This is a genomic window from Streptomyces sp. NPDC028314 (genome assembly GCF_055565795.1).
In genome coordinates this window covers 110,097-222,272 of record NZ_JBVHTP010000001.1, presented here as the reverse complement: position 1 = coordinate 222,272, position 112,176 = coordinate 110,097, and the positions used below count along the sequence as shown (strand labels likewise).

The 112,176-nt window shown below is 72.0% G+C and carries 104 protein-coding genes and 1 pseudogene (2 of these 105 running past the window's edge); 59 read left to right on the top strand and 46 right to left on the bottom strand.

Translation table 11 applies throughout. The features are described 5' to 3' along the window. A protein-coding gene (locus ACZ4TG_RS01055) for a CTP synthase C-terminal region-related (seleno)protein (protein ID WP_468159191.1) crosses the window boundary here: on the top strand, positions 1-4 show its end. Its footprint begins 716 nt before the window's first position; the window shows 4 of its 720 coding nt (coding positions 717-720); its start codon lies beyond the left edge, outside the window; it ends in the stop codon at positions 2-4. A 388-nt stretch (positions 5-392) separates the two neighbouring features. Next, entirely contained in the window at positions 393-689 is a 297-nt protein-coding gene (locus ACZ4TG_RS01050) for a hypothetical protein (protein ID WP_468159190.1), read from the top strand. A 53-nt stretch (positions 690-742) separates the two neighbouring features. Here ACZ4TG_RS01050 and ACZ4TG_RS01045 read toward each other — a convergent pair whose 3' ends face one another. From ACZ4TG_RS01045 to ACZ4TG_RS01035, 3 genes are all read right to left on the bottom strand, one after another. After that, entirely contained in the window at positions 743-1,297 is a 555-nt protein-coding gene (locus tag ACZ4TG_RS01045) for a hypothetical protein (protein WP_468159189.1), read from the bottom strand. A 243-nt stretch (positions 1,298-1,540) separates the two neighbouring features. Further along, positions 1,541-1,750: a hypothetical protein gene (locus ACZ4TG_RS01040; protein WP_468159188.1), complete on the bottom strand. Its 210-nt coding sequence runs from the start codon at positions 1,748-1,750 to the stop codon at positions 1,541-1,543. Next, a complete protein-coding gene (locus tag ACZ4TG_RS01035; protein ID WP_468159187.1) occupies positions 1,747-2,073 on the bottom strand; it encodes a hypothetical protein in 327 nt (108 codons plus the stop codon). Before ACZ4TG_RS01035 ends, ACZ4TG_RS01040 begins: the two co-directional genes overlap by 4 nt. Positions 2,074-2,280: 207 nt before the next feature. On the opposite strand from ACZ4TG_RS01035, the gene ACZ4TG_RS01030 reads away from it, so the two are divergent. After that, positions 2,281-4,407: a SpoIIE family protein phosphatase gene (locus tag ACZ4TG_RS01030; protein WP_468159186.1), complete on the top strand. Its 2,127-nt coding sequence runs from the start codon at positions 2,281-2,283 to the stop codon at positions 4,405-4,407. A gap of 101 nt (positions 4,408-4,508) precedes the next feature. Here ACZ4TG_RS01030 and ACZ4TG_RS01025 read toward each other — a convergent pair whose 3' ends face one another. From ACZ4TG_RS01025 to ACZ4TG_RS01005, 5 genes are all read right to left on the bottom strand, one after another. After that, positions 4,509-5,015, bottom strand: coding sequence for a hypothetical protein (locus ACZ4TG_RS01025; protein ID WP_468159185.1), 507 nt, complete (start codon positions 5,013-5,015; stop codon positions 4,509-4,511). A gap of 388 nt (positions 5,016-5,403) precedes the next feature. After that, positions 5,404-5,880, bottom strand: a complete 477-nt coding sequence (locus ACZ4TG_RS01020) for a hypothetical protein (protein WP_468159184.1) — start codon at positions 5,878-5,880, stop codon at positions 5,404-5,406. Between the two features lie 171 nt (positions 5,881-6,051). Beyond that, the gene (locus ACZ4TG_RS01015) at positions 6,052-6,585 is read right to left on the bottom strand and encodes a copper chaperone PCu(A)C (RefSeq protein ID WP_468159183.1); all 534 of its coding nucleotides are present in this window, start codon (positions 6,583-6,585) and stop codon (positions 6,052-6,054) included. After that, positions 6,585-8,867: a heavy metal translocating P-type ATPase gene (locus ACZ4TG_RS01010; protein WP_468159182.1), complete on the bottom strand. Its 2,283-nt coding sequence runs from the start codon at positions 8,865-8,867 to the stop codon at positions 6,585-6,587. The genes ACZ4TG_RS01015 and ACZ4TG_RS01010 overlap by 1 nt, the downstream gene beginning before the upstream one ends. Beyond that, positions 8,864-9,109, bottom strand: a complete 246-nt coding sequence (locus ACZ4TG_RS01005; protein WP_468159181.1) for a hypothetical protein — start codon at positions 9,107-9,109, stop codon at positions 8,864-8,866. The genes ACZ4TG_RS01010 and ACZ4TG_RS01005 overlap by 4 nt, the downstream gene beginning before the upstream one ends. Before the next feature lie 221 nt (positions 9,110-9,330). Between ACZ4TG_RS01005 and ACZ4TG_RS01000 the strand changes: the two genes are divergently transcribed. Next, positions 9,331-10,143: a hypothetical protein gene (locus ACZ4TG_RS01000; protein ID WP_468159180.1), complete on the top strand. Its 813-nt coding sequence runs from the start codon at positions 9,331-9,333 to the stop codon at positions 10,141-10,143. A gap of 173 nt (positions 10,144-10,316) precedes the next feature. Here the strand turns inward: ACZ4TG_RS01000 and ACZ4TG_RS00995 are convergent, their stop codons facing one another. Together ACZ4TG_RS00995 and ACZ4TG_RS00990 are read right to left on the bottom strand one after the other, a co-directional pair. After that, positions 10,317-10,805: a hypothetical protein gene (locus ACZ4TG_RS00995; RefSeq protein ID WP_468159179.1), complete on the bottom strand. Its 489-nt coding sequence runs from the start codon at positions 10,803-10,805 to the stop codon at positions 10,317-10,319. A 235-nt stretch (positions 10,806-11,040) separates the two neighbouring features. Continuing rightward, the gene (locus ACZ4TG_RS00990) at positions 11,041-11,649 is read right to left on the bottom strand and encodes a TetR family transcriptional regulator (RefSeq protein ID WP_468159178.1); all 609 of its coding nucleotides are present in this window, start codon (positions 11,647-11,649) and stop codon (positions 11,041-11,043) included. A 128-nt stretch (positions 11,650-11,777) separates the two neighbouring features. On the opposite strand from ACZ4TG_RS00990, the gene ACZ4TG_RS00985 reads away from it, so the two are divergent. Further along, positions 11,778-12,725 (top strand): oxidoreductase, encoded by a 948-nt coding sequence (locus ACZ4TG_RS00985; protein ID WP_468159761.1) that lies wholly within the window; start codon positions 11,778-11,780, stop codon positions 12,723-12,725. A gap of 36 nt (positions 12,726-12,761) precedes the next feature. Here the strand turns inward: ACZ4TG_RS00985 and ACZ4TG_RS00980 are convergent, their stop codons facing one another. Continuing rightward, the gene (locus tag ACZ4TG_RS00980; protein WP_468159177.1) at positions 12,762-13,424 is read right to left on the bottom strand and encodes a response regulator; all 663 of its coding nucleotides are present in this window, start codon (positions 13,422-13,424) and stop codon (positions 12,762-12,764) included. A 156-nt stretch (positions 13,425-13,580) separates the two neighbouring features. On the opposite strand from ACZ4TG_RS00980, the gene ACZ4TG_RS00975 reads away from it, so the two are divergent. Both ACZ4TG_RS00975 and ACZ4TG_RS00970 read left to right on the top strand, forming a co-directional pair. Then, positions 13,581-14,525: an ATP-binding cassette domain-containing protein gene (locus ACZ4TG_RS00975; RefSeq protein ID WP_468159176.1), complete on the top strand. Its 945-nt coding sequence runs from the start codon at positions 13,581-13,583 to the stop codon at positions 14,523-14,525. Then, on the top strand, positions 14,522-15,319 hold the full coding sequence (locus tag ACZ4TG_RS00970) for an ABC transporter permease (protein ID WP_468159175.1): 798 nt from the start codon (positions 14,522-14,524) through the stop codon (positions 15,317-15,319). Before ACZ4TG_RS00975 ends, ACZ4TG_RS00970 begins: the two co-directional genes overlap by 4 nt. Before the next feature lie 6 nt (positions 15,320-15,325). On the opposite strand, the gene ACZ4TG_RS00965 is transcribed toward ACZ4TG_RS00970, so the two are convergent. Both ACZ4TG_RS00965 and ACZ4TG_RS00960 read right to left on the bottom strand, forming a co-directional pair. Then, on the bottom strand, positions 15,326-16,957 hold the full coding sequence (locus ACZ4TG_RS00965; protein ID WP_468159174.1) for a sensor histidine kinase: 1,632 nt from the start codon (positions 16,955-16,957) through the stop codon (positions 15,326-15,328). 109 nt (positions 16,958-17,066) lie between these two features. Then, positions 17,067-17,471, bottom strand: coding sequence for a hypothetical protein (locus ACZ4TG_RS00960; protein WP_468159173.1), 405 nt, complete (start codon positions 17,469-17,471; stop codon positions 17,067-17,069). A 324-nt stretch (positions 17,472-17,795) separates the two neighbouring features. Here ACZ4TG_RS00960 and ACZ4TG_RS00955 point away from each other — a divergent pair, with 324 nt between their 5' ends. Then, the gene (locus ACZ4TG_RS00955; protein ID WP_468159172.1) at positions 17,796-18,227 is read left to right on the top strand and encodes a VOC family protein; all 432 of its coding nucleotides are present in this window, start codon (positions 17,796-17,798) and stop codon (positions 18,225-18,227) included. A gap of 68 nt (positions 18,228-18,295) precedes the next feature. Here the strand turns inward: ACZ4TG_RS00955 and ACZ4TG_RS00950 are convergent. From ACZ4TG_RS00950 to ACZ4TG_RS00940, 3 genes and pseudogenes are all read right to left on the bottom strand, one after another. After that, a pseudogene (locus ACZ4TG_RS00950) lies at positions 18,296-18,723 on the bottom strand (helix-turn-helix domain-containing protein); the annotation flags it as partial. A gap of 70 nt (positions 18,724-18,793) precedes the next feature. After that, entirely contained in the window at positions 18,794-19,306 is a 513-nt protein-coding gene (locus ACZ4TG_RS00945; RefSeq protein WP_468159171.1) for a VOC family protein, read from the bottom strand. Positions 19,307-19,385: 79 nt separating this feature from the next. After that, positions 19,386-19,574, bottom strand: coding sequence for a hypothetical protein (locus tag ACZ4TG_RS00940; protein ID WP_468159170.1), 189 nt, complete (start codon positions 19,572-19,574; stop codon positions 19,386-19,388). Positions 19,575-19,729: 155 nt separating this feature from the next. Between ACZ4TG_RS00940 and ACZ4TG_RS00935 the strand changes: the two genes are divergently transcribed. Next, entirely contained in the window at positions 19,730-21,643 is a 1,914-nt protein-coding gene (locus tag ACZ4TG_RS00935) for a serine/threonine-protein kinase (protein ID WP_468159169.1), read from the top strand. 98 nt (positions 21,644-21,741) lie between these two features. Here ACZ4TG_RS00935 and ACZ4TG_RS00930 read toward each other — a convergent pair whose 3' ends face one another. Continuing rightward, positions 21,742-22,173: a putative quinol monooxygenase gene (locus ACZ4TG_RS00930; RefSeq protein WP_468159168.1), complete on the bottom strand. Its 432-nt coding sequence runs from the start codon at positions 22,171-22,173 to the stop codon at positions 21,742-21,744. 136 nt (positions 22,174-22,309) lie between these two features. On the opposite strand from ACZ4TG_RS00930, the gene ACZ4TG_RS00925 reads away from it, so the two are divergent. After that, entirely contained in the window at positions 22,310-25,099 is a 2,790-nt protein-coding gene (locus ACZ4TG_RS00925; RefSeq protein WP_468159167.1) for an NACHT domain-containing protein, read from the top strand. Positions 25,100-25,197: 98 nt separating this feature from the next. Continuing rightward, a complete protein-coding gene (locus ACZ4TG_RS00920) occupies positions 25,198-25,854 on the top strand; it encodes a maleylpyruvate isomerase N-terminal domain-containing protein (protein ID WP_468159166.1) in 657 nt (218 codons plus the stop codon). Positions 25,855-25,896: 42 nt separating this feature from the next. Here the strand turns inward: ACZ4TG_RS00920 and ACZ4TG_RS00915 are convergent, their stop codons facing one another. The 3 genes from ACZ4TG_RS00915 to ACZ4TG_RS00905 form a co-directional block, all read right to left on the bottom strand. Continuing rightward, positions 25,897-26,217 (bottom strand): hypothetical protein, encoded by a 321-nt coding sequence (locus ACZ4TG_RS00915; RefSeq protein WP_468159165.1) that lies wholly within the window; start codon positions 26,215-26,217, stop codon positions 25,897-25,899. Between the two features lie 155 nt (positions 26,218-26,372). Beyond that, complete coding sequence (locus ACZ4TG_RS00910; RefSeq protein ID WP_468159164.1) at positions 26,373-28,070, bottom strand: Imm49 family immunity protein; 1,698 nt, start codon at positions 28,068-28,070, stop codon at positions 26,373-26,375. A gap of 99 nt (positions 28,071-28,169) precedes the next feature. Further along, positions 28,170-28,595 (bottom strand): VOC family protein, encoded by a 426-nt coding sequence (locus ACZ4TG_RS00905; protein WP_468159163.1) that lies wholly within the window; start codon positions 28,593-28,595, stop codon positions 28,170-28,172. 218 nt (positions 28,596-28,813) lie between these two features. Here ACZ4TG_RS00905 and ACZ4TG_RS00900 point away from each other — a divergent pair, with 218 nt between their 5' ends. Next, entirely contained in the window at positions 28,814-29,800 is a 987-nt protein-coding gene (locus tag ACZ4TG_RS00900; RefSeq protein ID WP_468159162.1) for an aldo/keto reductase, read from the top strand. 72 nt (positions 29,801-29,872) lie between these two features. Here the strand turns inward: ACZ4TG_RS00900 and ACZ4TG_RS00895 are convergent, their stop codons facing one another. Next, the gene (locus tag ACZ4TG_RS00895; RefSeq protein WP_468159161.1) at positions 29,873-31,411 is read right to left on the bottom strand and encodes a UDP-N-acetylmuramoyl-L-alanyl-D-glutamate--2,6-diaminopimelate ligase; all 1,539 of its coding nucleotides are present in this window, start codon (positions 31,409-31,411) and stop codon (positions 29,873-29,875) included. 206 nt (positions 31,412-31,617) lie between these two features. Continuing rightward, positions 31,618-31,755 (bottom strand): hypothetical protein, encoded by a 138-nt coding sequence (locus tag ACZ4TG_RS00890; protein WP_468159160.1) that lies wholly within the window; start codon positions 31,753-31,755, stop codon positions 31,618-31,620. 331 nt (positions 31,756-32,086) lie between these two features. Between ACZ4TG_RS00890 and ACZ4TG_RS00885 the strand changes: the two genes are divergently transcribed. The 3 genes from ACZ4TG_RS00885 to ACZ4TG_RS00875 all read left to right on the top strand — a co-directional run bounded on the left by ACZ4TG_RS00885 (position 32,087) and on the right by ACZ4TG_RS00875 (position 36,221). Further along, the gene (locus ACZ4TG_RS00885; RefSeq protein WP_468159159.1) at positions 32,087-33,379 is read left to right on the top strand and encodes a phospholipase D-like domain-containing protein; all 1,293 of its coding nucleotides are present in this window, start codon (positions 32,087-32,089) and stop codon (positions 33,377-33,379) included. Between the two features lie 313 nt (positions 33,380-33,692). Then, positions 33,693-34,880: a glycoside hydrolase family 64 protein gene (locus ACZ4TG_RS00880; protein WP_468159158.1), complete on the top strand. Its 1,188-nt coding sequence runs from the start codon at positions 33,693-33,695 to the stop codon at positions 34,878-34,880. A gap of 531 nt (positions 34,881-35,411) precedes the next feature. After that, positions 35,412-36,221 (top strand): CAP domain-containing protein, encoded by an 810-nt coding sequence (locus ACZ4TG_RS00875; protein ID WP_468159157.1) that lies wholly within the window; start codon positions 35,412-35,414, stop codon positions 36,219-36,221. A gap of 111 nt (positions 36,222-36,332) precedes the next feature. On the opposite strand, the gene ACZ4TG_RS00870 is transcribed toward ACZ4TG_RS00875, so the two are convergent. Next, entirely contained in the window at positions 36,333-37,958 is a 1,626-nt protein-coding gene (locus ACZ4TG_RS00870; protein ID WP_468159156.1) for a helix-turn-helix domain-containing protein, read from the bottom strand. 220 nt (positions 37,959-38,178) lie between these two features. Between ACZ4TG_RS00870 and ACZ4TG_RS00865 the strand changes: the two genes are divergently transcribed. From ACZ4TG_RS00865 to ACZ4TG_RS00790, 16 genes are all read left to right on the top strand, one after another. Next, the gene (locus ACZ4TG_RS00865; RefSeq protein ID WP_468159155.1) at positions 38,179-39,672 is read left to right on the top strand and encodes a sodium:solute symporter family protein; all 1,494 of its coding nucleotides are present in this window, start codon (positions 38,179-38,181) and stop codon (positions 39,670-39,672) included. 24 nt (positions 39,673-39,696) lie between these two features. After that, positions 39,697-40,446 (top strand): class II aldolase/adducin family protein, encoded by a 750-nt coding sequence (locus ACZ4TG_RS00860; RefSeq protein ID WP_468159154.1) that lies wholly within the window; start codon positions 39,697-39,699, stop codon positions 40,444-40,446. Positions 40,447-40,508: 62 nt separating this feature from the next. After that, positions 40,509-42,149, top strand: coding sequence for a thiamine pyrophosphate-binding protein (locus ACZ4TG_RS00855; RefSeq protein WP_468159153.1), 1,641 nt, complete (start codon positions 40,509-40,511; stop codon positions 42,147-42,149). A gap of 239 nt (positions 42,150-42,388) precedes the next feature. Then, positions 42,389-44,464, top strand: a complete 2,076-nt coding sequence (locus ACZ4TG_RS00850) for an ATP-binding SpoIIE family protein phosphatase (RefSeq protein ID WP_468159152.1) — start codon at positions 42,389-42,391, stop codon at positions 44,462-44,464. 356 nt (positions 44,465-44,820) lie between these two features. Beyond that, positions 44,821-45,669 carry an MBL fold metallo-hydrolase gene (locus ACZ4TG_RS00845; protein ID WP_468159151.1) on the top strand — a complete coding sequence of 283 codons (849 nt, stop codon included), beginning with the start codon at positions 44,821-44,823 and terminating at the stop codon, positions 45,667-45,669. 3 nt (positions 45,670-45,672) lie between these two features. After that, the gene (locus tag ACZ4TG_RS00840) at positions 45,673-46,554 is read left to right on the top strand and encodes a LysR family transcriptional regulator (RefSeq protein ID WP_468159150.1); all 882 of its coding nucleotides are present in this window, start codon (positions 45,673-45,675) and stop codon (positions 46,552-46,554) included. Between the two features lie 70 nt (positions 46,555-46,624). After that, positions 46,625-47,680, top strand: a complete 1,056-nt coding sequence (locus tag ACZ4TG_RS00835) for a tartrate dehydrogenase (protein ID WP_468159149.1) — start codon at positions 46,625-46,627, stop codon at positions 47,678-47,680. A 396-nt stretch (positions 47,681-48,076) separates the two neighbouring features. Further along, positions 48,077-48,760, top strand: coding sequence for a phosphatase PAP2 family protein (locus tag ACZ4TG_RS00830; protein WP_468159148.1), 684 nt, complete (start codon positions 48,077-48,079; stop codon positions 48,758-48,760). Between the two features lie 381 nt (positions 48,761-49,141). Continuing rightward, positions 49,142-50,773 carry an AMP-binding protein gene (locus ACZ4TG_RS00825; RefSeq protein WP_468159146.1) on the top strand — a complete coding sequence of 544 codons (1,632 nt, stop codon included), beginning with the start codon at positions 49,142-49,144 and terminating at the stop codon, positions 50,771-50,773. 22 nt (positions 50,774-50,795) lie between these two features. Further along, positions 50,796-51,293 carry an acyl-CoA thioesterase gene (locus ACZ4TG_RS00820; protein ID WP_468159144.1) on the top strand — a complete coding sequence of 166 codons (498 nt, stop codon included), beginning with the start codon at positions 50,796-50,798 and terminating at the stop codon, positions 51,291-51,293. A gap of 119 nt (positions 51,294-51,412) precedes the next feature. After that, positions 51,413-53,809 (top strand): bifunctional salicylyl-CoA 5-hydroxylase/oxidoreductase, encoded by a 2,397-nt coding sequence (locus ACZ4TG_RS00815; RefSeq protein ID WP_468159142.1) that lies wholly within the window; start codon positions 51,413-51,415, stop codon positions 53,807-53,809. A 12-nt stretch (positions 53,810-53,821) separates the two neighbouring features. Next, positions 53,822-54,913: a carbon-nitrogen hydrolase family protein gene (locus tag ACZ4TG_RS00810; protein WP_468159141.1), complete on the top strand. Its 1,092-nt coding sequence runs from the start codon at positions 53,822-53,824 to the stop codon at positions 54,911-54,913. Then, entirely contained in the window at positions 54,910-56,022 is a 1,113-nt protein-coding gene (locus tag ACZ4TG_RS00805; RefSeq protein ID WP_468159139.1) for a cupin domain-containing protein, read from the top strand. The genes ACZ4TG_RS00810 and ACZ4TG_RS00805 overlap by 4 nt, the downstream gene beginning before the upstream one ends. 149 nt (positions 56,023-56,171) lie before the next feature. After that, positions 56,172-57,077 (top strand): fumarylacetoacetate hydrolase family protein, encoded by a 906-nt coding sequence (locus ACZ4TG_RS00800; RefSeq protein WP_468159137.1) that lies wholly within the window; start codon positions 56,172-56,174, stop codon positions 57,075-57,077. 9 nt (positions 57,078-57,086) lie between these two features. Next, on the top strand, positions 57,087-57,890 hold the full coding sequence (locus ACZ4TG_RS00795; RefSeq protein WP_468159136.1) for a maleate cis-trans isomerase family protein: 804 nt from the start codon (positions 57,087-57,089) through the stop codon (positions 57,888-57,890). 112 nt (positions 57,891-58,002) lie between these two features. Continuing rightward, positions 58,003-58,842, top strand: coding sequence for a PaaX family transcriptional regulator (locus tag ACZ4TG_RS00790; protein WP_468159134.1), 840 nt, complete (start codon positions 58,003-58,005; stop codon positions 58,840-58,842). A gap of 13 nt (positions 58,843-58,855) precedes the next feature. On the opposite strand, the gene ACZ4TG_RS00785 is transcribed toward ACZ4TG_RS00790, so the two are convergent. Further along, entirely contained in the window at positions 58,856-60,484 is a 1,629-nt protein-coding gene (locus ACZ4TG_RS00785) for a carboxylesterase/lipase family protein (protein WP_468159132.1), read from the bottom strand. A gap of 283 nt (positions 60,485-60,767) precedes the next feature. Between ACZ4TG_RS00785 and ACZ4TG_RS00780 the strand changes: the two genes are divergently transcribed. The 6 genes from ACZ4TG_RS00780 to ACZ4TG_RS00755 all read left to right on the top strand — a co-directional run bounded on the left by ACZ4TG_RS00780 (position 60,768) and on the right by ACZ4TG_RS00755 (position 66,777). Then, entirely contained in the window at positions 60,768-61,910 is a 1,143-nt protein-coding gene (locus tag ACZ4TG_RS00780) for an ABC transporter substrate-binding protein (RefSeq protein ID WP_468159130.1), read from the top strand. Position 61,911: 1 nt separating this feature from the next. Then, entirely contained in the window at positions 61,912-62,790 is an 879-nt protein-coding gene (locus ACZ4TG_RS00775) for a branched-chain amino acid ABC transporter permease (RefSeq protein ID WP_468159128.1), read from the top strand. Further along, complete coding sequence (locus tag ACZ4TG_RS00770) at positions 62,787-63,764, top strand: branched-chain amino acid ABC transporter permease (RefSeq protein WP_468159126.1); 978 nt, start codon at positions 62,787-62,789, stop codon at positions 63,762-63,764. Before ACZ4TG_RS00775 ends, ACZ4TG_RS00770 begins: the two co-directional genes overlap by 4 nt. Beyond that, positions 63,761-64,522 carry an ABC transporter ATP-binding protein gene (locus ACZ4TG_RS00765; RefSeq protein WP_468159125.1) on the top strand — a complete coding sequence of 254 codons (762 nt, stop codon included), beginning with the start codon at positions 63,761-63,763 and terminating at the stop codon, positions 64,520-64,522. Before ACZ4TG_RS00770 ends, ACZ4TG_RS00765 begins: the two co-directional genes overlap by 4 nt. Further along, positions 64,519-65,226, top strand: coding sequence for an ABC transporter ATP-binding protein (locus tag ACZ4TG_RS00760; protein WP_468159123.1), 708 nt, complete (start codon positions 64,519-64,521; stop codon positions 65,224-65,226). The genes ACZ4TG_RS00765 and ACZ4TG_RS00760 overlap by 4 nt, the downstream gene beginning before the upstream one ends. A gap of 147 nt (positions 65,227-65,373) precedes the next feature. Beyond that, positions 65,374-66,777 (top strand): alpha/beta hydrolase family protein, encoded by a 1,404-nt coding sequence (locus ACZ4TG_RS00755; protein ID WP_468159122.1) that lies wholly within the window; start codon positions 65,374-65,376, stop codon positions 66,775-66,777. A 23-nt stretch (positions 66,778-66,800) separates the two neighbouring features. Here the strand turns inward: ACZ4TG_RS00755 and ACZ4TG_RS00750 are convergent, their stop codons facing one another. Continuing rightward, the gene (locus ACZ4TG_RS00750) at positions 66,801-67,826 is read right to left on the bottom strand and encodes a YncE family protein (protein WP_468159120.1); all 1,026 of its coding nucleotides are present in this window, start codon (positions 67,824-67,826) and stop codon (positions 66,801-66,803) included. A 127-nt stretch (positions 67,827-67,953) separates the two neighbouring features. Between ACZ4TG_RS00750 and ACZ4TG_RS00745 the strand changes: the two genes are divergently transcribed. After that, positions 67,954-68,859, top strand: a complete 906-nt coding sequence (locus ACZ4TG_RS00745) for a LysR family transcriptional regulator (protein ID WP_468159118.1) — start codon at positions 67,954-67,956, stop codon at positions 68,857-68,859. Positions 68,860-68,927: 68 nt separating this feature from the next. Here the strand turns inward: ACZ4TG_RS00745 and ACZ4TG_RS00740 are convergent, their stop codons facing one another. Together ACZ4TG_RS00740 and ACZ4TG_RS00735 are read right to left on the bottom strand one after the other, a co-directional pair. Further along, complete coding sequence (locus ACZ4TG_RS00740) at positions 68,928-69,803, bottom strand: NmrA family NAD(P)-binding protein (protein WP_468159116.1); 876 nt, start codon at positions 69,801-69,803, stop codon at positions 68,928-68,930. A gap of 110 nt (positions 69,804-69,913) precedes the next feature. After that, positions 69,914-70,645 carry a TioE family transcriptional regulator gene (locus tag ACZ4TG_RS00735; RefSeq protein ID WP_468159114.1) on the bottom strand — a complete coding sequence of 244 codons (732 nt, stop codon included), beginning with the start codon at positions 70,643-70,645 and terminating at the stop codon, positions 69,914-69,916. A 58-nt stretch (positions 70,646-70,703) separates the two neighbouring features. Here ACZ4TG_RS00735 and ACZ4TG_RS00730 point away from each other — a divergent pair, with 58 nt between their 5' ends. Beyond that, positions 70,704-71,909: an erythromycin esterase family protein gene (locus ACZ4TG_RS00730; RefSeq protein ID WP_468159112.1), complete on the top strand. Its 1,206-nt coding sequence runs from the start codon at positions 70,704-70,706 to the stop codon at positions 71,907-71,909. 106 nt (positions 71,910-72,015) lie between these two features. Here the strand turns inward: ACZ4TG_RS00730 and ACZ4TG_RS00725 are convergent, their stop codons facing one another. After that, positions 72,016-73,176, bottom strand: coding sequence for an agmatine deiminase family protein (locus ACZ4TG_RS00725; RefSeq protein ID WP_468159110.1), 1,161 nt, complete (start codon positions 73,174-73,176; stop codon positions 72,016-72,018). A gap of 341 nt (positions 73,177-73,517) precedes the next feature. Between ACZ4TG_RS00725 and ACZ4TG_RS00720 the strand changes: the two genes are divergently transcribed. Next, positions 73,518-74,048: a DoxX family protein gene (locus ACZ4TG_RS00720; protein WP_468159108.1), complete on the top strand. Its 531-nt coding sequence runs from the start codon at positions 73,518-73,520 to the stop codon at positions 74,046-74,048. A gap of 110 nt (positions 74,049-74,158) precedes the next feature. On the opposite strand, the gene ACZ4TG_RS00715 is transcribed toward ACZ4TG_RS00720, so the two are convergent. From ACZ4TG_RS00715 to ACZ4TG_RS00700, 4 genes are all read right to left on the bottom strand, one after another. Then, positions 74,159-74,488 carry a hypothetical protein gene (locus tag ACZ4TG_RS00715; protein ID WP_468159106.1) on the bottom strand — a complete coding sequence of 110 codons (330 nt, stop codon included), beginning with the start codon at positions 74,486-74,488 and terminating at the stop codon, positions 74,159-74,161. 22 nt (positions 74,489-74,510) lie between these two features. Further along, the gene (locus ACZ4TG_RS00710) at positions 74,511-74,792 is read right to left on the bottom strand and encodes a DUF4404 family protein (protein WP_468159104.1); all 282 of its coding nucleotides are present in this window, start codon (positions 74,790-74,792) and stop codon (positions 74,511-74,513) included. Positions 74,793-74,931: 139 nt separating this feature from the next. Beyond that, positions 74,932-75,324: a hypothetical protein gene (locus ACZ4TG_RS00705; protein WP_468159103.1), complete on the bottom strand. Its 393-nt coding sequence runs from the start codon at positions 75,322-75,324 to the stop codon at positions 74,932-74,934. A gap of 132 nt (positions 75,325-75,456) precedes the next feature. Further along, positions 75,457-75,948 carry an RrF2 family transcriptional regulator gene (locus ACZ4TG_RS00700; protein ID WP_468159101.1) on the bottom strand — a complete coding sequence of 164 codons (492 nt, stop codon included), beginning with the start codon at positions 75,946-75,948 and terminating at the stop codon, positions 75,457-75,459. A gap of 109 nt (positions 75,949-76,057) precedes the next feature. Between ACZ4TG_RS00700 and ACZ4TG_RS00695 the strand changes: the two genes are divergently transcribed. Continuing rightward, positions 76,058-76,798: an SDR family oxidoreductase gene (locus tag ACZ4TG_RS00695; RefSeq protein ID WP_468159099.1), complete on the top strand. Its 741-nt coding sequence runs from the start codon at positions 76,058-76,060 to the stop codon at positions 76,796-76,798. A 272-nt stretch (positions 76,799-77,070) separates the two neighbouring features. Here the strand turns inward: ACZ4TG_RS00695 and ACZ4TG_RS00690 are convergent, their stop codons facing one another. After that, complete coding sequence (locus ACZ4TG_RS00690) at positions 77,071-77,535, bottom strand: hypothetical protein (RefSeq protein WP_468159097.1); 465 nt, start codon at positions 77,533-77,535, stop codon at positions 77,071-77,073. Between the two features lie 338 nt (positions 77,536-77,873). Here ACZ4TG_RS00690 and ACZ4TG_RS00685 point away from each other — a divergent pair, with 338 nt between their 5' ends. From ACZ4TG_RS00685 to ACZ4TG_RS00665, 5 genes are read left to right on the top strand one after another with little or no spacing between them, the layout of a single operon-like run. Next, positions 77,874-79,136, top strand: a complete 1,263-nt coding sequence (locus ACZ4TG_RS00685; protein WP_468159095.1) for a phenylacetate--CoA ligase family protein — start codon at positions 77,874-77,876, stop codon at positions 79,134-79,136. Further along, the gene (locus tag ACZ4TG_RS00680) at positions 79,133-80,440 is read left to right on the top strand and encodes an MFS transporter (RefSeq protein ID WP_468159093.1); all 1,308 of its coding nucleotides are present in this window, start codon (positions 79,133-79,135) and stop codon (positions 80,438-80,440) included. The genes ACZ4TG_RS00685 and ACZ4TG_RS00680 overlap by 4 nt, the downstream gene beginning before the upstream one ends. After that, positions 80,437-81,582: a GNAT family N-acetyltransferase gene (locus ACZ4TG_RS00675; protein WP_468159092.1), complete on the top strand. Its 1,146-nt coding sequence runs from the start codon at positions 80,437-80,439 to the stop codon at positions 81,580-81,582. Before ACZ4TG_RS00680 ends, ACZ4TG_RS00675 begins: the two co-directional genes overlap by 4 nt. After that, positions 81,579-82,727, top strand: coding sequence for a LuxE/PaaK family acyltransferase (locus tag ACZ4TG_RS00670; protein ID WP_468159091.1), 1,149 nt, complete (start codon positions 81,579-81,581; stop codon positions 82,725-82,727). Before ACZ4TG_RS00675 ends, ACZ4TG_RS00670 begins: the two co-directional genes overlap by 4 nt. Further along, positions 82,724-85,270 (top strand): acyl-CoA reductase, encoded by a 2,547-nt coding sequence (locus tag ACZ4TG_RS00665; RefSeq protein ID WP_468159090.1) that lies wholly within the window; start codon positions 82,724-82,726, stop codon positions 85,268-85,270. The genes ACZ4TG_RS00670 and ACZ4TG_RS00665 overlap by 4 nt, the downstream gene beginning before the upstream one ends. 130 nt (positions 85,271-85,400) lie before the next feature. On the opposite strand, the gene gap is transcribed toward ACZ4TG_RS00665, so the two are convergent. The 5 genes from gap to ACZ4TG_RS00640 all read right to left on the bottom strand — a co-directional run bounded on the left by gap (position 85,401) and on the right by ACZ4TG_RS00640 (position 91,992). Then, the gene (gene gap / locus ACZ4TG_RS00660) at positions 85,401-86,399 is read right to left on the bottom strand and encodes a type I glyceraldehyde-3-phosphate dehydrogenase (protein ID WP_468159088.1); all 999 of its coding nucleotides are present in this window, start codon (positions 86,397-86,399) and stop codon (positions 85,401-85,403) included. 137 nt (positions 86,400-86,536) lie between these two features. Continuing rightward, entirely contained in the window at positions 86,537-87,493 is a 957-nt protein-coding gene (locus ACZ4TG_RS00655) for a GlxA family transcriptional regulator (RefSeq protein WP_468159087.1), read from the bottom strand. Between the two features lie 117 nt (positions 87,494-87,610). Next, on the bottom strand, positions 87,611-88,660 hold the full coding sequence (locus tag ACZ4TG_RS00650) for an NAD(P)/FAD-dependent oxidoreductase (RefSeq protein ID WP_468159086.1): 1,050 nt from the start codon (positions 88,658-88,660) through the stop codon (positions 87,611-87,613). Further along, a complete protein-coding gene (locus ACZ4TG_RS00645) occupies positions 88,615-91,146 on the bottom strand; it encodes a twin-arginine translocation signal domain-containing protein (protein WP_468159085.1) in 2,532 nt (843 codons plus the stop codon). Before ACZ4TG_RS00645 ends, ACZ4TG_RS00650 begins: the two co-directional genes overlap by 46 nt. A 213-nt stretch (positions 91,147-91,359) precedes the next feature. After that, positions 91,360-91,992, bottom strand: coding sequence for a TetR/AcrR family transcriptional regulator (locus ACZ4TG_RS00640; RefSeq protein ID WP_468159083.1), 633 nt, complete (start codon positions 91,990-91,992; stop codon positions 91,360-91,362). A 61-nt stretch (positions 91,993-92,053) separates the two neighbouring features. Here ACZ4TG_RS00640 and ACZ4TG_RS00635 point away from each other — a divergent pair, with 61 nt between their 5' ends. The 3 genes from ACZ4TG_RS00635 to ACZ4TG_RS00625 all read left to right on the top strand — a co-directional run bounded on the left by ACZ4TG_RS00635 (position 92,054) and on the right by ACZ4TG_RS00625 (position 95,291). After that, the gene (locus ACZ4TG_RS00635) at positions 92,054-93,016 is read left to right on the top strand and encodes a GNAT family N-acetyltransferase (RefSeq protein ID WP_468159082.1); all 963 of its coding nucleotides are present in this window, start codon (positions 92,054-92,056) and stop codon (positions 93,014-93,016) included. 132 nt (positions 93,017-93,148) lie between these two features. Next, positions 93,149-94,516 (top strand): pyridoxal phosphate-dependent decarboxylase family protein, encoded by a 1,368-nt coding sequence (locus tag ACZ4TG_RS00630; protein ID WP_468159080.1) that lies wholly within the window; start codon positions 93,149-93,151, stop codon positions 94,514-94,516. Between the two features lie 181 nt (positions 94,517-94,697). Further along, positions 94,698-95,291, top strand: a complete 594-nt coding sequence (locus tag ACZ4TG_RS00625; protein ID WP_468159079.1) for a GNAT family N-acetyltransferase — start codon at positions 94,698-94,700, stop codon at positions 95,289-95,291. Between the two features lie 15 nt (positions 95,292-95,306). On the opposite strand, the gene ACZ4TG_RS00620 is transcribed toward ACZ4TG_RS00625, so the two are convergent. After that, positions 95,307-95,813: a DinB family protein gene (locus ACZ4TG_RS00620; protein ID WP_468159078.1), complete on the bottom strand. Its 507-nt coding sequence runs from the start codon at positions 95,811-95,813 to the stop codon at positions 95,307-95,309. Positions 95,814-96,444: 631 nt separating this feature from the next. On the opposite strand from ACZ4TG_RS00620, the gene ACZ4TG_RS00615 reads away from it, so the two are divergent. Continuing rightward, positions 96,445-97,908, top strand: coding sequence for an MFS transporter (locus ACZ4TG_RS00615; protein WP_468159077.1), 1,464 nt, complete (start codon positions 96,445-96,447; stop codon positions 97,906-97,908). Positions 97,909-97,949: 41 nt separating this feature from the next. Here ACZ4TG_RS00615 and ACZ4TG_RS00610 read toward each other — a convergent pair whose 3' ends face one another. Continuing rightward, a complete protein-coding gene (locus ACZ4TG_RS00610; protein WP_468159076.1) occupies positions 97,950-98,984 on the bottom strand; it encodes an aldo/keto reductase in 1,035 nt (344 codons plus the stop codon). Positions 98,985-99,089: 105 nt separating this feature from the next. Here ACZ4TG_RS00610 and ACZ4TG_RS00605 point away from each other — a divergent pair, with 105 nt between their 5' ends. Together ACZ4TG_RS00605 and ACZ4TG_RS00600 are read left to right on the top strand one after the other, a co-directional pair. Then, complete coding sequence (locus ACZ4TG_RS00605; RefSeq protein WP_468159075.1) at positions 99,090-99,743, top strand: TetR/AcrR family transcriptional regulator; 654 nt, start codon at positions 99,090-99,092, stop codon at positions 99,741-99,743. 498 nt (positions 99,744-100,241) lie between these two features. Beyond that, a complete protein-coding gene (locus tag ACZ4TG_RS00600; protein ID WP_468159074.1) occupies positions 100,242-100,430 on the top strand; it encodes a hypothetical protein in 189 nt (62 codons plus the stop codon). An 11-nt stretch (positions 100,431-100,441) separates the two neighbouring features. Here ACZ4TG_RS00600 and ACZ4TG_RS00595 read toward each other — a convergent pair whose 3' ends face one another. Continuing rightward, positions 100,442-100,996, bottom strand: coding sequence for a hypothetical protein (locus tag ACZ4TG_RS00595; RefSeq protein WP_468159072.1), 555 nt, complete (start codon positions 100,994-100,996; stop codon positions 100,442-100,444). Between ACZ4TG_RS00595 and ACZ4TG_RS00590 the strand changes: the two genes are divergently transcribed. The 4 genes from ACZ4TG_RS00590 to ACZ4TG_RS00575 all read left to right on the top strand — a co-directional run bounded on the left by ACZ4TG_RS00590 (position 100,995) and on the right by ACZ4TG_RS00575 (position 106,813). After that, entirely contained in the window at positions 100,995-102,068 is a 1,074-nt protein-coding gene (locus ACZ4TG_RS00590; protein ID WP_468159070.1) for an alpha/beta fold hydrolase, read from the top strand. The genes ACZ4TG_RS00595 and ACZ4TG_RS00590 overlap by 2 nt on opposite strands. A 101-nt stretch (positions 102,069-102,169) precedes the next feature. Continuing rightward, positions 102,170-102,646, top strand: coding sequence for a hypothetical protein (locus ACZ4TG_RS00585; RefSeq protein WP_468159069.1), 477 nt, complete (start codon positions 102,170-102,172; stop codon positions 102,644-102,646). 154 nt (positions 102,647-102,800) lie between these two features. After that, positions 102,801-104,201, top strand: coding sequence for an SWIM zinc finger family protein (locus ACZ4TG_RS00580; RefSeq protein WP_468159068.1), 1,401 nt, complete (start codon positions 102,801-102,803; stop codon positions 104,199-104,201). Continuing rightward, positions 104,198-106,813: a DUF7824 domain-containing protein gene (locus tag ACZ4TG_RS00575; RefSeq protein WP_468159067.1), complete on the top strand. Its 2,616-nt coding sequence runs from the start codon at positions 104,198-104,200 to the stop codon at positions 106,811-106,813. The genes ACZ4TG_RS00580 and ACZ4TG_RS00575 overlap by 4 nt, the downstream gene beginning before the upstream one ends. Positions 106,814-106,882: 69 nt before the next feature. Here ACZ4TG_RS00575 and ACZ4TG_RS00570 read toward each other — a convergent pair whose 3' ends face one another. The 4 genes from ACZ4TG_RS00570 to ACZ4TG_RS00555 form a co-directional block, all read right to left on the bottom strand. Further along, positions 106,883-107,518, bottom strand: a complete 636-nt coding sequence (locus ACZ4TG_RS00570; protein WP_468159066.1) for a DUF4241 domain-containing protein — start codon at positions 107,516-107,518, stop codon at positions 106,883-106,885. 21 nt (positions 107,519-107,539) lie between these two features. Next, entirely contained in the window at positions 107,540-108,073 is a 534-nt protein-coding gene (locus ACZ4TG_RS00565; RefSeq protein ID WP_468159065.1) for a hypothetical protein, read from the bottom strand. A 150-nt stretch (positions 108,074-108,223) separates the two neighbouring features. Further along, complete coding sequence (locus tag ACZ4TG_RS00560; RefSeq protein WP_468159064.1) at positions 108,224-109,003, bottom strand: polysaccharide deacetylase family protein; 780 nt, start codon at positions 109,001-109,003, stop codon at positions 108,224-108,226. 234 nt (positions 109,004-109,237) lie between these two features. Then, positions 109,238-109,849, bottom strand: coding sequence for a TetR/AcrR family transcriptional regulator (locus tag ACZ4TG_RS00555; protein ID WP_468159063.1), 612 nt, complete (start codon positions 109,847-109,849; stop codon positions 109,238-109,240). Between the two features lie 83 nt (positions 109,850-109,932). Between ACZ4TG_RS00555 and ACZ4TG_RS00550 the strand changes: the two genes are divergently transcribed. The 3 genes from ACZ4TG_RS00550 to ACZ4TG_RS00540 all read left to right on the top strand — a co-directional run bounded on the left by ACZ4TG_RS00550 (position 109,933) and on the right by ACZ4TG_RS00540 (position 112,087). Next, the gene (locus tag ACZ4TG_RS00550) at positions 109,933-110,334 is read left to right on the top strand and encodes a DUF4345 domain-containing protein (RefSeq protein ID WP_468159062.1); all 402 of its coding nucleotides are present in this window, start codon (positions 109,933-109,935) and stop codon (positions 110,332-110,334) included. A 108-nt stretch (positions 110,335-110,442) separates the two neighbouring features. Then, the gene (locus ACZ4TG_RS00545) at positions 110,443-110,979 is read left to right on the top strand and encodes a pyridoxamine 5'-phosphate oxidase family protein (protein WP_468159061.1); all 537 of its coding nucleotides are present in this window, start codon (positions 110,443-110,445) and stop codon (positions 110,977-110,979) included. A gap of 274 nt (positions 110,980-111,253) precedes the next feature. Continuing rightward, entirely contained in the window at positions 111,254-112,087 is an 834-nt protein-coding gene (locus tag ACZ4TG_RS00540) for a class II glutamine amidotransferase (RefSeq protein ID WP_468159060.1), read from the top strand. Positions 112,088-112,106: 19 nt separating this feature from the next. On the opposite strand, the gene ACZ4TG_RS00535 is transcribed toward ACZ4TG_RS00540, so the two are convergent. Beyond that, on the bottom strand, positions 112,107-112,176 hold the 3' end of the coding sequence (locus tag ACZ4TG_RS00535) for a hypothetical protein (protein ID WP_468159058.1). 359 nt of this gene lie beyond the right edge of the window; the window shows 70 of its 429 coding nt (coding positions 360-429); its start codon lies off the right edge, out of view; the stop codon is at positions 112,107-112,109.

Below are 112,176 nucleotides of genomic sequence, written 5' to 3'. Positions count from 1 at the left end.
ATGAACGCGCGCACCCCGGGAAACTGGGCGAGCACCCTCTTTCGGGCCTATCTGCGCGCCTGCACCGTGCCCGAAGCCCATGCCCGCAGCCCGCTCGCGTCCCTGCCGGACGCCGCGCTCGGTGCCCTGCGGGTCGACCCCGTACAGGGCGAGCGAGAGGCGTGCCGGCACCGGGCCGAAAGACCGACCGGGTCCGGCGTCCTGTCGGCGGGAGCCCGTCCCCGGTAGCCACCTGGGCCCGACATTCCGGCCGGCGGCTCGACCGCACCGCGCGGGAGGAGGCAGACTCGGGGCAGTCGATCCAGGGGGTGTCCGCCTGAGCGCGCAGCCGATCCACCCAGATGACCCGGACCGGGGTCCGCGGCACGCCGCCGCGGGGCGGGGCGGGCCCGTTGAGTGAGCCGTACGGCGAGGAGCCGCAGGGCCTGCCCTGCGCGCTGTCGGAGGAGGTCGCCCAGCTGCTGATGGACCCGGCGATGCCGGCCGAGGCGTTCGGCGCGATCGTCGCCGTCATCGTCACGATCGGCGAGACGCGCGGCCGGGTCCCCGGGAGCACGGCGTCTCCCAAATGGCCGGAGCAGCGGCGTCTGGCGCTGGGCCACGACGGCGGCCTGGGCGTCGTCGAGTACGTCATCGCGCAGGACGCCGAAATCCCGCAGATCATCGTGGCTCGCATCCAGCTGTACTGACGGGGCGGCGCCGCACGGAACGCGCACGGCTCACTCCTCGCCCGAGGAGTGCGTCAGTGGCCGGCGGCCGCCTTCACCAGGGCGACCGCGGTCCCGATGGCCGCGTCCAAGGTTCCGGCGAGCAGGGCCACGGGGGCGCCGCCGCCCATCCGGACGCCGCCGTAGCAGCCCCAGGCGAACAGGCCCGCGATGCTCACCCCGGCCGCGGTCAGCAGAGCCGTCTCCAGGGCCATCACCCCCAGCGCCGCCGCTCCGATCAGGATCAGCGGCCCGGGGGCGGAGAGCAGCAGCGGGCTGCTGACGGAGAGCATGCGCCGCAGTTCGCGGCCGGTCGCCATCCGGCCGTGGACAACGCGGTGGGCCTGCTGGTCCGCGACCAGGGCGGCCAGCCACAGACCGACCGCGGCGGTCAGCACCGTGGCGGCGGCTCCGGCCGCGTCGGCGTGACCGGTTCCGGCGAGTCCGATCACCACCGAGATCATGGTGATGGTGGCGTAGAGGCGCTCCTTGAGCCGCGCGGCGGCGAACCGCGGGTCGTCGTCGAGAGCCTGCTCGGGCGTGGCGCCGGCGCCGGGCGACCCGGACGCGGGCGTCTCTTCGTGGGCCATGCCGCACACCCTAAGGGCTGTCCCGTAATCCCCGGCGGGCGCACGACGACAGCTACGGCACCTCGCCGCGTTGTCGGAGCGCCCGGATACGCCCAGTATGAGGACGCTCCTCCGCCTTGCGATGCACCGCATCTGACGCCGCGCGCTGATCCACCGGGGATTACGGGACAGCCCTTAGGGCTGCTCCGGGGCCCGCGCCCGGCACGTGCGGCCCGGCGGACCCGCAGCCGGGTCCGCCGCGGGTCAGAGCGTCGGGCCGAGGACGTGCTCGGCGTGGGCGAGATCGCCCGCGTGGGCCGCGCGCCCGCTCAACGGCAGCAGCGGTGCCAGGGAGCAGCGGCCCGCGTACTCGTGGTCGACCTCCCACTCGCTGAAGGGCTCCTGCCCCTGCGTCGTACGTACGGTGTACAGGCCGCCGGAGCAGCCCTGGCACACCAGCCGCTGTACGGTCATGCGCGCCTCCATCGTGGGTTCGCCGCGGCAGGAGCCGCCGGGGCTTCGGAGCTGTCCAGGCGCAGGCACCGCAGCGTGGACTCCGTCTCGCGCCGGAAGTGTTCGTAGGAGACGAGCTGCTCCCACAAGGGGTCCGGCGTCCCCGGGACGGTGGCGCCACGGGCCGCCCATTCAGCGGCGAGCTGATCGAAGACCGGTGCCGGAGCGGATACGGAAGCGCTCAGGGAGTGCTGCCGGGGGATGCCGTGCGCCGGCGCGGCGGAGTCGTTCCGAGGTGCCCGGTGCCGCGCTCGGGACGGGACGGCGGCCTGTGTGGTGGTCATACCTGCCCAAACGATTCTCCGCGCCCACAGGCACGCACCGCCCGGGCGACCCCGTACCGCCGTGCGCGGAAAGCCGGACCGATGCGGCCCCGCGACCGCACCGGGAGGCCGCAGCGGCCGTCGGACCCGCGCGTTGTGGCTGGTCAGCAAGCTCGGCCAGATGCGTGGGTACAGGCGCCGACAGGTGAGCGGGTGGACCATGGTGGTGTGGAGAGCTCTGCTGGGCGTGACGAGGGCGACGGCTTCCGGGCCCTGGGGGAGGCCCTGGTCCAAGGCTGCCGCGACGCGGGGGCGTCCGTCGGCATGCTCTACCTTCCCGACCCGGGCAGGCCGAGTCTGCGCCTGGCACTCACCACCGGCCTCTCCCTCGACTTCGCGGCCCCCTGGTCCCGCGTCGGCCTGGACGACCCCATCCCGGTGGCCGACGCCATCAGCCGGCAGAAACTCGTCTGGCTCAGAGGACAGGAAGCCACCGCCGCCCGCTACCCGCGCCTCGGCCTGGTTCTGCCCTACGACTTCGCCCTCGCCGCCGCACCGCTCGCCCCGGACACCGTCGCCGGCCGGGAGACGCCGTCCGGGGCCGGCCTGGTGTTCCTCTGGCCGGGCTCCCACCCGCCCGACCTCAGCGACCACGAACGGCAAGCGCTGCACAGGGCCCGCCGCCACCTCGCCCGCCTCCTGCGGCAGGCTGCCGAAGCAGGCCACCCGATCGAGGCCGCCGCGCGCCCGGTCCTGCTCAGACCACTCCCGCCCCCCACCCCGGGACCGGCCGAGGCGGCGGCCGCCATGGCCTTCGTACGACGCCTGCCCGGAGGCAGCTGCGCACTCGACGACAACGGCAGGATCACCTTCATCACCCCCGGGGCCGCCGAACTGCTCGGCGCGTCCGCCGCCACCCTGCGCGGATCCCTGCCCTGGGAAGCCCTCCCCTGGATGGACACCCCCGCCGTGGAGGACCACTACCGGGCCGCTGCGATCAGCCGCCTCCCCCGCGTCTTCACCACCGCGCACCCCGGCGGACGGCACCTGCGCTTCGCGCTCTACCCCGACGACACGGGCATCAGCGTCCGCATCACCCCGGCGGCCGAGCAGGAACCCCTGCCCCCGGCCGGCGCCGCGGAGCCCGGACCCAGCCGTGCCACCGTCCTCTACCAGCTGATGCACCTGGCGGCCAACCTCACCGAGGCCGCCCACGCGCAGGACGTCGTCGAGAAGGCCGCCGACCACCTCGTCCCCGGCCTCGGAGCCCAGGGCATAGTCCTGCTCGTCGAGGAGGAGCAGCGCCTGCGGATCGTCGGCTACCGCGGCTACAGCGCCGAACTCATGGCCCGCTTCGACGCCACACCGCTGTCCGTCGACACCCCCACCACCCACGTTCTGCGCACCGGCACGACCCTCTTCTTCGGGAACGCGACCGAACTCCTGGACGCCTACCCGTTCGCCGTCATCGAGGACGGCATGGCCGCCTGGGCGTTCCTGCCCCTGATCGCCTCCAGCCGGCCCGTCGGCTCGCTCGTCCTCGCCTACGCACATCCCCGCCCCTTCGCCCCCGGCGAGCGCGCCGCCCTGATCTCCATCGCCGGACTCATCGCCCAGGCCCTGGACCGCGCCCGCCTCTACGACACCACCCACCAGCTCGCCCGCAGCCTCCAGACGCACCTGCTGCCCCACGCCCTGCCCCGCATCCCCGACCTCGAAGTGGCCGCACGCTACCTGCCCGCGGCCCACGGTCTCGACATCGGCGGCGACTTCTACGACCTCATCCGCATCGACGACACCACCGTCGCCGCAGCCATCGGCGACGTACAGGGCCACAACGTCAAGGCCGCCGCCCTCATGGGCCAGGTCCGCACCGCCGTACACGCCACCGCGGGCGCGGCGCCCGAGGAGGTGCTCACCCGCACCAACCGCCTGCTGACCGACCTCGAACCGGGCCTGTTCACCAGCTGCCTGTACGCCCACATCGACCTCGCCCGCCGAACCGCCCGCCTCGCCACCGCGGGCCACCCGCCGCCCCTGCTGCGCCACGCCCTCGGCCCGGCCCGCATGCTCCACCTGCCACCCGGCCTTCTCCTGGGAATCGACCCCGATACCGCCTACACCGCCGTGGAGATCCCCTTCACCCCCTCCACCCTCCTCGCCTTCTACACCGACGGCCTCGTCGAACGCCCCGGCCAGGACATCGAGGACTCCATCGACGCGGTCGCCACCCACATCACCGAAAGCGATCCGCACCGCTCCCTCAGCCGGCTGGCGGACGACCTCGTGGAACACGCCCGGCGGCTCGGCCCGCGCACCGACGACATCGCCCTGCTCCTCCTGCGCTACGAGTAGCTCCCACACGGGGCAGGGCCGGCCGCTGGATGGGCGGCCGGCCCTGAACGCTGTGCACTCGCAGCGGCCCCGGTCCGCCGTTGGGGCCGGAGGGCGAGTGGTTAGACCGGGGTGTCGGACAGCGGCACGAAGCCGGGGGTGCACGCCGATTCGATGTTCGACGCGGTGAACGGCGTGGCGCTGGTGGTGCAGCGGGCTTCGTAGAGCACCCCGCCCTTGGCGAGCAGGGTGATGTACAGGTACCCGTCAGCCGCCTCGGTGACGGACACGGCCGTGTCCAGGACGCACTTCGGTGCCCGCTGGATGAGACCGAGGTTGATCCACACGCCCGGGTTGCGGCTGTCGTTGAGGAAGGCGTGCCCGTCCCGGTCCGTCGCCGTGCGGTAGACGATCGCGGGGTTGACGGACTCGGCAAAGTCCGTGACGGTCGAGCTCACACCGCGTTCGCCTTCGCAGCGCTTCTTGGAGTCGTGCTCGGAGGATGAGCTGGACTTCGGGTCGGGCTCTTTCGCGGTGTCCGCGAGCGCCGACGGGACCATCAGCGCTCCGACGAGCGTAGCTCCGGACACGACCGCGAGGCCACGGGCGGCCCAAGCGAGCTTCTTCATCTGCTTCCTCTCATTGCGCGCACTGTCGGCCGCGGGGGGTGCACGCCTACGACCGCCCACCGTCGGTTTCCCGGCGGCTTGGCGGGTGTGGGCGGGTGAGGTGGGCTTCGAACCTCGAAGGAGCCTTCAGAACGGTTCGGTGCTCTCCCCATGCGGACACCTGGAGCGGCCTGTGTGATTTCGACACCGAACATCCCACCGCAGACGCGGGCCCATGCGCCCCGGCCCGATTCCTCACCCGTGGAGAGGACTTCGTAGCACCGAATGGTCCCTGGCGGCCTCGGCCCGAGCCGTCGCCCACATGGCAGACCGCCGCCCCTCCCATCAGCGAAAGTCTGATGGGAGGGGCGGCGGGAGGCGCCCTGAGGGACGGTCAGCGAGTGCCGGGTCAGGGGAAGAGCTCGTAGGTCACGTCCTTGGGGACCGGAGAGGGCGCGGTGCCGGTGTAGAGCAGCCGGATGGTGGTGAACCGCGTGATGTCGGGGTGGGCGGGCCAGGGCTGCGGATTGCTCAGCGTCACCGTGACCGGGTGGGGGTGGAAGCGGCCCGCCGCGCAGTACGGGCGGCAGTCGTTCACCATGTCGGTGCCGGTGGCCGTCGCGGTGCGCGCACCCCAGTTCTCCCAGCGCAGCCGGACGAGGCGGTTGTTGCCGTCGCCGCAGGCGAGCAGATACTCGGCGGGGCGGATCTGCACCTGGGAGGAGCAGTCGACGACCACGACCGGATCCGGTTCCGGGGCCGCCCGGGTCTGTGCGGAAGCGGGCACGGCGCCCACCACGAGGGCGGCGGCCGCGCACAGCAGTGCGGGCGTCCGCACCTTGGGCCGGGGCGCGGGAGCGAGCCCGCCTTCTCCGGGAGAGTCCACGAGATCCTCCTTGCGCCGCCTTCTCCGTGCCTGCTGCAGCTCGTGCCCAGCTTCCCCCATCCGGCCGCACAGCGCACCCGCTACGGCGGCCCGGCGGGGCCGCCGGCGGACATCACCCCTGCTGAGGACCGGTGGGAGGGCTCCCGGGTGCGGGGAGCCCTCAGACCTGGTTCAGCTGCCGGGCCGCACCACGAACGCCACGGCCTCCACCGGCCCGCTGCGGCGGAAGTGCAGGACGAAGGGGATGGCGTCACCCACCTGCCAGCGGGCCTTCCCCCTCACCTTCACCATCACGTCCAGGGTGTCCGGCCTCATGGTCAAGGTGCCGCCCGCCGGGATGTCCGCCGAAGGGACCATGCGCATGGCATCGGCCCCCTCGCCCACCCGCTCGTGGCGGCTCAGCATGGCCCCCTCGACGGCCGGGGAGGTCACGGAGACCAGCTGGTCGTCCGCCCCGCCCGTGTTCGTGAGCCGGAAGAACGCGGCGGTGCGCTCCTTGTCGGCGTACGGGAGGAAGACCCGCCCGACGCCCACCTCGATCTGCGGCGGGCTGCCGGCGGCCCCTGCTCTGGTCCACGCCGTCAGGCCGACCAGAGCCGCCAGGCAGGCGACGACGGGGACGAGCGCGCCGAGCAGCCCTTCGCGCAGGCGCCGACGGCTCGGCCTCCACCCTTGCGTGGTCGACGGGTCCGGGGGAGCGGTCATCACTGAGAGGCCTTTCGGGCGGGAGCGACGAGGCGCTTCGGCGAGGGCTGCCAGGCCCGCAGGCGCAGGCTGTTGGCCACGACGAGGAGAGAGCTGGCGGACATGGCGGCGGCGGCCACCATCGGGTTGAGCCACCCCACGGCCGCCAGCGGCACGGTGGCCGCGTTGTAGCCGAACGCCCAGACGAGGTTGAGCCGGATGGTCGCCAGCGTGCGCCGGGCAAGGCGGACCGCGTCGGCGACCGCCTCGATGTCTCCCCGTACGAGCGTCACATCGGCCGCCCCGATGGCCACATCCGTTCCGCTGCCCATCGCGATGCCGAGATCGGCGTCCGCCAGCGCCGCGGCGTCGTTCACGCCGTCCCCGATCACCGCGACCTGATGGCCCTCGCTCTTCAACCGCCGCACCAAGGCTGCCTTGTCCTCCGGTGTGCAGCGGGCGTGGACATCCGTGATGCCCAGTTCCGCGGCCACGGCGCGCGCGGTCGTCTCCCGGTCGCCGGTGGCCAGGACCGGCGCCACTCCGAGGCGCCGCAGGCGGTCCACGGCCCGGTAACTGCCGGGCCGCAGGGCGTCCCCCAGGGCGATGAGGGCCTCGTCGACGCCGTCCACCCGGACCAGGACCGGTGTGAGCGCGGCGGCCTCCGCCTCGGCCAGCGCCCGGGCCAGCGACTCGGGCAGTCCGTCGCCGGGGGCCCGTACCTCCACACGCCTGCCCTCCACGACACCCGTGACGCCCGCGCCGGGAGTGGCCAGGAAACCGGTCACCGCGGGCAGCGGGCGCTTCGCCGGGACGCGCTGCGCGTACGAGGCGACCGCGCGGCCCAGCGGATGCTCCGAACCCTGTTCCACCGCCCCGGCCAGCCGGACGGCCGCGTCCCGGCCGATGCCGCCGCCGGCCGCCGTGACCCGGACGACCGACATGTGCCCGGTGGTGAGGGTGCCGGTCTTGTCCAGGACGATGGTGTCGATGTGGCGCAGCGCCTCCAGCGCCTGCGGCCCGCTGACCAGCACGCCGAGTTGGGTACCCCGCCCCGTGGCGGCCATCAGCGCGGTGGGGGTCGCCAGACCCAGAGCGCAGGGACAGGCGACGACGAGGATCGCCACGGCCGCCGTGACAGCCGCCTGCGGGTCGGCCCCGGCGCCGAGCCAGAAACCGAGGACCGTGACGGCCAGGGCGAGCACGACCGGCACGAACACGCCCGCCACCTTGTCGGCCAGGCGCTGGGCACGCGCCTTTCCCGCCTGGGCTTCGGTGACCATACGAGTGATCCTGGCGAGTTGGGTGTCCGCGCCGACCGCGGTGGCCCGTACGAGGAGCAGCCCTCCCGCGTTGACGGCGCCGCCGACCACCGCCCGGCCGGGCCCCACCTCGACCGGGTCGCTCTCCCCGGTCACCAGGGAGAGGTCCAGCGCGGAACTCCCGGAGACCACCACACCGTCGGTGGCGACGCGTTCGCCGGGACGGACCACGAACTCCTGCCCCGGCCTGAGCTGTTCGATCGGCAGCCGTCGCTCCTGACCGCCCTCCCGCACGGTCACGTCCTTGGCGGCCAGGCCCGCCAGGGCGCGCAGGGCCTGACCGGTGCCGCGCCGGGCACGTGCCTCCAGATGGCGGCCGGTCAGGACGAACAAGGGCACGCCGACCGCCGCCTCCAGATAGACGTGCGCGACACCGCCCCCCGCCGAGGGGAGAAACGTGAACGGCATCCGCATGCCCGGATCGCCGGCCCCGCCGAGGAACAGCGCGTACAGCGACCAGGCGAACGACGCGAGGACACCGAGGGAGACGAGGGTGTCCATGGTGGCCGCCGAGTGCCGCAACCCGCGTACCGCCCGCAGATGGAAGGGCCAGGCGCTCCAGACCACCACGGGGGCGGCGAGCACGAGGCACAGCCACTGCCAGTTGCGGAACTGCAGGGCGGGCACCATCGACAGCACGAGAACCGGCAGGCAGAGCAGCGCGGTGACCAACAGACGTTGGCGCTCCGGGCGGCCGTCGTCCGCTGCCGGTTCGGTCGCAGGGGATTCCTGGCGCGCTTCGGGAGGCAACACCAACTCGGCCCGGTAGCCGGCCCGCTCGACCGCCGCCAGCAGGTCCGCGACGGTGACGTCCGGTGGGTGGTTCACCCGGGCCCTGCCGGTCGCCAGATTGACCGCGGCCGTCACTCCGTCGAGTCTGGCCAGTCGCTTCTCCACCCGGTTCACGCAGGCCGCACAGGTCATACCGCTGACGACCAGATCCGTCGTCGGCAGGGCGGCGTTAGCCACTTCGGCTGTCATCGCCCGTCACCCGACCCCATGCCGCCCATGCGGTCGCCGTGCGGCTCGGAACCCCCGGGGGAGCCGGAACCGGTGCCGGTGGACCGCATGCCGGGCGCGACCGGACCGGCGGCGGACCCGATCCCGTACGAGAGGGCGAACATCGCCACGAGCAGCAGTACGAACCCGGTCAGCGCCGGCGGTGGTGCCCACCGCCCGGGGACGGCGGGCAGTTGGGCTGTGGACTGTTCTTCTTCGGCCATCGACATTCCCTGGTTCGACGATTCGAACACGGGGCTCCCGCTCCAGAGCTCCGGAGAGGTGGTCGTGCGCGGTCCGCTACGGGTTCCCCCCGGCCGACGAGTTCGACGGTGCACAGTGTGGACGTCGGCAACAGGACGAGACCGCACAACAGCCAACACCAGCACAATTCACAGGTGACTTGGGTAGAGTCCGCACCCAACACTTCAATCGAGGAGCCCTCATGCCCGCTCAGGAGATTCCCACCCTCAAGTCCCAGTACGCCGAGAAGGTCACGGCCGACCTCGACCGGAACACCGCGGAGCAGGAAAGGGTGCGCGAGGAGATCGCCTCCCTGCAGGAGCGCCTGACCGCGCTGAGCCAGGACCACGAACTCCTGGTCGGCATGCGTTCGGCCCTCGGCGACACCGCCGTCGCGGTGCCCGGCCCGCGCACCGGCCAGAAGACCGCGACGCCCGCGAAGACCACCGCGAGGAAGACGGCGGCGAAGCAGACCGGGGCCGCCACCGACACGAAGAAGACCACTGCCGCCAAGACAACTGCGAAGAAGGCGACTTCCACGAAGGCGACTTCCACGAAGGCGACCGCCACGAAGGCAGCCGCCAAGAAGGTGAGCGACGCAAAGGCTCCGGCGAAGGAGTCCGACACGACGCAGGCGAAGGCGCTGGAAAAGCCGCAGGAGAAGGCGCAGGAAAAGGCACAGGAAAAGGCACAGCCGAAGTCGCAGGAGAAGCAGCTCCCCCTGACGGAGCTGATCCACCAGCACCTGAGCGGCCAGTCCGAGCCCAAGACGACCGGTGAGATCACCGAGGCTCTGACGGCCGCGTACCCGGGCCGCAGCCTCAGCAACAGCCTCGTGCGCACGAACACCGAGCGTCTGGTGGCCCGGAGCAGGGCCGAGCGCGTCAAGCAGGGTTCCACCGTCTACTACACGGCGTTCCAGCACACCGCCGGGGCCGCTGAGGCTCCGGCCGCCGCGTCAGAGGAGGCAGCGGTCCGCAAGACCGAGGAGGCACAGGTGCCCGCCACCGCCTGAACTGGTCCCCCGTCCGGGGCGGCAGTCGGCGTCGGCGTCCCGCCGGAGCAGCACACCCCGTCCGGTGTCTGCTCTCAGGGGGCCGGCCATCCGGGCGCTGCGGGGGCCGCCCCCGAACGCGTGCGCGCACGCTGCTTCACCACGAGCGCGGCGATGCCGCGGGAGGGCGGCCGTCAGCAGAACGCCTGCCGCGCGACCGAGGCGCCCTTGTTCCAGCCGTCCAGGAACTGCTTGTTGCCGCTCGCCGGGGCCTTGGCGCCACAATTGCCCTTGACGGCATCCCAGCCGGCCACGATGCCGGCCTTGAAGGTGGTGCCGCTCGGTGTCGTCGTCGTATCGCCGCCGCCACTGCACTGGGTCACCTGGTTGTTCTGCGTGACGGTGTACTGGGCCTTCTCCTTCTTGGTGATCGTGAAGCCGCCGTTGGCATCCATCTTGAACTCTCCGCCGGCAGCGGTCGGCGAGGAGAGCAACGCGGACTGTCCCGCCTCGAATCCGCCACCGGAGACGTTCACCGTGCCGTCGGCCAGGACACCCGACAAGGAACAGGTTGCGGCGGGGGCGGCCGCAGGCGCCGAAGCCCAGGCGAATGCGGCCGGACCCAGGGTCAGTGGGACAGCCACGAGGGGGCTGAGCAGGGTGAGACGAGTACGTCGGTTCATTGCTTCCTCCCGATGAGGACCACAGGGAACGCGGAAACGGGTCACGTCGACGCAGCGACTCGGCTCGCTCCCGGCACGGATGGACGCCGTGTGGTCATGCCGTGTGGTCATGGGGGATCGCCAGTGATCGCCAGTGCCGGCTGCCCTCGACCTCCGGGAGGCCTCGGGCCTTTCCGGCAGCACCGGTATGCGCAGGTGCCCGCTCTCCCATCCTCCCCCTCCCGGTCCGGGGTTGCTACCCGACGGTGTCCAGCGCCGGGGCGATGACGGCGAAGGCCCGGTCGAGCATCACCGTGGGGTCGTCGGCGCCGTCGCTGCCGCTCCACCGGTGCAGGACGGCGTCGAAGGCCGTGATCGCCATGCCGGCGGCCAGCTCCGGATACAGATCGCCCTCGGGCGCGCGCCCGGCGCGGCGGCCGAGTTCCGCGGTGAGGTCCTGGCGCCACTGAGCCTGGCGTTCCAGGAACCGGGCGTGCAGGGCAGGGGTGCGCAGGATCAGCTGCACCACTCGCAGCGCCCTGTCGGAGTGGTCGGCGCAGACGGCGAGGGGGACCGAGACGGCGTGCCGCAGCGCCACCGAGGGCCGCTCGTCGGCGGGGCGGGCGGCCAGCTCCGCGTGCATTCCGGTCCCCAGATCCGCCAGGAACCGGACGACCACGTCCTCCTTGGAGGCGAAGTACCGGAAGAAGGTCCGCTTGGACACCCCGGCCGCGGCGACGATCTCGTCGACGGTGACCGCGTCGAACCCCTTCAGCGCCAGTAGCTGCAGAGCCGCCTCGGTCAGCTCGTTCGAGACGAGCTGACGCTTGCGCTCGGCCATGGTGATGTCAGGGCGGGGTTTCATCGCGCCATCGTAGCGCAATGCCGTCCGTGACACTCGGAAGCATGTTGACACCAAGTGCCATCAGAGACATTCTGTGCCGCATGACACGGGACATGAGTCAGGACATGAGCCAGGACATGAGGCAGCGCATGACGCAGGACATGGCACAGGAGCGGCACGACCTTTCCGAACACACCCCGGCCCCCGCCGAGCGCGTCTTCGTCGTGACCGGGGCGAACAGCGGACTCGGCCTGGCGACCACCCAGGCGCTCGCCCGGCAGGGCGGCCACGTGATCCTCGCGGTACGTGACGAGGCGAAGGGCCGGCAGGTGGCGGCGCGCATCATCGCCGAACAGCCGGGGGCCGGCCTCGAAGTGCGCCGCCTCGACCTGGCCGATCTGGAGTCGGTCCGGGCCTTCGCGCGCCGCATGCACGCGGACCACCAGCGCGTGGACGTACTCATCAACAACGCCGGTGTCATGGCGCCGCCGAGGACGCTCAGCGCACAGGGCCACGAGTTGCAGTTCGCCTCCAACCACCTCGGCCATTTCGCACTCACCGGGCTGCTGTTCGACCTCCTGGCGGTCGGCCACGACCCGCGTGTGGTCACGGTGACCTCGCTCAACCACCGCAAGGGCCGGATCCACTTCGACGACATCACGGGCGAACGCGGGTACGCACCCATGGCCTTCTACAACCAGTCGAAGTTCGCCAATGCCGTCTTCGGCCGGGAACTGCACCGGCGGCTGACCGCCGCCGACAGCCCGGTGCGCAGCATCCTCGCCCATCCCGGCTACACGTCGACCAACCTCCAGACGAGCGCGCCGAGCGGCCTGGTGAAGCTGCTGTACGGCCGCATCCTCACCCCCCTCGCCCAGTCCCCGCGGCAGGGGGCGCTGCCCCAGCTCCACGCGGCGACCGCCCCGGGCGTGGAGAGCGGCCGGTTCATCGGGCCCGACGGCATGGGCGAACTGCGTGGCACGCCGACGGAGGTGAAGCTGTTCCCCGCGGCGGCCGATCCCGAGACCGGGCGCCGGTTGTGGGAGCTGTCGGAACGCCTCACCGATACGCGGTTCTTGATTCCGGCCCTGCCCTGACGCGGTCCCGACGGGCCGTCGACGGTCGGCCTCCGCTCAGCCGTCCCGGTCTCCCATCAGCCCGTTCTCCCAGGCCGCCAGGGCCGCCTCCACCCGGTTGCGTGCCCCGAGCTTGCCCAGGACGGCGCTGACGTGGGCCTTGACCGTGCCTTCGACCAGACTCAGCCGGGCCGCGATCTCCGCGTTCGACAAGCCCGCGCCGACCAGGGCGAGTACGGCGTTCTCCCGCTCCGTCAGCTGCTCCAGGGCCCGCCCGCCCGGCCCCGCGCCCGCCACTCGTCCGGAGCGAAGGCCGCTCACCACACGGGCGGCCACCCGCGGCGACAGGTAGGCACCACCGGCGGCGACCGCGTGCACCCCCGCCAGCAGTTCCCTCGGGTCGTCCGCCTTCAGCAGGAATCCGTCGGCGCCGGCCCGCAGCGCCCGGTCGATGAAGGCGTCCTCGCCGAAGGTGGTCAGCATGATCACCGCGGTGCCCGGCAGCTGCCGGTGGATCCGCTCGGCCGCCGCGATCCCGTCGAGCCGCGGCATCTGTATGTCCAGCAGCACCACCGCGGGCCGGTGCGCGCGGACCGCGTCGACGGCCTCCAGCCCGTCCGCGGCCTCGGCGACGACTTCGACCTCGGGGTCCCGGCTCAGGATCGCCCGGATCCCCGCTCGCACCATCGCTTCATCGTCTGCCACCAGCACGCGCACCATCAGCACAGCCTAATCACCCGTTCGACCCGCAGGCCGCGACCATCGGCGGAGGACCCCCGACGAAAGTAGGGGGTGTGATCACCACCGGGCGGCCGATGCCCCGCAGCGGCCGTCGCTCCTACCGTCTGAGCAGTACGGAAACCACAGGAGGACATCGTGATCACGCTCAGCGGCCTGACGAAGAGATACGGCGAAACCGTCGCCGTGGACGACCTCACGCTCGACATCGAGGAAGGCCGGGTGACCGGCTTCCTCGGCCCGAACGGAGCGGGCAAGTCCACCACCATGCGGATGATCCTGGGCCTGGACCGCCCCACCGCGGGCGAAGCCCTCATCGACGGCAAGCCGTACGCCTCGCTGCGCCACCCCCTCCGGGAGGTCGGGGCCCTCCTCGACGCGAAGGCCCTGCACCCGGCGCGTTCGGCACGCAGCCACCTCCTCGCGCAGGCCCGCAGCAACGGCATCCCCGCCCGGCGGGTGGACGAGGTCCTGGAGATGGTCGGAATCGCCGCAGTGGCCCGCCGGCGCGCCGGAGCCTTCTCCCTGGGGATGTACCAGCGCCTCGGTGTCGCGGGCGCTCTGCTCGGCGACCCGAAGGTGCTCATCTTCGACGAGCCGGTGAACGGCCTCGACCCGGACGGGGTGCGCTGGATACGCGAGCTCGTACGGAACCAGGCCGCACAGGGCCGGACCGTGCTCCTCTCCAGCCACCTGATGAGCGAGATGCAGCTGACGGCCGACCAGCTCGTCGTCATCGGAAAGGGCCGGCTGCTCGCGGACCAGCCCATGGCGCAGTTGCTGCAAGCCCACTCCACGGCCACCGTGCACGCCATGGTCCCCGACACCCGCCAGCGGCACACCCTGGCCGCCGCGCTGGCCGAGCACGCCGGAGCGCGGGCCGAGACGACCGCGGAGGAAATGCTCGTCATCAAGGACAGCACCCTCGCCGAAGTCGGCGATCTGGCCCACCGGCTGGGCATCCGGCTGCACGAACTCCGCGCCGAGTCGGTGTCCCTGGAGCAGGCCTACATGGAACTGACCGCACGCAGCGTGGAGTTCGGTTCCGGCACTGCCCGCGCGGCCGAGAAGGTGACGGTGTGAGCCCCGTGCCGACCACAGCCGACGCCACCGCGCCCGGCCGCCCGTACGCCGGAGGCGGCCGACGGGGTGCCATCGCCGCCGAGTGGGTGAAGCTCCGCTCGCTGCGCTCCCCGTACGCATGCCTGCTGACGGGCGCCGTCGCCACGGGGATCTTCGCCTTCTACTACGGCTCGATCGCCCGGATCAACGACAAGCCCCTCCAGGCCGTGGGCAACGCCCCGGTGACGTCCCTGCTCCTCGTCCAGTTCGCGGTCGTCGTACTGGCCATGATCACGGTGACGAGCGAGTACGCCACCGGCAGCGTGCGCGCGTCCCTGCTGTGGGTACCGGTCCGGCACCGCATGCAGGTGGCGAAGTGCATCGTGGCCGCCACGGTGGCGTTCGCCGCCGGAGTGCTCTTCGGGGTGCTGGGCATGGCGGTGGCCTGGGCGCCGTTCCGCGGTCACGCCACCTTCGACGCGGCCACGTCCGTGGGCCAGCTGCTGGCGATGGGCCTGTACTGCGCCCTGATCGCCCTGCTCACGGTGGGGACGGCATTCGCCCTCAGGGCCTCGGCCGGCGCACTCACGGTGTTGTTCGCCGTGATCTCCGCCCTGCCGAGCATGTGCACCGGACTCGGCGGCGAGGTGCTGCTGACCCTGAACGACTACCTGCCGCAGACCGCCGGCCAGTACCTCATGCTGGCCGGCTCCACGGCTCCCTACCCGCGGGCGGCGTCCGTGCTGATCCTGCTCGCCTGGGCCGCGGCCGGCCACCTGACCGGCCGACTCGTCCTGCGCCGACGCGATGCGTGACGCACCCTACGAAGTCCCGCCGGGGAAGACGTCCTTGGCGACCAGCGTGGAACCCGACCAGCACAGCCGGTACACGTCCACCTGGTCCCAGAGGCTGCTGCCCGAACGGTAGAACGCGCAGTCCGTGCCCTCGGGCGCGGGCTGCGCCTTCATGTGGTCGGACGGATAGCGGAACGCGTGCCGCGGCAGCGCCACCTCTCCGCCGCCCCACGCGGCCCCGACGCGCAACGCCTCGTACCGCGCCGGGGGCAACACGCTCGTGGTCAGCCGGTGGGCGAGAACGGCGGCGGAAGCCAGCGCGACGAGGCCGAAGACCCCCGGGACGCCGAACGCGAGGGCGAAGCGAAGACCCGCACGGCGCCGGGCGGCGCCGAACTGGCGCGACGACGCCGAGGCCGCTCCCGTCCGCCCGCCGAGCGGCGCGCCGAGGGCACTCGACAGGTCGGCGCCGACCCGGTCCGGCAGGACCGCGCGCACCTGGAACCCGCCTTCGTACGGCTGCGCCCGCAGGCTGCCGCCCAGCACCCGGACCCGCTCCGTCAGACCCGCCAGCCCGTGGCCGCCGGACACGCCACCCGGCCGGGGCCCCGAGGGCGGCGCCCCATTGGACACCGTCACCTCGGCGCGCCCCGCGTCCCGCCGGATCCGCACCCGGATCCGGCTTCCGGGCGCGTGCTTGACGGCGTTCGTCAACGACTCCTGCACCACCCGGTACAGCGCCCGGTCGATCAACGGCGGGAGCCCGGGCTCCACCTCGCCGGCCCCCTCCAGGTCCACGGCGACCCCGGACCCCGCAACCCGTGCCACGAGCTGCGCCAGAGACTCGGACGGCGCCGTAGCCGGCTGCGTCTCCATCCCCTCGCGCAGCACGCCGATGGTCTCCCGCAGGTGCTCGACCGCATCCGCCACACTCGCACGCAGCTGTGCCACGTCCTCACGGTCCTGGCCGCCCAGCGCCGGTGACAGCTCCAGGGCGCCCGCGCGCAACGCGATGAGACTGAGCTCGTGCCCGAGCGAATCGTGCATGTCGGCCGCGATCCGCGCCCGCTCCCGCAGCCGCGCCCGGTCCGCCACGAGTTCCTGCTGCTCCTCCAGGCTGCGCGCCCGCTGCCAGCCGCCCTGCACCAGCGCGTGCCGGGCCTGCCAGTACCGTCCGAAGAGCCAGGGGAGCAGCAGGGCCGCCGGCACGAAGCTCAGGGCGTAGATCCAGTGCACGGAGTCGACGCCCAGCAGGGCGCACAGCGCCACGTCGGCGGCGAGGCAGCCGGCCAGTACGAGCGGCCCCGCACTCGTGCGAGCGGGCCCCGGGCCCGCCGGCTTCGTGCCCGTCGGCCCCGTTCCGAGGAGGAAGGCCGCCACGGCCAGGGACAGCAGGTACGGGTTCGCCGGCGTACGGTCGGAAGCCAGGCCGAGCGCGCAGAACGCGTTGGCGACGAACACGCCGCCGCCGGGCCGCCTTCGTCCGAGCCCCACCACCAAGGCCGGCACCACCAGGGCCAGCACCACGGACACCAGCGGCGCGGACCCGCCGCGCTCCACATGCCACAGCAGACCGGCGGCCGAAAGCCCGGCCCACACCACCGCGCCGCCCGCGACCGCCCGTACCGCACCCGCCTTCACCAGCGCACCCCCACACATCGCGTCCCGGCCCGAGGCTACCGAGGAACAAGAAGTCCAGAACCCAGAGAGCCAGAAAGAGCGGGGTCCGCCATCGGCTCAGGTTCTCCGCGATGACCGGTCTGCTGGTCTACTGCCGGACGAAGGGCTCGCTACCCTCCGGGGCATAGGCCAGGTCCAGCTCTGCCTGACCTTGATCCGTGGAGTACAGGAAGAACAGGTCGCACGTCGGGCCACCGGCGGCGGCCGTCAACTTGACCTCCGTAGCCGGCCCGACGGAGTCCAGATGCCAGGGTCGCCAGGTACCGGTGAACTTCGTGTCGGCTGACCACGACCCCTTGTGACACACGCTGCGAGGCAGGCTCATCTCTCCGAGCGCACCGTCCTCGAGGAACTGGATCGTGCCCAGGGTCGGCGACCTCCAGGACCCGACGACATGCCGCGCCCTGTCCTCGTCGGTCTGCACGGTGCAGGACACCGCCAGCGGTAGGACGGCCGCCAGTGAGCCGATCAGGAAACGGACGCCACTCCTCATCCGACATCTCCCTTCTGGAGCGGGTTACTCGAAGTCACTGGGTCGGGCATGGTTCCCACCCGTCATGTAGTTCTTTGACTCCCCGGTGATCGCGTCCCCCCATCGGGCGGCCGTACTCGTTGTTCACGAGGTCCGAGAGGTGATCAGCATAGTTGTGGCCTTCCCGGTCGCCGTACGCCTCGTGGGCGTCCGCGACGGAGGCGCCGGCCTCGGTTCACCCCTGTGACCGCACGACACGGCAGCGGATGGCAGGGGCCGTCCTCCCGGCAACGTGTGGATCCACCCGCCCGGGGAGATGAGCAGGGCCCCTGTTATCGTGCGCCGATGTCAACGATCAAGCAGTTCCAAGTGACCTTCGACTGCGCGGAGCCTGCGCGCCTCGCCGCCTTCTGGTGCGAGGTGCTGGGGTACGTCGTACCGACGGTCCCGGAGGGCTTTGCCACGTGGGAGGAGTACCACCTCTCGCTGCCGCCCGAGGACGAGGTCTACTTCGCGTGCGCTGATCCCTCGGGTGTGGCCCCGCGCTTGCTCTTCCAGCGAGTTCCCGAAGGCAAGGTCGTCAAGAACCGGGTGCATCTCGATGTGCGGGCCGGCACCGGGCTCGTGGGTGACGAGCGCCTGGCCACACTCGAGGCCGAATGTGCACGGCTGATGGCGCTCGGCGCGAAACACGTGCTGACGCAGCGAGCCGATGGCGTCAACGAGTCGTGCATCACGATGCAGGACATCGAGGGCAACGAGTTCTGCCTCGCCTGATCCTCCTCCGAGACTGCGAGGGGGGAGCCGTCTCCCGGGGACCTCTCAGGTCTCGTACGCGGCAGAAGCTATCCCGTGAGAGCGAGGTTGTGCAGTCGGGCGATGCCGAGCATGGCGTGTCGGACCCCGTCGCCCGTGAGACGGCAGTCGCGGAGGATCTTCCAGCCCGGCAACTCTTTGCCCGGGGTGCGGCGGTGGGGCATGAGGAGGCCGCTGCCCGGATAGCCGCCGTCGGCCATCGTGAGGGTCCTGCCCGCGGCGGCCTTCGCGCCAGACTCCTCCCATGCCCGGCAGTCGTTGCGATTGCCGGGCAAAGCGATGCTGTGGTCCCGGGTAGGCGCCAGGGTGCCGTCGACCACCAGCGCGGTGTCCTTGGCGAACCGGCGCCGAGGCTGGAATGCGATGAGCGGGCCGAGCTGGTCGATGATGCGGTCGGCCGCCGATTTCGAGATGCCGAACAATGGGCGAGTTCGCGCATCGTCAGGTTCGTGCGCCAGTTGCAGGGCGAGATCACTTACGGGACAACCCTTGGGCCGGGCGCCCCGAGGGGCCCCGCGCACCTGGTCTCAACGGGGCTCGGCCGAGCGCCGGCCGCTGAGTTCCCGGTCCAGGGAGGACTGGACCCGGCGCATGGCGTCACTCTGCTCGGGATCCTGGGCCAAGACCCACATGTCCTGTGGCGACACGTCCTTCACGTGCGTCTGGATCCACCAGAGGTTGCCCCAGGGGTCGCGCACCCGCCCCACCCGGTCCCCGAAGAAGAGCTCCGTCATGCCGGTCACCGAGACGGCTCCCGCCGACAGCGCGCGCCGGTACACCAAGTCCCCGTCCTCGACGTACAGCCGGATGAAGCTCGGCGTGTCCGGCCACTCCTCCTTGGCGTCGAACAGCATCACCACCGAGTCGCCGATCCGTACCTCGGCGTGGCCGATCGATCCGTCCTCGTTGTGGACCAGGCCCTCCTCGGTCGCCCCGAACGCCTCGATCAGGAAGTCGATCAGCTTGGCCACGCCCCTGGCGATGATCCACGGTGTGACGGTGTGATAGCCGGCGGGAATCGGCTGAACCTCGGTGCTCATGACCCTCCATCCAGTGTGGCCGTACGGCGCGGCCGTGGCGTGAGGGCCACGCTAGACCCCATCTAGGCCAGATCCCGGCCTAGATGGGGCCCCGGAGTGACGGGTCCGGAGCACCGGGCTTCTCGGGCCGCAGGTACCGCCCCCAGATCCGGGCCTTGCGATACGGGCCGTCCCCGCCGCTGTCGTACTGCGGCGCATCGAAGGCGACCGAGTACGTCAGCTCGCCGGCACCGGCGAGGGGGTGCTTCACCGGCTCGGGCGCTCCCATGGCATCGATTATGCGCGCTCACCCGGGAGCGCGGTACGGCGCCCGGGGCGCGGAGAGGGGTGTAGTGCCCTGCGGGCGGGGGGCGTTGGCATGGTGTGCTGCCCGGGCCATCAGGTAGGTTTCTGGAATCTGATTCCAATTCTGATGGGGCTGACGTGTTAGAGCTGAGGGGGAGCGGGGCCGAGCCGCTGGAGGCGGGGGATCCGCGCCGGATCGGGTCGATCCCGCTGGCGGGCCGGCTCGGGGTCGGCGGCATGGGGCGGGTGTACCTCGGGGTCCACGAAGGGCGTTACGTCGCCGTCAAGCAGCTGCTGGCCTCCGTCGTGGGCGAGGACGCGGACTTCCTGCGACGTTTCGGGCACGAGCTGGACAACCTTTCCCGGCTGCCCGCTGCGGCCACCGCCCCGCTGCTGGCCAGCGACCGCACCGCCCAGCCGCCGTGGTTCGCCACCGCGTACATCCCCGGGCTCACGCTGAGCAAGGCCCTGGAGCTGTACGGCGGCCCGCTCCCCGCCGACGCGCTGTGGCTGCTGTTGCGCGAGGCGGCGGCCGGCCTGGCCTCGGTGCACGGACTGGACATGGTCCACCGGGACCTCAAGCCGTCCAACGTCATGCTGACCCTCGACGGTCTCACCCTCATCGACTTCGGCATCGCCCGGGCCGCCGAACAGAGCCAGCTGACCCGCACGGGCATGGTGGTGGGCACCCCCGCCTACATGGCGCCTGAACAGGCCTCCGGGAAACGCCAGGTGAGCGGCGCCACGGACGTGTTCGCACTGGGTTCGGTGCTCGCCTACGCGGCCTGCGGCCGACCCCCGTTCGGTGAGGAGTCCGGGCACGGCGTGCTGTACCGCATCGTCCACGAGGAGCCGGACCTGGAGCCGCTGCGGGAGCTGGATCCCGAGCTCGCCGAGCTCGTCGAGGCCTGCCTCGACAAGGATCCCGAGGGCCGTCCGACCGCCGCCGAACTCCTCGAACGGGCCGCCGGGCAGGGCCCGTCCACCGGCCCGCTGTGGCCGGCGGCCATCACCGAGCGCCTGAGCGAGCGGACCGCCTTCGCGGCGAACGTGCAGGAGATCGACGTACCGACCCTGCCGCTCGGCGGCAAGGCGACGGAACCGGCGAAGGACCCCGTGCCGAAGCCGGACACCAAGCCCGGGTCCGAGCCCGCCCCCGAGCCGGCTCCCGCGGCCGCGTCCGGTCCGCAGCGGTCCGAGCGCCGCCGCCGTACCCGGGTCCTGCTGGCCGTCGTCCCGGTCGTCGTGGTCGCGGGCGGCACGACACTGGCCATCCAGCACCTGCCGTACACGAACTCGCCGCAGGCCGGCGCTCAGGGCGGTTCGTCCGCCCCGGTCTCGGCCCCCGCCAACCCCCTGCCGGCGACGGGGAGCGGAACCCCGGCGGGTACGGCCTCTCCCGGTCAGTCCCCGGCCCAGGACAACCACGGGGAGGACGGCAAGGACGGCGGCCAGGCGGCGGCGGGCGGGCCCCAGCCCGGGCCCGTCGGCGGAACCGGAACCGGAACCGGCCAGGGCCCCGGAACCGGCCCGGTGCCCGGAACCGGCCAGGGCCCCGGGGGTGCGGGCGGCGGCGGCACACAGACCGCCGCGGGCGGTTCCGCGAACGGCGGAAACCCGGGCGGCGCCGGCACTCCCCGTCCCCCCGGCGGCGGCGCGTCCACCGCCCCCGTACCGCCCAAGACCCCCGACTCCGGCACCTACCGCTACCGGAACGGCAACAACAGCGAGTGCATCACCCAGGTCTTCGGCGCCTCGGACTCCGGCAGCTGCTCCGACGCGAGCGCACGGTGGACCGTACAGGGCAGATCGGACGGCAGCTTCAAACTCGTCAACCAGCAGGGCGGCCAGTGCCTGTACTCCAACGGACTCGGCCAGGCCGTCTTCGTGGGCGACTGCGCGCAGGACATCGGCCGGCTGTGGCGTACCGGATCGGGCGGCAGCCTCCGCAGCGAGTACGGCGGCGGATGCCTCGATCTGGGCATGAGCAGTGGCCTGATCACCACAACGTGCGGCGGGGAGGCATCGCAGCGCTGGACGAGGCAGGCCTAGACGCATAGCCACTGGCGGTCGTCGACGGGCGGGGGAGGTCTCGGCCGGGGGACGCCGAGGCCGCTCCGTCGGGGCCGCGCTCGTTGTTGTCGGTGCGGTCAGGCCAGGGGTTTTGCGACGAGCTCGACGACCTCTGCGGGGCCCGCCCGGAACGCCGGGCCGGCCGCGTCGGCTTCGATCATGTGCGCGGTGGCATCGTGTGCGGCGAGCGCGGCCTTCGACGACCACCGTTCGATGAGGACGAAGCGGTCAGGGTCCCCGCTCACCTGGTGCATGTCGTACTGCAGGCAACCCTCTTCGGCACGCACGAGCGGCGCGAGACGCTCGAACGCGGCGATCTGCTCCGGGCCGCGGCCCGGAAGGGTGGTGATCTGGATGACGAGTTGTACGGGCTGTGACATGCGGTGAAGAGTACCCAGCGGCCCTGGCCGGAGAATCGGCCAGGGCCGCCTGTCGCGCAGGCCGAGCGCGATGTCCAACAGCGAGGCCGCTACCGCCAGGCCGCAGGCGACGGCATTCAAGATCTCCACAGTCCGCACTCTCCTCGATCACGCGTCTTCGGGCGGTCCCGGATCGGCCGCCGCAGGACCCATTGGCGCGGAGCGGCCCCAAGGAATCCAGCACGGTGGAGAATGAGGGAATGTCGTGGACGAAGAGGGAGCGCCTGTGACCGTCGAGCGGGGGGAACGAAAGACGGATGACCCCCAAGTCCTGCCACCTGCAGCTTCGTTCGCCGCATGGCTCGCCAAGGTCAGGGCCACCTACGGCAATCCGACCCTGGACCGGCTCTCCCACCTGACCAAGCTCGTACCCCGCGGCCATCACGTCCCGCGTTCCACACTCAGCAAGGCGTTCCAGGGGCGGACCCTGCCCTCGATCGACGTCGCGACGGCCATCGCCCAGGCGTGCGTCCTGCACGCCGGCGGGGGCGGGAGCGTCATGGCGGCGACACGCAAGGAGTGCATGGACCGCTGGGGCCAGGCCAAGGCCGACGAGCAACTGGCCAAGATCATCGTGACGGCCGCGGAAGACCTTCCGGCGGACGCCGACTGGGAGCGCACCAGGCGGCGGAGCGAGGAGGAAGAAGCCTTTCTGGGCAAGTACCACGAGTGTCTGGCGGCGTCGCTCGACCGGATGGAGCTCTTCGGGGTCACGCTTCAGCAGCAGGACTTCAGCTACCGGATGAGCACCTCGTACATCAGCCTGAGCGCCACCTCGCACGGGCCGGTCGTCCCGCACCGGGACCGCGAGGGGCCGCTGCGGGTGGAGGACGCGATCGCCTCCTCGACCCGGGTCCTGATCAGGGGCGACGCCGGTTCGGGCAAGACGACGCTGCTGAAGTGGATCGCCATCGGATCCGTTCGCGGCACGCTGCCGGAAGCCATGCGCAGCTGGAACCACGCCGTGCCCTTCTTCCTCCCACTGCGTCATTTCGCCGGGCGGGAGTTGCCCACGCCCGAGGAGTTCATGGAGTACTCGGCGCGGACACTGGCCGGAGGCGCACCCGAGAACTTCGTGCGCCGCACACTCGACTCAGGGCACTGCACCGTGCTGATCGACGGGGTCGACGAGCTTCCGAGCGGGCGGCGGGAGGAAGTCCGCGGCTGGCTGAGGGAGATCACCGGCGCCTATCCGAAATGCCGGTACGTGATCACGTCCCGTCAGGCCGCCATCGACAGCCGGTGGCTGACCGATTCGGACTTCCTCTCCCTCGAACTGACTCCCATGAGTCTCTCGGACCAGAACCTCTTCATCACGCACTGGCACTCCACCATGCGCACGGCCATGAGCGAGGAACGGGAGAGGGAGCGTCTGGAGCAGCACGAGAAGGCGCTCGTGCGGAGCCTGTCCGAACGCCGTGAACTGCGGAGGCTGGGCAGCAACCCACTGTTGTGCGCCTTGCTGTGCGCCCTCCACTGGGACCGGGAGATGCAGCTGCCGGACGACCGGTTGAAGCTGTTCGAGGCGGCCCTGGAAATGCTTCTCGTACGGCGTGACCAGCACCGGAGGATCACCGGGGCGAGCATCCAGCTGAGCAGCGGCGTCCAGGAGATGATCCTCAAGAAGCTCGCCTACTGGATGATCCGCAATGACTTCACCGAGATCTCCATGGAGCAGATGGCCGAACGGGTCAGCAGCTATCTGGCGCAGACGCCGGACGAGGCGCTGGACGCCGCGGCCGTCGCCCATCAACTCCTCGTGCGCACAGGCCTGCTGAGGGCGCCCGCCGCAGGCCGCGTCGACTTCGTGCACCGCACGTTCCAGGAGTACCTCGCCGCCCATCAGCTGCTCAACGACAACGACCTCAACTTCCTGATCAAGCACGCCCACGAGGACCAGTGGCAGGACGTCGTCGTCATGGCCTCCGGGCAGGCGCGCGACGCCGAGCGCAATCACCTCGTCAAGGCCCTGCTGAAGCGGGCCCGTCGGGAAAGGGCCCACCGGGTACGGCTGACCGTACTCGCCATCGACTGCGCGGGCAGTGCCCCGACCCTCGACCTCGCCCTGCGGCGCGAAGCGCAGAAGAGGGCACAGGAACTGATTCCGCCCCAGGACATGCAGCAGGCCGCCGCGCTCGCCAATCTCGGCGAGGTGGCGCTCGATCACATGCCCGGCCCCGAAGCCGAGCTGCACCCGTACGAGATCGAGGCGATCCTGCACACCTGCCGCCTGGTCGGCGGGGCGCCCGCGATGCGTGTCCTGGCCCGGTACGCCAGACACCTCGGGCCCGCCGTCGAGGAGCAACTCATCGACATGTGGCGGGAGTTCGACCGTGGTGAATACGCCCGGGTCGTGCTGTCCGCGTTACCCCGGATCAGGCATCTCCTCGTGGACGCCGGCCTGGTCCGTCACCTGTCCTGCCTGCCCGGTCCCACCGTCCTGGAGGTACACGGGCACGTCGCGGGCTACGAGGCCATCGCTTCGCTGCACGGCTTGCAGTCCCTGTACCTGGTGGATCCCGCACCGGACCTGAGCGGGCTGACGGTCCCCGCGTCGCTGGAGCACCTGTCGGTGATCGGAGCCGTTGAGCACCAGGCGTTCCAGGGCCTCGTTCTGCCTGCTGTGGCCAGCGTGCATGCCGAAGTGTCCTGTCCGGACTGCTCGCTCACGCCCTGGCAGCTGATGGCGGGGTGGCCGTCGGCCACCCGGAGGTCCGTCGAGCGGCTCACGACCACGAGCCAACTGTGGGAGGTCGACCTCGAATCCCTGGAAGAGGCCTTCCCCTCGGTGCGGACGCTCACCCTGCGGGCGGACTACGTCCTGGGGATCGACGAGGTGGGCTCCTTCCTCAAGCGGCTGAGGACGAGCACGCAGGTGCGGGAATTGCGACTCCAGGTCGACGGGGACGAAGGGCTGCACGAACAGATCGCGCAGACCCTGTACCTCCACTGGCAGTGCCGCGCCCTGCACCGCGCCGGGCGCGGTTTCGGATTGGTCTTCACCCGCAGTGGCTGACCCGGGCCGCGTCCTGATCGCGTCGGGCGGGTCGGGCGGGCGGGCCACAGGCCGTGGGAGGAGGGCTGTCCAACCCGACGCCTGGCAGTATCGGCGCCATGGATCTCTTCTCACGCTCGTGGACGGCATTGCGCGCGGCGGTCGCCGAGCTCCCGGACGAGGCCTTCGCACAGCCCTCCGGCTGTACCGGCTGGCTCGTACGGGACCTGGTGTGCCACCTGATCATCGACGCACAGGACGTCCTGATCACCCTCGTCACCCCGGCCGACAAGGAGCCGACCCGCGACGCGGTGACCTACTGGGAGGTCGCCGAAGCTCCGCCGACCGGTGACGACCCCCTCGACGCGCTGACCGTCCGGCTGGCAGCCGCGTACCAGGAGCCGTCACTGCTCAAGTTCCACCTCGACGACGTCGGCTCCGCCGCCGGCCGCGCCGCCGAACTCGCCGACCCACACCTGCGGGTCGGCACCCGCGACGAGGTCCTCACCGCGGGCGACTACCTCCGCGCGTACGTCCTGGAGTGGACGCTGCACCACCTCGACCTGGTCGCGCACCTCCCGGACGTGCCGGGCCCCTCCGCCGAGGGGCTCGCCCGGACCCGCGAGATGCTGGAGAAGATCGCCGGGTTCGCGTTCCCCGCGTCGTTCTCCGACGAGGACGCGTTGCTGATCGGCACCGGACGCCGCACCCCGACCGACGCGGAGAGGGCCGGACTGGGGGAGCTGGCGGCCGGGCTCCCGCTCGTCCTCGGATGACCGCCCGGCTGAACGGGCCCCACCGACACGGGCAGGACGGCGTCAGAGCCGGTAGGGCCAGACACTGACGGCGTCCCGCCCGACCCGAACCTCCACCCACGACCCGTCGGCACCTTCCGGCGGAGCCGGTCCGGTGAGGTCGAAGAGGATCGACGTGCCACCCAGCTCCAGGACGGCCGCGCCGTCCTCGGTGAGACTCAACCGGCCCCGGAGGACGACGCGGTCGCCGTCCTCCCGCAGCCCGGGCGCGGCGGATGTGGCCGGCCAGGTGTTCACCGCCCAGGCGAGGTCCTCGTCGACGCTCCACTCGACGTGGTGGTGTTCACCGTCCAGTGCCTCCGGGGCACCCCGCCAGAGCGCCACAGCAGTGCCCACCGCCGAGTGCACTCGGACCCTGGTGGGCCCCCGCACATCCTTGCGAACTGCTTCGACTCCGACCAACACCCGGCCACCACCCTTGACTCGACGCGCTTCGAACGAGAGGTTTCCGCCGGGAGCGGCTCCCGGCGGGCGCTGCGTCAGGGGATGTCCTCGATCCGTTCACGGTTGAGGAGATACGTGGGCAGATACGGCTGGTCCTTGGCGACCGGGAACGCGTAGTCGTAGGCCAGGCACGCCATCGCGAGGGGCCCGAGGGCCGCCCGGGCGCGCGGCGCCGCCGATTCGCCCCAGTAGCCGCCGTGTTCCGCGAGGGCTTCGGCGAGCGTCCCGGCGAAGGCGTCGTGGTCGCGCGCGATGAGGCGGTGGAAGAGGGCGACCGGCTGGTAGTCGATCCGGTTCACGTAGTCCTTCGGCGCGTGCGTCCGGTTCTCCGGCATGGACGTCTGCATGGTGGCGAGCAGCTTCTCCACGACGGGGTCCATGGAGGGACCGGAGAAGTAGGTCTGCAGGGTGTCGATCCAGCGCACGACGTACTCGTCGACGGAGTCGTCCCGTTCCAGCGTCGCCAGCGGCACTTGGCACAGCCGGCCGATCCGCTCCGGCTGGCGGCACACGATCGCCAGGTAGAGGGCGTCGAGCCAGGCGCGGGCGTCCGCGGGCGGTGCGGCGGGTGTGGCGGGCAGCTGAGCGACCAGGTCGCCGCCCAGGTGGCACTGCTGCGGCTGCGAGCCGGTGAACAGCGCGGAGCCGAGTTGTACGGCCGTGGCCCACGCGTCCCAGGTGTCGATGTCCGCCGCCTTCGGGTCGGCGGCGCAGCGCGCGTGGGCGAGGGCGACGGCGGAGGTGAAGGCGTCGCCCAGCCCGGCCGGGTCCTGGCCGAGGCGCGCCGTCGACTCGAACGCGGTCTGAGCGAGTGCGGCGACGTCCGGGGCCTGGGCCGCGGCAGGCGTGGCGATCCGCCCGGCGCGGTCGAGGCGGACCAGGCCCTTCATCAGACCGAGCAGCTCCGCCGGAGGCTGCAGGGAGAAGGTACGGGTCTCCTCGTCGATGACCGTGAGGGAGGTCAGGCTGCCCTCGTACCACCAGTAGACCCGCGGGGACAGCGCGCCGGCCCCGTCCTCGTAGGCGCCGAGGGCGTACGAGGCCAGGCCGTTGAGGGCATCGGCCACGGAGCCGTCGGTGATCGGGTGGTATGCCAGCTGGTGCCGGTTCGGGACGGCGACCAGCGCCCCGGCGTCCGGGAGCGGCTCGCCGGTGAGCTGCCGGGCCGCCTCGGACAGGAACAGCGCCTTGCCGGCGACGAAATGGGAGTCGCCGTGGACGACGTGCAGCCTCGCCCGCCCCGCCACGGACACCTCCTCGTGCTCGACGGGCACGCGCATCAGGTTCGCGTACGCCGCCTGCCCCAGCTCTCGCAGCCCGGCACGCTCCACGTCCTCGTCGGTGAGGATCCGTACGCTGGTGGGTGTGTCGAGGGCATAGGCGAAGACGAGCCCGTCGGCCACCACGCGCGCGTAGCGCAGGTTCTGGGCAAGGTCCGGTGTGAGCGAGTCGACGGGCAGCAACCGGGCGTGCACACCACGCAGCAGCTCCTCGGCGCTCTCGCCACCGCGGCTCGCCTGCCGCAGAACGGCGAAGTGCTCGGCGACCAGGTGGGGCCAGTGGGCCGCCGACGCCTGGCGGCAGGCGTACGCGAGGTTGTGCAGGGAGTGGTGGAGGCCGTCCTGGGCGTAGGGGGCGGCGAGTTGCCGCAGGTAGGTGGCCTGAGTGGCCGTCAGCATCGGCAGGCCGGAGTCGGGGGCGTCCGTGGTGTCAGGGGCGTCGTCTCGGTTCACCCGTACGACTGTACGAGGAGCGTGCGCGACGGCATAACCGGCCGGGACCGCGCGCCGGGGTGCCGCCCTCCTCGGCCCGAGCCGTGACGGCCGGTCCGCTCAGGCGACCGGCTGGCCGATGCCGAGGAGGTTCCCCTCGCTGTCCCGGAACCAGGCGCCACGTTCGCCCCGGGCGCCCTTGCTCGGGTAGTTCCCGTCGATCTCCGCGATCCCGTCCCGCGTCTTGAGCCCGGGCACATCGACGTCCTCGAACACCACGCCGCGCCGCTTGAGCTCCGAGACCACGGCGTCGATGTCGTCGACCTCGATGGCCATCTGGGTGAACGTGCCGGGCGAGCTTCCCGTCGACCGGAACAGCACGAAGTCCGTGCCCCCGCACCGGTACAGCAGACCGCCGGGCCGTTCGTCGACGGGCCCCAGACCAAGCCGCTCGGCATAGAAGCGCCGTGCCCGCTCCAGATCCTGGGCGGGAAGCCTGGTCGCCACGCGGGCCCCGGCCAGAAGGTTGTCGCCGCTCGTGTTCATGCCCCCACTGTGCCGCGTACGACAACAACAGGCCGGCACCCGGCGCGCGCCACGGCCGCGGCCTCACCGGGAAGCAGCACGTCCTGCGCCGGTGCGCTTCTCCCGCAGGGACGAGCAGCCCTCGGCCGACCGCCCGGGAGAACAGCTCAGTTGACATGGAGTGCACTCCAACACCTAGCGTCCTGATCAGATCATTTCCGAGCTCAGGAGGCAGCACCATGACAGACGTCCGCACCCGGCACCTGGGCAGCCTGGCGGTCTCCGCGCAGGGCCTGGGGTGCATGGGCATGAGCCACGGCTACGGCGCCTCGGACGACGCGCAGTCGATAGCGACGCTGCACCATGCCCTCGACCTCGGGGTGACCCTCCTGGACACCGCCGACTTCTACGGCGCCGGGCACAACGAGGAACTGATCGGACGCGCCGTGGCCGGGCGCCGCGACGAGGTGGTGCTGGCAACGAAGTTCGGCTTCGCCAACCGCCTGGGCGAGCCCACCCGGGTCCGCGGCGACGCCGCCTACGTGCGGCAGGCGTGCGAGGCTTCGCTGCGCCGGCTCGGGGTCGACCACATCGACCTCTACTACCAGCACCGGGTCGATCCGCAGGTGCCGATCGAGGAGACCGTCGGAGCCATGGCCGAGTTGGTCCGGGCCGGGAAGGTCCGCCACCTCGGGCTCTCCGAGGCCGGCCCGGACACCATCCGGCGGGCGCACGCGGTGCACCCGATCGCCGCGCTGCAGAGCGAGTGGTCGCTGTGGACCCGCGACCTGGAACCGGAGATCGCCCCGGTCTGCCGCGAACTGGGCATCGGCCTCGTCCCGTTCTCCCCGCTCGGGCGCGGCTTCCTGACCGGCCGGTACGGCTCGGTCGAAGGGCTGGACGAGACCGACGTGCGGCGCAGCCAGCCGCGCTTCGCCGACGGCAACCTCGAACGAAACCTGGCGATCGTGGCGAAGCTGAACGAACTGGCCGAGGCGAAGGGAGTCACCACCGGCCAGCTCGCCCTGGCCTGGGTGCAGCACCGGGGCGACGACGTGGTGCCGATCCCCGGCACCCGGCGCCGGCGCTACCTGGAGGAGAACCTCGCGGCCCTGGCCGTCGAGCTGTCCCCCGAGGACCTCGCCGCCATCGAGGCCGCCGCCCCGTCCGAGCAGGTCGCGGGCACCCGCTACGACGCGACGAGCCTCACCTTCGTCAACCGCTGAGCCACGCCGCCCCGGCCGTACGGCGCTGACGGCCGTGCGGCAACCGGCATCGCCACCGCTCCCGCGATCCGGCTACGAAGCCAGACCGGCCACGGTGGCGGGCTGAGCGGTGCGCGACCGAGCGGCCGCCTGCTCCAAGGCGAGTTCCCGCACGGTGGCCATGTCGCTGAACGGAAGCAGCTCCTCGCCGACGATCTGGTGCGGCTCGCTGCCCTTGCCGGCGATCAGGACGGTGTCCTCGGGGCCCGCCGCGGACAGGGCGAAGGCGATCGCCTCGCGGCGGTCGGCCAGCCGCTCGAAGGGTGTGCCGGTCGCCGTGAGGCCGGGGGCGATCTGGTCCAGGATGGCCTGCGGGTCCTCGCCTCGCGGGTTGTCCGAGGTGAGGACGCACAGGTCGGAATGGGTCCCGGCGATCCTCCCCATGTCGGCCCGTTTCGTGGTGTCCCGGTCACCGCCGCAGCCGAAGACGGTGATCAGGCGGCCGCGTGCGTAGCCGCGGATGGTGGCCAGGACCTTGTCCAGGGAGTCCGGGGAGTGGGCGTAGTCCACGATCACGGAGGTGCCGCCCGGGGTCTCGAAGCGTTCGAACCGGCCGGGGACGGGCGGCATCCGGACGAGTGCGGCGACGAGGCGGCCCAGATCGTGGCCCAGGACGTGGCAGGCGGCCAGGGTGGCGAGGGCGTTGGCCACCGAGAACCGGCCCGGGACCGGGATCGACGCCGGATACGCGCGCCCGCCGTGGTGGAGGACGAACCGCGTGCCGGAGGCGCTCACGGTGAGGTCGGTCGCCCGGTAGTCGGCCGGACCGTCAAGGGCGTACGTGGTCACCGCGCCCGGCATCATCGCCGCGATCCGGGCGCCCAGCGGGTCGTCGGCGTTGACCACGGCGTGCCTGCACAGTCCCTGGAAGAGGCGGAGCTTGGCATCGCGGTAGTTGGCCATCGTTCCGTGGTCGTCCAGATGGTCCTGCGTCAGGTTCGTGAACACACCGACGTCGATGAAGGTGCGGTCCACGCGGTGCGTCAGCAGGGCCATGGAGGTGGCCTCCAGCACCACGCTGCCCGTCCCGCGGTCGCGCATGAACCCCAGCAGGTACTGCAGGTCCGGCGACTCCGGGGTGGTGAGCACCGATCGCGGCATCGGGATCACCTCGTCGCCGATCCGGCTGCCGGCCGTCCCGATGACGCCCACCTTCGCGCCCTCGGAGATCCGCAGGGCGGACTCGACCATGTACGAGACCGATGTCTTGCCGTTGGTGCCGGTGATCGCCACCATGTCCATCCGGCGCCCCGGTTCGCCGAAGTAGCGGGAGGTCACGATCGCGGCCGCCTTCCGGGCGTCCGGCACCCGCACCGCGCAGGCTCCCGGAGGCCACACCGATGCCGCGAGGGCCGGTTCCGTACCGTCGACGAGGACGGCCGCGGCTCCACGGGCCAGCGCCGGCGAGACGGAGCCGGGTCCGCCCTCCCGGTGCCCGGGCACGGCGATGAACAGCGAGCCCGGTGTCACCCGGTCCACGTCGAACGTCGCCCCCGCGGTGATCCGTGTCCTGCTCGGGTCTCCCCGGAGTACGTGGTGCTCTTGCCCGGCCAGCAACTCGCTCAGCTTCACAAGGATCCCTTCGAGGTGGCTCGACCCGGTCGTGCGGCCGTAGCCGGGCGGCAGTGCCGGTCGGAGTGCCGGGAAGCTGCTGTGGTGACGTGGAGCAGGGGTGGAGAGCGCTCGGCGAGAGCCGGGCGCGGCGGCTCAGCCCGGAGAAGGGGCGGCCGCACGGTAGGCGGGAGCCGCCGCGATCAGGGGAGGGGAGCCGTGGATCGCTAGCCGTGGCCGTGCAGCGCGATGCGGCGGGTCTCGGGCGCCTCGACGTCGGCCGCGGTGGCCGGATCGACGACGGCCGGGCGCAGTGAGGAGGCCGCCTGCTGCAGGCACTGCCTCAAGGAACTCATGCGACCCATGGGCCGAGTGTATGGCCATTGCGGCGCCCCGCGGCCCACATCGGCTCACCTCGCCCTCGACCGGACATCCGTCCGGCGGGCCGCCCGGCAGCCCGGCAGCGGTTCGGCTCCGCCCCCTGGACGCCTCGGCGTGCTCTGCCGCCTGCTCGCGCGGGCCGCGAACCGGCCGGGGCCGCAGTGGATAATGATCACGGTCCGCCGGGCCCGCAACAGGCCCGATCACTCTGCGCCCTGGGCGTCGCGAGCGACGGGTGGAGTCGGTATGCGGTCCGGTCGGCCCCGTCACCAGTCAGACAACGCAGCGGCCGACGCCGCCCCGGAGGGATGTCACTTGAGACCCATACAGAAGATCACGAAAGCGGGGATGCCGACCGCCTTCGTCCTGCTGGCGGCGCTGGTGGGCGCCTCCGCCTCCGCGCCCGCCGTGGCGGCGCCCGAGGCACCGGCGGGTGCCCCGCTCGTGTCGACGGGTGCCACCTTCAACGACCCGACCGACCCCGACGGCCAGAAGGCGATCTTCACGCACATCTCCCGGCTGATCGACGGCGCCGTCCCGGGCTCCGACATCAAGATCTCGGCGTTCGTCTTCGGGTCGGACTGGCTCGTCGGCCGGCTGGGCTCGGCACACCAGCGCGGGGTGAACGTCGAGGTACTCCTCGACCACGAGAGCACCACCCACTGGGCCGGGGGCCCGGCGTACGCGAAACTCAGCGCCCTCCTCGCCGAGAAGAAGCCGGGCTCGGGGAACTCGTGGGTACGGGTCTGCGGCGAACACCAGGCCTGCCTGGCCAAGGACCCGAACCCGAAGGACAGTTACTACGGCGTCAACCACAACAAGTTCTACCTCTTCTCCCGCACCACCGGGAGCGCCAGCGGCACCGTCCCCGTGGACAACGTCCTCGTGCAGACCTCGGCCAACCAGACCACCTGGGACCTGGAAAACGCCTGGAACGACGCGCTGACCGTGGCCGACAACAAAGAGCTCTACGACGCCTACGCCGGCTACTTCGCCACGCTGGCCGCCGCGCAGGCCGACCCGGCACTCCAGGTTTCCGACTTCGCCAAGGAATACCAGGCCGGCAAGGCCAAGGCGTACTTCTTCCCCCGGGCGAGCTCCGACGTGATCCTCAACATCCTGAACACGGTGGACGACCCGGTCGCCGGGAGTCCCGCCTGCAACGGCAACTCGCCGGGCTACGGAACCGCCGACGGCCGCACCGTGATCCGCATCGCGATGCACCAGATCAGCCGCATCGAGGTCGCGAAGAAGCTGTGGGAGCTCGATGACGCGGGCTGCTACGTCGACATCGTCTACCGCAGGCTCGACAACACCGGCACGGCGATCGCGGACCAGCTGGCCAAGCCCACCAAGTTCGGTGGGATCTCCCTGCACAAACTGGACGACGCCGACCCGGGCAGCACCGCCACGCACTCCAAGTACCTCCTGATCGAAGGCGCTTACAAGGGGACGCGCGACCAGAAGCTCGTCTACACGGGCAGCCACCCCTACACCTACCTCGGCCTCACCTCCAGTGACGAGGCTCTGCTCAAGTACGACGACCCCGCGGTCCACGACGCCTACCGCCAGAACTTCTGGCACCAGCGCGCCGCCGCCGACCAGTAGGGGACCTGGGGCCCGGGCCGGGCGGGCGCAGCGCCCGCCCGGCCCGGGCCCCGTCGGCCGGCCGTCGACCCTCGTCTCCTCAACGCGAGCCGGGGACACCGCACTCCGACCCGTCTCGTGGGCGGTCGAATGTCTCCGAGCTTCGTCACGTTCATTGACAGAAGATGAACACGGCCCGATTCTGAGAGCGCTCTCAGGCTTCAGGGCATTCACTCAGGCCCCTCGGCACCCCCACGCCGGCCGAGCGGGCCCCGCACCTCCGCGCCACCGGGATCCACCGCACTCGGGATCCGCCCCCCACAAGGAGGAAGACATGTACCGCTTACCGAAGGCACTGGCAGCCCTGCTCTCGGCGGTGGTCGTCGCCGCCGGCTTTACGGTCCTCGGACCGTCGACGTCCGCGGACGCCGTGCCCACGACCATCCCGCTCACGATCAAGAACACCTCGGGACGCGGCGAGCCGGCCTACATCTACAACCTGGGCACCCTGCTCTCGACGGGCCGGCAGGGCTGGGCCGACGCCAACGGCGCGTTCCACCCGTGGCCCGCGGGAGGCAATCCCCCCACCCCCGCGCCCGACGCCTCGATCACCGGTCCGGCCAACGGGCAGACCAAGACGATCCGGATGCCCAAGTTCTCCGGCCGCGTCTACTTCTCCATCGGCCAGAAGCTCGTCTTCCGGCTCACCACCGGCGGCCTGGTGCAGCCCGCCGTGCAGAATCCGTCCGACCCCAACCACGACATCCTGTTCAACTGGTCCGAGTACACGCTCAACGACGCCGGCCTGTGGATCAACAGCACACAGGTGGACATGTTCTCGGCTCCGTACGCGGTGGGCGTGAAGGCGGCCAACGGCGCGGTCACGAACACCGGCCGGCTCAAGCCGGGCGGCTACAACGCCGTCTTCAGCCAGCTGCGTACGGCAGGCTGGGGCGGAATCATCCAGAACCGTCCCGACGGCACGCCGCTGCGAGCGCTCTCGCCCGGTCACGGCATCGAGGCGGGCGGACTCCCGGCCGGTGTCATGAACGACTACGTCAACCGGGTCTGGAGCAGGTACGGCTCCTCCGTGCTCACCGTGACGCCGTTCGCGAACCAGCCGGACACCAAGTACTACGGCCGGGTCTCGGGCAACGTCATGAACTTCACCAACGGTGCGGGAGCGGTGGTCACCAGCTTCCAGAAGCCGGACTCCGACAGCATCTTCGGCTGCTACAAGCTCCTGGACGCACCCAACGACCTTGTCCGCGGCCCGATCTCCCGCACCCTGTGCGCGGCCTTCAACCGCTCGACACTGCTGACCAATCCCAACCAGCCCGATGCCGGCAACGCCAACTTCTACCGGGACGCCGTCACCAACCACTACTCCCGCATCATCCACTCGCAGATGGCCGACGGCAGGGCGTACGGCTTCGCCTTCGACGACGTCGGCGCCCATGAGTCGCTGGTGCACGACGGCAACCCGCAGGAGGCCTTCATGACGCTGGAACCGTTCAACTAGGACCGGATCGGACGAGGGGTCTTGCTGCGAAGCCGATGGGTCCCTCCGCGGGACGGCCTGGTTCGTCCCCTCCTGATGTGCGCAGGAGGGGACGAATGGGTCGCCGTGGCGCGGGTACCCGGAGGTGGGTGCGGGCCGTTTCGGTTCCCCCGGGATTCGTGACATGCGTCACGGTGTGAGCGTCGGCCGGGCCATCCCTGCCGTGATCGTCGGTCATCGACATTTCCGCATTTGTGCCAATTTGGCGTTGACATGCCCCTCTCTGCCGGAAACGGAATCACCGATTCCTGGTTTGCCTTCGCCGATGCGGCTGGTGGAGATGGGTTTTGGTCCTGCGTCAGGTGCTCACCGCAGTGGGCGCGGCGAGGACATGCACGATCTTGGAGCTGATTCAAGCGCTGATCGAGAACTCTTGTGCGCCTCAGCCGCCGCAGCTTGCCAGGCCACTGCCTCGCTTCTAAGAATGGCGGCTCCTCCGGCGCCCTTGCGGTCCGGCGCCGGGAGCTTCGCGATCACCAAGTGAGGTCACGCATGAGGAAGCACCGTAAGAAGACGCACCATCGGAAAATAGCCGTCGCCGTCGGGGCGCTGGCCATCGTGGGAGTGCCCTCCGCCGCCATGGCGTGCCTGGACACGCAGGAGACCGGCCCCGTACGGTCCGCCGCGGCCCGGCACGACAGCCGCCCCTGGCACGGAGCCCCCTACGGCGGCCCGGGCTCGCAGTCGCCCGTGGAAGCCCCGGTCCAGGCCGGCGCCCCCGCGGCCCCCGACGCCGCTCCGGCGGCACCTGCGGAGCCCGTCGCCCAGCCCGTCGCCCAGCCCGTGGCAGAGCAGCCCGTAGCCGAGCAGCCTGTGGCCGAGCAGCCCGTCGAGACGGCGCCGCCCGCGCAGCAGGAGCCGCAGCCGGTGCAGCCCCCGGCCCAGACGGCCGAACCTGCCGCTCCCGGGGCCTCCGAAGCGCCCTCCGGCGCCGCGGCCGCGGTCCTCGCGCTCGTGAACCAGGAGCGCGCCGCCGCCGGCTGCCAGGCGCTCACGCTCAACGACAAGCTCACGAAGGCCGCGCAGGACCACAGTGCGGACATGGCTGCCCACAGCAACATGTCCCACACCGGCTCCGACGGTTCGGACCCGGGCCAGCGCATCACGCGCGCCGGGTACGTGTGGCGGACGTACGGGGAGAACGTGGCCTACGGCTACAGCACCCCCGAGAAGGTCATGGAGGGCTGGATGAACAGCCCGGGCCACAAGCGGAACATCCTTGACTGCTCCTTCAAGGAGATCGGCATCGGCCTCGCGCAGCCCGGCCAGTACTGGACGCAGGACTTCGGCGCGGCGCGCTGATCCGGCGGCGCCGGTAGGCGACGTACGACGTGGGGGGTGGCCGTGACCAGGCCGCCCCCCCACGCTCGCATGCCGGGGCGGACCGGCCGTGAGGGCCCGAACGTACGACGCTCAGACCCCGGCCGCGCCGGGGCGTTCGCCGGGCAGCCAGTGGAGCGCGAACCAGAGTTCCATCCGGACGTCGGGGTCATGGACGTCGGTCCCGAGCAGCTCGGCGACGCGGCCGATGCGGTGGCGCACGGTGTTGCGGTGGATCTGGAGTGCGGTGGCCGTCTGATCCCAGCTGCAGTGCAGGGCGAGCCACGTGCGCAGCGTCTCCAGCAGGACCGCGGGTCCGGGCGACGCGGCGCTGTCGAGCGGGGCGAAGCGGGCGCGGGCCAGCGCGGTCGCGTCGGCGGCGCCGACGATGCCGTGGACGCTCTGTTCCTCGGCCCGGTGGTGGACGACGGGCTCGCCGGCGGCGAGGGCGCGCCGCAGTGCGCGCTCGGCCTGCGTGTCGGCGACGGGCAGGTCGGTGGTGGCCACCGGTGCGCTGAAGCCCAGGGTCCAGCCCAGCCGGGCAGCCGCAGCGGCAGCGGCTTCGGCATCCGCCTCGGCGTCGGCCGCGACGGCCCGCCCGCCCGGGACCAGCGCGCGCAGCCCGTCGCCGTCCAGGTCGAGGTACGAGGTGCCCAGGGCGGTGCCGAGGGCCGCGAGCTGTACGGGGTCTCCGCCGACGCCCTTCGGGCCGGCTTCCGTCCGGCTGCGGTGGCCGTGTACGACGACCCAGCGCCCGCCGGGCGGCGCGTCGGCCGGCAGGAGGGTGGGGGCGACGGCGGGGGGCGGGGCGCCGAGCATCAGCCGGACCAGCGCGCCGGCACTGGCGGCGTCCGTGCCGAGGGCGTGCCGGGGGCTGGTGAGCAGCGAGAGCAGGACGGTGGCGACGCCGGTCACCGAGCGGTGGACGACGGTGGGCGGCGTGGTGGCGGCGATGCCGACGACGAGCGGCCCCGTGGTGCCGTCCCTGCCGGGGAGCGTGTGGACGGTGACCCGGCTGCCCGCGTGGTGCTCCGCCGCGGCGGTCGGCGGCTGGGCGCGGCCCGCCTTGGTGAGCCGTGAGCGCGCCATGGTGCGTACGGCCAGGTCGAGCAGCTGCTGCCGGACGGCCGGGTCGGGCCGCGTCCCGGCGCTGAACAGCTCGTGGCCGTGCGCGTCGATCAGTACGGTCCAGGCTCCGAGGTGGGTGGAGAGCTGGTGCAGTACGGCGGGCATCGCGTCGGGGCGGGCGGCGGCGGAGGCGAGGGCGGACTGGGCCCGGGAGATCTGCCGCAGGTCGCGGGTGCTGGCCTCGGCCATCGCCCCGTAGAGGGACCGGCCGATGGCGACGAACGGGGTGGCGACCGGTACGCGCAGCAAGGGCAGGCCGTGCCGCCCGCAGGCGGTGACCAGATCCGGCGGCACCTCGTCGTGCACCGGTGCCACGCCGAATCCCAGGGCCGCGGCTCCCGCCCCGACGACGCCGCGCACGTAGGCGTCGATGCCCTCGGCGGTCTGCGGGAGGCGCACTCCGGCCGTGAGGAGCAGTTCGCCGCCGATCAGGTACGGCGCGGGGTTCTCGACCTCCGTCGTGCCGGCCGTACCGATCAGCCGGTCGTCCACGGGGCCCGCGATCTGTTCCAGACCCAGTTCGGGGTCGGCGAGCAGGGTGGCGAGAGGGAGGGCGGGGGAGCCGGGTGCGGGGTCGTGGGGGGTGGTCATGCCGTCCGTCCGTTGGATGGTTCATCCATTCCGCTCGATCACATTGGATGAAATCTGCTCTTCTCTGCGGTCCGCAACCGCAATAGCGTCACCCCTATTCCCGCCTTACCAGCCCCGCCGCCGTCACCCACCCCCGTGGTCGGCGGTCGCTGTCCCCCCATATCGGAAGCCACCGGGCGGCCCCTCCCCACCACGGCCGCACCCCATCGGAGGACCCCTCATGACGGTCGACTACACAGTGATGATCGGATACCTGCTCGGTATCGTCGGAGTCGGATGGTGGGGCAAGCGACGCGCCTCGTCCAAGAGCGACTTCCTCGTCGCCGGCCGCCGTCTCGGCCCCCTGATGTACACCGGCACCATGGCGGCCGTCGTCCTCGGCGGCGCCTCCACCATCGGCGGTGTGCGCCTCGGCTACACCTACGGCCTCTCCGGCGCCTGGATGGTCTTCGCCATCGGCCTGGGCCTGCTCGCCCTGAGCGTCTTCTTCTCCGCCCGCATCGCCCGGCTCAAGGTCTACACCGTCGCCGAGATGCTCTCGCTGCGCTACGGCGACGCGGCGAGCATCATCTCCGGGCTGGTGATGTGGATCTACACCCTGATGCTGGTCGTCACCTCGACCATCGCCTACGCCACCGTCTTCGACGTCCTGTTCGACGTGCCGCGCTGGGCGGCTGTGGTGATCGGCGGTTCCATCGTCGTCGGCTACTCGGCCATGGGCGGCATGTGGTCCATCACCCTCACCGACATGGTCCAGTTCGTGGTGAAGAGCATCGGCCTGCTGGTGCTGCTCCTGCCCATCGCGGTGGTCAAGGCGGGCGGCTTCGCGCAGATGAAGGAGGAACTGCCGGACGACTTCTTCTCCTTCACCTCCATCGGCGGGGAGACCATCTTCACCTTCGTGCTGATCTACACCTTCGGCATGCTGATCGGCCAGGACATCTGGCAGCGCGTCTTCACCGCCCGCACCGACAAGGTCGCCTCCTACGGCGGCACCGTGGCCGGCGTGTACTGCCTGGTCTACGCGCTGGCCGGAGCGGTCATCGGCATGGCCACCAAGGCTCTCTACCCGACGCTGGAGAGCGCGGACAGCGCCTTCGCGACCATCGTCAAGGGCGTCCTGCCGACCGGCGTCAAGGGCCTGGTCCTCGCGGCGGCGCTGTCCGCGATGATGTCCACCGCCAGCGGCGCCCTGATCGCCTCGGCGACGGTGGCCAACAACGACATCTGGGCGCGGCTGCGCGTCCTCGGCGGACGCCCGGCCCGCACACGGGCCGACGACCACGACGAGGTCCGCTCCAACCGCGTGACGATCGTGGTCCTGGGCGTCGTCTCGATCGTCGTCGCCTGCCTGCTGGACGACGTCATCGCCGCGCTGACCGTCGCCTACAACATGCTGGTCGGCGGCCTCCTGGTGCCCATCCTGGGCGGGCTGCTCTGGCGGCGCGGCAACCTCCAGGGCGCGCTGGCAGCGATGACCACGGGCGGGCTCACCGTGATCACTCTGATGATCACCAACGGTGTCCTGGCCAACGAGCCCATCTACTACGGCCTCGCCGTCAGCCTGGCCGCCTACCTGGTGGTCAGCCTCGCCACCCGGCCCACGGACGCCGGGATCCTGGAACAGTGGCGCCGCCGACTGGCCGGTCAGGACGCAACACCCGCCGACGAACCCACCGCCACGGACGCGGTCTCCGTGGCTTCCCGACCCTGACCGGACCGACCGGACGGACCACCCGTGAACACCACCGAACTCGAGCTGCGCCGCGAACTCGCCGCCGTCTACCGCCTGGTCGCGCACTTCAGGATGACGGATCTGATCTTCACCCACATCTCGGCGCGGATCCCCGGCCCCGAACAGCACTTCCTCATCAACCCCTACGGTCTGCTCTTCGAGGAGATCACCGCCTCCAACCTGGTGAAGATCGACCTGTCCGGCAGGGCGGTCGAGCCGAGCCCCCACCCCGTGAACCCCGCCGGCTTCGTCATCCACAGCGCGATCCACAGCGCCCGCGAGGACGCCCACTGCGTCCTGCACACGCACACCCGCGCGGGCTGCGCCGTCGCCGCCCAGGAGGGCGGGCTGCTGATGCTCAACCAGATGTCGATGGAGTTCCACAACCGGCTGGGCTACCACGACTACGAAGGCGTCGCCCTCAACCTCGACGAGCAGCAGCGCCTGGTCGCCGACCTGGGGGAGCACCCCGCGATGATCCTGCGCAACCACGGCCTGCTGACCGTCGGGGTGAGCCCGGCCCAGGCGTTCCTGCGCATGCACTACCTGGAGAACGCCTGCCAGATCCAGACCACGGCCATGGCGGGCGGCGCCCCGCTCCTGATCCCCGCCCCCGTGGTCTGCGAACTGACCGCCCGCCAACTCTCCGGAGACCAGCACGGCAGCGACCTCCAGGACGACCAGGCGTACGACCTCGCCTGGGCCGCCCTGCTCCGCCTCGTCGAGCGCATCGCCCCCGACCACGCCAACTGAGAGACCCCGATGAGTACCGAAACGCCTGGCCAGATCCCCACGACCCCCGCGGAGGGCGTCCAGTGAGCCACGTCCGCAACGGCGGCGACCTCGTCGTCGAATCCCTCTCCACCCTCGGCGCCGACTGCGTCTTCGGCCTCCCCGGCCAGCACGCCCTGGGCCTCTTCGACGCGCTGCGCCGCTCCCCGCTGCGCTACGTCGGCCTGCGCGTCGAGAACAACGCCGGCTTCGCCGCCGACGGCTACGCCCGCACCGCGGAAACCGTCGCTCCGCTGTTCCTGTCCACCGGGCCGGGCGCCCTCACCTCGCTCGCCGCCCTCCAGGAGGCGGCCGCGGCCTCCGTCCCGGTACTGGCCGTCTCCAGCCAGATCCCCTCGGCCGGGCTCGGCGGCCGCCGCCGCGGCTACCTGCACGAACTCACCGACCAGCAGGCCAGCTTCCGCGATGTGGTGAAGTCCGTACACACCGCGCGCACCGCCTCGCAGATCCCCTCCGCCCTCGCCGCCGCCTGGGAGTCCGCGCTCACCGCCCCGTACGGCCCGGTGTGGGTCGAGATCCCCCAGGACGTACTGCTCGCCCCCACCACCGTGCCCCGGGTGACCGGCCTGCGCGCCCAGCCCCGCGCCCTGGCCCCCAGGCCCGAGCTGATCGCCGAGGCGGCCCTGCTCCTGGCGCAGGCCGACCGGCCCGTCATCCTTGCGGGCGGCGGAGTGGTCCGCTCGGGCGCGACCAGCGAACTGCTCCAGCTCGCCGAGCTGCTGCGCGCCCCGGTGGCCTCCACCTACGGCGCCAAGGGCGCCTTCCCCTGGGAACACCCGCTCTCCCTCCAGTCCTGGATGGAGGACCGGCACACCACCGACCTGCTCGAAGAGGCCGACGTCCTGCTGGTGGTCGGCTCCGGGCTCGGCGAACTCTCCAGCAACTACCACACGTTCGCCCCGCGCGGCCGCCTGGTCCAGATCGAGGCGGACCAGGGCAAGCTGGAGTCCAACCACCCCGCCTTCGGCATCCACGCCGACGCCCGGCTCGCCTTGGCCGCGCTGCACAACTCCATCCCGGCCAGGGAACCGGACGGCCGCGCCGAGGAGGCGGCGGCCGGCCTCCTCAAGCGGGTTCAGGCCCGGCTCGACGAGCAGGGGCTGGAAGCGGAACGAGAGCTGCTGGCCTCGCTGCGCCGCGCCCTGCCCGACGACGCCCCGGTCTTCTTCGACATGACGATCCTCGGCTACTGGGCCTGGTCCGCCTTCGACGCACGCGAACCGAACACCATGCACTCCGCCCAGGGCGCCGGCGGCCTCGGCTACGGATTCCCCGCGGCGCTCGGGGCGGCGGTGGCCTCCGAGGGCCGCCCCGTGCTCGCCGTCTCAGGGGACGGCGGGGCGATGTACTCGATCGCCGAGCTGGCCACCGCCCGCCAACTCGCCCTGAACGTCACCTGGTTGATCGTCGACGACGGCGGCTACGGCATCCTGCGCGAGTACATGACCGGCGCCTTCGGCGAGGCCACCGCCACCGAGCTCGCCCGCCCGGACTTCGTCCGCCTCGCGGAGTCCTTCGGCGTTCCGGCGACACTCACCAGCCCGGCCGACGTGGAACGCGACCTCACCGCAGCCCTGGCCACCCCCGGTCCGAGCGTCGTGGTCCTCCCCGCACTGCTCCGCATGTTCGCCCCCACCCACCTCGACGCGGCCCCGGGAGACTGAACAGTCGCGTTGCGACACCACGGAACACGTGGTCGACGGGTGCATGCGGCGCAGCTACACCCTGGCGCCCCGGGGGCGCCCTTCTCCTCATCCCTCTGCTCCCGGTCACCGCCACAGCCGTGGCCATCCACCGCAGGCGCGGCAGCCGGGACCCGTCCATCGACGCCTGGCGTCAGCGGGCCCGGTCGCCGGGCGGCCTCCCGGGGGAGATACTGGAGACCACGCTGTGTGGAGGCGACATGCGCGAACCGGAGCGGGGTGGCCCGAGCCCGGCCTCGGCGTCCGTCAGTGACATGGCAGCGGTCGTACTGGACGACGAGGGCGTGGTCGTCGCCTGTTCCGGGAGCGCTGCGACACTGCTCGACTGCTCGCCAGGCCAGTTGTGTGCTCCCTTGCTGACGCTGCTTCCCCGCGACGGCACGGAAGCGGACCCGGGCGCAGACCCCGTGACGGTGCCCGGCGGGGATCGAACGGGCCGGACGGCAGACCTGGTGTTCAAGGTGGTCCGGCTCGGGGCGCGGGCCCGCGGCGATCCCACCTCCCAGCTGCGCTGGCTGGTACTGGTCACGTCAGCGGAAACCGCGGCAGAGGCGGCCGAGCGCGACTCCGAGAAGCGCCGCACGGAGTTGTCCCACGCCGCCGCCGAGGCCCTCGGCGCCTCGCTCGATGTGACGGCCATGGCCGAGAGCCTGGTCGATCTGCTCGTCCCCGGTTTTGCCGATCTGGCGACCGTGGATCTCGCGGAGCCGGTGATGGTGGGCGACGAGCCGCCCCACCTCGACGCCAGCGGCGACGTCCGGCTGCGCCGGACCGCCTCCGCGCAGAGCCCGGAGATATCCGCGGAGGACCTGCTGGCCGTGGGAGAGGTGGTGCCTCCCGTATCGGACAATGCGCTGATGCGCCCCCTGATGGAGGGGCGGCCCGTGCTGGTGTCCGACATCGCCGTTCTCCGCGCGACGCTCGCCGTGGATCCCGAGAGCCTGCCGTTGCTGGTCCCGGGCGGGGCGCACTCCTCCGTGGCGGTGCCGCTCTACGCGCGGGGCCTGATCCTCGGCTGCGTCACGGTCTGGCGCACTCAGCTGTCTTCCGCATTCGGCGAGGAAGACGCCGCCCTCCTCCAGGACGTCGTCTCCCGGGCCGCGCTCGGAGTGGACAACGCTCGCCGCTACACCAAGGAACACCAGTCGTCGGTGGCTCTGCAGCGAAGCCTGCTGCCCCGCTCGGCCCTCGACTTCACGGCCGCCGAAACGGTCGGGGTCTACCAGCCGGCGGCCGGCGGCGTGGGAGTCGGCGGGGACTGGTTCGACGTGATCCCCCTGCCGTCGCTGCGCCTGGCGTTCGTCGTCGGCGACGTCGTGGGCCACGGCCTCGACGCCACGGCGGCGATGGCGCGCCTGCGCACCGCGGTGCAGGCCCTGGCCGACCTCGATCTGGACCCGGGCGAGCTGCTCACGCACGTGGACGACCTGGTGCTCGGTCTCTCCAGCGAGCAGACGACCGGCGAATCCCGCTCCGAGCGAGCGGTTCTCGGCGCCACCTGCCTGTACGCCGTCTACGACCCGGTGGCGAGACGATGCGCGGCCGCCACCGCGGGACATCCGCCCCCGGCCCTCCTGCCACCGGGCGAAGAGCCGGCCTTCGTCGCGATGACGCCGGGACCGCCGCTGGGAGTCGGCGGAATGCCCTTCGAGGTCACCGAGTTCGGCGTACAGCCCGGCAGCATGCTGGCGTTCTTCACGGACGGACTCGTCGAGAGCCGAGACGGCGACATCGAGCAGGGGATGGAGAGGCTCAGGAGCTCGCTCGCCGGAGCGGATTCGAACGCGGCCCTGGGGGAGATCTGCCAGAGCGTCTTCGACAGCGTGCTGCCTCAAGCGCCCGGCGACGACGTCGCCTTGCTGCTCGCCCGTACCCACGCCCTTTCGTCCGACCGCCTCGCCGAGTGGGAACTCGAACCCGACCTGTCCCTGGTCGCGCACGCCCGTGAACTGGTGATGGGCCAGCTGTCCGAGTGGGAGCTGGACGAACTGGGCTTCGTGACGGAGCTCGTCGCCAGCGAACTCGTCACGAACGCCATCCGCTACGCCGGCGGCCCGGTCGGGCTCCGGCTCATCCGGGACCGCAAGCTCATCTGCGAGGTGTCCGACCCCAGCAGTACCCAGCCCCGTCTGCGTCGTGCCCGGGAGACGGACGAAGGCGGGCGCGGCCTCTTTCTCGTCGCCCAGCTGTCCGACCGCTGGGGCAGCCGGTTCACCCGCGCGGGGAAGACCATCTGGACGGAGCATGCGATCGGCGATGTGAAAGGGCCGTGGTGACGGTGTCGAAGCGCATGGTGGTGCGCGACTGCCGGTCGAAGCGCTCCCGGTGAGGCATGGCCGGGTGGTTGGGGTCGCCCGTGCGAACGATTTCACGACCACCAGGTCGCCGCCCCGGGCGAAGGTCTCGGCGGAGTAGTCGGGCATGGCGCCGGACCCGGAGATGAAGGCGCCGCCGTGGATCCAGACCGGGATGCGGCCTGAGCTGGTGTTCACGACGGGCGCGGTGCGGTCCTGGGCGAGACCCATGCGGTGCTTCATTCCAGGGCGGTGGTGTCGTACGACAGCTCAAGTTATTGCGTATTTCTAGCGCTCGTCAATATGCTTCTATCTCTCGGGTTGGAATGGAGAGTCGCATGACGACGTGGCGCATTGGTACGACCGTGGTGCACAAGGTGCTGGAGGCGGAGATGGCCGTTCCCCTCGCGGCCGTCCTGCGGACGGACGACACCGCGCTCCTGAAGAGGTACGCGTGGCCGGCGTCCGACTTCAGCAGGGCGGACGGCACCTTCGTGCTCTCGGTGCACGGACTGGTCGTGGACACCGGTACGCGCAGGATCCTCGTGGACACCTGCGTGGGCAACGCCCGGCCTTCGGTGCCGTTCCTGCCGATGCTCGACTCGGCCTGGCTCGAAGACCTCGCGGCCCTCGGCTACCCTCCGGAGTCGATCGACACCGTGGTGTGCACCCACCTCCACTTCGACCACATCGGATGGAACACGCGCCTGGTGAAAGGGGAGTGGGTGCCGACGTTCCCCCGTGCACGGCACCTCGTCACCCGCGTGGAATGGGACCACTGGGCAGGCGAAGCGGGCGCCGACCTCCACGACACGATGGGGCCGTTGATCGCCGCGGGTCTCGTCGACTTCGTCGGAACCGACCACCGGGTGTGCGACGGCGTACGCCTGGAAGCCGCCCCCGGGCACACCCCGGGGCAGGTGGCGGTCGTGGTCGAATCCGGCGAGGAACGCGCCGTGATCACCGGCGACCTCGTGCACCACCCGGTGCAGTTCATCGAACCCGACGTAGCCGGCCTCGCCGACACCGACGCGGCTCAGGCCGCTGCCACCCGGCGGGCATTCGTCGAACGGTACGCCGACACGGGGACGCTCGTCATCGGCACGCACTTCCCGGCCCCCACGGCGGGCCTGCTCCGGCGCGGCGGTGACGGGACCGTGCGGTTCGTCGCGGACGGCCCGCGCTGAACCGTGGACTTCCGGCAGCTGACGTACTTCCTCGCCATCGTGGACCACGGCGGCTTCAACCGCGCGGCCGCAGCGCTCTACGTGTCGCAGCCGTCCCTCTCGCAGGCCATGCAGGCCCTGGAACGCGACGTGGGGAGCGCCCTGTTCCACCGGATCGGAAGGAAGGCCGTCCTGACCGAGGCCGGTACCGCATTGGTTCCACGGGCGCGGGAAGCCCTGTACGCGCTGGAACTGGCCAGGGCCGGCGTCGACGCCGTCCGTGAACTGCGCGGCGGGCGCCTGGCGATCGCCGCGATGGCCTCACCCACGATCGAACCCCTCAGCACCATGGTCCAGCGCTTCACCGAGCGTTTTCCGGCGGTGTCGCTCAGCCTGCGCGTAGCCCTCACCCGCGAGGACGTGGTCGAGACGGTGCGCACGGGAGGCTGTGAACTCGGACTGCTGACCACCTCGTCGCCGCTGCCGAGCCGGGACGTCGTCCCGCATCATGTGGGAGACGACAGGCTCGTCCTGGTCACCCCGTGGGAGGGCCCCTTCCCGCCCGGGCGGGCGGTTCGAGCGGAGCAGCTGGAAGGGCATCGGCTGATCGTCGGGCAGCGGGGGACCGGTATCCGCGCCTACGTCGACGACCTGAGGGCGCAGGGCATCGACATCCGCATCGCGGTGGAGACCGAACACCGCATGGCCTTCCTGCCCCTGGTGCTCCGGGGTGTCGGACTGGCAGTGGTGACGCAGTCCTGGGCCGACCTGTCCGAGCGGGCCGGAGCCCTCGTCCTCGACCTGGAACCGGCCTCCCTCCAGCGCAACGTCCTGGTGAGCCGCAAGGCGCAGCTCACGCCGGCCGCCCGCGCCTTCCTGGAGGCCGCCATCGAACCGGCCTCATAGGGACGGCCTATGAGACACATCGGGGATACGTGTTGGACCCGGACGGCGCCTGATTGCTGGAATCCGAGCCATGACGAACCACAGCATCGCCCTCATACCCGGTGACGGCATCGGCACCGAAGTCCTCCCCGCGGCGCGAGAGGTCCTCGACACCGTCGGCCGGCGCCACGGCATCACCTTTACCTACACGGGGTTCGACTGGTCCTGCGAGCGGTACCTGCGTCAGGGATCGATGATGCCCGACGACGGCCTGGAGCAGCTCCGCCGTCATGACGCGATCCTGCTCGGAGCCGTCGGGTACCCGGGTGTGCCGGACCACGTCTCCCTGTGGGGACTGCTCATCCCGATCCGCCGGGCCTTCGGCCAGTACGTCAACCTCCGCCCGATCCGCGTGTTCGAGGGCCTTCCCAGCCCCGTACGCGCGGCCACGCCCGGCGAGGTGGACTTCGTGGTCGTCCGAGAGAACACGGAAGGCGAGTACAGCGAGATCGGCGGCCGGATGAACCGCGGCTTCCCCGAGGAAATGGCGGTGCAGCAAGCCGTGTTCACGCGGGCGGGAGTGACGCGGGTCCTCGACTACGCCTACGGCCTCGCCGAACGCCGCGGCGGCCGCCTCACGTCGGCGACGAAGTCCAACGGCATCGTGCACACCATGCCCTTCTGGGACGAGCTGGTGGCCGAGCGTTCCGCCGAACACCCCGCGGTCGACTGGGACCAGGAGCACATCGACGCGCTGGCCGCCAAGTTCGTCCTCGACCCCGCCCGCTTCGACGTCGTCGTCGCGTCCAACCTCTTCGGCGACATCCTCAGCGACCTGGCGGCGGCCGTGGCCGGCGGCATCGGCATCGCGCCGTCCGCGAACCTCAACCCGCCGGGCGAGTACCCGTCCATGTTCGAGCCGGTCCACGGATCCGCCCCCGACATCGCCGGGCAGGGCATCGCCAACCCGATCGGCGCGATCTGGTCCGCCGCGATGATGATCGAGCACCTCGGACACCCCGAGGCCGCCACCGACGTCACCGACGCCATCGCCCGCGTCCTGGCCACCACCTCGGTACGGACGCGCGACCTCGGCGGTTCCGCCTCCACCGCCGAATTCACCGCGGCCGTCCTCCGGCATCTCTGACGGGCCGCCGCCTTGACGGCGGCGGCCGGGCCTGGGCCGGCGACGGCGGTCGGGCATGGGGCGGCGAGGCGGGCGGTTGGCGGGGAACCGGACGCCGCGATGTCCAAAAGTTATGTTGCATTCGTAGCGACAGTCAGCTAAGCGCGATACTCTCCGCTGGCGCGACGCTACCGCCCGTCGCCGCCCCGGCCCGGCCGCCGCCCATCGGCGAAGTCGTCGGCGCCGCCTTCCCCCGCATCCCTCCGGCTCGCATCGCAGAGCGAGACGCGTCGCGCTCGATCGCGCCGGTCGGACCGATGCGCCCGTGCCCGTTCCTTCCCGTGCCCGAACGCCGGGAAGGTGACCCCGATTGAGGCAAGCATGATCGACCCGACCTCCCCAGGACGCCCGTCCCCGATGTCATCCGCTCCTGCCCGGCACCACGTTCCCGCTCCACCGCCGCGCGGCGCGCTGGCGGCGGGAGCGGCACTCTTGCTGATGGCCCTGTCCGTCGGCCTTCTGCTCGGAGGTGACCAGCCGCCGTTCTTCCAGGCGTTCGACGACAGCTGGGCACAGTGGATGGACGGTGGGGGGAGCGGGGTGGCCGCGGACCTCGCCTACCTGCTCGACAGGCTGGGCGGCCCGTTGGGGGTGGTCTTTCCGCTGACGCTGACCGGCGGCCTGTGCGTCTACGGGCGCTGGAGGTCGGGCCTGTTCGTCTTCGCCGCCGCCGTCGTGACCAACATCCTGGTGATCCTTCCGCTGAAGTCGCTGGTCGACCGTCCGCGGCCGCCGCATCCGCTGGTGCTGGTGAACGACGGCTCGTACCCCTCCGGCCAGGTGTTCACGGCCGTGACGCTGGTGATCGCGGCCGGCGTCGTCCTGTTTCCGCCGCGCGCGAGGCGCTGGTGGTGGCTGTTCGGCGCCCTGTACGTCGTGGCCATGATGTGGAGCCGGACCTGGCTGCACGCCCAGTGGCTCAGTGACGCTGTCGCCGGAGCCCTCGCGGGAGGCGGGGTGTGCCTGCTGCTGCAACGGGCCTTCGCGCCGCTCCTGGAGCGGGAGGCGGTGCTCGCCGCGGACAACCGGCTCTGGCTCTAGGCTCTGCCCAGAAAGTCGTTACACGTGTAATCTGCTGATTGGAGGCGCCGCGTCGGGGGGCGCGGCGGTCCGGCCCCGGGTGTGGCGCAAGCCCCCGGGGCCGGGTAAGTCGACCGAGATGCGCCCGAAGGCGACGGTCCGGCCCGGGCAATTCGGTGCTCGCGGCTCACGCTCCACGCGGGCGCACTTCTCGGCTCATCACTTACACGTGTAATCACTCGGTGTGACCGAATCGTTCCGGTGGGGTGACGCCCGCGGTCCGGTGAAGGGTCACGCAACCCGCTGTTAACAAAATCAGGTATTGCGCATCATTGACGGTCGCAAGATTAGCGAGATACTTGCTCCATTCTCCCCGCTGCCCCGAGATTGAGGTGCCGCCCCATGGAGCTCTCCCCGTCTGCTCACATCGACACGTTCTGTCGCGATCGACTCCCGCCCTTCTCCCTCTGGCCCGAACTGCACTTCGACCTGCCCGAGTTGCACTACCCGGACCGGCTGAACTGCGCCGAGCGCCTGCTCGACGACTCCGTCCGGCGCTGGGGGGCCGAGAGGCCCGCCCTGCTGACGCCCGCGGACCGCTGGACGTACGGTGACCTGCTCGAACGCGCCAACCAGGTCGCCCAGGTGCTCACCGAGGACTTCGGCCTCGTCCCCGGCAACCGGGTGCTGCTGCGCGGCCCCAACAACCCCTGGCTGGTGGCCGCTTGGCTCGGGGTCCTGAAGGCCGGCGGTGTCGCCGTCACCACCATGCCGCTGCTGCGTGCCGGCGAGCTCGCGGAGCTGCACGAGATCAGCCGGCCGACCGTCTCGGTCTGCGACCACCGCTACCTCGACGAACTCGCCGCCGTCGACGCTGCCGCACCGGCCGTGCTGGCCTACGGGGGTCCCGGCCGGGAGGACCTGGTCGCGCGCTGCGCCGCGAAGGACGGGCGGTTCTCCAATGTCGCCACCGCGGCCGACGACGTCGCCCTGATCGCCTTCACCTCGGGCACGACCGGGCGGCCCAAGGCGACCCTGCACTTCCACCGGGACGTCCTGGCCAACGCCGACACCTTCTCCCGCCATGTCCTGCGGCCGCACCAGGACGACGTCTTCACCGGAACCCCGCCCCTGGCCTTCACGTTCGGGCTCGGCGGACTGGTGGTCTTCCCGCTGTACGCGGGTGCGTCGACCCTGCTGGTCGAACAGGCCGCCCCCCAGCAGCTGGCCGACCTGGTGGAGGGGCACGGGGTCACCGTGCTCTTCACGGCGCCCACCGCCTACCGCGCGATCATGGCGGCCGGGGCGGTGCGCCGGCTGGCCGGCCTGCGCCGCTGCGTGTCCGCCGGAGAGGCGCTGCCCGCGGCCGTGTGGGAGGAGTTCCACGCCGCCACCGGGCTGGGCATCATCGACGGCATCGGCGCCACCGAGATGCTCCACGTGTTCATCTCGGCCTCCGACGGCGAGATACGTCCCGGCTCCACGGGCAAGCCGGTCCCGGGATTCCGCGCCCGCGTGGTCGACGAGGAGGGCCGCCCCGTCCCGGACGGGCGGCCCGGCCTCCTCGCGGTCACCGGCCCCACGGGCTGCCGGTACATGGAGGACCCGCGCCAGACCGTGTACGTCCGGGACGGCTGGAACATCACCGGCGACACCTACATCCGGGACGCCGACGGCTACTTCTGGTACGTGGCCCGCAGCGACGACATGATCGTCTCCTCCGGGTACAACATCGCCGGCCCCGAGGTCGAGAAGGCGCTCGCCGCCCACCCCTACGTCGAGGAGTGCGGAGTCGTCGGGGCCCCCGACGCCAAGCGCGGAATGCTCGTCAAGGCGTACGTGATCCTGCGCCCGGGCGTCGTGCCCGACGCGGCGACGGTCAAGGAGCTTCAGGACCACGTGAAGCGAACCGTCGCGCCCTACAAGTACCCGCGCGCCGTCGAGTTCGTCACCGATCTCCCGCGCACCAGCAACGGAAAGCTCCAGCGCGCCGAGCTGCGCAAGCGCGCGCACGCCCCCGCCACCACCGGCTAGCAGTCGAACGAAAGGCACGATCATGGACACCTCCAGCACGCGGCAGGCGGCCTCCGCACCGACGGACAGCTGCGCCGCCGGATGCCCCGAAGCCCTCGCGCAGAACCTGCCCAGCGTTGTCGTCGAGCGACGCGTCGAATGGCCCGACACGGACGCTGCCGGCCACTACCACCACTCCACCGTGGTGCGCTGGGTCGAGGCGGCCGAGGCCGTCCTGCTGCGGCGGCTGGGACTGGCCCACCTCTTCGGCAGCACGCCCCGGGTTCACTTCGAGGCCGACTACCGGGCCCGGCTGTGGTTCGGCGAGACCGTCCGCACCGAACTGAAGGTGGTCAAGGTCGGAACCAGCTCCCTGCACTACGCCTTCACCGTCCGCGGTGAGGGGGAGGAGCCGGCCGCCAGTGGGCGCATGGTCATCGCCCACTCCGCTTCGCGCGCCACCGGTTCCACGGCCTGGCCCGACGAGGTGCGGGAGGTCCTCACCAAGGCCGGTCCGCAGGCTCCCGAGCTCTTCGCGTGATGCGACGTGATGCGACGTGATGCGACGTGATGCGATGCACCGAACAGGATGTGCCGCATTCTTGACGACCGACAAAAGAGCGACATATTCTGTTGTCCGGAACCACTAGGAGGAACACCGTGCGTGTAGCAGTCATCGGAGGAGGGCCCGGCGGGTTGTACTTCGCGGCCCTGGCCCAGCAGCTCTCACCGGAGTGGGAGATCGCGGTCTGGGAGCGCAACGCCCGTGACGACGCCTTCGGTTTCGGTGTCGTCTTCTCCGACGAGACGCTGGACGGCATCGCGCAGGCCGACCCCGAGGTGTTCGCGGCCATGTCGGCGGAGTTCGCCCGGTGGAGCGACATCGACGTCCGCTACGGCGGCCAGGTCCACGTCTCCGGCGGCCACGGCTTCGCCGCCCTGGACCGCAACCGGCTGAGGGAGATCCTCCAGGGGCGCTGCGCGGACCTCGGGGTCCAGGTGCACTACGGCACCGAGGCGCCGCCCGTCGAGGAGCTCTCCGCCGACTACGACCTGGTGGTCGCCGCGGACGGAATCCGCTCCACGGCCCGCGAGACGTATGCGAGGAGCTTCCGCCCGGACCTGGACGAGCGCCACTGCCGCTACATGTGGCTGTCCACCGACCGCGTCTTCGAGGCCTTCACCTTCATCGTCGAGAAGCGGGACTTCGGCTCCGTCCAGGTCCATGCCTACCCGTACGACGGCAAGCGCAGCACCTTCATCGTCGAGATCGCGGAGGACGACTGGCGGCGGGCGGGCTTCGAGGCCTTCGCCGACCGGGAGTTCGCACGGGGGGAGAGCGACGAGGCGAGCGTGCGGCTGTGCGAGGAGATCCTCGCCGACCACCTCGACGGCCACCGGCTGATCCCCAACGCCTCCAAGTGGATACGCTTCACGACCGTCCGCAACGCCTCCTGGCGCCACGGCAACGTGGTCCTGCTCGGGGACGCCGCGCACACCGCCCACTTCTCCATCGGCTCCGGCACCAAGCTCGCCATGGAGGACGCCCTGGCCCTCGCCGCCTGCCTGCACGAGCACCCCGACGTGACCTCGGCGCTCGCCGCCTACGAGGCCGAACGCCGGCCGGTGGTCGAATCCACCCAGCGGGCGGCCCAGGCCAGCCTCGAATGGTTCGAGAACGTCGGCCGCTACACGGCCCAGGAGCCCCCGCAGTTCGCCTTCAACCTGCTCACCCGCAGCCGCCGCGTCACCTACGACAACCTGCGCGTACGCGACGAGGGATTCACCGCCGCGGTCGACTCCTGGCACGTCGGCCGGAGCGCGCTGACGGCCCTGCGGCCCGGCGCCGCCGCCACCGTCCCGCCGATGTTCCGCCCGTTCCAGCTGGGCGGCCTGCACCTGCGCAACCGTGTGGTCGTACCGCCCACCGCGCTGTACACGGCCCGGGAGGGGGTGCCCGGCGACTTCGAACTCGTCCACCTGAGCACCCAGGCCCTGGGTGGCGCCGGCCTGGTCTTCGCCGGCATGACGGCGGTCGGCGCGGACGCCCGGGCCACCCCGGGCTGCCCCGGCCTGTACACGGACGAGCAGGAGGCCGCCTGGCGGCGCATCACGGACTTCGTGCGCGGCCAGTCCGACACCTGCCTCGGCATCCAGCTCACCCACGCCGGGCGGCGCGCCGCGACCGGTGTTCCCCGACCGGACGGCAGGGCCGTCCCGCTGGGAGCCGACGGGTGGCCGCTGGTCGCCGCCTCCCCGCTGGCCTGGGACGAGAACGCCGGTGTCCCACGGGAAGCCACCCGCCAGGACATGGACGACATCGCAGGCGACTTCGTCCGCGCGGCCGAACGCGCCGAGCGCGCCGGCTTCGACGCCCTGGAACTCCAGTACGGCCACGGCCACTTGATGTCCGGCTTCCTCTCGCCGCTGACCAACGTGCGGACGGACGGCTACGGCGGCAGCCTCGCGGGCCGGCTGCGGTTCCCCCTGGAGGTGCTGCGCGCCGTGCGTGCCGTCTGGCCCGAGGGCAAGGCGCTCGTGGTCCGTGTATCCGCCGCCGACTGGGCCGAGGGCGGCACCAGCGAGGCCGATGCGGTGGAGATCGCCCGCGCTCTGGGCGAGGCAGGCGCCGACGCGGTCGACGTGTCCACCGGCGAGGTCGTCGCCCACGAGCGCCCCCGGTACGGCCGCAGCTACCAGACGCCGTACGCGGACCTGATCCGCAACGCCACCGACGTCCCGACCATCGCCGTCGGCGCGATCTCCACGTACGACGACGTCAACTCGATCATCCTGGCCGGCCGGGCCGACCTGTGCGCCGTCGGCCGTGCGCAGCTGCACGACCCCCTGTGGACCCTGCACGCGGCGGCCGCCCAGGGCTACAGCGGTCCGGCCGCCCCGTGGCCCGCCTCCTGGCGGGCGGGCAGCCGCCGCCCGCCGGGTGCGCGCACCGACCGCGTTCCGCCCCGCCTCCACCTGCTGCGCGAGGCATCCGCACCCGTGCACCAGCGCTGGGTTCCGCACGTCCCCGCCGCCGCTGTCGCGGCCACCCGCTGACCTGGAGAACCGATGGACAATCTGCCACGCTTCACCGCCGCGGCCGTGCAGGCGGCCCCCGTGTTCCTCGACGCGGCCGCAACCGTGGACAAGGCGGTCGGGCTCATCGCGCAGGCGGCGGCTGCCGGAGCCGAACTCGTCGTCTTCCCCGAGGTGTTCGTCCCCGGCTACCCGTACTGGAACTGGACGATGAACCCGGTCCAGGGCTCGCCCTGGTTCGAGCGCCTCTACCGCTCCGCGGTCGACGTCCCCGGCCCGTACGTGGACCAACTGCGCGCCGCGGCCCGCCAGTACGGGGTCGTCCTCGTCATCGGCGTCAACGAGCGCGGCCCGCACAGCCTCGGAGTCCTCTACAACACCCTGCTCACCATCGGCCCGGACGGGGAACTCCTCGGAGTCCACCGCAAGCTGGTGCCCACCTGGGCCGAGAAGCTCACCTGGACCGGCGGGGACGGCAGTTCGCTCAAGGTCCACCGGACTCCCGTCGGCCCGCTCGGCGCCCTCGCCTGCGGCGAGAACACCAACACCCTGGCCCGCTTCACCCTCCTCGCGCAGGGCGAACTGGTCCACGCCTCCTGCTACATCGCCCTGCCGGTGGCCCCCGCCGACTACGACATGGCCGAGGCGATCGCCGTCCGTACCGCCGCCCACAGCTTCGAGGGCAAGGTGTTCTCCGTGGTCGCCTGCTCGACCATCTCTCCGGAGATCGTCGACCTCCTCGCGGGGGACGACGAAGAGCTGCGCAAACAGTTCACGCGCCCCCGCAGCGCCCTGTCCGGGATCTTCGGCCCCGACGGCCGGCCGGTCACCGAACCGCTCGTCGACGACGAAGGCATCGTCTATGCCGAGATCGACCTCGCCCGGTGCATCCAGCCCAAGCAGATGCACGACATCGTCGGCCACTACAACCGCTTCGACGTCTTCCAGCTCCACGTCGACAACCGCCCGCGCACGCCGGTGACCTTCGCGACGGATCCGGCGCACACCGCGGCACCCCACGCCACCCCGGCGCCCCGCTCCACCGGCCTCACCGAACACACCGGCACCGACCACACCGGCACCGACCACACCGGCATCACCGGCATCACGAAGGAGGACGCATGACCACCGAGTACGACGACAGCCAGCTGGGCCGAGCACGGGTGTCCGACTCCCCTGAACTCGCCGCGTTCTACGGCGAACTCGCCCAGCTCGAAGCCGGCGCGCTGTGGACCGTGGCCAACGACATCGAGCCCTGGTACCCGCAGCCGAAGTCCGTCCCCGTGCTGTGGCGCTACAGCGAACTGCGGCCCCTGGTCCGCAAGGCCCTGGACCTGGTCAAGGCCGACGACGCCGGCCGCCGCGTCGTGATGCTGGTCAACCCGGGCCGCAAGGACGTCAGCGCCGCCGTCGGTCTCCTCTACACGGGCCTGCAGATCATGGGACCCGGTGAGGCGATGACCGCCCACCGCCACCAGGCCGCCGCGCTGCGCTTCGTCCACGAGGGCACGGGCGCCTGGACCATCGTCGACGGGCAGAAGCTGAAGGTGGGACCCGGCGACTTCGCGATCACCCCGAACGGCACCTGGCACGAACACGGGAACGAGGCCGACGACGCACCGGTGATCTGGCAGGACGGCCTGGACATCCCGCTGGTCAACGCACTGGACGCGGGCTTCTACGAGGTCCACCCCGAGCTGTACCAGACCCCGGGAAAGGTCATCAACTCCTCGGTCCTGACCTACGGCGCGAACCTCCTGCCCTACGGCGTGGAGAAGTGGACCCGGCCCTACTCGCCGCTGCTCGCCTTCCCCTGGGAGCCCACCTACGAGGCCCTGCTGGGCCTGGCGAAGGCCACCGAGGGATCCCCGTACGACGGAGTGATAGCGGAGTACACCAACCCGGTCACCGGCGGCTCGGTGATGCCCACCATGGGCGCCCACATGCAGCTGCTGCGGCCCGGGCAGGCCACCCTCGCCCACCGCCACACCGGATCGGTCATCTATACCGCCGCCAAGGGGCGCGGGGTCTCGGTGATCGCCGGACAGCGCTTCGAGTGGACGCAAGGGGACATGTTCTGCGTCCCCTCCTGGGCCTGGCACGAGCACCGCAACCTCGACGAGTCCGAGGACGCCTGCCTGTTCTCCTTCAACGACTTCCCCGTGATGCGCTCCCTCGGCTTCCACCGCGAAGAGGCGTACACCGACAACGGCGGGCACCAGCCCACCGCCTGAACCGCTCCGCCGTGCCGGACGCCGCCGGCCCTGACACCGGCGCCGGCCCGGCGGAGCACCGATCCGGGGCGGCGGTGGAGCAACCTGAGTTCTGCCGCCGTCCCACCCCTCCGCAGCAACCCCATCCCCATCACGCGCAAGGAGCACCCATGCGGCTGGTCACCTACACCCTCGACGCCTCGCCCCTCCGCCTCGGTGCGCAGGCCGACGACCTGGTCGTCGACCTCGCCACCCTGGCCGACCTGGTCGGCGTACAGCTGCCCGCGGACCTCCTGTCGTTCATCCAGGCGGGCCCGGACGCCCAGGACACCGCGCGCCGCCTGCTCGCCGGCGGCCCCGCCGCCTGGCCGGCCGGTGCCGTGCACCGGATCGACGAGGTGTCACTGCGGGCCCCGCTGCGCCCCGGCAAGATCATCGGGGTCGGGCTGAACTACGTCGAGCACGTCGAGGAGTCCAGCCGCAGCCTGGACACCGACAAGGAGCGGCCCTCGCGCCCCGTGCTCTTCAGCAAGCCCGCCACGGCCGTCACCGGACCCGGCCAGCCGATCCTGCACAACGCGGACCTGACCACGCAGCTGGACTGGGAATGCGAGCTCGCCGTCGTCATCGGCCGCACCGCCCTCCGGGTGAGCGAGGAGGAGGCGTACGAGCACATCTTCGGCTTCAGCATCGTCAACGACATCAGCGCCCGCGACCAGCGCCGCTCCGGCCAGTGGTTCTTCTCCAAGGGCCAGGACTCCTACGCGCCCTTCGGCCCCGCCGTCGTCACGGCCGACGAGATCCCGGACCCCATGGACCTCGACCTCTCGCTGCGCGTCAACGGCGTCACCAAGCAGAAGTCCAACACCCGGCACATGCTCTTCCCCATCGCCCGCCTCATCGCCGACATCTCCTCCGGCGTCACCCTGGAGCCCGGAGACGTCATCGCCACCGGATCGCCCGCAGGAGTGGGAGCAGGCATGGTCCCGCCGGAGTTCCTGCACCCCGGCGACACCGTCGAGGCCACCGTCGAAGGCATCGGCACCCTCACCAACCCCGTCGTCGACGCCCGCTGAGGAGCGACCATGACCCACGCCGCCCACCCCACCTACCGCATCGGCCAGATCGTGCCCAGCTCCAACGTCACGATGGAGACCGAGGTCCCGGCGATCCTGCGCGCCCGGGAAACCATCGCGCCCGAGCGCTTCACCTTCCACTCCAGCCGGATGCGCATGACCCATGTGACCCCGGAGCAGCTGAGGGCCATGGACGCCGACTCCGACCGGTGCGCCGTCGAGCTCTCGGACGCGCACGTGGACGTGCTCGGCTACGCCTGCCTGGTGGCCATCATGAGCATGGGGCTCGGCTACCACCGCACCTCCGAGGAACGCCTGCACGTCCGTACCGTGGAGAACGGGGCGCCCGCCCCCGTCGTCACCAGCGCCGGAGCCCTCGTGCACGGCCTGCACACCCTCGGCGCGAAGAAGATCGCCCTGATCGCCCCGTACATGCGCCCGCTGACGAAGACCGTCGTCGACTACCTCACCCACGAGGGCATCGAGGTGCTCGACTACCGGGCCCTGGAGATCCCCAACAACCTCGACGTCGCCGCGCACGACCCCGCACGCCTCCCCGGGCTGGCCCAGGCCATGGACCACGGCGACGCCGACGCGGTGGTGCTCTCCGCCTGTGTCCAGATGCCCTCGCTGGGCGCCGTCGAGGAAGCCGAACAGCTCCTCGGCAAGCCCGTCGTCTCGGCGGCGGTGTGCACAGCCCACCAGATGCTGCGCGCCCTCGACCTGCCGGCCGTGGCCCCTGGAGCGGGCCATCTCCTGTCCGGGGCCTACGCGGAGGCGCCGCCCGTGCGACCGTCGTCCACCGCGCCGTGACGGCGCCGCGCCGCCCCGTCGTCGCACACCCGGCCCGCCGTGAGCTGGACCTGGACGGTGTCCCGTCCGCCCGGCTCGGTAGGATCGCGACCGCACACGACGGAAGGCGATCATGGCGGACAGTCCCCTCAGGCCCAGCTCGTTGATCAACACGGTCTACGGGGCGTTCGCGCGCCGGCTCGGCGGCTGGATCTCCGTCGCCGACCTGGTCACCCTGATGTCGGAGCTGGAGGTCGACGGTCCGGCGGCGCGCTCGGCGATCTCCCGGCTCAAGAAGAAGGGCGTACTCGAACCGGAACACCGCGGCGCCACCGGTTACCGGCTCAGCCCAGCCGCGCAACCCGTCTTCGACGAGGGCGACCGGCGCATCTTCGGCAGCCTCGAACCGGCGAAGCTGAGCGACGGCTGGGCGATGGCCGTCTTCTCCGTACCGGAGTCCGAGCGGTCGTACCGCTACCAGCTGCGCACCCGGCTGACCTGGCTGGGCTTCGGGAACATCGCTCCGGGCGTGTGGCTGGCACCCGGCCGGCTCCTCGGAGACGCCCGCGACATGCTCATCCGGCGCGGTCTCAGCGACTACGTGCATCTGTTCGCCGCGGACTACGCCGCCTTCAGCGACCTGCCCGGGACGGTCAGCTCGTGGTGGGACTTCCCGGCGATCCAGGCGCAGTACGCCACGTTCACCGACGCGTACGCTCCCGTCGCCGCGGGACTCGCGCAGCAGCGCGAGATCACCGGCGGCGAGGCCTTCCGCCACTACGTCCCGATGCTCACCCAATGGCGCCGGCTGCCCTACCTCGACCCCGGCCTGCCCAGCGAGCTGCTCCCCGCCGACTGGAACGCGGTTGCCGCGCGCCGGACCTTCCAGCAGCTGCACGAGGTACTCGCCACGCCGAGCCTGCTGCACGTACAGCAGGTCACCGGCTTGGAAGAGGCGACGCCCGGTTCCTAGAGCGGCGGTGTGGCTACGGCACGGCCGGATGGTGCAGGCGGCGCCAGTATCCCGCGATGTCCTCGGTGGCCGTGGTGACCGAGTCGAGGGTCATCGTCGTACGGGAGTCCCGGCCGTAGCGGTCCCACTGGGGCATGGGGTGGTGGTTGGGGTCGCCCGTGCGGATGAAGGAGATCCAGGACGCGTGCACGGTCGCGGCGAGACCGTCACGGACCCTGGGGCCGAGCCCCGCGAGGAAGGGGGCCTGCGACCACTTGTCGAAGTTGTTGAACACGAACGGCAGCTCCAGGCAGTGCGCTGCCGCGAGTTGACCGTTGTGCGCGGGCGTCGGGAGGTTGAACTGGTACGCCCAGACCGGACGTCCACGGGCCGCCCGCCGTTCGGCCAGCGCCACGCAGGGCATGCGGAACAGGTCGTCGGTGATCAGATCCATGAGCACGTCCAGCGGGCGGGCACCCGGCCGGGCCTCCTCGTAGGCGGTGTACGCCTCGGGAGCCCGGCTCCCGAAGGTGTCCCGGGCCCTGGCGAGCACCTGGTCCCTGGTCGCGGTGGCGTACGGCTCGCTGAGCGCGAAGGCGAAGTTCGCCTCCTCCCTGGTCCAGCCGATCAGGACCTCGATGTCCGCCCCGGCCCCGCTGAGCAGCAGGTCGGCGGGGTTGCGGTCCAGCGTGACCTCGTCGAGCACGGGCAGGAACGGGGTCGACCAGTACCCCCACTGTCCGGTGCGCCCGAACATCTCGAAGGTGGCGGCGATCAGACGCGGCCAGGGCACGGCCCGCAGCTCCGCCACGTTCTTGGCTCCGGCGATGTCCAGGAAGGTGGCGGTGCGCTGGAGTGACTCGGCGCGCGTGGGGATCTTCAGCCCGAGCGGCGGGCTCTGCAGGATCGCGCGCCGGAACAGCGGGCGGCCCTTGGTCCGGGCGCCGGCCAGCGCCGCGACCGACAGTGCGCCGCCGGACTGTCCGGCCACGGTGATGTTGTCCGGGTCGCCGCCGAACGCGGCGATGTTGTCCCGTACCCAGTTCAGCGCGGCGAGTTGGTCGGTGAGCCAGAAGTTCCCGCCGGCGCCGTCCTCCCCGAAGTAGAGGTAGCCCAGCGGACCGAGCCGGTAGTTGATGGTCACGACGACGAGGTCGCCGTTCCGCGCGAAGGTCTCGCCGGAGTAGTTCGGCAGCGACCCGGATCCGGAAATGAAGCCGCCGCCGTGGATCCACACCAGCACCGGCCGCTTGGTGCCACCGGCTCCGGGGGTCCAGACGTTGAGGTTCAGGCAGTCCTCGTCGAAGGGCGGCGAGCCGTGCGTTCCGAGCACTTGGTCGCCGCCTTCGCGGTAGGGCTGCGGTGCGCTCGGCCCGAAGGCGGTCGCATCGCGCGTCCCCTGCCATCCGGGGTGGGGCTGGGCCGGCCGCCAGCGCAGAGCGCCGACCGGCGGCGCCGCGTAGGGCACGCCCTTGAACACGGCGAGGCCTCCTTCCGTGCTTCCGCGCAGCCGGCCCGCGGGAGCCTCCACCACGGGCGAGGACGCGGCTGTGTGCGGGTCGGCCTGAGCCGTGCCCCCGCCCGGCATGCCGGAGAGCAGCGCGGCACCGGCCAGCACCCCGCTGTTCTTGAGGATGTTGCGCCGCGATGGATAGTCGGTCATGGTGCTTCACTCCCTGACTGATCAAGAGCCCGTCGCCGAATCGGCATAGCGTCATTTTGACGAGGGTCAGTGTTACGACATGTATCGGGCCAGGGTCAAGGGGTGAGGCCCCCGAGCCGCCAGTGATATCGCGAACTCTTGACGTACGTCGGTGATACGCGATAGACACGTGTCACCTCCACCCTCAAGGCAGCCTCATCAGCAACATCCGGCCCTCCAGGGCCGGTTGACAACGTTCGGAGTTTCCATGGCAGGTCGATTTCGTCCCGTTGGTCTGATCGCCGTGACGACGGCAGCCCTCTTCCTGGCCACGGCATGTGGGGGCGCCAGCCTGGGGACAGGCGAGGCGGACAAGCAGAACGGGCCCGTGAAGATCGGGCTCCTCGTCCCGCAGTCGGGGACCTACAAGGCGCTGGGCGACGACATGAAGCAGGGCTTCGAGCTCTACGTCGAGCGGCACGGCGGCAAGCTCGGCGGACGCGACGTGGAGATCGTGATCGCGGACGAGGGGGAGACGGCCGACTCGGGGAAGGCGGCGGCGGAGAAGCTGGTCAAGCAGGACCGCGTACTGGCGGTGAGCGGCGTGGTCAGCTCGGCCACCATCAACGGGGTCAAGGACCTGTTCGAGAGCGGCAAGGTCCCGCTCGTGGGCTCCAACGCCTCGCCCACGACCCTGACGGGGACCAAGTACATCTGGCGCACCTCGTACGTCAACGACGAACCAGGCAAGGCGCTGGGCAAGCACGTGGCCGAGAAGGCGGGCGGCCCGGTCTTCCTCATCGCCGCGGGCTACCAGGCGGGCAAGGACGAGGTGGACGGCTTCAAGTCCACCTTCCTCCCGGCGGGCGGCAAGATCGCGGGGGAGGAGGTCTACACGCCGTTCCCCGGGACCAAGAACTTCCAGCCGTACCTCGCCCAGATCGAGCGGTCCGGCGCCAAGGCCGTCTTCTGCTTCTACGCCGGCGGCACGGCCGTCGACTTCGTCAAGCAGTACCGGGACTTCGGACTGGCCGGCAAGATCCCGCTCTACGCGCCCGGCTTCCTCACCGAGGGAGGCGTGCTCAAGGGGCAGGGAGAGGCGGCCGAGGGCATCCTCACCGCCCTCAACTACAGCGCGGACCTCGACAACGCGGCCAACAAGCAGTTCGCCCCGGCCTACACGTCCGCCTACGGCGCCGACCCGACCACGTACGCGATGGCCTCATGGGACGCGGCACAGGTGCTCGACCAGGCGATCAAGGCCGCCGGTGACACGGTGACCTCGGAAACGGTCAACGCCGCCATCGCCAAGGTGGGGGACATCGACAGCCCGCGAGGCACCTGGCGGTTCAACAACGGCGGCACGCCCATCCAGCCCTGGTACCTGCGCGAGGTCAAGCAGGGGGCCAACACCGTCAGCTCCGAGCTCGGCCGACTGGGCGGCTGACATGTACGGATGGTTGGACGGCAACTTCGTCAGCGTGATCGACGGGGTCGCCTTCGGTCTGCTCCTGTTCACGATCGCGGTCGGCCTCTCCCTGGTCTTCGGCATGATGGACGTGCTCAACCTGGCGCACGGCACGCTCTACCTCGCCGGGGCCTACGTCGCCTACGCACTGTCCGACGGCACCCTGTGGGGTCTGCTCCTCGCGCTGGCGGCCGGCGTTCTGGTGGGCACCCTGGGCGGGGCGGCGCTGACGTTCCTCACCCAGCCGCTGGCCCGGCGCGGGCACCTCGACCAGGCCGTGCTGACCCTCGGCGTCACCTTCATCGTCGCCGACCTCCTCGCCGCGGCGTTCGGCGGGGAGGTGCTGCCCACCGACCCGCCGACCTCGCTGCGCGGGACGGTGGACCTCCTCGGCCACGCCTATCCGGTCTACCGGCTCGTGTTCATCGGCGTCGCGACCGGCCTCGCCGCCGTCGTGTACCTCGTGTTCGAACGCAGCTCGCTGGGAGCACTGGTACGGGCCACCGTCGCGGACCGGGACATGGTCCGCGCGCAGGGCGTGGACATCCGCAAGGTGCTCTACGGCGTCTTCGCGCTCGGCGCGGCCCTGGCCGTGGTCGGCGGTGTCCTCGGGGCCCCGATCCTGGGGCCCGGCCCGGGCGTCGACGAGACCGTCCTCGTCCTCTCGCTCGTCGTCGTGGTCGTAGGCGGTCTCGGATCCGTGCGCGGCGCGCTCGCCGGCGCGCTCCTCATCGGCCAGGTGCAGACGCTCGGGGTGGCGCTGCTCCCGGAGTACGCCCCCTTCCTGCTCTTCGGCACCATGCTGGCCGTGCTCGTCGTCCGCCCGCACGGCCTGATCCCGTCGGGGGTGCGCGCATGAGCCCCTCCGGAGCCGACGGATCCGCCGCACGGCGGCTGTCCATGACCGCCGTTGCCCTCGGGCTCGCGGCGGCCCCCTTCGTCCTCGGTCCGTACGCCGTGGGCACCCTCTCGCGGATCCTGGTGTTCGCCCTCCTCGCGATCAGCGTGAACCTGCTCACCGGCCTGACCGGACTGCCGACCCTCGGACAGTCCGCCTACTTCGGCGTCGGTGCCTACACGGCGGCCATCGTCGCGACGCGGCTCACCGACGTCGGGGTACTCCAACTGCTCATCGCCGCAGGAGTTTCCGCGCTGGTGGCCATCCCCACGGGATGGCTGGCGGTGAGAGCCCGGGGAGTGGTGTTCCTGATGCTGACGCTGGCCATCGGCGAGATCGCCTACAGCGCGGCCGTCAACTGGAAGTCGCTGACGAACGGCACCGACGGCGTGTCGGGCATCCCGCCCGTGGTGCCGTTGCCGGGCATGGCCGCGCTGGAGCTCGACGGACTGGTGTACTTCTACGTCCTGGCCGTGTTCCTGGCGCTCTTCGCGGTCGTCTCCCGCCTGGGCTCGACACCCTTCGCCCTCGCCCTGCGAGGGATCCGCGACAACGAGCGCCGCATGAGCGCGATCGGATACCCCACCCGGCGGTACGCCTTGACGGTCTACTGCGGCGCCGGTGCGCTGGCCGGCGTCGCCGGCGGCCTGTGGGTGTCGGTGCAGCGGTTCGTCTCGCCCGGCGACGCGGGATTCGAGATCGCCGCCCTGGCCCTGCTCGCCGTCGTCATCGGCGGCTCCGGCTCGATGTGGGGGGCCTGCGCCGGAGCCGCGCTCGTCTGGCTCACCCGTGACTACCTCGGAAACCTCGAAGCCGTCGCGGGGCGAGGGCCGCTGTTGCTCGGACTGTTCTTCGTCATCGCCGTCTACGCGCTGCCCCGCGGGCTGGCCGGCGTACGGCTCCCGCACAGGCTGACCCGGAAGAGGACGGCGTGACAGAACACGATCTACTGGAACTGCGCCGGGTATCACGGCACTTCGGCTCCTTCCGTGCCCTGGACGAGGTCGACCTCACCGTGCGAGCGGGCGCCCGGCACGCGGTCATCGGCCCGAACGGCGCGGGCAAATCCACGCTGTTCGGCCTGATCTCGGGAACGCTCGCGACGACCTCCGGAACCATCCTCGTCGACGGCCGGGACGTGACCGGGCTGCCCGTCGACCGCCGGGTCGGACTCGGTGTCGCGGCGACGTTCCAGCACTCCAGTCTCTTCATGCGCGAGACCGTGCTGGAGAACGTCCTGCTCGCCGTGCTGTGCCGGGCCGGTTCCGGACTCGGCGGCTGGCGGAAGGTGAGTGCCCGGACGACGGCGATCGCGCAGGCGCGCACGCTGCTCGAGCGGGTGGGCCTGCCCGCCCGGCACGGTGTCCAGGCGGCCGCCCTCTCGCACGGCGAAAGGCGGCAGCTGGAGGTCGCCGTCGCTCTGGCCACCGAACCCCGGCTGCTGTTGCTGGACGAGCCGGCCGCCGGCATGTCCCCGGCGGAGACGGCGCGACTCACCGAACTCCTCGCAGCCCTGCCGGCCGAAGTGACCGTACTCCTGATCGAACACGACCTCGACATGGTCTTCGAGCTCGCGGACACGGTGACGGTCATGCACCTCGGCAGACACCTGAAAACCGGGTCCCCTGATGAGGTGCGGGCCTCCAGCGAGGTCCAGAGCGCCTACCTCGGCACGATGGAGGCCGCCTCGTGAAGCCGTTCTTCAGCGTGCGTGGCCTGAGCTCCGGTTACGCCGGAGGCGTGGTACTGAGCGGTGTCGATCTCGACCTCGACGAAGGCGGGATCGTCGCGGTCCTCGGCCGCAACGGGGTCGGCAAGACCACCCTCATCTCGACCGTCATGGGATTCCTGCGGCCGTACGAAGGCAGCGTCACCCTCGGCGGCCGGGAGATCGCCGGGGCCCGTGTCGATGTGATCGCCAGGGCAGGGGTGGGTGTCGTTCCCCAGGGCCGCCGGGTCTTCGCGCCGCTGACCGTGGCCGAGCACCTGGCGATCGCCTCGCGGCGTTCGACCCGGGGCCCGTGGACAAGGGCCCGCATCCTCGAACTGCTCCCGCGGCTGGGGGAGCGGCTCGGGCACCGCGGTGACCAGCTCTCCGGGGGAGAGCAGCAGATGCTCGCGATCGCCCGGTCCCTGCTCGGCAATCCGCGTCTCCTGCTGCTCGACGAGCCGTCCGACGGCCTCGCCCCTGCGATCGTCGCCCAGGTGGGTGACGTCATCCGAGAGGTGAGCGCGCAGGGCATGTCGGTGGTCCTGGTCGAGCAGAACCTGGGGCTCGCCCTCTCCGTCGCCCGGAACGTGGCGGTCATGCAGAAGGGCCGCATCGTCCACGAGGCGGCCTGCGCCGAATTCCGGTCCAGCCCCGAAGACCGGCGGCGCCTGCTGGGGGTCGAGTGACCTGCTGCACGTCGAGTGACCTGCTGCGCGACGAGTGAGCGCACTGCGCCCTCCCGCCGCCCGGGACGTCCCGGGCGGCGGGAGGGCGTGGGCCGTTCGGAGCAGACGAGATGTCGCCGTACCCGGTCGCGGCTACGTTCGGCGGATATGACACGCGTACCGAACGACGGTGGGTCCGGCCCCACCCGCCGCGCCCTCCTCGTCGCCGGTGCGGGGACGGCGCTCGCCGCGGGCTGCGCCCCCGCCGGTGCACCCGGCGCGGCGGCGCCCACCGCCGGCGGCTCCGCCTCGCCCCGCCCGGCCGCGGCCGACCCCACCCCCGGCGCGATGACGCTCTTCAAGGACCCGGGGTACAACTTCAACGGCCTCCTCGCGCTCGGCGCCGCCGGCGCCGGCGCCAGTGAGGTCGGCGAGGTCCTCACCGCCGTGAACGCGATCAACCAGGCCGGCCTCTCCGCGCAGACGTACGTCGACACCTTCCGCAAGCTCGGCGACCAGCTCCTGAAGGCGCCCCCGGGCGCCCCGGCCGACGCCCAGACCAAGCGGTTCCGGGCGCTGCGCGCAGCCCAGTACTACGGCCAGGCACTGTTCTTCGTACTGGGTTCCGACGACCCGGCCGGCGAGGAGAAGCTGTACCGGGCCGGGCGCAGCGCCTGGGACAGCTTCTGCGACCTCTGCGAGCCTGCCGCGATCAAGACCACCGTCCCGTACGGCACGACGCCGTTGCCGGTGTGGTTCTTCCGTCCCGACGAGTCGAACACTCCCCGCCCCACCGTGATCCTCACCAACGGCAGCGACGGCCAGAACGTCGACATGTGGACCTACGGCGTTCCGGCCGCACTCGAACGCGGGTGGAACGCGCTCGTCTACGACGGTCCGGGCCAGGGACAGCTGCTCTTCGTCGACCGGGTGGTGTTCACCCCCACCTGGGAGAAGGTCGTCAGCCCCCTCGTCGACTGGCTGTCCGCCCGATCCGACGTGGACCCCCGCAAGATCGCCCTGACGGGGCTGAGCATGGCGGGTGACCTCGCCCCGCGGGCCGCGGCCTTCGAAGACCGGATCGCCGCACTCGTAGCCATGCCCGGCTGCGTCGAGCCGTGGCTCGGCTTCCCGCCCGAGATCCGGCAGATCCTCACCACCAGCAAGGAGAAGACGAACGACATCTGGAACAAGGACGTCGTTCCCGAACTGCCGCCGGACGCCGCCGCCGTCATGAAGAAGCGCTTCGAGCCCTTCTCCGTCCCGGCCATGCTCGACGCCCGCCAAGGCAAGCTGTTCACCGACTTCTACACGCCCGCCACCCGTATCCAGGCCCTGACGATCACCTCCGTCATCAGCCGGATCAAGGCACCCACCCTGGTCCTGGACTACGACGACGAGCAGTTCTACCCGGGCCAGCCGCGCCGGCTGTACGACGCGCTCACCTCACCCAAGGACTACCTGAAGCTGACCGCAGCGCAGGGCGCGCAGCTCCACTGCTCCCCGATGGCCCCGCAACTGCACTGCGAGGTCGTCTTCGACTGGCTCCAGAGCACGCTGTCGGGCAGCTGAGCGCCCGGCACGGAACGCAGCGGTCAGGCACCGGGGACGTAGGCGAGCCCGTGTGCTCCCGGCACTCCCGCGCGGTCGACGTGCAGGGTCGCCACCGGCGCCATCCGCGCCAGGTCGACCACCGTCACCGTGCTGGACGAGACCGCCGCGACGTAGCCGTACCTGCCGTCGGGTGACGAGGTGATCGTCAGGGGGAAGGCGCCGACCTCCACGCTGCCGTGTTCCTCACCGTCCTTCCCGTACACGTGCAGGAGCCCCGGTTCCTGCTCGCCCAGCGCCGAACGGCCCGCCCCCATGCGCAGTTCCCCGGCGAGGACCAGATCCGTGACGGTGACGTGGACGGGGAAGACGAAGCCGTCCGTCCGGTGCGTCCGGACCACGGCGCCCGTGGCCGTGTCGATGACCCGCACCCCGGCGTCCGGAACCGGCCCGGTGACCGCGAAGTCCCCCTTGGGGGCGGCCGCATAGACGAACCGTCCGTCGCGCGACGCCGCGATTCCCTCGCTCCCGGGAACCTCGATGCGGCCGGCCACGGCTCCCGTACCGATGTCGACGACCGAGAGGAAGGCCGCCTCCTTGTTGGCGCTGTACGCACGGCGGCCGTCCGGCGTGAGCGTGAACCAGTGCGGGCCGGGGGCGCCCACCGACAGCCGCCTCACCGGCTTGAGGGAGTCCGCGTCGAGCGCGACCAAGGCACCCTCCTCGTCGCCGTGCGCCTCGACGCTCACCCACAGGAGCTCGCCCGAGGGGTCCAGGGCGATGCCGTGCGGCGCGCGTTCCGGTGCGAGGTCGACGATGTCGACGATCCGGCGCCGATCGGGATCGATCACCACGAGCTCGTGGGCGCGCCCGCCGTTGGCGTGGTAGTAGCCGGACCGGTACGTGATCGTGGCGTAGAGCCGCCTCCGCACCGGGTCGAAGCACAGCTCGTGCGGCTCGTTCGGGACCTCCAGCACTCCCAGCCGGCGGAAGTCCACGGCGTCGAAGAAGGTGATCGTGGGGCCGCTCTGGCTCGCCACGGCGAGTACGTCCTGCATGGTCTGTGTCATGCCTCAAGCCTGGGCGGCCACCCGGATTAACTCCAGTGCAGTTATGGCAAGGTGTGATTGCATGCACCGAAATGAAGCTGGTCGCGCGGCAGTTGCGCGGACCGGCCTGTGAGGGGGGACACATCTCGTGGACGGACTCGACAGACAGCTGGACCTGAACCTGCTCGTGGCCCTCGACGCGCTGCTGGAGGAGGAGAGCGTCACGGGGGCCGCGGCCCGGCTGCACGTGTCCGCGCCCGCCATGAGCCGCACCCTCGGACGCATCCGTACGGCCCTCGGCGACCCCGTGCTCGTCCGCGCCGGAAGGCACCTCGTCCCCACCCCGCGCGCCGTCGAACTGCGCCCGCGCGTCCACGCCCTCGTCCACCAGGCACGCGCCCTCCTCGTACCCGAACCCGCCACCGACCCGGCGCAGCTGTCCCGCGACTTCACCGTCCAGGCGAGCGAGATGGTCCTCGCCGGTCTCGCCCCCCGCCTCGTGCGCGCCGTCGCCGGCCGAGCGCCCGGCGTCACCCTGCGCTTCATGCCGGAGGCCATGGAAGGCACGCCCGCCCTGCGCGAGGGACGGCTCGACCTGGAGATCGGCGTCATCGGCCACCCCGACCCGGAAACCCGGATCGAGCCCCTCGGCCGGACCCGCCTGCTGGCCGCCGTACGCGCGGGACACCCCCTGGCCGCCCGCAAGACGGTCACCGCCAGGGCCTTCGCCGCAGCCGACCACATCGGAGTGTCCCGACAGGGCCGGGTCCGGGGCCCCATCGACGACCGGCTGGCCGAGCTCGGGCTGCGCCGCCGGGTGGTGGCCGTCATGCCGGGCTGGAGCGCCGCGCTCTTCCTGTGCCGCGACACGGACCTGGTCTGCCTCACCCCGGCCGGCGGCGCCACGCGGCAACTGGACGCGCTGGGACTGCGCACGCTGGAGGTACCACTGGAACTGCCGTCCGTGATGCTCGACATGGCCTGGCACCCGCGCAACGACGCCGACCCGGCGCACACCTGGCTCCGGGACCAGGTCCGGGACGCCTGGCACTGACTACCGCGTACGCATCAGCAGGCGGCCCCGTCGATCCCGGGCGACAGCCGCCACCGTGGCGGCCCGCGTCACTTGGCCAGCAGCGGACGCAACTGGGCGTACGCCCATCCGCTGAACAGGGTCGGGGTGGTGGTGAGCAGGTCACGGGGCTGCTCGGGCACCAGGTCGTGCGATCCGACGGCCATCCCGACGATCCCCTCCACCGCGGAGGGCGGCAGCCCGGCCGCGCGCATCGCGTCCCGCGCCGTGCCGGCGTCGAGGGGGTTGAGCCGGATCTCGCGCCCGAGCACCTCGGTGAGGATCTGCGCGACCTGGCGGAAGGAGAGGTCCTGCGGTCCGTGGACGGCCTGCACCGACCGGCCCTGCCAGGTGTCGTTCAGCAGCCGGGCCGCGACCACTTCCGCGATGTCGCGCGGATCGACCCAGGGCATCGGGCGGTCGGGATCGAACGCCGTGGCCAGGACGCCCTGGGAGAGCCCGTCGAGGTCCATCAGCAGGTTGGTGAAGAAGTACGCGCACCGCAGGTGCAGCACGTCCACCCCGGTTGCATCGAGCCGCTCCTCGATCCCGCCCAGGGCGTCGATGTGTCCGACCCCGTGCCGCTTCTCCGCCCCGATGCTGCTCAACAACACCACCCGGCCCACATCACCGGCCCGGGCGGCTTCCACCAACGGCGCCGCGGTCCGCAGTGAGGTCCCGATCGAATCCGCCGCCGTGTGGGGAGTGGGATCCACCCAGAAGACGGTCCGCACCCCCGCCACCGCCTCACGGACGAACCCGGCGTCCGTCAGATCCCCCCGGCGCACATCGACCCGCGCACGGGTCGCCTCGTCCAGGCGGCCGGGGTCGCGCACCAGAACGCGGGGCCGGACGCCTGCCTGGAGCAGCAGCCGCACCACGCGCGATCCCACGTGTCCGGTCGGTGTGGTGACCACGATGGTCATCGGAGACATCCCTTCCGTGGACTTCACTGGCCTTCCACGCACTCTAGAGGAACCCGTACCCTCGCTCCCGAAGGCGCCGGGTGTCCCGCGCCGTCTCTCGTCCGCTCTCATCAGCGCGCGCGGAGGTACGCCTCCAACTCGGCGGCCCCGGTGAGCATCGCCCGCCCGCGGGCCGACAGCCGGCCGTGCCAGTCGCCCAGTGCGGCCTCCAGCGGCTCCAGCCCGCCGGCCGCCCGCACCTGGGCGATCAGCGGGGCGATCTGCTCCAACAGATAGCCGCCCCGCCGGAGTTGGTGGACAAGCCGGGCATCCCGTACATCGGCCTCGTCGTAGACGCGATACCCGGTCACCGGGTCGCGGCGCGGGTGGACCAGCCCGGCGCGCTCCCATGCGCGCAGCGTCGCGGGCCGGATTCCCAGCCGCCCCGCCAGCGGCCCGACGAAGGTGCCGCCGGGCCCGGGCGCCGCCCCGTCGGGTTCGGACGCCGCGGTGGGGGTCAGGTCGCGCAGGGCGTTCTCCACGGCCTGAAGGGTCCGCCGGTCGTCGAGCAGTTGGGCGTGGCTCTCGTCGATGAGACGGAAAGCCTCGTCCACCGCGCCCCGGTTCACGGCCCGCATGATCGACGTCGCCGTCCGGTGGCCGTGGCCGGGCGCCAGGGCGAGGAACGCACCCAGGGCCCGCGCGTGCAGCGGGGTGTAGGTGCGGTAGCCGTGGGCCGTGCGGCCGGCGGCCGGGAGGATGCCGGCCTCCTCGTAGTTCCTGATGGCCTGCGTGGACAGACGGTGCCCGCGCGCCAGGTCGATCGGCCTGAGCTGCCCACCGCTTTGAAGGTTTCGTCCCACGGGACCGACGATACCGCGCAAAAGTTTCAACCGGAGGTTCAACGATAGCGTTGAAGCCATGGTTACCGACATCAAGGACACCGCTCATGCCGTCGAGGCCGCGGCCGTCATGAAGCTGCTTCCGGTCCGACCGAGGCTGCTCGCCCTGGGCGAGCCCACCCACGGCGAGGACACCCTGCTCGACCTGCGCAACGAGCTGTTCCGCCAGCTCGTCGAGCAGGAGGGCTACCGGACGATCGCGATCGAGAGCGACTGCATCACGGGCCTGGTCGTGGACGACTACGTCACCTCCGGCCAGGGCACCCTCGACGAGGTGATGGAGCGCGGATTCAGCCACGGGTTCGGCGCCTCGGAGGCCAACCGCGAACTCGTCCGCTGGATACGGGAGTACAACGCCGGCCGGCCCGCGTCCGAGCGGCTGCGCTTCGCCGGTGTCGACGGCCCGCTGGAGATCACGGGCGCCGCGAGCCCCCGGCAGGCCCTCACCGCGCTCCACGGCTACCTGGCCGCCCAGGTGGACCCGGGCCTGCTCCCCTGTACCGCGGAGGCGCTCGGACGCCTGATCGGCGACGACGGCCGGTGGACCGATCCCGCCGTGATGATGGACCCGGCCCGGTCCGTGGGGCAGTCGGCCGAGGCGAGGGAGCTGCGCGTGCTCGCCGACGATCTGGTGGCGCTGCTCGACGCGCAGACGCCGTACCTGATCACGGCGACCTCGCGGGACGACTGGGAGCGGGCGCGCCTGTTCGGGCGCACCGCCACCGGCCTGCTGCGCTACCACTTCTGGATGGCCGACCCCTCACCGGCCCGCATGACCCGGCTGCTCGGCGTGCGGGACCAGATGATGGCGCACAACCTCCTCGCCGTCGCCGCTCGGGGCCCGGCACTGGTCCACGCCCACAACGCCCATCTCCAGCGGGAGAAGAGCTCGATGCGGATGGGCGGAGTGCGGCTGGAGTGGTGGAGCGCCGGCGCGCTGGTGAGCGCCCGACTCGGCGAGGAGTACGCCTTCCTGGCCACGGCCCTCGGCACGATCCGGCACCACGGAGTGGACACCCCTGCGCCGGACACCGTCGAAGGACTCCTGTACGCGCTCCCGGAGGACCGGTACGTCGTCGACGGGCCCCGGCTGGCCACCGCTCTGGGCGACACGCGGCTCGCTCACCGCGTGTCCCCGTACTACGGCTACGCCGCGTACGACCCGGGCCACCTGGCCGGCAACGACGGGATCGTGTTCGTCAGGGACGTCCCGCGCGCGCACTGAGTACGAGGCGCCCCTGAGGCTCAGTACGGCGCCCGAGGCGGCGCGGGCGCCGGGCCGGTTCACCGGATCCACGGACGAGATGTGGACCAACCTCTGAGTTCGACGTTCAGGCGGCGGGCTTGCCGGGCTGGTCGTGGGTCGAGCAGTGGATGCCACCGCCGCCGGAGGCGATCGTGTCGATCGCGACCGGCACGATGTCCCGCTGGGGGAAGTGTTCCCGCAGGATGCCGCGGGCGCGGTCATCGGCCGTGCGGTCACCGAACCGGGGCATGAAGACGGCGTCGTTGGCGATGTAGAAGTTCGCGTAGGTCGAAACGAAGTCGTCGCCCACGCCCGTGATCTTGTTCAGGTCGGGCTGCGGCAGGTCGATGACCTCGAAGCGTCGGCCACGGGCGTCCGTCGCCTTCGACAGCACGGACTTGGCCTGGTCGGCGGAGCGCGACCACGAGTCCGGCGGGGTGCCGGGGTGTGCGCGGTCCAGCAGGACCACGCCGGGCGCGGCGAAGCGCACGAGGCTGTCCACGTGGGCGTCGGTGATGTCCTCCCCGCGCACCCCGGCCAGCCAGAGCACCTTCTCGACGCCCAGTGTCTGCTTGAGCCCGGCCTCGATGGCGTCCCGGCTCTTGCCCCGGTTGCGGTTGTCGTTGACGATCGAGCTCTCGGTGATCAGCAGGGTGCCCTCACCATCGGGCTCGAAGGAGCCGCCCTCCGCGACCAGCGGGGCCTTGATCCGGGGGATCGCGAACTTCTGCAGCAGGTTGCCGCCGACCGCCCCGTCGTTCTTGTGCTCCTGCTTGTTGCCCCAGCCGTTGAAGTTGAAGTCGACCCCGGTGACCTTGCCGCCCTGCTCGACGAAGACGGGGACGGTGTCCCGGGCCCAGAGGTCGTCGACGGCCATCGGGATGACCTCGACCTGCGAGCCGCACGCCCGCTGCGCCGCGTCCGCCTGATCGGGCCGGGCCATCATGACGACCGCCTCGTACTCCCCGATCGCGCGCGCGATCCGCGCGATGTCCTCGCGTATGTAGGGCAGGTCCTTCTCCCAGACCGAGGACAGGGCCGGCCAGGACATGAAGGTGCGGGTGTGGCTCTCCCACTCGGCGCCGAGGCGACGCTTTCCGCCCGTGGGGGTGGGCTGGGAGGTTCCGCCGGTCGCTCCGGCCTGCGCTCCGTTCGCGGCGGAGCCGCAGGCCGAGGAGCCCAGGACGAGTGCGCCGATTCCGGCGAGGGTCCGAAGGGCGGTGCGGCGGGTGGGGGGAGGGAACACGGGAGCTCCGATCGTGGGCTGCCGGAGGGTATCCGGCCGGGGCAGGCGCGCGGTGTGCAATACCGGCCCATACGGACAACAGTGCGCGCTTCGCCCCGGGACCAGCCGGAATGGACGATAGGCGCCATGGCAACTGCCGCCACTCTCTCACTGACTGAAAATTCAGTCAAAGTGACCGACGTCTGGCGGTGCCTCCATGGGCACGCGTACCCCCGTCCGGCCGACTCGCGCATCCGCATACCGGGCATTTCGCCCCGCTGTTCGTCACTCTGGGAGGCGTTGACGCCCTGCCCGCCGCATCCTTCCCCTTCTTCCACCCACCCCCGACAGAAAGTGCCACGATGGCCGAGACCCGCTATCCCCCTCCCCACACCACGACCGGCAGCACCACCCCCTACGACGTGGGCCTGCCCGTGCTGCGCGTCGTGCTCGGCATGATCATGGCCGTCCACGGAACCCAGAAGCTGTTCCGCTGGTTCGACGGCCCGGGCATCAAGGGCACAGGCGGGTTCTTCAGCAAGGCCGGCTACCCGGCCGGCGAGACCATGGCGGTGATCGCCGGTCTGACCGAGACGCTGGCCGCGCTGGGCCTGATCCTCGGCCTGCTCACCCCGCTGGCGGCCGCCGCCGTCGTCGGCATCATGATCAATGCCATCTCCGTCAAGTGGACCGGCGCCGTGCTGGGCCTGGAGGGCGTCGAGTTCGAGTCCCTGATCATCGGCGCGGCCGCCACCCTGGCCCTCACCGGCCCGGGCCGTTTCGCCCTGGACCGCTTCCTGCCGGTGCTCCGCCACCACCGGGTGGTCTACGGCGTCCTCGCCCTCGCCCTGGCGGTCGTACTGGCGGCCATCGTGCTGCTGTTGCGGGACTGATCCGAATCGTCGCGCCCGGGGCCGCCGCGGGCCGTCGCGGCGGCGGCCCCGGGCGCGGACGCGCAGACCGCTCATTCGGGCGGGGCAAGGGCGGTGCGCCGGCCCCTGCGTCAGCGCGTGAAGGCGTTCTCGTCTCCGGGCCCGGTTTCCAGCGCCTGGCGGTCGAAGACCAGCATCCCGAGGAAGAACGGGGCGGTCAGCAGTACGCGCTCGGCGACGGTACCGAGGCGGTCGTGCATGATCGCGGCGACGGGCGAGGCCTCGTTGCTGATCCGGGGGATGTCCTCGATCGCGAGGGCCCTGTCGAGGGCGACCACCGCGGTGGCCAGGTAGCAGAAGGTCAGCCAGCCGAACCACCAGGAGCCCAGCGTCCGTTTCAGCTCCTGCCGGTAGCCCCCGGCCCCGGCTGAACCCCCGCCGCCCGGCAGCCGGACCGGCACACCCGCCGTGCGGGCGGGGACGTCAGATGCCCATGTTGGCCAGAGCCACACCGATGCCGCGCAGGGCCCCGGCGACCTTGGGGTGGCCGGCTTCGAAGCGTTCCACGGCCAGGTTCACCCCATGCGTGACACCTGGGTGGGAAGCGGCGTTGCCGGTCTGGAGCCTGTCCTCGATCCTGTCCATCAGCACATGGATCTGGTCACGCTCCGCCACCGACAGCGTCGGCTGCTCATCGAGCTGCTTGCGCAACGCCCGAAGCCGGTCGCGCAGTTCCTGTTCCTGTCCCTGTTCCTGAACGGACATCCTGGGGTTCTCCTTCGCTCGGCACCACGCGCCCGGCCTCGGCAGCGGAGTCTTCCGCCCGCGCGGGCACAATGCCTCCACTGCCCAGAAGACGCCGGGTGATCCTCCGTCGTCGGCGCCGAATGGCCTTCGGCATGGGTCAGCCGGCGGTGAAGAAGCCTTCCTCCACCTCGTCGAGGATGAATCCGTTGTCGAGGCGCACGCGTACCGTCACGCGCGGCCCCTTCTCCTGGAATTCGATCCACTCGGGTTCCAGGGCTGCGATCTGCTCCGCCAGGCGCCTCTTGCTCTCTGCGGGCATGTCACTGCCGAAGGCATCGAGGAGCGACTTGAGGCGCACGTACTCACGGACTCCCTCGCTCTGGAGCCGGTGCTCGACCACCCGCTCGACGGTGCCCTCGGTGCCCGCTGCGAGGGACAGGGATCCGGCGAACGTCACCGTGGGTGCCGAGGAGCCGTCCACTGCCTCCGCCGCATCGAGCAGCTTGGTCTCCGTCGCCAGCTGTACCCGCTGGCCTTCTGTCAGCGTCATGTGCCTCTTCATTTCTCGGGCGGGTGCGTGGTGCCGCCGGGATCGGCCGCTCACCTCGCGCCCGGGGCCGGATCAGACCCGGGGCGACATCAGTATCGGTGCGGGCGAGGCGAGATCCGAAAGAGAGGGGGCCTAGGCGTCGGACCCGTGCGCCGGACCGAGCCAGGCCCCGATGCTCGGCAGCGCCTCGGGGCCGCTGTCGCGCTCCACCGAGCCGACCAGATCGGCGATGGAGACACCCCGCAGCGACGCCCGCCAGGCGGTTTCGGCGGCGGCCATGACCCGGGCGATGCCGCACGGCTTCGTGCAGTCCTCGGGCGGGGTCCCGAACGGCCCCCGCTGGCGGATCTCGGTGCACACGAAGGCGGGGCCCGCTCCGTCGACCGCCTGCACCACGTCCAGGACCGTGATCTCGGAGGCCGCCCGGGTCAGCGCGTACCCGCCCGTCTTGCCCTGGACGGAGGTCACGAGGCCCGCCCGGGACAGGGCCTGCATCTGCTTGGCCAGGTAGCTGGGCGAGACGTCGTGCAGCAACGCCAGCCGGGCGGCCGGGACCGGCTCGGTCGCCGCGGTCAGCACCACGCAGCAGTGCAGCGCCCACTCGACGCCGCCGGACAGTTTCATACGCCCTCCCATTTGACTCGGATAAAGACTATCCGAGTATCATCTCGGACAAGAGATGTCCGAGTTTGCTGCGCGGGATGCGGCGCTCGATTCACGGAAGGGCACGGTCATGAAGATCACGGTCATCGGCGGCACCGGGCTGATCGGCTCCCAGCTCGTCTCCAGGCTCCGCGAGGCCGGGCACGAGGCCGTCGCCTCGTCCCTGTCGACGGGAGTCGACCTGCTCACCGGCGCGGGCCTCGACCCGGCGCTCGACGGCGCGGACACGGTCGTCAACGTGACGAACTCGCCCACGTTCGACGAGGCCTCCCCGGCCTTCTTCCGCACCACCATGGGGAACCTGCTGACGGCGGGGGAGCGCGCCGGAGTCCGCCACCAGGTCATCCTGTCCATCGTCGGGGTCGACCGGGTGCCGCAGCTGGACTACTACCGGGCGAAGACGCTCCAGGAGGACCTGCTGAAGCAGGGGCCGACCCCGTACTCGATCGTGCGCGCCACCCAGTTCTTCGAGTTCATGGACGCGGTCATGTCCTGGACCGCCGACGACCGCACCGTCCGGCTGCCCTCCACCCGGGTCCAGCCCATCGCGGCGGCCGACGTGGTCGACGCGCTGGCCGACGTGTCCACCGGCCCGCCGCTGAACGGCACGCTCGACGTGGCCGGCCCCGACGTCTTCCCCCTGGACGAGCTCGGACGCCTCACGCTGTCGACCCGGCAGGATCCCCGCACGGTCGTCACGGACGAGCAGGCGGGCATGTTCGCGGCCGTCGACGGCGACGTCCTGATCGCCGGCCCCGACGCCCGTACGGCCCCCACCTCCTACAAGGGCTGGCTCGAAGACCCCCGCTAGGGCGGGCGCGGGGTATCGGGCTGCGCCACGCTTTCGCGCGCTCCGCAGCCCGACACCCCGGGCGACGGGCTCAAATGATGTGAATGCGCTCCAGGTTCCCGGCGGTGTCGCGGATCATCAGGTCGTGCCCCTTGGCGCGCTCGCTCTCGATGAAGCCGAGCAGCAGCACGGCCCGGTTGATGACGTCGGACCTCTCCTGTCATCGAATACGCACCACAACGGCACCACACCCGCATCGAAACCGCACCACCTTTTTGCCCGGGGGGCGTGGGTCAGGCGGCGATGCGCGGCCGACCCGAGAAGTAGGCGCGCCCCCGGGGCAGGTACATCGGGACGACGGCGGCCGCGGCCAGCAGGTCCGGCAGGGCGTCGAACGCGGTCCACCACGCGGGCCCCACACCGTCCGTGCCCAGACCGCCGACCAGGAACAGCAGGAACACGGCGCCCACGAAGGTCAGCACGGCCCGGGCCCAGCCGCGCCCGGCCCGCATCCGCACCGCCAGGAACAGCCAGCCGCCGAGAAGGGCGGCCAGTACGCAGGCGCTCAAGGCGAGTTGGGCGTTCGCCGCGCTCCGCCCGGCGAACTCGGTCAGCTCGTCCAGTCCGGTGGGCGGCACCACGAAGGCACCGAGCAGCCAGACCGCCGGCTCCGCCACGACGGCCGCCAGGGTCAGTGCCCACGCGGCCTCGATCTCCCTCGGGCGCTTCGAGCCCGTCCCGTCCGCACCGTTCGTCATCACAGCCTCCCTCAGGTCCGCCCTGTGGGAGGGCGAACAGGGCGCCGCGGTTCCCTCACCGGCGGCCGCGGCTGCGGAGGTCGCCTCGACCGCGATGGAGACGGCGTCACCCGCGGACGAGAAACCGGTGCAGGCAGCCTCACTGGCCGGAAATATTTTCCCAATTTGGTGACAAGCGCACTGATGTTTCATCATCGTGACCGCACGTCAGCTCTAGACGTGCGTCGAGGAGGCGGGGGCGCCGGGGGGTCCCCCGTTCACACCGGCCGACCCGCAGGCGAGCTCTCGCCGCGCCGCGCCGTGCCTCCCGTCCCGTTCCGTCACCTAGGCAAAGGCCCATGTCCGCCCAGCAACTCTCGGACCTCATACGTTTCGCCCGTCACAACTCGCCCTTCTACCGGGACCTTTACGCGTCCCTGCCGCCGCACGCCGACCGCCTCACCGACCTGCCGGTGGTCGACCAGCAGGAGTTCTGGGCGGCCAACACCCTTGACGACAGCCGCGTGCTGACCGGCCCGCTCAGCGAAGCCACGGTCTACAAGACCGGCGGCACCACCGGGTCCCCCAAGTTCTCCGTCTACACGCGCGACGAGTGGCGCACGTTCGTCACCTCCTTCGGCCAGGGACTCGTGGACACGGGTCTGCGGCCGGGACACCGCGTCGCCGATCTCTTCTACGCCGGCGAGCTGTACGCCAGCTTCCTCTTCGTCCTCGACTCGCTCGCCCACGCCCCCGTGGACAACGTCCGCCTCCCCATCGGAGGCGGCGCACCGCTCGAGTCGACGATCCCCACCCTGCGCGACCTCGCCGCCCAGGTACTCACCGGCACGCCCACCACCCTGTGCCGTCTCGCCGAACAGGCCATCTCCTGCGGTGTCCGGCTCGACTCGGTGGAGTTGCTCCTCTTCGGCGGCGAGGCCCTCTTCGACGACCAGCGGCGCCTGCTGGCGACCGCGTTCCCCGGCGCCGAGGTGCGTTCCGTCGGATACGCCAGCGTCGACGCCGGACTGCTCGGCCGCCCCGTACCCGGATCCGACGCCCGGGTGCACCGGGCGTTCACCCCGTACTCGGTCGTCGAGATCCTCGACGATTCCACCGACGAGCCCATCACCGAACCGGGCAGGCCCGGCCGGGTCGTCGTGACCAGCCTCTTCCGCCGCCTCATGCCGATCATCCGCTACCCCGCCGGCGACCGGGCCGAGTGGACCGGGACCGCACCCGGCCACTTCCGGATCCTCGGCCGAGCGGAGGAGGGCGTACGCGTGGGGCCCGTCTCCCTCTACACCCAGGACGCCCAGGACGCCGTGGCCGCGGCAGACACCGCGGGGCACGTGGTTGGCATGCAGCTCGTCGTCCGCCGCTGGGACGGCCGCGACGGGCTCGTCCTGCGACTGGCCACGGCCCCCGGTGACCACGGCCGGGAGGAACTGGCCGAGGCCGTCGTCAGGGAGCTGGAGACCGTACGGCCGCTGTATCCGGACAGCGTGCGCGCCGGGTTCGTGCACCCGCTGTCCGTGGAGTGGGCGCGCCACCGCGACCTCGCCGTCAACCCGCGCTCGGGCAAGCTCGTCCGGGTCCTCGACGAGAGGCCGACCGCATGACCGCCGCACCCGTGGCAGCGGAGGAGACCGGGGCCGCCGGCCGACGTGCTCCGCTGATCCTGCGCAACCGCGCCTTCGGCGCCGTATGGCTCGGTCAGGTCCTGACCCAGGCCGCCGTACGCATGTTCCAGGTCGGCGTGTCCTGGTGGATCGTCGCCTACGCCGTGCACGACGCCCGGGGTCTGGCCTCCGGGCTGTTCATGGCGGCCTGCACGCTGCCCGCCGTGGCGCTCGCGCCCGTCGTCGCCGGGGCCGTCGCCCGGTTCGCCCACCGCTCGGTCCTGCGGACCTCCGCCGCCCTGGCCGGGGCCGCCTCGGCGGCCCTCGCACTGGGGGCGTACGGCGGGGGCCTGCCGCTCGCCACGGTGTACGCCGCCGGGCTCGCCCTGGCCACCTGCCAGGCGTTCTTCGACCCCTGCCTGACGACCTCGGTGCCCGAACTCGTCGACGACGCCGACATCGAGACGGCCACCGGCTTCGAACTGTCCACCCAGTCCCTGGCCGGGCTCGGCGGAGCGCTGCTCGGCGCCCTGACCGTCGACCGGGCCGGCGTGGCCGGACTGGCCGCCGGCTGCGCCGCCGCCTACCTCGGCGCCACCGTGCTCGTCGCGAGCGCCCGCTTCCGCGGCGCCGCGACGGACCCGGCCAGCGCGACCGACCCGGTCACCGGGTCCGACCCGGCGGCCGCACCCCAGCGGCGCACCCTGCGCCGCATCCTCGGTGAACTGCCCTACGTACGGCGGATCCTGATCTGCTTCACCGCGGCGAACCTCTTCACCGCCGCCGTGTTCGTCGTCATCCCCCTCTACACCCGCTCGGTCCTGATGGGCGGTGGCGGCACCGTGGCACTGCTGGAGGCCTCCCTGGGCGCCGGCGCGCTCATCGGCGCCTTCACCGGAACCCGCGTACCGGGCAAGCCCACGGTCGCCGGCGCCTACTGCCTGGGCCTGATGGCCCTCGCCCTGGTGCTGCCCGGGCTGGTCGCGCACCGCCTGGTCATCGCGGGCTGCCTCGTGGTGGCCGGCTGGTGCGCCGGGGCCGTCAGCGTCCGCTTCGTGGCCCTCTTCCAGCGGCTGGTGCCGACGGATGACAAGCCCGGCTTCTTCGCCGTGATGCAGGCCGTACTGGGCGCCTCCCTGCCGGTGGCGTCCCTGGTGTTCGGTTTCGCCGGCGACTTCCTCTCGCCCCGGACGCTGTGCCTGGTGCAGGGCATCGGCCTGCTCCCCGCCGCCTGCGCGCTGGCCCTGCTCGGGTCCCCTGCCCCCGCCCCGGCTGCCGTGGAACCCGTCGGAGGCGAGCGGTGAACCCCGTCATCACCCCGGCCGTCTGCGCGGACATCGCCGAACTGCGCCAGCTCTACTACGCCGTCTACGGACCGCACTACCCCGTGGCCCTCGGCACCGACCCGGCCGAAATGGCCCGGCTCATCGAAGACCCGCACTCCCTGTGGCTCGTCGGCCGCTGCGCCGACACCGGCGCCCTGACCGCGTCCGCCGCCATCCACGGCGAGGCGGGCAGCCGCATCGGCCGCCTGGAAGGCATCGCCGTGCACCCCGGGCACCGCTCGGCGGGCCTGGCCGCCGCCCTGACCGAGGCACTGTGCGCCGGGATGCTGGACACCGGGCGGCTGGACTCGGTGTACGCGACCGTGCGCACCGTCAGCGCCGGCCCGCAGCGCGTCGTCGCGCGCAACGGCTTCCGCCCGCTCGGCATCCTGCCCAACGCGGTGGATCTCCGCAGCCGCGAAAGCCTCGCGCTCTACGCGCGTCACTCCGCGGGGGTGCTCGACCGGCGGATCCCCGTCACCGAAGTGCCCGCCCCGCTCCTGCCGCTGCTGCGCACCACCGAGGCCGCACTGGACATCGGCTTCCCCGGCGTCCGGGCCGCCGCCGGTCCGCTCCCGGCGCCCGAGCCGCAAGGGGCCGTGGAACGGCTGGAGATGATCGAGGCGCCGGCCTTCGTCCGACGACGCTTCCGCGAGCGGTTCCCCGGCGCCGAGGGCTGGTTCTACCCGCTGCACACCCCGAACGTGCTGCTCACCCCCGAGGACGGCCGGTTCGAGGTCTACGCCTACCTCAACCGCGCCGGAGGGTACTGCTCCCTGCTCACCGCCCACCCCGACCCCGCCGCCGCGGCCGCGTACCTCGAACCCGTCACCCGGGCCCTGGCCCGCGCCGGCGCCGGCTACGTCGAGGCCCTGGTGCCGCTCGCGCACCTGGAGGCCCTCTCGGCCTTCCTGTCCCAGGGGTTCGTCGCCGGAGCCATCTATCCGGCCATGCGCGCGGACGGCGACGGCTTCCACGACTACGCCGTCCTGTCCCGTTCCAGCGAGCGCATCGACTTCCGCGGCGTCGCCGTCGAACCGCCCCTCCAGCCCTATCTGGACTGCTACGTGTCGGCCTGGGCGTCGACGCACCTGCCCACATCATCCGAGGTTGCCTCATGAACCCCCATCTCGCGCCGGTCGCCGTACCCGACCCGGCCCTCCTGCCGCACGTACAACAGCTGTGCGACCTGACCGACCCGTACGCCTTCGGGCCCGCCCAGGACGAACTGTTCGCCGCCGCCATGGCGGAGACCAACGCCTGGCACACCGAGCGCTCCCCGTTCTTCCGCTCCCTGTACGAGGAGACTCCCGCGGCGGAGCCGTACCGCGCCCCGCTCGTCCACGCGAACTTCTTCAAGCGCCACGAGGTGCTCTCCGTCCCGCCCGAGGACGTCGAACTGCACCTGACCTCCTCCGGCACCACCGGCCAGAAGTCGCAGATGTTCTTCGACCACTGGACCATCCGCTCCGCCCAGCGCATGGTCGCCAGGATCTTCGAGCGCAACGGCTGGATCACCCCCGACCAGGAGGTCAACTACCTCCTGTACAGCTACGAACCGGCCCCCTCCCTGAACCTCGGGACCGCCTTCACCGACAACTACCTGTGCGACTTCGCCCCGGCGCGCAGCGTCGAGTACGCGCTGCGCAACACCGGCGCGGACCACGAGTTCGACCCCTTCGGCTGCATCGCCGCACTGCGCCGCTTCGAGCGGGAGGACGCCCCGGTCCGCATCCTCGGCTTCCCGGCCTTCCTCTTCTTCACCCTGGAGCGGATGCGGGCCATGGGACTGCCTCCGCTGCGCCTGCCCGAGGGCTCCCTCGTCGTCCTCGGCGGCGGCTGGAAGGGGCACGCCGACCGGCGCATCGGCAAGGAGGAGCTGTACGCACGCGTCACCGAGCAGCTCGGCATCCCGGGCGAGCGGATCCGGGACACCTTCGGGTCGGTGGAGCACTGCATCCCGTACATCGAGTGCGACCACCACCGGCTGCACGCCCCCGTCTGGTCCCGGGTGACGATCCGCTCCACCCGCACGCTCGAACCCCTGCCGTACGGGGAGCGGGGCTACCTGCACCTCGTATCGCCGTACATCACCTCCGTACCGGCGCAGAGCGTGGTCATGGGCGACCTCGCCTCCCTCCAGCCGGGCGACGCCTGCGGGTGCGAGCTGCAGACCCCCTGGTTCACCGTCCACGGCCGTGCCGGGGTGAGCCGCAACCGCAGCTGCGCGGTGGCCGCAGCGGAACTGATGAAGGGCATGGCGTGACCGTGACGGAGACCGCGTACGAACAGCACGGCGAAGGCGCCGCGCACCACTACTGGCAGGGCGCCTTCGTCGGCGACGAGGAGGCCGGGCGCCGCCTCGCCGACCTGCCGGCCGCCGTCGAGGCCGCGCTGGCCGAGGGGCTGGATACCGAGACCGTCCTGGCCGCCTGCGACGCCCTCGCCACCGCCCTGTGCGACCCCGCCCACCCGGTACACGCCCGGCTCGCCGCGCACCTGCCGGACGGCGAGGACCCGGCCGTCCTGGCCGAACTCGGCGGGCTCCTCGGCCGCCGGGAGCTGACCCGCAAGCTGCGCCGGGAACTCGGCAGCGCCACTCCCGGCCGGCTGAACCGGGCCGATCCGCGCGAGACGGTCTACGAGGCGTGGGCGCCCGTCGGCCTGGTCGCCCACATCGCCCCGGGCAACGCCGCGACGGTCGCGCCGCTGAGCGTCGTCGAAGGCCTGCTCGCCGGAAACGTCAACATCCTCAAGACCAGCAGCGCCGACACCCTCCTGACCCAGCACCTGATGGCCGAGCTCGCGGCCCTGGACCCCAGCGGCGCACTGGCCGCGCGGGTCATCGTCCTGCGCTTCCCGTCCTCCCGACAGGACTGGCTGCGCCTGATGTGCGCGCCCGCGGACGCCGTCGCCGTATGGGGCGGGGAAGGCGCCGTCGAAGGGGTGGCGGCCCATGTGCCGGCCGGCTGCCGGCTGGTGGAGTGGGGGCACCGGATCTCCTTCGCCTACCTGACGAGCGACGCCTGGTCGGACGCCGGCACGCTCGAAGCCCTCGCGGACGACGTGTGCCTGCACGAGCAGCAGGCGTGTTCCAGCCCCCAGGTGGTCTACCTCGACACCGAGGACGAGGGCGAGGTGTTCGCCTTCGCCGAGCGCTTCGCCGCGGTCCTCGGCGCCCGGCCGCCGGCCGTGACCGCCGCTTCGGCGGGCGAGCCGGATCCCGCCGAGGAGGCCGAGCTGACCACCACCGAGCTGGTGGCCCGGCTGGAGGAACACCTGGGCCTGACCCGCGTGTTCGCCGCGCCCGACGGCTCGTGGCGGGTCATGGCCGACACCCGCTCCCCGCTCACCGCCTCGCCGCTGCACCGCAGCGTGTGGGTCAAGCCGCTGCCCCGCAAGCGGCTGATGGCCACCCTGCGCCCGATGCGCCGCTACCTCCAGACCGCGGGCCTCGCGGGCAGCCGCACGGACATCGCCGAGCTGTCGCGCACCGCCCTGGCCGCGGGCGTCACCCGCGTCACACCGGTCGGCGCCATGCTGGACAGCTACGCTGGCGAGCCGCACGACGGTGTCTACGCCCTGCAGCGCTACAGCCGCCGCGTCGCGGTCCAGGCCGACCCGGCCCGCTTCGCCACCACCGCCTGCCTGGACGACCTGGCCCGGCCCGTCCTCCTGCCGCAGCCCGAAGGCCCGCTGCTGGGCAAGGAAGACGTACAGGAACCGGCCCGGCAGCTGGCCCGGGCCGATGCCGAGCTGTACTTCCGCAGCGGCGGCAGCACCGGCGCGCCGGCGCTGTCTGTCTTCAGCTACGACGACTACGACACCCAGATGCACGCCGCCGCCCGCGGCCTGCTCGCCGCCGGCTACGACCCGGTCGGGGACCGCACCGCCAACCTCTTCTACTGCGGCGGCATGTACGGCAGCTTCATCAGCTTCTTCTCCGTACTGGAACGACTCGGCGGAGTACAACTGCCGCTCTCCGCGGGGCCGGACCACCGGGCGACGGCCCGGGCCATCATCGACCACGGGGCCGACACCCTCTTCGGAATGCCCTCCTACCTGTGGCAGCTGCTGCACGCGGAGGCGGACGCCCTGCGCGCGTACGGCGGCCTGCGCAAGGTCTTCTACGGCGGCGAGCACTTCACCCAGGAGCAGCAGCGCACCCTGAAGGACACGTTCGGCATCGAGACCATCCGCTCGATCACCTACGGGAGCACCGACCTCGGCCCGCTCGGATACCAGTGCACCGAGAGCACGGGCGGCGTCCACCACCTGCACGCCGACCTGCACACGATGGAGATCCTGGACCTGGCCGAGGACCGGCCGGTGGCCCCGGGCGAGACCGGCCGGCTGGTCTTCACCACCCACGCCCGGCGCGGCCAGCAGCTGGGCCGGTACCTGATAGGCGACCTCGGCCGGGAGATCCCGGGCCGCTGCCCCTGCGGCCGGCACGCGCCCCGCTTCGAGCTGCGGGGGCGCACCGGTGACGTGATGCGGGTGGCCACGTACTTCCTCAACCACCGCCGCTTCCTGGCCCTGGCCGAGGAACAGGGCGGCCACCGCGGCGAACTCCAGATCCGCCTCGACGGTACGGACACGCGCGAGCGGCTGACCGTACGGGTGGAACGGGCCGCGTCGACGGATCCGGAGCGGCTGCGGGAGGTCTTCCTGGCCGGCTACCCGGAACTCGGCTCGGCGGTGGGCGAGCGGCTGCTGGACCTGGTGGTCGAGCCGGTCGACGGCGCGTCGCTGGACCGCAGCCCGACCAGCGGCAAGCTCCTCGCGGTGGTGGACGCACGCCGCTAGCGCGTCACGGTCCCGCGATGCCGCCGCGCGGCCCCGTACGGGACGGACGCCCCATGCCGCTGCCCCCGGCCGGCCGAAGCCGGACGGGGGCAGCGCGCTGCGGTACCGCGGGTCCGCCGCGGCGTCCGGTTCAGCCGGTGGCGAGGAGCGTGAGGGTGTCGATCACGCGGTTCGAGAAGCCCCACTCGTTGTCGTACCAGGCGACGACCTTGACGTGGCGGCCGTCGACGCGGGTGAGAGCGGAGTCGAAGATCGCCGAGGCGGGGTTGCCCGTGATGTCGGACGACACGAGCGGGTCGTCCGAGTACTCCAGTACGCCGGCCAGCGGGCCCTGCGCCGCGGCGCGGTACGCCGCCAGCACGTCGTCGCGCGTCACGTCGCGGGCGACGGTCGTGTTGAGTTCGACGATCGAGCCCACCGGAACCGGCACGCGGATCGAGTCGCCCGACAGCTTGCCGTCCAGGTTCGGCAGCACGAGGCCGATCGCCTTGGCTGCGCCCGTCGTGGTCGGCACGATGTTGACGGCGGCCGCGCGGGCCCGGCGGGCGTCGCGGTGCGGACCGTCCTGCAGGTTCTGCTCCTGCGTGTAGGCGTGCACCGTCGTCATGAAGCCGTGCTCGATGCCGGCGAGCTCGTCGAGTACCGCGGCCAGCGGTGCGAGGGCGTTGGTCGTGCACGAGGCGTTCGAGACGATCGTGTGCAGCGCCGGGTCGTACGCGTCGCTGTTGACCCCGTACGCGAGCGTGACGTCGGCGCCGTCCGACGGCGCGCTGACGAGGACCTTCTTCGCGCCCGCCTTGACGTGGCCGCGAGCGGCCTCGGCCGACGTGAAGCGGCCGGTCGCCTCGAGCACGATGTCGACGCCGAGCTCGGCCCAGGGCAGCTGCTCCGGTTCCCGCTCGGCCAGCACCGCGATGCGCCGGCCGTCGACGACCAGGGCGTTCCCGTCCACGGTCACCGGGCGGCCGAGCCGGCCGGCCGTGGTGTCGTAGGCCAGCAGCCGTGCGAGGGTCGCGGGCTCCGTGAGGTCGTTGACGGCGACGACCTCCAGGTCGCTTTCACGTTCGAGCAGTGCGCGCAGCACATTGCGTCCGATGCGGCCGAAACCGTTGATGGCGATACGAGTCATGAGCGGTGTCCCCTTCTGTTCACCACCAGGTTCGCCCCGGGCACCCGCCCGTGACAGCGGCGAGATTGCCACGGTTCAAAAGGATCTCGCCAAAACGATCTCACCAGAACGATCTCGCAGGTGGTGGGTGGCGCGGGCTACCTGCCCTGGGTGAAGGTGCGCCGGTACTCGCTCGGCGTAGTGCCGAGGATGCGCTGGAAGTGCAACCGCAGGTTGGCGCCCGTGCCGAGGCCTACGTCGGAGGCGATCTGCTCGACGCTCCGCTCCGAACGCTCCAGCAGCTCACGGGCCACGTCGATCCGGGCCCGCATCACCCACTGCATCGGCGTGTACCCCGTGTCCTGGGCGAAGCGCCGCGAGAAGGTACGCGGCGACACCGCCGCGTGGTCGGCGAGCGCCTCCAGGGTCAGGGGCTCGCCGAGACGGTGCAGCGCCCACTCGCGGGTGGCGGCGAACCGCTCGCCGAGCGGCTCGGGCACACTGCGCGGCACGTACTGCGCCTGGCCGCCACTGCGGTAGGGCGCCGCCACCAGGCGCCGGGCGGCGTGGTTCGACGCGGCCACACCGAGGTCGCGGCGCAGGATGTGCAGGCACAGGTCGATGCCCGAGGCGGCGCCGGCCGAGGTCAGCACGCTGCCCTCGTCGACGAACAGCACGTTCTCGTCGAGCCGGACGAGCGGATGCTTCGCCACGAGTGCCCGTGCGTAATGCCAGTGGGTCGTGGCGCGCTTGCCGTCGAGCAGACCCGTGGCGGCGAGCGCGAACGCCCCCGTCGAGATGGCGGCGAGCCGCGCTCCCCGGTCGTGGGCGGCGATCAGCGCGTCGATCACGGCCGGCGGGGGGTCGTCGCGGTCCGGGAAGCGGTAGCCGGGGACGAAGACGATGTCGGCCCACGCGAGTGTGCCGAGCCCGTGGGACACCGAGTACGACAGGCCGTCGCCGCCGGTCACCAGGCCGGGCGCCGCCCCGCACACCCGTACCTCGTACGGCATGCTCGCCCGGGTGGCGAAGACCTGCGCGGGAATGCCGACGTCGAGCGGTTTCGCCCCTTCGAGCACGAGGACGGCGACGCGATGCAGGCGGGAGGCTGACACAGGCAAAAGGGTACGCGGGCTGTCGAAACCCCCGACGCACGAGCGGATGACGCACCTCGGCGCCGCCCTACCGTCCACGGCCGCCCCGCGAGGGCGTCGGCCGAACCCGTGGGCGCGTCAGCCGAACCCGTGGGCGCCGAGCTCGGCGTAACGGGCGGACAGCTCGGCCATGTCGCGCTCGGCTCCCTCCCGCAGCCAGCGCCCGTACATCCCGGCCGCCTCACCCTCCTCCAGGGCCCGCCCCGCGACCCCCGCGGCCAGCGAGCCCGCCGTCCAGCCCGACATGAGGGCCCGCAGCACCCCGTGGGACGAGGCCGGGTCCAGCAGGGCGCCCGCGTCCCCGGCCACGAACCAGCCCGGCCCCGCGGCCCTCGGGCACAGCCGCCAGCTGACGTCCGCGGACCGGGGCGGACCCTCCGGCAGCAGGCCCGCGAACTCCTGCGGGGGCCCACCGCGCGGCCGCCCCTGCTCCGGTACGAAGTCCAGCCGCATCCACTGGTACCGGGCCCGGCCCACCCGCGCCGTCCACGTCCAGCCGGCGCGGTCCGCGGTGATGGCCGGAGCCGCGTCCCGCTGCGGGCAGGACCCGGCCGCGTAGCCGTACCGGATCAGCAGCCGGGGCGAGCGCGGCGGGGCGCTCAGGCCGAGGGCGCGGCTCAGCCAGCGGGCACGGCCCGTCGCGTCGATGACGGTACGGGCGCGCAGGGGCGCGGCCGTACCGCCCAGCCGGACCCCGGTCACCGCACCGCCCTCCACCACCGGTTCCCGTACCCGGCAGCCGAGGCGGACCTCCGCGCCCGCCTCCCGGGCCCGGTCCAGCAGCAGCGCGTCCAGCCGCCGGCGGTCCACCTGGAAGCCGCGCCAGGGCCCGCTCCCGTCCCGTCCGAACGGCTCGAACCGGGGCTCCGTGCCCCACCCGACCGTGATCCCCTCGTGCCGGGCCCCGACGGCGTCGGCGAATCCGCCGGGCAGCAGCCGGGCCAGCAGGGTCTCGGCGCCCGGGTGCAGGGCCTCGCCCGGGCGGGCCACGGGTCCGGCCAGGCGTTCGGCGAGGACGGTCCGCAGCCCGGCGGACGCGCAGACGATCGCCGCCGCGCATCCGGCGGGGCCGGCCCCGGCGATCAGGACGTCGGTGCCGGCGTCGGGATCGAGGTGTCGCGCGTCCACGGGCCTCCGTCCCTGCGCAGCAGCACCGTACGGCCGTCGGTGTAGGCCGTGACGTCCTCGGCGATCTCCACCAGCACCTTCTGGATGTCGTCCGGGTCGCGGCTCTCGGCCCCGGGCCGGTAGATCCGGAACCGGTACCGCCGCGGTCCGGCCAGGCTGCCTCCGGCGGCCCGTTCGGCCTCCCCGAGCCCGGCGTCGCCCGCCTCCACCGTGAGGAACGACAGGACGGCCCACGCCGACTTGGCCTTCAGGATCTCGATCACCGCCCGGTCCCCGAACCGGGTCACGAACTCCGGGTCGTGGATGCCGAGGCTCCAGTAGACGGCCGACATGGCCAGCACCCGGGCCTTGGTCTCGGCGAGGTCCACACGGGCGGTGAGGTGCGCGGTGAGCCGGTCCTGGGTGGTGATGTAGTCGGCCCGGTCGATGTCCTGGTACGCGACCACCGCGCGCCCGCCGACGGTCCGTACCTCGGGTCCCCGGATCCCGTCCCACGGCAGCCGGCCCAGTCCGCGGACCTCCTCCATGCCGATCTCGGCATCGGTCAGCGGCACGATCGTCGGCCACGGGTAGGGGAAGCCGGGCGCGTCCTTGAGCGGGGTGAAGGTCCGCGTCGCGTCCGGCGCCACGGACGGCCAGTAACTGCCCAGTGCCGCGCAGAGCTTGGCGTCCTCCAGGAAGGGCGTGCCGAGGCTGTACGCCTGCATGTAGCGCTGGAGCGGTGCGCCGGGCTCGTTGTAGACCAGCCCCTGGCTCACCTCCCAGCCCGGGTCGGTCACCCCGGCGGCCGCGTCCGGCAGGCCCGTGTACCGGCCGCGGGCGTCGTCGGGCAGCGGGCGGGCCACCGGCTCGCCGGGCGCGGGCTGCCCGACCACCGCGGTGAGGGTGTCGTCGTAGATGTCGAAGCCCTTGGGGAGGGTGATGTCGCCCGCGAAGCGGAACTCGGAGAGCGGGCGCGGCGGTACGGCCCACAGGGCGTCCCGGGTCTCCGCGGGGACGGAGGTGCGCCACCACGAGGCCAGGTCGTGCTGGTTGACGTGAGGGAAGAAGTCGGGGGGCGCGACGCTGCAGAAGGCGGGCTTGAAGGTGTCGATCTCCGCCGCGAGTTGCGGGCAGCGGACGGAGACGAAGCCGTCCCCTGCGAAGTCGATCCAGTGCTGGGCCCGGTAGCCGCCCTTGCGGATGATGGCGTCCATGTCCGGGTTGAGGTTGAGGTCCTCCAGCCGGCCGTCGTCGTGCAGGCGGTGGCGGATGTTCACGTACTCGGGGGAGCGCCGGTCGTTGTCGGGGGCGGCGCCCTGCGCGTACGTCGGCTCGGTCTCGACCGCGCCGGGGATGAGCTGGACGGAGGAGAAGTACAGGATGCCCGGATCCTGGACCAGGTCGGAGGAGACGTTGAAGGACAGCCACTCACCCGCGAACCGGGCCCGGTTGGCGAAGGCGTGCGGTTGCGGGGCGAGGACGCCCGAGCCGTGGGCCTGCTGCGCGGGGAGCAGGGCGGCGATCTTGTCGTCGCGGATGGTGAAGGGGAAGGCGTTCAGGTCCTTGCCGGTCCACTCGGTCGGATAGCCCTGCTCCCGCAGGAAGAGGTGCATCCGCTTGAGTTTCTCGTTGACCATCCGGGAGTCGAGGGACAGGGACAGGTCCAGGCCCGCGACGCACTCCCGGCCGGGGAACAGCTTGTGCAGCGGTACCCAGAAGGTCCGCTCGTCGTCGCCGGACACGATGTTCCGGGGCCCGAAGCGCCTGCTGTCGGCGCCGGTGACCTGCATGGCGAGGTACGGGGCGAAGCGCTGCGGCACCGTGTGGAAGACGAACGGCTGCTGCGGGTCGAGGGAGGCGAACTGGCGGCCCCGGGCGTCGTAGCGGGGCCCGGTGGTGCCCATACGGGTGATGCCGGTCCGGGAGAAGCAGAGGTCGGCGTGGCGGCCGTGGACGGAGCCCGTCGCGTCGCGGTAGTCGAGGGCGAAGACGATGACGCCGAGGGGGTTGTCCCCGGCGAGCTCCCGTAGCCCGTCGAGGGTGGGCGGGCGGACTCCGTAGACGTAGTTCTCGACGGCCTCGGTCTCGGCGAGGGTGGGGAACGCCCCGAGCGCGCGGCCCTGGCCGTCGGTGAGTACGGCCGCCGAGGCGAAGGCGTGGTACAGCAGGCTCCGCGCCGGGTTGCCCGGCTCGATGCCACGGGCCGGCAGGGCGGGTGCGAAGTCCCCGAAGCCGGGCACCGTGCGGTCGACCGCGTGGACCGGCTTGGCCAGCTCGGCGGCCAGATCGGGGGCGCCGATGTCCAGGACGCCGCGGGTGACGGTACGCAGGAGCGTGCGCCAGCCCTGGTCGGCGAGGCGGGCGCAGGCCTGCGCGACGGCTTCGGCCAGGGGTCTCGACGGTGGTGAGGCCAGGGCCTCGTACTGCACGGTGAGCCCGGGGAACCCGAGCAGGAGCCCGCCGGCGGCGGCCCCCTTCATGAGATCGCGCCGAGAGAGCTCCACGCCGTTCGCCTCCTGGGGTGTGCCGGATCCTCTCACCGATCGGTGATTCTGACGGCTGGGACGCGAGGGCCTCGCGAACGACGCGGGATTGCCGCCGAACGGGGTAGCCGGTCGAGCCTCCGTCGGAGCACCGCGGAACGGGGGCCTCGGCGCCCCGGCGCCTTGGCGCGGGAACCGCGTGAACCACGTTCGGGCCGGGCGGTGCGGACTGCCTCACATGCCGGAGACCGGCCTGCCGGTCGCGGCGCCGGGCCCGGTCCGCGCGAGCGACGCGAGGAAGTCGTCGAGCATGGCGATCTGTACGTCCTCGGGGAACCGGCCGGGGTCGAAGAGGGCCTGGACGACGAGTCCGTGGGTGAACGCGACGGCGGTGGCGGCGAGTTGCTCCGGGTCGGCGGCCGCCGGGAGCTCGCCCATGCCGCGCGCGGCTCGCAAGTGCGGGCGGATCGCCGCGCGCATCCGCGTGTAGCGGTCGGCCTGGTCCGTGGCCAACCCGTCGTCGGCGAGGGCCAGATCCCAGGAGCTGACCCAGATCCGGTTGCGGGCGGTGTCGTCCGCGGTCAGCGGCAGGACGTCCAGCAGCATGGCCCGCACGGTGGCCAGCCCCTCGGCTGGACGTTCGCGGCGGGGACGTTCCGCGGTGCGCTTCTCCAGCAGGTCCAGGGCGTGCGCGAGCAACGCCCGCTTGGTCGGGAAGTAGTGCATGAGCATCCCGGTCGAGACGCCCATCGCGGCGGCGACGGCTCGCAGGGTCAGCCCGCCGAACCCCTTGTCGGCGAGCACGTCCCACACCGCCTCGGACACGTCCTCGCGGCGGGCTTCACGGTCTCCAGGTGCGGGCGGCATGCTGCTATCTTACGTACCGAACGCTCGTTACGTACCATTGCCGCCCAGGGAACGAGGCTCCGTGTTCGCGATACCGCTCGGCGACCATGCTCAGCTCCGCCCCCTGGAGCCCTGGCGCGCGCAGGAGTTCCTCGCCCATGTCGACCGCGCGCGGCCCAACGTGGACCCTTGGATACCCTGGGCGACCTTCAGCACCGACCTCGCCTCCGCCACGGCCGTCCTACAGCGGTACGCCGGCAAGCAGGCCGAGGACACCGCCCGGATCTACGGGATCTGGCTGGACGGCACGCTGGTCGGCGGGGTCATGTTCACCCGCTTCGACAGTGCCTCGGGGGTGTGCGAGATCGGCTGTTGGCTGGAGGAGGCCGGCGCGGGCCGGGGGCTGGTGACCCGGGCCTGCCGTGCGCTGATCGGCTGGGCTTTCCGGGAACGCGGGATGAGCCGGGTCGAGTGGGTGGCCGCCGCGGGCAACACCCGCAGCATCGAAACCGCTCGACGCCTCGGCATGACCCGCGAGGGCGTGCTGCGGCAGCACTCCACGTACCGGGGCGTGCGGCGCGACAGCGAGATCTGGGCGGTCCTCTCCGAAGAGTGGCCCCCGGCGGAAGGAGCACCCGATGCTGATGACGTCAAGGCCGAACTCGACCGGCTGATGCGCGCGTTCCTCGGTGCGTTCACCAACACCGGCGGCGGCCGGCCGAACCTCGACGCCGTCCGCGAGGTGTTCGTTCCACAAGGAATGATCATCAGCAATGTCGGGAACGAACCCGTGGTCTACGACCTCGACGCGTTCATCGAACCCCGGGAGAAGATCCTCACCGACGGGACGCTGACGGAGTTCTCCGAATGGGAGGTCGCCGAGCGTACCGAGATCTTCGGGTCGATAGCCCACCGGTTCAGCGAATACCGCAAGTCCGGAATCCTCGACGGCGAACGGTTCGAAGGATACGGCCGCAAGACCACCCAGTTCGTCCGCACGCCGGCCGGCTGGAGGATGAGCTCCATGGCCTGGGACGACGCGTAGGGGCTCCCCACCACGGCCACGGGCCGGGGCCCGTCCGCGACGGCCCCCTGCCGGCCCCCTGCCGGCCCTCGGGCACGAGGCCCTCGGTCGCGGCGGTTGCGCGGCCCCGGCGGCTGTCCCATAGTCCGAGGTATGGACGCGCGCGAGGCGGCGCTGCGACGGGCCCACGACCATGCCGTCCGCTGGCTGGCGAGCCTGTCCGAGCGCCGGGTTCCCGCCCGCGCCTCGGTCGACGAGATCGTGCGCGCGCTCGGTACCGCACTGCCCGACGGCCCCAGCGTCCCCGCCGACGTCGTCGACCTGCTGGCCACGGCCTGTGAGCCGGGGCTCACCGCGTTTCCCGGCGGTCGCTTCTACGGGTTCGTGGTGGGCGGCACCGAACCGGCCGCGCTGGCCGCGGACTGGCTCGTCAGCGCCTGGGACCAGAACTCCGTGATGCGGGCCGCCTCACCCGCGTACGCGGCGGCCGAAGAGGTCGCCGGCGCATGGCTGCTCGATCTGCTCGGCCTGCCGGGCGGCAGCGCCGTCGGGTTCACCACGGGTGCCACGATGGCCAGCTTCACCTGCCTCGCCGCCGCACGCGACACCGTGCTGCGGCGCGCCGGCTGGAACACCGCCCGCGACGGACTGGCGGGCGGGCCCGCCGTACACGTCATCGCCGGCGAGGACCGCCACATGGCCATCGACCTGTCGCTGCGCTACCTCGGGCTCGGCCGACCGGAACTGGTGCGGGCCGACGACCAGGGACGCGTCGACCCCGAGGCCCTGCGGCACGCCCTGGCCGCAGGCGAACACCGCCCCACGGTCGTGATCCTCCAGGCCGGAGACATCCACTCCGGCGCCTTCGACCCCTTCGCCGAGGCGATCCGTACCGCCCGCGAGGCGGACGCGTGGGTGCACGTCGACGGGGCCTTCGGACTGTGGGCGGCGGCCTCCCCGACCTACGCGCACCTGACCGACGGCTGCGCGTACGCCGACTCCTGGGCCACGGATGCCCACAAGACCCTGAACGTCCCCTACGACTGCGGCCTGGCGATCGTGCGCGACCCGGGCGCGCTCCGGGCGGCGATGGGCCTGCGCGGCGACTACCTCATCCAGCACGAGCACGGCGACCCGGTCGACAAGGTCCCCGAGCTCTCCCGGCGCGGCAGGGCCTTCCCGGTGTGGGCCGCACTCAGGTCCCTGGGCCGGTCGGGCGTCGCGGACCTCGTCGACCGGCTGTGCCGGCACTCCCGCGCGTTCGCCGCCGGCATCTCCGCGATCGACGGCGCGACCGTGCTCAACGACGTGGTCTTCACCCAGGTCTGCGCCTCGTTCGGCGACGACGCGCGCACGGAACGGGTACTCGCCCGGCTGCTCGACGACGGCACGGTGTGGATCAGCGGCTCCACCTGGCACGGGAGGCGCGTCATGCGCGTCTCGGTGAGCAACTGGTCGACGACCGACGACGACGTGCGGCGCGCGCTGGCCGCGATCCGGCGCGCGTCCACCGGCGCCTGAGACGCGATCGAGCGCGGGGCAGCGCGTACACCCGACGGCATGCGCGTGTCGTACCTCGCGGCCAGGACGGACGCCGGCCGGCGGACCACGGCTTCGGTGATCCCCGCCCGGCAGACCGGCACGGTGACGCCACCCGGCGCCCGGCCGGCACCCGGCTCATGCGAGCACGGACAATGGATGGATGATCAACTCGATACCGCCGGTGGTCGCCACCGGCACGATGAGCCGGCGCGAGCAGCCCGTGTTCCGGACGAGCACGGGCATGCAACTGCGCCCCTGGGAGGCGGGTGATGCTGCCGTGCTCGCCCGGTCGTGCCTCGACCCGGACATCCAGCACTGGAACCGCCCGGGTCCCCTGACCGAGGACGGGGCCCGCGAGAGGATCGAGCAGTGGCGCCGTCGCTGGGAGAGCGAAGCCGCCGCCATCTGGGCCATCGCTCCCGGTGCGGGCGGGGAAGCGGTGGGACTGATCGGCCTCGCCGACCTCGACCTACGGGGCGGCCAGGGCGAGTTCCTGTACTGGCTGCTGCCCGCAGGGCGTGGCGGGGGAGTGATGGCGGACGCCGTCGTCCAGGTCAGCCGCTGGGCGATCGAGGATCTCGGACTCCACCGGCTGCGCATCACCCACTCCGTGGACAACGCGGGTTCCTGCCGGATCGCGACAAAGGCCGGCTTCCCGCTGGAGGGAACCATGCGCAGTGCCTTGCTCCATGCTGACGGGTGGCACGACGAACACCTCCATGCCCGAGCGGCGGGCGACCCCTGGCCTTCCTAGTCAGGCCCGCTGGATCTAGTTGCCGGTCTGGCCGTCGAGCATCTCGCGCAGGATGTCCAGGTGGCCGTTGTGGCGGGCCGTCTCCTCGGTGAGGTGGAGGAGGATCCAGCGCAGGTCGACATGGAGACCGTCGCGGACGGCTCCCTTGGCCGGGGTGTCCAGACTGTTCCCGGCGACCAGTTCGCGGTAGCGGGCGCTCTGTTCGGCGTATTCGTCGAGCAACTGCGTGAGCGGGAAGTCGACGGCGATACGCATCTCGCGGTCGGGGTCCTCATCGGTCCAGGGGCCCCGGTCTTCCTCGCCGAGGAAGACCACCTGGAACCAGTAGTACTCGACCCAGCGGAGGTGGTTGATCAATCCGCTCAGGGTCATCAGCGGTGAGCCCGGCAGGAGCGCCTTGCCGGCGTTCTCCGCGGAGACGCCATCGCACTTGGCGCGGGCGGTGTCACGTGTGTAGTCGAGAAACGTGGTGAGCTGGGTGCGCTCGTCCCACGCGGGCGGTGTGTCGTCGATTCTGGTCATCGCGCGAAGCGTCCCCGATCACGCGACCGATGTCGAAGTATTTTTCGACGGGCCCGACCTGTTCCACCCAGCTCCCTGTCCGGCAGGTCGCTACAGCGGTTCAGCGCCGGTGGGCCGGTCGTGGGTCGTTGCGTCATTCGCCACCACCGCAGGACGATCCGCCGCCACAGCCGTGACCGCCGTCGCCTCCCCGGGACCGGCCTCCCCCGGACCGGCCTCCCCGGGGCCCGTTCCTTCCGCTTGCCCGTACCGCCGCGATGAACAGCACGACGATGACGATCCCCAGGCCCACCAGGTATTCCATTCCTTCCACCCCCGGTCGGTTCGCATCTGCCTGAGGTAGATGTTCCGCAGGGGCGGCTCGCCAAGCGCATCTTGAGGAACTCCAGAGCTTCAGCCTTGACCGTCGTCGGCCGCCCTGGATCGGGAGACGGGGGCCTGCCAAGCGGGCCCGGTCTTCGAGCGGTGAAGACGACAGGCGTCCGACGGGCGTGGGTCGTGACGGGTTCGGTGAGGGCGAGATGTCTAGGATCTTGGGAACCGCCCGTCCTTCCCGGCGGGCCCGCCCGTGGCAGAAGGACTTCCCGGCAGGCCGTCAGCGCAGACTTGACCGACGATCAGGAGTGCTGCCTTGGGACCCGTAGAGACCTCGTCCGCGCCTGGCGGCCTCGGCTGGAACCGTCAGACGGCGACGCTGGTGCTCCTGTCCTTCGCCATGCTGATCGTCTCCCTCGACCAGTACATCGTGGTCGTGGCGCTCCCCGACATCGCACGCGACCTCGGCTATTCCGCGCAGACGCTCCAGTCGGTCATCAGCGCCTACGCGGTGGCCTCGGCCGGCTTCCTCCTGTTCGGCGGGCGCGCCGCGGACCTGATCGGACGCCGCCGCGTCCTGGCCGCCGGCCTCGCGCTCTACGCCGGGGCGGCGTTCGCGGGAGGACTCGCGACCAGCCCCGGGATGCTCCTCGCCGCCCGCGCGATCCAAGGTCTCGGCGGAGCGCTCGTCTTCCCCACCACCCTGGCCCTCATCAACACCACGTTCGTCGAAGGCGCCGCCCGCAACCGCGCATTGGGGATCTGGGGAGGGTCGGGCGCGGCGGGGCTCGTCATCGGTGTGCTGCTCGGCGGGGTTCTGACGCAGGCGTTCGGCTGGGAAGCCGTCTTCTTCGTCAATGTCGCCCTGGCCGGCCCCGCGCTGCTGCTCGCCTTCGTGGCGATCCCCCGGGACGGGGAACGCGAGAAGGGCCGCAGGTTCGACCTGCCCGGCGCGCTCAGCTTCTCGCTCGGTGTCACGCTGATCGTGTTCGCCCTCGTGGAGGGCCCCGGATCGGGCTGGCTGTCGCCGGGCATCCTGGTGAGCGCGGTGGCGGGCCTGCTGCTGGTCGGAGCCTTCTTCGTCATCGAACGGCGCAGCCCCGACCCGCTGATGCCGCCCCGGCTGCTGTCCAACCCCAACCTGGTCACCGGCGTCGTCATCGCCTTCATGTTCATGGCGACCTTCGGCTCCGTGCTCTACTTCCTGTCCGTCTACTTCCAGGAGATCCTCGGCTACGACGCTCTGCAGACCGGCGCCGGCTTCCTCCTCCCCACGGCCGTGGTGGTGGCCGGTTCGACGACCGCGGGCCAGCTCGTGACCCGGTTCGGCCTCAGGCGTACCCTGGCCGCGGCCCTGGCCGTCGGGGCGCTCGGTGCGGTCGGGCTCGGCCTCGCGATCTCACCGAACGGCACGTACACCGGACTCGTTCCCGGCCTCGTGGCACTCAGCATCGGCGACGGGGTGGTCTTCACCACCATGTTCATCGCCGCGGCCACCGGAGTCCCCGACCGGCAACAGGGCATCGCCTCCGGCATTGCCTCGACCGGCTCAGGCGCGGGCGCGGCCGTCGGCCTCGCGGTCCTCGTCCTGGTCGCGACCGTCGGCCTCGACGGCCTCTCCGGGGAACGGCTTCGGATCGCCACCGCCGAGGGGATCAGCACCGCGCTCTTCGTCGTGGCAGGCGGAATCGCGCTGACCCTCCTCGTTGCCCTGAGCCGGTGCCCGACACCGCCCGAACCGGCCCCCGCCCCCGTGCCGTACCAGACCCGCCGCTGCTGACGGCGTCCCGGCGGCGCCGCGCGCACCGCGCCGCGTTCCCGCTAGACCACCGGGGGGTTGAGCCGGGCGAAGCCCTCCTGCCGCTCGTACGGGAAGTAGGGGTACGGGGCCGTCCGCCTGCTGGCGGCGTCGAGCTTCGCCATCTGGTCGGGGGTGAGGGTCCAGCCCACGGCGCCGAGGTTCTGGCGCAGCTGTTCCTCGTTGCGGGCGCCGATGATGACGGAGGACACGGTCGGGCGCTGGAGCAGCCAGCGCAGGGCGATCTGCGGGACGGCCTTGCCGGTCTCCTGGGCGATCTCGTCCAGGGCGTCGACCACGCGGTAGAGGTGCTCGTCCTCGACGGGCGGGCCGTAGTCGGCGGTGTCGTGGAGCCTGCTGCCGGCCGGCAGCGGCCGGCCCCGGCGGATCTTGCCGGTGAGGCGGCCCCAGCCGAGGGGGCTCCAGACGATCGCGCCCAGTCCCTGGTCGAGCCCGAGCGGCATCAGCTCCCACTCGTAGTCGCGGCCGATGAGGGAGTAGTAGACCTGGTGGGCGACGTAGCGCTGCCGCCCGTGCCGCTCGGCGGTGGCGAGGGACTTCATCGCCTGCCAGCCGGAGAAGTTGGAGACGCCGAGGTAGCGGATCTTCCCGGCGCGGACCAGGTCGTCCAGGGTGGACAGCACCTCCTCGACGGGAGTCCGGGCGTCGAAGGCGTGCAGCTGGAAGAGGTCGATGTAGTCGGTGTCGAGGCGGCGCAGGGCGGCGTCGACGGAAGTGATCAGGCGGGAGCGGGAGGTGCCGGCGTCAGAGGGGCCGTCTCCCATGGGCAGGCCCGCCTTGGTGGAGATGATCACCTGGTCCCGGCGGCCCTTGAGCGCGGCCCCCAGCACCTCCTCCGACGCGCCGCCGGAGTAGACGTCGGCCGTGTCGAACATCGTGATGCCGGCCTCGATGCAGATGTCCACGAGGCGGCGTGCCTCGTCGACGCCCGTCGTGCCCCAGGCTCCGAAGAGCGGCCCCTGTCCGCCGAAGGTCCCGGCGCCGAAGCTCAGCGCCGGCACCTGAAGTCCGGACGCACCCAGCTGCCTGTACTCCATGACGTGTCCCCTCTTCGTCCGCAGAGCCAGCTAATGGATCCGCAGTTCCGTTAAGATGGCCCCAGCGTAACAAGCCATCGCCATTAATGGAACAGGAGTCCCGTTATGAAGTTCTCGGAGGCCGCGGGGGAGACCGGTGACGAGGGCGGGGCTGAGGTGGAACCCGGGACCACCCGGCCCGGAGGGCGCACCGCGCGCGTGCGGGCGGCGGTGCTCACGGCCGCCGGGGACGTCCTGGCCGAGCGGGGCTTCGCCCATCTGGACCTCGCCGACATCGCTCGCCGCGCCGAGGTCGGGAAGACGACCGTCTACCGCCGGTGGGGCACGGTCACCGGCCTCGTGACCGACCTGCTGCTGGACATGGCCCAGCAGTCCGTGCCGCGTACGGAGACCGGCTCCCTGCTCGGGGACCTGACGGCCAACACCCGGCTGGTGCGGCGGACGCTCGCCGACCCCCGGCAAGGGGCCCTGTTCAAGGCGGTGATCGCGGCCGCGACCTGCGACCCGAAGGCGGCGGAGGCCCTCCACGGGTTCTACGCCGTCCGCGTCGACGAGTGGGCGCCGTGCGTCCAGCAGGCCGCCGTCCGCGGCGAGGTGCCCGAGGGGACCGATCCGCACGAGGTGATCCGCGCGGCGTCCGCCCCCCTCTACTACCGTCTCCTGACCACCGCCCTCCCCCTCGACGAGGGCGCCGCCGACCGCGCGGCTGCGGCTGCGGCGGTGGCCGCGCGTGCGGGGGTGTACGTACGGGACGTGTAGCGGCTACGCGGGCCGGGGGGTGTGCCGGGCGCGGAGGTGGGCGAGGGTCGTCAGGGCGAAGACCCCGCCCCAGGCCGCGGAGAAGAGGCGGGTTGGTCTTCTTGAAGGCGGCCGTTCCCCACGCGGCCGGGGGTGCCTCCTCCCGGGCGTACTGCTCGGTGAAGGGCATGACGGGCAGGGCGAGGAGGATCAGCACGGCCGGGGCGCCGGTGGCGACGGTGCGGCCGTAGTCGGTGACGAAGGTCTGGGCCCCGGGGCCGCCGGCGAACGCCACGGCGCAGAGCGCGGCGAAGGTCGCGATCCCCATGCCGTCCAGCAGTTCGGGCCGGCCCGCGAGGAGCGAGGGGGCCGCGGCGGCGAGGGCGACCAGGGCGGCCAGGGCGGCGGACCACTGGGCGGCGAAGCCGTTGCCGGCCGCCAGGGTGAAGACGATCCAGGGGGCCAGGCTGCGCCGGCCTCGTCGACGTCTCCGCCGAAGGACCCCGGGGCCGCAAGGAGGTGCGGATCGCCGGGGAGGAGGCCGAGCAGATCGCGGACCTGGAACGGCTGCTCGGCTCACGCGAGTGGACGGGCGACCCGCTCTCGGTCTCCGGTCGCCTCGTGCTGGAGTACGGCCTCCGGGGCAGCGCGATGAAACGGGAATGGGCGCGATGGGCCCTGGACCAGATCCCCGCGGATCGGCAGTAGGAGGTCAAGGGTCAGCGGACGCCGCGGTGTTCGTAGACCGTGAGGGACAGCGCCTTCATCGCGACGTGGGCGCTCTCGGTGTCCCGGCCCTCGTCCAGGGCTTCGAGCGCGGCCGCCGCCGAGACCCGTACCGGCAGGGGCAGGCCGTCGTGGGCGGCGATCCCGTAGGCGACGGAACGGCGCGCGGCCCGCTCCTCGTCGGTCACTCCGTCCGGGGTCAGGGGGAAAACCGCGGCCTGGTACCTCGCGATGCTGACGAAGACCGCGTCGGCGATCCCCTCCGCGTACCCGTCGACGCGGACGGCGACGGCGACGGCGTCGGGGACGGCGACGGCGCCGGGGACGGCGCCGGGGAGGGCGACGGCGCCGGGCTGAAGGAAGGCCAGCACCTGGCGCCGGGCGAGGAACGAGCCGAGCCCCGCGCCCACCCCGGCCGCGCCCGCGGCGACCAACGCCGTGACCCAGCCGCCCCACAGCAGGCCGAGGCAGCCCCCGCCCACCGTCGCGCACATCACGAGCACGAAGCTGATCATCAGGTGGAGGCGCTGGGCGAGCAGGGGCGTCATGTCCAGCAGTATGCACAGCGGCTGGAGCGGCGTGGTGGCGCCGGTCCCGCGAGCGGGGACGAAGGGTGCGGTCGGGGCTCGCCGCCACCTCCACCTGCTGGGGCGGGAGTACGGCGCCGCCCTGACGAACGCGCCCGGCATGCGGCACGGACTCACCGGCGGCCCCGACCAGAAGGAGGACGAGGCGAGGCGCGATACTCGACGCGTGGACTCGATCTACCGCGGTACGACGGGCAGGGAGCTCATCCGACGCTGGTGCCTCGACCAGCTCGCCGCGTGGCCGGTGCCGCACGAACGGAAGACGGTGACCGCCAAGAACGCAAGGACCCACGTAGTCCTCGCCGGCTCCGGCGCCACGACGGTCGTGTTCGTCCCGGGCACCAACTTCAACGCCGCCGCGTCCCTGCCCCTCGCCACGGCCCTGGTCGCCGCCGGCCACCGGGTCGCGCTGGTGGACGTCCCCGGCCAGCCCGGCCTCAGCTCCGGTGAACGCCGCCTGTCCGGCGGCCAGGTGTCCTGGTACGGGGCGTGGCTGAGCGAGGTGATCGAGAAGATCTCGTCCGATCCCGTAGCGGTGATGGGGCACTCCTTCGGTGCCGCCATCGCCCTGTCCAGCGGCTCTGCCCGGATCGACCGGCTCGTTCTGGTTTCCCCCGGCGGACTGACCAGGCTGAGGCTGACCCCCGCCGTGCTGGCCGCCTCGGCCGCCTGGTTCCTGCGGCCCGCACCGGCACACAGCGCCCGGCTCTTGCGCGCCATGCACGCGCCTGGCCACCCACCCCGCGAGGAACTGGTGAACTGGATGACACTGGTCGCCCGGCACTCCCGCTCCAGCGGGGCGCCCGGCACCGCTGCCCTGCCCAGGCGGCCGATCCCCCGCATCATCGTCACCGGGGAGCACGACGTCTTTCTCCCTCCGCGGCGGCTCGGCCCGGCCGTGAGGGCCACACTCGGCACCGAAATGGCCGTGGTCGCAGAAGCCGGACACCTCGTGGTGGAAGAGCACCCCCCATACCTGTCCGCCTTGGTGGGGGGCACGGGCGGGCCCACCTACGATGCCCCGGTGGCCTGACCCAAGTGTCCGGGCGCCGTGGCGATGGTTGCGTCCCCGCAAGTCCATGGCGGTCGACCTGACCTCGCCCGACGCCGGCACCTGTCCGTAGGGTTCACCGCGTGAGTGACATATATGAGCTGATGATCGCCGTCGACCTGCGGGACGAACTCTCCGAGCAGGAACTCGCCGAGCTGAGCTGGCATCTGGGCATCGGGCCGCAGCCGGCGCGCCTGTCCATCGTGACCGAGTTTCCGTTCGTGGTGGCGGACGACTCGGGGAACCCGGTGATCGAGGACGAGCCCTATCCGCTCCTGGCCGGGAGCGGCGCGGCAGCGAAGGTGGGCGGTGTGCTCTGCTCCGCGCTGGCCGCTCGGGCGGGCCAGCCGCGGCAGGGCTGGTCGCTGACGGCCCGACAGGAAATCCACCCGGACGAGTTCGAGAAGGTCGGCGAGCTGCTCCGCTGGCTGGCCACAAGAGCTCACGACACCCACCTGCTCGGGGAGGACGCGGTCGGGATCGGATACCTCAGGTTCCACGAAGCCCACCTTCCGGCTGTACTTCGGATCGAGAACGGGCAGGTCAACTGGCCGACGTAGCCTCAGAGGAACCCAGGGCGGCGGGATGTGGGCACCCATCAGGGCGTCCGGCGCGCAGCCGGCGGCCCTGGGGCCCGTGGACGACCGGCCCGCGCTCAGCCCCGTCGTCCGCCGTCCCGGGGCATTGTCAGTGGCTCCGCCTAGCGTTTCGGACATGACACGAAGCGCCCACACCTTCGCCTATGCCCGCCCGTCCTCGCTGACCGCCGCCGAGACGGGTCAGGCCCTCGGCCTGGAGACGGCGGGGGGTCTGACCCCGGCCGGGGCCGAGGCCCATCCGCAGTTCTTCGCCGGGTTCCTGGGCGCGCCCCAGGCGGCGGCGCGGGCGCTGCTCGCGGTCGCGGACGTGGCGGCGGCCCGCTACTACCGGCGCACCCTGCGTGCCTCGCTCGATCCGGTGGTCACGGGCAACGGCGACCGGCTGCGCTTCGAGTCCTTCTCCGGCTGCTGCGGGGTGTACGCCCGGCTCGACGTGCTGCCCGACGGCCTGCGCGGCGCCGACACGGGCCACGGCACCACCAACGTCGACGTCAACAACCCGCTGCGCGAGGCGCTGTCCCGGCTCACCGGGGACGATCCGCTGCATCTGCGGGTCGGCCCCGACGAGATGGCGGTGACCACCCTCGACGGCCCGGTCGTCGAGAAGAAGGTCCCTCTGCCCGACCGCTGGCTGCGAGGTTTCGCCGAGTCCCAGGTCGTCACCACCGGCTTCGACCTGCGCGCCGAACTGACCGCCGCCGAGACGGCCCGCTTCCTGCGCTCCCTCCCGCGCACCCCGGCGGGTGGCGGAGCCGCGGGCGGGGCCCTGTGGGTGGTTCCCGCGGGCCGTACGCTGCGCCCCACCACCCGCCCGGTGCCCGGCGCGGTCTGCCTGCCCGGCCCCGAACGTCTCGCCGCCCTCCAGCGCGTGCTGCGGCACGCCACCGGCCTGCGCGTGTACGGCCCCGCGGCGGACGGCCTCAGTCCCACCGCCTCCGCGTGGGAACTCGGCCTGCCCGGCATGCGGCTCACCCTCACCCTCTCCCCGGAGGCCGACCGCGGATTCTCCGGCGAGGGGGGCGTGCTGGAGGCCCTCGCCACCGACGCGGCGGCCGAGGACGCCGAGCTGATCTCGGTCCTGCTCGCGTGGGAGCCGCGCATCGACCCGGCCGACCTCGCCGAGCAGTCGGGCCTTCCGGTGGAGCGGGTACGGGCCGCCCTCACCCGCCTCGGCACGGCCGGCCGGGTCGGGTACGACATCGCCGAAGCCGCCTATTTCCACCGCGAACTTCCCTACGACGCCCGGCGCGCCGAGCGCCACAATCCGCGGTTGGTCGCCGCCCGCGCCCTGGTCGAGGCGGGCGCGGTCAGCCTGGACGGTCGCGGCACCGCCGTGGTGGCCTCCGGCGAACGCCGCTACCAGGTGCGCGAGTCCGGCGGCGCCCTCAGCTGCACCTGCCAGTGGTGGGCCGACTACCGGGGCCGCCGCGGCCCCTGCAAGCACGCCCTCGCCACCCGCATGGCCCTGCGGGCCGCCACCACCACCGCCACCGTCACCACCGGAGCCGCACGATGAACGCCACCGAGATCCTCGAAGCCGTCCGGGCGGGCCGCACCGCCGAACTGCCCGGGCTCCTCAAGCCGCTGGACCGCGCACAGCGCCGGCTCCTGCTCGCCGAGCTGAAGGAGTTGCGCGGCGAACTGCGTGCCTCGGGCTGGGACCGCTGGCAGGAACGGCAGTTGATGAGCCCGGCCCTGCTGGTCGCCGGAGCCGGCTGCCACACCGGCGCGGCCGCCGCAGCCGCCTGGATCGGGGCCCGGGACCTGCGCCGCTGGCAGCAGCTCCCCACCGGCGCACTGCTCGACGTACTGGCCGGCCGGGACCCGCAGTGGCTCGGCGACCTCGCGCACCGGCTGGCCGCCCGGTCCGCCACCGCCCAGCAGGACTACCCGATGATCAGCGAACTCGTCCGACTCGCCGACTGCCCGATGCCCACCTCCGACGGCTGCGTCGAGGGCTGGGCGGCGGCCGTGGGCGCGTCCCGTACCCCGCTCGCACTCGCCCTGCGCCGCGACCCCCACGTCACCGCGCTCGTCCCGCGCCTCTTCGGGACCGCCGAACCGGTCGGCGCCCTCGCCTGGCGCTGCGAGCCGGACAACCCCCACCACTGGCCCGCCGCGCTGGCCGCCCTCGCCGAGGAGGGGTGCGTCGACCGTGCCGTCCTCCTGGACGGATGCGCCGCCCGCTTGCTGCGCGGCGGCAAGCCCGCCCAGCTGAAGCCCTACCAGGCCATCCTGCAGCGCCTGCGCCCGACCGAGGAGGAGGAGCGGGAGCGCGCGGCCGACTGGATCGCGCTGGCCGCCGACGCCCCGTCTCCCGTCGCCGGGCACGCCCAGCAGACCCTGGCCCGGCTCGCGGCAGCCGGCCACCTCACCCCGCGTCTGCTCGCCGAGATGTCGTCCGCGGTCCTCTTCCGCCCGGAGAAGAAGCTGGTACGCGCCCAGCTCGTCCTGCTCGGCAAGGAGTTGGGCCGCGACCGGGCCGCCGCCCCCGAACTGCTGCCGGTAATCGGTGAGGCATTCGGACACACGGACACCGACATCCAGGAGCGGGCGCTGAAGCTGGCCGCCGCCCACCTCACCGACGATCCCGAACTGCGCGCCGAACTCGCCGACCAGGCCCAGCTGCTGAGCCCGGCCCACCGGGCCCGGGCGGTGGAACTCTTCGGATCCGCCGCCGCCCCCGCCGAGGACACCGGGCCGTACCGGGAGATCCTGCCGCCGCCCCCGGTCCCGGTCGCGCTCGCCCCGCCCCTCGGGACGGTCGAGGAGACCGTGGAGCTCGTCACGGCGGTGATCAACTCCCGCGGCTCGACCGTAGAGGAGTTCGAGCGCGCCCTGGACGGCCTGGTCCGGCACGCCCATCGCGACCGTACGGCCCTCGCCGGCGCGCTGCGTCCCGCGCTGGCCGGCCGCTGGTGGCTCGATCCCGAGCGGTCCCACCACTACACCGGTGACCTGCCCGGCCTGGAACGCGTAGCCGCCGCCGTCCTGGGGGCAGGACCGACGCGCGAACCGCGGCCGGCCCTCGCGTCCTGGCGCGTCGACTGCCACCACACCGGGCTCCGTGTCGCGGGCCACGCACGCCTGGACGAGGCGGCACGCCGCATCGCGACCCGGCCGCTGCCCTTCCTGCTCGCCACCCCCACCCTCCAGACCGGCACCCTGGCCCCCCAGGCGCTCATCGCGCGCCTCGCCGAGTACGGCCGCCTCGGCGAGGAACCCGCCCCGGCAGACTTCGCCCAGGCCCTGCTGCGCGTCCGCCGTGACGCAGCCGCCATCCCCGAGGCCAATGCCCTGGGCACGCCCGAAGGGGACCGGCTGGCAGCCTGGCTCGGCGCGGCCGGACAGCCCGCGCCTGTCACCCGCCGCACCGCGTCGGCCGTGCGGTACGCCTACAGCGCAGTCCCCGCGCACCTCGTACTGGACACCGGGGAACGTCCGACCGTGCTGGGGGAGTTCCCGGACCGCTTCCACGCACTGGCCCGGGCGCGCAAGGCAGCCGACCGCTGCTGGGACGGCGCGGACGACGCCTCGCTGATCGCGGCCCTGCCCGAGGACCGGGAGACCCTGTCGGCCTGGTCGCTCCCGGCCGTCACGGCCTGCGCCATCCACGAGGGGCGCGGCGGTACCGCCGCACTGCCGCTGCTCGCCGCGGCCGGCGGCCCCGCCGGCCCGGCCCTGCATCTCGCCGTAGCCACAGGGCTCGGCGCCCGGCACCCGGAGGACCGGCTGAGGGCCGTGGACGCGCTGCTCACCCTCGCCGCCCGCGATGAGCTGGATCCCGTACGCCTCGGCGGTGACCTGGCCGAACTGCTCGGTTTGGGCACGGTCAAGCCCAACCGGCTCGCCGACTCGCTGCGCACTGCCGCCGCGACCGGCGCCTACGCCACCACCTGGGCCGTGCTGGCAGCCGCACTGCCCGCGCTGCTCACCGGCACCGGCACCGGCGACCCGCGCGGCGTCGGCGAACTCCTCGCGACGGCCGCCGATTGTGTGGAACAGTCCGCAGCGGCCTCGCCCGAACCGGCCGGGCTCACCGGCATCGTGGCCCGCGGCGGTCGGTCCCGCCTGGTCGCCCAGGCCGGCCGGCTGCGCGAGGCGCTGCGCCGCAACCAGGAGGGGTGATCGGCGGTCACAGGAGCGAGAGATCCCCCCAGGCCGCAGGGATATCAGTGCCGTGGGGCCGGGACCACGTCAATCCCGGTAGCGGTCGGGGGTCAGTGCCGCGTTGTGGAAGTCGACGTGCACCGCCACCAGCCGGCCGTCGGCCGCGAAGCCGCCGTACGCCGGGTAGCCGCCGTCGCCGTAGCCGGACTCGTCCGCCACGACGTTTTCGGTGCGACCGGGCAGCGGGGCGTTCCAGGGGGTGGGCCGGGACGCCATGTCGTCGAGGAAGAACGATTCGAGCCGTTCCTCGCTCTGCTCGCAGAGCAGGGCGTAGGCATTCCAGTCGAGGGCCGCGACGACTCCGCCGTCGACCCCGACGATGTCGGTGTCGTCCGGGTTCGCCGACGGGTCGAGGGTGGGGAGCGGGCCGCGCCGCTGCTCGGGGTGGTCCGACAGCACGATGCTCAAGGAGGCGTTGACGGTCCACGGTGTGCCGTTGTTGCGGGTGGTGTCGAAGCGGGTGACGAGCACCGCGTAGGTCCCGGGGGTCACCGCAACCTTGAGGAGGGAGGCGGGGTCGGGGTAGCCGGGGTCGCCGAGCCCCAGCGTGCCGCTGGGCACGGTCACGGTGCCGATGGGTTGGACGGCCAGGGTGACGGGGTCGCCGCAGGCGTAGCCCGGGCCGGGACGGAGTGCGGGGCTCGCCTCGAAGTATGTGTTCACGGTCGCCGAGGATAAGCGGCGTCAGCCGACGATCTGGTCCCCGTCGGGTACGTCCTCGACCGTGACGAGGCCGCGGGGCAGCCCGAGTCCCAGCGACACCGACCGGGCAAGCCCGTCGAAGTCCCGGCCGCTCGGGACCGGCACCTGCTCGCTCTCGCCGTAGCTCTCGATCGCCTTCACGAAGTAGCCCGGATGCCAGGCGCCGACGGCCCCCTTGACCTCGATCGCGGTCACGGGGCGGTTGCCGACCAAGTCCTTGAGCGCGGCCAGGATCTGGTCGGACCGCAGTTCACCCGGTACCTGGAACAGGCTGGCGTGAGCACCGGCGAGGCCGCCGTCCCGCAGGCGCACGGTCACGGTGAGGCAGCTGGTCACGCTCGGATACGTGATCACGCCCCCGGGTGCGACCTCTTTGACCTCGCCCTCCGTGATCGTCGCCTTGGCAGGTGCGGTGAGGCCGCTCGCCGTGCGCAGTCCTGCGTCGGCGGGCTCGTACGCGTACACGGCGGGGCTGAGGGCGAGCTGCAGAGCGAGCAGTGCCGTCGGCAGGGCCATGGCACCCACCACGGTGGCCCTCCGCCCGGTCGTCCGGACGGCTCGGCGCGCAGGGTGGAGCGGCTGGGGTATGGGCAAGGGGTCTCTCCTGGGGAAGAAGCCGGGCCGGTTGCGGGCCCGCCAAGGGTTCTGGACCACCGCAGGAGGCCGCTACGGGCCGGTGCGGGCCGGGAAGGTGAAGGTGTAGCCCCGAGCGGTGAGCCAGGGCAGGTACTCCTTGAGCGCCGCGACGGTCTCGCTGCGGTCGCCGCCGCCGTCGTGGAAGAGGACGGTCGGCTGCTGGGGCAGCTTGGTCTCCACGGCGGAGACGATGGCCGGCAGGCCCGGCCGGCTCCAGTCCTTGGGGTCCACGCTCCAGCCCAGGGGCCGCATCCCGCTGGCGGCGGCTATCGCGCGACTGTCGGGGGTGAAGGCGCCGCCCGGCGCACGGTAGTAGTTGACGGCGACGCCCGGCACGGCCTTCTCGATCATCGCTTTGCCGTCGAGTATCTGCTGCCGCTGGTAGGCGACGGGCTTGTGGTCCATCGTCACGTCGTGGTCCACGGAGTGGTCACACAGCTGGTGGCCGTCGGCGGCGACCGAGCGGACCAGGCCCGGGTACTTCTGCGCGCTGGTTCCGATCATGCAGAAGGTGGCCTTGACGTGGTTCTGCCTCAGCACCTGGAGGACCTGCGGGGTCCAGCGGGGGTCCGGACCGTCGTCGATGGTGATGGCGATGTCGTGGCCCGACCCCTGCGCCAGCCGGGAGATCTCCAGTGGGATCCGGGTGGCGCCCTCGGCGGACCCGGAGGAGTTCGCGGCCGAGGACTGGCTCGCCGAGCCGTCGGCGGCGAGGGCCGGTGTGCCGACCGCCACCAGGAGGCCGAGGACGGCCGCGGGTACGGCGTATCGCGCCCGCCGACGAGGTACGGAACTGCTGGTGATGCCCATGGACGCGCTCTTCCTTTGCGCTCGGCCCCCGGATCTCGCGTTGCCGGTACAGGCTAGGTCACGCGTACGGGTTCCTTCCTCATCCGATCGGCCCATTCGACGGTGCGGACCCGGCCGGGTGGTGGATCAGGCCCGGTTCCCGCTTCGTCGGGGCAGCGCCGCCGACGCGGCGACACGGCGCTCCGCGCACGGTCCGTCGTCCGCGCACCCCCTGAGGAGCCGGGTCCGGCAGGATCACTTCGGCGGCGGAGGCTGAACGGCGTCCGCCCGCAGGAACGGCCGGAGGGCGCCGAGCAGGGCGCCGACGCAGGCCTCGCGCAGCTCCGTGCGCGTACAGGTCTCGGTGGTGAGCCAGTCCAGGCAGAGCACCCGCACGAACACCAGCCAGCTTCTCAGCACCGCCGCCACGGCCGGCCGGACGGAGTCGTCCGCGAGCGGCAGGACGTCGAGGAGCCGGGTCCGCAGGACGTCCAGCTCGCCGTCGATGATCGTCTGGACCACCGGGTCGCCCGCGAGCACGCGGTTCGCCGCGAGGACGGTGTTGCGGTGGGCGATGAAGTAGTCGAGGTGTACGTCGAGCCCATCGGTGAGCTGGCCGAGCAGGTCACCGGGCCGGTCGAGCGGGACCTGTTCCAGCAGCCGGTCGGACGCCTGCCGGTAGACGGCCGCGAAGAGCTCCTGCTTGCCGGCGAAGTGGCGGTACAGCAGCGCGCGGGAGACTCCGGCCCGCTCGGCGACCTCCTCCATCAGCACCTCGTCGTATGGGTGCCGGGCGAAGAGCCGCGCGCCGACGGCGAGGAGCTGCGCGCGGCGTTCGTCGGGGCTGAGGCGTCGGCGGGGAGACACCCGGCCACCTTACTTGACACACGTCTACTAGTGGGAGCCTACTAGTAGACGTATGTCTACTACTCGGGGTGGGAGATCGGAACATGGCCAGAACTCTCAAGTGGCTCGTACTGGCGATGGGCGCCGCGTGCGTGGTGATCGGGCTCGCACACGTGGTACTGGGGAACGCGGCGATACCGGGCGCGGGCTCGGCCGGCGCCACGGTCGACAGCCTCGGCCGGTTCCTGGGCGCGACGTTCGCCGGCTACGGACTCGCCTGGATCTGGGCGGGCCGCCAGTCCCCGATCCCGGCGGGCGTGGTCCGGTGGCTGGCCGCGGTGTTCCTGCTGGGCGCGGTGGGGCGGCTGCTCTCGCTCGCCGTGCACGGGTGGCCGCACGGCTTCCAGGTGGCGCTGACCGTCGTCGAACTGGTCATGCCACCGCTGTACTTCTGGCTCGCGGACGCCGACGAGAAGGCACACCGCGCGGCGCGGCCCCGTCCCTGATCCGGCGCGCAGACGGACGCAAAAGGACGCGGCGATGATTTCGGCGCGGGCGGCCGGTCAATAGTGGGGAGGGGAAGGAGATCCACGATGCCGAGACAGGGATCCGCGATGCAACCCACGACCGAGCTCGACTCCCGCTACAGCTCCGCGCTCCATCCCCGGCCGGGCGCCGCGGACGTCACCGCCACCGAATGGGCCGAGGCGCAGCGGCAGCTGGAGGCCGCCGAGATCTTCTGGGTGTCCACGGTGCGGCCCGACGGCCGGCTGCACGTCACCCCCGTGATCGCCGCCTGGCACGACGGGGTGCTGTACTTCTCCACCGGCATGGGGGAGCAGAAGGCGAGGAACCTCGCCCATGACGGCCACTGCGCGCTGACCACCGGGGGCAACTCGCTCACGGAGGGCCTCGACCTCGTGGTCGAGGGCAAGGCGGAGCCGGTTGCCGATCCGGCGGTGCTGGAGGAGGTGATCGCGGCGTACGAGACGAAGTACGGGGCGCACATCACCTCGCCCGAGGGCACGTTCCACGGCATGGGGGATGCGTTCCGCAAGGGTGACGTGGTGGTCTTCGCGGTCGCCCCGGCCACGGCGTACGGCTTCGGCCGGGACGACGGGGTGTACACCCATACGCGGTGGGCGTTCTGACGCGCTCGGCCGGCCACCTGCCCGGCTCCCGCTCGCGTGGCGCGCCTCGGGGAGGGAGCTGAGAATGAGATGGCCGGACGGTCGAACCGACGTGAGACCCACACCGCGCGGTGGGAGAACACGCCAGGCCGTCCCGGGGGTGCCGGCCCGTACGACAGCGGGCGCGCAGCGAAAAAGGTGACGGGTGGAACTCGCCGCCAAGCCGTAATTCCGGGGGCGAGCGCGGGAAGGCTACGTGGTTCCCGCGATGCTGTAGGGATCCAGGTGATCACGTATGTGCCGATGGCTCGCGTATTCGGGAACGCCCATGCTGCTCGAAACGATCCTGTACAAACCGGCCCACTCGTTGATCGATCAGAGCCTGCACTCGAAGCTCGGGGTGGAGACCACGAACGGTGACGGGTTCGGCATCGGCTGGTACACGCAGGACAACGACTCCCCGGCGCTCCTTCGGGACATCGGCCCGGCCTGGAACAACCGCAACCTGCGGGAGATGGCGGACCATGTCACCTCGCCGCTGTTCTTCGCGCACATCCGGGCGTCGACCGGTACGGCGGTGCAGCAGTCAAACTGCCACCCGTTCCGGCACGGCCGCTGGATGTTCATGCACAACGGCGCCATCTCCGGCTTCCACATGATGCGCCGGGACCTCACCCTGCTCGTCGACCCCAACCTGTACGCCGACATCGAAGGAACGACCGACTCCGAGGTGATGTTCTACCTGGCCCTCACCTTCGGCCTGGACCAGGACCCGCCGAGCGCCGTCGCCAGGATGGCGGGAGTGGTGGAGCGGGCCGGCCGCGACCACGGCGTGGAGCTCCCCCTCCAGATGACGCTCGCCATCACCGACGGCGAGCGCCTCTGGGCCTTCCGCTACTCCAGCGGGCACACGTCCCGGTCGCTCTTCTACAGCAGCCGGGTGGACGCGCTGCGCCGGCTGCACCCCGACGTCGCGTTCCTGCAGGACATCTCGGAGGAGACCCGCCTGATCGTCTCCGAACCCCTCGGCGACCTGCCCGGCGCCTGGAACGCGGTACCGGAAAGCAGCTACGGCGTCGTACAGCCCGGGGCGGACGAGCTGTACCCCTTCGCCCCGGAGCCCGCCTGACCCCGCCGGGAAGCCGTCGTCAGCACTTGAGGCCGGTGGCCGCGGCGGTCGTGGCCTCGTCCAGCTTCAGGATCTCGGGCTGCAGCTTG

What these genes read in the sequence shown, in the direction of transcription:
- ACZ4TG_RS01000 (WP_468159180.1), top strand. Translation starts at nt 9,331, where the DNA reads ATGCCCGCTCAGGAGATTCCCACCCTCAAGTCCCAGTACGCCGAGAAG.
- ACZ4TG_RS00730 (WP_468159112.1), top strand. Translation starts at nt 70,704, where the DNA reads ATGGTTACCGACATCAAGGACACCGCTCATGCCGTCGAGGCCGCGGCC.
- ACZ4TG_RS01005 (WP_468159181.1), bottom strand. Translation starts at nt 9,109, where the DNA reads ATGGCCGAAGAAGAACAGTCCACAGCCCAACTGCCCGCCGTCCCCGGG.
- ACZ4TG_RS00750 (WP_468159120.1), bottom strand. Translation starts at nt 67,826, where the DNA reads ATGACACAGACCATGCAGGACGTACTCGCCGTGGCGAGCCAGAGCGGC.
- ACZ4TG_RS00625 (WP_468159079.1), top strand. Translation starts at nt 94,698, where the DNA reads ATGATCAACTCGATACCGCCGGTGGTCGCCACCGGCACGATGAGCCGG.
- ACZ4TG_RS00905 (WP_468159163.1), bottom strand. Translation starts at nt 28,595, where the DNA reads ATGAACACGAGCGGCGACAACCTTCTGGCCGGGGCCCGCGTGGCGACC.
- ACZ4TG_RS00705 (WP_468159103.1), bottom strand. Translation starts at nt 75,324, where the DNA reads ATGACGCTGACAGAAGGCCAGCGGGTACAGCTGGCGACGGAGACCAAG.
- ACZ4TG_RS01015 (WP_468159183.1), bottom strand. Translation starts at nt 6,585, where the DNA reads ATGACCGCTCCCCCGGACCCGTCGACCACGCAAGGGTGGAGGCCGAGC.
- ACZ4TG_RS00770 (WP_468159126.1), top strand. Translation starts at nt 62,787, where the DNA reads ATGAGCCCCTCCGGAGCCGACGGATCCGCCGCACGGCGGCTGTCCATG.
- ACZ4TG_RS00565 (WP_468159065.1), bottom strand. Translation starts at nt 108,073, where the DNA reads ATGGCCCTGCCGACGGCACTGCTCGCTCTGCAGCTCGCCCTCAGCCCC.
- ACZ4TG_RS00630 (WP_468159080.1), top strand. Translation starts at nt 93,149, where the DNA reads ATGGACGCGCGCGAGGCGGCGCTGCGACGGGCCCACGACCATGCCGTC.
- ACZ4TG_RS00795 (WP_468159136.1), top strand. Translation starts at nt 57,087, where the DNA reads ATGACCCACGCCGCCCACCCCACCTACCGCATCGGCCAGATCGTGCCC.
- ACZ4TG_RS00690 (WP_468159097.1), bottom strand. Translation starts at nt 77,535, where the DNA reads ATGACGAACGGTGCGGACGGGACGGGCTCGAAGCGCCCGAGGGAGATC.
- ACZ4TG_RS00900 (WP_468159162.1), top strand. Translation starts at nt 28,814, where the DNA reads ATGACAGACGTCCGCACCCGGCACCTGGGCAGCCTGGCGGTCTCCGCG.
- ACZ4TG_RS00845 (WP_468159151.1), top strand. Translation starts at nt 44,821, where the DNA reads ATGACGACGTGGCGCATTGGTACGACCGTGGTGCACAAGGTGCTGGAG.
- ACZ4TG_RS01040 (WP_468159188.1), bottom strand. Translation starts at nt 1,750, where the DNA reads ATGACCGTACAGCGGCTGGTGTGCCAGGGCTGCTCCGGCGGCCTGTAC.
- ACZ4TG_RS00545 (WP_468159061.1), top strand. Translation starts at nt 110,443, where the DNA reads ATGCAACCCACGACCGAGCTCGACTCCCGCTACAGCTCCGCGCTCCAT.
- ACZ4TG_RS00595 (WP_468159072.1), bottom strand. Translation starts at nt 100,996, where the DNA reads ATGACGCCCCTGCTCGCCCAGCGCCTCCACCTGATGATCAGCTTCGTG.
- ACZ4TG_RS00720 (WP_468159108.1), top strand. Translation starts at nt 73,518, where the DNA reads ATGGCCGAGACCCGCTATCCCCCTCCCCACACCACGACCGGCAGCACC.
- ACZ4TG_RS00710 (WP_468159104.1), bottom strand. Translation starts at nt 74,792, where the DNA reads ATGTCCGTTCAGGAACAGGGACAGGAACAGGAACTGCGCGACCGGCTT.
- ACZ4TG_RS00990 (WP_468159178.1), bottom strand. Translation starts at nt 11,649, where the DNA reads ATGAAACCCCGCCCTGACATCACCATGGCCGAGCGCAAGCGTCAGCTC.
- ACZ4TG_RS00740 (WP_468159116.1), bottom strand. Translation starts at nt 69,803, where the DNA reads ATGACCATCGTGGTCACCACACCGACCGGACACGTGGGATCGCGCGTG.
- ACZ4TG_RS00870 (WP_468159156.1), bottom strand. Translation starts at nt 37,958, where the DNA reads ATGACCACCCCCCACGACCCCGCACCCGGCTCCCCCGCCCTCCCTCTC.
- ACZ4TG_RS00875 (WP_468159157.1), top strand. Translation starts at nt 35,412, where the DNA reads ATGAGGAAGCACCGTAAGAAGACGCACCATCGGAAAATAGCCGTCGCC.
- ACZ4TG_RS01010 (WP_468159182.1), bottom strand. Translation starts at nt 8,867, where the DNA reads ATGACAGCCGAAGTGGCTAACGCCGCCCTGCCGACGACGGATCTGGTC.
- ACZ4TG_RS00890 (WP_468159160.1), bottom strand. Translation starts at nt 31,755, where the DNA reads ATGGGTCGCATGAGTTCCTTGAGGCAGTGCCTGCAGCAGGCGGCCTCC.
- ACZ4TG_RS00755 (WP_468159122.1), top strand. Translation starts at nt 65,374, where the DNA reads ATGACACGCGTACCGAACGACGGTGGGTCCGGCCCCACCCGCCGCGCC.
- ACZ4TG_RS00640 (WP_468159083.1), bottom strand. Translation starts at nt 91,992, where the DNA reads ATGCCGCCCGCACCTGGAGACCGTGAAGCCCGCCGCGAGGACGTGTCC.
- ACZ4TG_RS00920 (WP_468159166.1), top strand. Translation starts at nt 25,198, where the DNA reads ATGGATCTCTTCTCACGCTCGTGGACGGCATTGCGCGCGGCGGTCGCC.
- ACZ4TG_RS00955 (WP_468159172.1), top strand. Translation starts at nt 17,796, where the DNA reads ATGTCAACGATCAAGCAGTTCCAAGTGACCTTCGACTGCGCGGAGCCT.
- ACZ4TG_RS00980 (WP_468159177.1), bottom strand. Translation starts at nt 13,424, where the DNA reads ATGGTGCGCGTGCTGGTGGCAGACGATGAAGCGATGGTGCGAGCGGGG.
- ACZ4TG_RS00610 (WP_468159076.1), bottom strand. Translation starts at nt 98,984, where the DNA reads ATGGAGTACAGGCAGCTGGGTGCGTCCGGACTTCAGGTGCCGGCGCTG.
- ACZ4TG_RS00985 (WP_468159761.1), top strand. Translation starts at nt 11,778, where the DNA reads ATGACGCAGGACATGGCACAGGAGCGGCACGACCTTTCCGAACACACC.
- ACZ4TG_RS00790 (WP_468159134.1), top strand. Translation starts at nt 58,003, where the DNA reads ATGGCGGACAGTCCCCTCAGGCCCAGCTCGTTGATCAACACGGTCTAC.
- ACZ4TG_RS00695 (WP_468159099.1), top strand. Translation starts at nt 76,058, where the DNA reads ATGAAGATCACGGTCATCGGCGGCACCGGGCTGATCGGCTCCCAGCTC.
- ACZ4TG_RS01045 (WP_468159189.1), bottom strand. Translation starts at nt 1,297, where the DNA reads ATGGCCCACGAAGAGACGCCCGCGTCCGGGTCGCCCGGCGCCGGCGCC.
- ACZ4TG_RS00680 (WP_468159093.1), top strand. Translation starts at nt 79,133, where the DNA reads ATGACCGCCGCACCCGTGGCAGCGGAGGAGACCGGGGCCGCCGGCCGA.
- ACZ4TG_RS00785 (WP_468159132.1), bottom strand. Translation starts at nt 60,484, where the DNA reads ATGACCGACTATCCATCGCGGCGCAACATCCTCAAGAACAGCGGGGTG.
- ACZ4TG_RS00685 (WP_468159095.1), top strand. Translation starts at nt 77,874, where the DNA reads ATGTCCGCCCAGCAACTCTCGGACCTCATACGTTTCGCCCGTCACAAC.
- ACZ4TG_RS00560 (WP_468159064.1), bottom strand. Translation starts at nt 109,003, where the DNA reads ATGGGCATCACCAGCAGTTCCGTACCTCGTCGGCGGGCGCGATACGCC.
- ACZ4TG_RS00575 (WP_468159067.1), top strand. Translation starts at nt 104,198, where the DNA reads ATGAACGCCACCGAGATCCTCGAAGCCGTCCGGGCGGGCCGCACCGCC.
- ACZ4TG_RS00590 (WP_468159070.1), top strand. Translation starts at nt 100,995, where the DNA reads ATGTCCAGCAGTATGCACAGCGGCTGGAGCGGCGTGGTGGCGCCGGTC.
- ACZ4TG_RS00940 (WP_468159170.1), bottom strand. Translation starts at nt 19,574, where the DNA reads ATGGGAGCGCCCGAGCCGGTGAAGCACCCCCTCGCCGGTGCCGGCGAG.
- ACZ4TG_RS00880 (WP_468159158.1), top strand. Translation starts at nt 33,693, where the DNA reads ATGTACCGCTTACCGAAGGCACTGGCAGCCCTGCTCTCGGCGGTGGTC.
- ACZ4TG_RS00850 (WP_468159152.1), top strand. Translation starts at nt 42,389, where the DNA reads ATGCGCGAACCGGAGCGGGGTGGCCCGAGCCCGGCCTCGGCGTCCGTC.
- ACZ4TG_RS00825 (WP_468159146.1), top strand. Translation starts at nt 49,142, where the DNA reads ATGGAGCTCTCCCCGTCTGCTCACATCGACACGTTCTGTCGCGATCGA.
- ACZ4TG_RS00700 (WP_468159101.1), bottom strand. Translation starts at nt 75,948, where the DNA reads ATGAAACTGTCCGGCGGCGTCGAGTGGGCGCTGCACTGCTGCGTGGTG.
- ACZ4TG_RS00605 (WP_468159075.1), top strand. Translation starts at nt 99,090, where the DNA reads ATGAAGTTCTCGGAGGCCGCGGGGGAGACCGGTGACGAGGGCGGGGCT.
- ACZ4TG_RS00945 (WP_468159171.1), bottom strand. Translation starts at nt 19,306, where the DNA reads ATGAGCACCGAGGTTCAGCCGATTCCCGCCGGCTATCACACCGTCACA.
- ACZ4TG_RS00820 (WP_468159144.1), top strand. Translation starts at nt 50,796, where the DNA reads ATGGACACCTCCAGCACGCGGCAGGCGGCCTCCGCACCGACGGACAGC.
- ACZ4TG_RS00835 (WP_468159149.1), top strand. Translation starts at nt 46,625, where the DNA reads ATGACGAACCACAGCATCGCCCTCATACCCGGTGACGGCATCGGCACC.
- ACZ4TG_RS00670 (WP_468159091.1), top strand. Translation starts at nt 81,579, where the DNA reads ATGAACCCCCATCTCGCGCCGGTCGCCGTACCCGACCCGGCCCTCCTG.
- ACZ4TG_RS00775 (WP_468159128.1), top strand. Translation starts at nt 61,912, where the DNA reads ATGTACGGATGGTTGGACGGCAACTTCGTCAGCGTGATCGACGGGGTC.
- ACZ4TG_RS00865 (WP_468159155.1), top strand. Translation starts at nt 38,179, where the DNA reads ATGACGGTCGACTACACAGTGATGATCGGATACCTGCTCGGTATCGTC.
- ACZ4TG_RS00810 (WP_468159141.1), top strand. Translation starts at nt 53,822, where the DNA reads ATGGACAATCTGCCACGCTTCACCGCCGCGGCCGTGCAGGCGGCCCCC.
- ACZ4TG_RS00960 (WP_468159173.1), bottom strand. Translation starts at nt 17,471, where the DNA reads ATGAGGAGTGGCGTCCGTTTCCTGATCGGCTCACTGGCGGCCGTCCTA.
- ACZ4TG_RS00830 (WP_468159148.1), top strand. Translation starts at nt 48,077, where the DNA reads ATGTCATCCGCTCCTGCCCGGCACCACGTTCCCGCTCCACCGCCGCGC.
- ACZ4TG_RS00995 (WP_468159179.1), bottom strand. Translation starts at nt 10,805, where the DNA reads ATGAACCGACGTACTCGTCTCACCCTGCTCAGCCCCCTCGTGGCTGTC.
- ACZ4TG_RS00540 (WP_468159060.1), top strand. Translation starts at nt 111,254, where the DNA reads ATGTGCCGATGGCTCGCGTATTCGGGAACGCCCATGCTGCTCGAAACG.
- ACZ4TG_RS00580 (WP_468159068.1), top strand. Translation starts at nt 102,801, where the DNA reads ATGACACGAAGCGCCCACACCTTCGCCTATGCCCGCCCGTCCTCGCTG.
- ACZ4TG_RS00550 (WP_468159062.1), top strand. Translation starts at nt 109,933, where the DNA reads ATGGCCAGAACTCTCAAGTGGCTCGTACTGGCGATGGGCGCCGCGTGC.
- ACZ4TG_RS01035 (WP_468159187.1), bottom strand. Translation starts at nt 2,073, where the DNA reads ATGACCACCACACAGGCCGCCGTCCCGTCCCGAGCGCGGCACCGGGCA.
- ACZ4TG_RS00805 (WP_468159139.1), top strand. Translation starts at nt 54,910, where the DNA reads ATGACCACCGAGTACGACGACAGCCAGCTGGGCCGAGCACGGGTGTCC.
- ACZ4TG_RS00965 (WP_468159174.1), bottom strand. Translation starts at nt 16,957, where the DNA reads ATGTGTGGGGGTGCGCTGGTGAAGGCGGGTGCGGTACGGGCGGTCGCG.
- ACZ4TG_RS00800 (WP_468159137.1), top strand. Translation starts at nt 56,172, where the DNA reads ATGCGGCTGGTCACCTACACCCTCGACGCCTCGCCCCTCCGCCTCGGT.
- ACZ4TG_RS00620 (WP_468159078.1), bottom strand. Translation starts at nt 95,813, where the DNA reads ATGACCAGAATCGACGACACACCGCCCGCGTGGGACGAGCGCACCCAG.
- ACZ4TG_RS01025 (WP_468159185.1), bottom strand. Translation starts at nt 5,015, where the DNA reads ATGAAGAAGCTCGCTTGGGCCGCCCGTGGCCTCGCGGTCGTGTCCGGA.
- gap (WP_468159088.1), bottom strand. Translation starts at nt 86,399, where the DNA reads ATGACTCGTATCGCCATCAACGGTTTCGGCCGCATCGGACGCAATGTG.